The sequence below is a fragment of the Chitinophaga sp. 10T418 genome, assembly GCF_056394125.1.
This window is the reverse complement of record NZ_JBFTHG010000002.1, coordinates 57,672-173,014: the sequence shown is the minus strand read 5'-3', so window position 1 is coordinate 173,014 and position 115,343 is coordinate 57,672. Positions and strand designations below refer to the sequence as shown.

Sequence of the window (115,343 nt, the reverse complement as noted above, 5' to 3'; positions counted from 1 at the left end):
CTGTCAAATACAGCATCTACTGCTACGCCGGTCAGTGCTTTCTGTTCGTTCAGGGGAATACCCAGTTTGGCGAAAGTCGCCAGCAGTTCAGGATCTACTTCATCCAGGCTGTTGAGCGTTATTTTCTTTTTTGGCGCTGCATAATAAGAAAGTGCCTGCAGATCAAGCTTAGGCATTTCAAAATGCTGCCATTTAGGGAATTCCATTTTCTTAAATGCGGCAAATCCTTTCAGGCGCCACTCCAGCAGCCATTCAGGTTCATTCTTCTTCGCCGAAATAAAACGGATGATATCTTCATTCAGCCCGGGAGGAGCTATATCCATTTCAATATCGGTGCTAAAGCCAAACTCATACTCCTTATTGGCTATATCATCAATTATTTCGTTACTGTTGATCATACAAGTTTAAAATTTATACCCCGAAGCTTTCGCCGCAGCTACAGGTTCTGGTTGCGTTAGGATTGTTAAAGAAAAGGCCTTTGCCGTTCAGTCCATCGGAAAAGTCCAACTCTGTACCATACAGGTACAACAGGCTTTTCATTTGTACCACTACTTTAATGCCTTTATCTTCAAATATCTGGTCGCCTTCCTCTTCTGTTGCTTCAAATTTCATCACATATTCGAGGCCTGAGCAACCACCACCTTTTACGCCTACACGTACAAAGGTACCCGGCGCATGATGTTCTCTTTCCATCAGCGCTTTGATATATTCTCCTGCTTTTTCTGAAACGGTTATCATACTCAGAATTTGTTTTGATTAGCTATCACCGGTTTCCCGGTGTGTTTCCACGATTTATCCTTCAATACCTGCTACCACATGCGACTTTGCCGCACACAGTAGCTGCACCATCGTATCCAGTTTGTTTTTATAAAACGCAGTCAACCCGCGGGTTTGCGGGTCATACAGGTTATCTTTTAAAATAGGCAGGGAATATGGTAATACCCATGCTCTTAAGGCCTTCGCCACTGCATCCATCGCATTAATACCCTGCATGGCCTGTGTGCCGTCTGCCCAGGAGAGCAAAGCTACAACCTTTCCTGTTAAATAAGGACGCTGGTTCTTACTGGTCATTTCCAGCCAGTCCAGGCAGTTTTTCATAGCACCTGTCATGCTGCCATGATATAATGGTGTCATCCATATATGAAGATCGGCCTTGCAAAACGCTGCACACATCGCCTCTACTGCGGGCGGTTTAAGCCCCGCTTCCTCTTGGGAAAAGAAGGGGATTTGTGTGTTACCCAGACTAAATATCTCAGGCGAAAACCCTTTTTCCTGTAATTTCTCCGTCAGATACACCGCCAACTGGTTAGAAGTGGCATAAGGACGGTCATCTATAGCACCATTAAATATCAGGACGTTCATTAATATCTAATATTTAGAGATTTAAGTGATTATGAGATTATGTTTTGATGGACTACCGCTCACAATCATCAAAATCCCAAAATCTTTTTTTTAGCTTTCACAAAAATACCGATATTTGATAATAAAACAAGTAATAACTTGGAAAATTATCCAATACGAACCAAGAATGCTGCCGAACGGTTTTTGACATTGCTCAAGACCCGGGGACCGCTGTCTGCAGCCGAACTGGCGAGTGAATTGGGTATTACCGGAGAAGGTGCCCGGCTTCAGTTGCTTAAACTGGCAGAAGAAGGTTTGGTGCACTMCGAAAGCACGTCCAGAGGCGTTGGACGCCCCGTTTTAATCTGGAGTCTCACCCCATTGGGCAATGCCCGTTTCCCGGATACACATACCGAACTCAGCCTGCAATTAATACAGACCATTAAAACTGTTTTAGGCAAGGAAGCACTCGACAATGTAGTCAATGCAAGAGAAAAAAATCAGCTCGAAAAATACAGCAGCGCCCTGCAGGGTGTAAACGGCCTCGAAAACAGGTTGACTTCGTTCGCTGCCATCCGCTCCGGTGAAGGCTACCTGGCAGAATGGAAAAAAGAGGGCGACACCTACTTCTTCATAGAAAATCACTGCCCGATCTGTTGTGCCGCCTCTGAATGCGATAACATCTGTACCTCCGAAATGAGAACATTTGTCAGCATCCTCGGCGAAAAAATGAACGTGTCCCGTATGGAACATATCATCAACGGTGCCCGCCGTTGTGTTTATAAGATCGAAGCAGAATAATCCTTTATTTTAATATCAATACCAGCGTACCGGCAATAATCAACCCGGCACCGATGGCTGTTTTCCAGGTAAGCGCCTCATGCAGGAATACCGCCGCCAATATAATGGTAAGGGCTACACTCAGTTTATCTACCGGCGCTACCTGCGACACCTTTCCCACCTGCAATGCCTTGAAATAAAAAATCCAGGAACAACCCGTTGCCAGTCCTGACAATACCAGGAACAACATACTGTGTTTGGAAATCGCTCCGAAATTTTTGTACTCACCCCTCGCCAATACAATCGCCCAGGCCATGATCAGAATGATCACCGTCCTGATGGCAGTGGCCAGGTTGGAAGGAATATCCGCCACCCCGATTTTTGCAAAAATAGCAGTGAGCGCCGCAAAGACAGCAGATAATAAAGCGTAAATCCACCACATAGCACAGTGTTTTGAGGTTCTAAATTATAGATGGAAACTGTATACATTCTGTAGCGGCGGCAATAACCCCTATATAATTTTGTATCCCAATATCTTCAGACTTCTTTCCACACCATCAAGTACTGCAATTTCCGGAAGATGCGCCCACTCTTTGAAACCTATGTCAGTAAATAGTTTCAGGCTGGGTTGATTATGCGCAAAAATAAATCCGAGCAGGGTTTGCACGCCAAACTGAGGCGCTACTTCAATCGCATAACGCAGTATTTGTTTGCCCAAACCTTTGCCACGGGCAGATTCATCTAAATAAATACTGACTTCTACGGTGCCATTGTAAGCCGGGCGACCATAGAACGACTGAAAGCTCATCCAGCCTACATTGTTCCCATCCAGATCAATCATCCACAGCGGACGCAGGGTAGGGTTGTGTGCATGAAACCAGGGCAAACGACTCTCTGGTGTTACAGGACTGGTATCGGCTGTCACCATTCTGCCGGCGATAGTACTGTTATAAATTTCAACGATCCTTGGCAGATCTGATGCTGCCGCATGCCTGAATTCCAAACTCATGGTATATATTAATTAGTAAATAGACTCCCGGGTATGTTCATGCCTTAAAAGACTGTATAGTTCCGCATTCACAAATTTTCCTTTTTCGAAGAAGGCATCTCTTAAAAAGCCTTCGTAGTGGAAACCCAGCCTGGACAATAGTTTCGAAGAGGCAATGTTCTCCGGATCCACAAAAGCCTCTATCCGGTTAAACTGTAACTCCTCGTAACCGTAAGTGAGCATAACCCCTATTGCTTCTTTCATAATGCCTTTGCCCCAGAATGCCGGCCGAAGATCGTAACCAATTTCAGCTTTGAAATGGGGCTTGTTGATCTTATGATATCCACAGGTACCAATCAATTCATCTTTTCCTGCCAGGGTAATCGCCCAGCGCATACCTTCCTCATCTTCCAGGCTTTTACGGAAGAATTGAATAATGTGGGTTGCCTCGCTGATATTTGAAAAAGAATCAATGTCCATATATTTTGTTACCGCATCATCTGAAAAGTGATGGAACAGGGTAGCAGTATCTTTTTCTTCTATAGGTCGCAATACCAGGTTGCCGGTGCTTAAAACGGGTAAATGCATAATACTGTTGCCGGTTTAGGTTGAAGCAAAGCTAACAGATATTGGTAAATTGTCCACACCATCTTTGATTTTAATGTGGCTTTAATGAACGCCGGAGTAAACAATCCTACTTTTGCAAGGGTTATTGCTTTTAATTATTAGCTATGAAAATATTGGTGATAGAAGATGAAACCAAGGTAGGTGCCTTTATAAAAAGAGGACTGGAAGAACACCACCACCAGGTGGAAGTATGTACCGATGGTATAGCAGGACAACAAGCCGCCTTGGAGCAGGATTATGACCTGATCCTGCTGGATATTATGTTACCGGGTATCAATGGGATTACCCTCTGCAAAAATTTGCGTACACTGGAAGTCAGTTCACCCATTCTGATGTTGACAGCCTTAAATGCTACACAGGACATCGTGGATGGATTAAACGCCGGTGCTGATGATTATCTCGCCAAGCCATTTCATTTCTCCGAACTGGTAGCCAGAATTCATGCGCTCTCCCGCAGAAAAAGCCAGTTTCACCAGGAACAGGCCATTCTTACTTTTGCGGACCTGCAATTGAATACCAACACCAAAACAGCCAGCAGGGAAGGGCAGGAGATCACGCTCACTGCAAAAGAATATGCATTGCTGGAGCTGTTGCTTAAAAATACCGGTAAGGTCCTTTCACGCGCACTCATTTCAGAAGCCGTATGGGGACTGGAATTTGATACCGGTACCAATACCATAGATGTATATGTTAACTATCTCCGGAATAAAATAGAAAAAGGCTTTGCCGGTGAAAAGCTAATCCATACCGTAGTAGGAATGGGTTATGTTATGAAACAGAAATAAGCTGTTAGCCTTTAGCTATTAGCTTATTTTTTATTTCTTAACAACAAAACACTAGCTAAAAGCTAATGGCTAAAAGCTCATGAAAATACGTCATCGTTTATCACTCCAGTTCACGCTCATTTCAGGTATTATACTGACCATCGTTTTCGTACTGATATACCTGTTATCTGCCCAGTATATTCAAAACAGTTTTTATAAACTGTTGCAGATGCGAGCCCTGGTGACTGCCCAGGTATACCTGGAAAAAGATGAACTGACCAAGAAGAAATTCCTTGAAATAGAAAAGAGCTACCGGGAACGGATACCCGATGAATCCTCCAATATATATGATCAGCGCAACCAGGGGGTATTTATAGAAAAAACAAAATACAACTGGCCGGCGTCTATGTTGGAAACTATCCGCCATAGGGAAGTATACCGGTTCCGCTTCCAGGAAGAATCCGGCCTCGGTATTTATTATCCCGACAACCAGGGCAATTTTGTAGTGATTGTAACTGCCCGTAATACCATGGGGGTACAACAACTGAATTACCTGATGTGGATATTGATCGTGATGTTCCTTGTAGCATTACTGATTACCTTTGTGATGGGCCAATGGTATGCCAGCAGGGCATTGGAGCCCATTAAAAGTATTAACCGGCAGGTGAAAAATATTCGTTCCAATAACCTACATATGCGCGTACAACAAGGACGCAATAAAGATGAAATAGACGAATTGGCCACAAATTTTAATGGGCTGTTGCAGCATATGGAGCAGGCCTTTGATATGCAACGCTCCTTTGTATCCAATGCTTCCCATGAGTTGCGCACACCACTGACCACCATCATCGGGGAAATAGAAGTGACCCTTCAGAATGAACGCAGCCGCGAAGATTATATCCAAACATTGGGTACACTACTGGGAGAATCAGAGAAGCTGAAAATTATTACTGATGGGCTGTTACAGCTAACCAGGTTAGATGTTATCCTTACAGATACCAATTCCGAAATGATCCGGCTGGATGAATTGTTATGGGAAATACAGGAGTTCTGGCAACTTAAAACACCCACGGCACGATTGCTTGTAAAGTTGAATGACATGCCCGCAGATGCTGCACAACTCTGTATTCGGGGGAATCGTTCCCTGATGATGCTGGCATTGCAGAATATCATCAGGAACGCTTTCAAATTTTCGTATAACCGTAATGTTGACTGTCAGTTAACCTTTAGTAGATCCGGGATAACACTGTCTGTAAGCGACCATGGTATTGGTATTGCAGATGCAGACCTGGAAAAAATATTTATGCCGCTTTACCGTGCAGACAATGCCCATGCTTTTGATGGATATGGTATTGGGTTATCGATGACACAAAAGATACTGCAACTGCACAAAGCAGCGATTACTGTGAGTAGTGTGCTGGGGCAGGGAACCACGTTCAATATTTTCTTTCCGCATGTTCAGAAATTCTAATTTTGTTTTAACTTCATTCTAATATGTAGCTAATAGCCTAATGCCATCTTTGCAACGAAAATTAAGTTGTATGATCATTAGACCAGCATTCAGCACCTATCTCGTACTGTTCGCCACCCTATTCCGTTTCACGGCATCGGCGCAGATAAAAGATACGCTCCGGCTCACGCTTCCGGAAGCAGAACAGCAGCTCCTGCAGAAAAACATTCCGTTACTTACGCAGTGGTACAGCATTGATTCTGCCAGGGCAGGTATCATAACGGCTAAGCTGTATGATAATCCGCAAGTGACGTTTGAGAATGTCTTGTACAGTCATACCACAAAGAAATGGTTTGACTTTTCCTACGAAGGACAAAATTCTCTGCAGGTAGAGCAGCTCGTCAAACTGGCGGGTAAACGCAATAAGGCCGTGAAACTGGCGCAGAGCGGTGTTAGAATGAGTGAGTACCAGTTTTATGATATCCTCCGCACGCTACGCTTTTCACTCCATGATAATTTTTATGACCTCTATTATAAGCAACGCTCATTGCAAACATTTGCCAGCCAGATTGCTTTCCTGCAAACCGTTGTAACAGTATTTACCGCACAAAAAGAATTAGGCAATATAGCACCTAAAGAAATTATCCGGATAAAATCCATGCTCTATGATCTGCAGCATGATCACCTGACGTTGCAGCAGGATATACAGCAAACACAATCCGATCTGGCCCTGCTGATCAGAGTTGCTCCCGGTACCATTATACAGCCGCAGTTACCGGATACTGCCACAGACAAACCCATTGAGCAGCAATATAATTTTCAGTCGCTGCTCGATACCGCCCGGTCAAATCGTTATGATCTGAAAATCGGTCAGGAAACCGTGAATTATAATTACCTGAACCTGCGGCTGCAAAAGTCGATGGCCGTGCCGGATCTTCAGGTGGGATTTTCTTTCGATAAGCAGGGTAATTTTGAGCGTAATTACAATGGGTTGAATGTATCCATGCCATTACCTTTCTTTAACCGCAACCAGGGAAATATAAAAACTGCGAAAGCCCTGCTGGAAAGCAGTAAGCTACAGTTACAGGGGCAGGAAGATGAACTCGCACATGAAGTAATGAACAGCTTAGAGCTGGCATTGCAAACAGAAAAACTGCTCCGTGAATTCGATCCCGGATTTGAAAACGATTACGGTAAAATGATGAATGAAGTAGAGAAAAATTACCGTCTTCATAATATCGGGCTGCTCGAATTTATTGACCTGTACGATGCTTACAGAAATAATGTACTTAAAATGAACGAACTGAGATATGACAGGCTGCATGCTCTGGAGTCGCTCAATTTCAGTACCGGTGCCCTCATTTTTCATCCCTGATAAATTTCCTGAACATGCAATATTCAATAAAGCACTATATACCTGCAATTGTTATTATTATCTCCACCACTGGTATCATGGCTGGCTGCGGTAGCAAGACAGTTCCGGAAGAGTCCCGTTCATGGACGCTTTCGGACTCTCTTCTCCGCACGCTGGTCGTGGATACCGCTACCGTCAGGCCAGTAGAAAATGAAATACTGCTCACCGGAAAAATTACGGAGAATGAAGATAAAACAGCCCGTATTTTCCCCATGGTCAGTGGTATTGTGACAGATGTAAAAGTACATTCCGGCGATTTTGTGAAAAAAGGACAAGTACTGGCTATCCTTAAAAGCCCTGAAATGGCTGGGTTTACCGCTGATCAGCGTATATCCGTGAACGATATGCAAACAGCCAAACGCAATATGGATGTTGCGGAATCTTTTTACAAGAGCGGGCTGAACTCACAAAGGGATTATGAGGAAGCCAAAAGTAATTATGATAAAGCCGTGGCAGCACATAGTAAATCACAGGCTATTCTGGATATCAATGGGGGCGGCCATCAAACCAATTACGCTGTGAAAGCCCCGGTGCCTGGTTTTATCATCAGTAAAAGAGCCGCTGAAAGTATGCAGTGGCGACCAGATAACACAGACCCTATTTTTGTGATTGCCGACCTCAATAATGTATGGGCCATGATCAACATCTTTGAGTCAGACATCGCCAGTATTCATGAAGGAGATCGTGTACAGATGTCTACTTTATCCTATCCCGATAAATCCTTTTCCGGTACAATCGATAAGATCTATAATGTACTGGATCCCGAAAATAAAGTGATGAAAGCCAGGGTGGTGGTAGATAACCCGGGATTCCTGCTGAAGCCTGAAATGTTTGTACGGGTGAAAGCTAACCGTCATGCGGATAGTAATGTAGTGAGTATTCCTTCGAGGGGGATCATTTTTGATCATGATAAATATTATGTACTGGTGCGGGTGAACTCAAAAAGCGGGGTAGAAATAAGAGAAGTGAATATCGATAAAACCAGCGAAGGACGGGCTTTTATCAATTCCGGCCTGAAAGAAGGCGACCGGGTGATTGCATCCCGGCAGGTATTCATCTATGAAACGCTGAAGGATCAGCAGTAACCGCTAAAGGCCATTATTATGAACAAGTTTATAAAGAAAGTCCTTGCTTTTTCTTTAAGCAATAAATACTTCATTTTTTTTGCGACCGGCGTATTGGCGATTGCCGGCTATGTCAGCTTTAAGCAGATAGGCGTAGATGCATTTCCGGATGTAACAAATACCTCTGTTACTATTATTACTCAATGGCAGGGCCGTAGCGCTGAAGAGGTGGAGAAATTTGTAACACGCCCCATAGAGATTGCCATGAACCGGGCGCAGAAAAAAACGCATATCCGTTCCTCTTCTTTATTCGGACTATCTGTTGTAAAAGTAATTTTCGATGATGACGTAGATGACACGTTTGCCAGGCAACAGATTAATAATAACATTACTTCCGCCGCCCTGCCGGATGGGGTAGATCCCGAAATAGAGCCCCCATATGGGCCTACAGGAGAAATTTACCGGTATACCCTGGAGAGCAGCAAGCTTTCCATACAGGAGCTGAAAACATTGCAGGATTGGGTGATTGAACGCAACCTGCTGTCTGTGCCGGGTGTAGCGGATATTGTAAGTTTTGGGGGAGAAGTGAAGATCTACCAGGTGACCATTGATCCGGACAAAGCAGTACAGTACGATATTACTGCGCAGGAAATGTTCCAGGCATTGTCTAAAAGCAATATCAATGTAGGGGGAGATGTGATCGTTAAAAATGCACAGGCATATGTAGTGCGGGGTATTGGTATTCTCAACAATGTAGATGAAATCAAAAACATCATTGTAGACCATATCAACGGAACGCCTATACTGGTAAAGGATGTAGCAGAAGTAAGTGTGTCGGCGTTGCCCCGACTGGGACAGGTAGGCCGTGACATGGATCATGATGTAGTGGAAGGGATTGTAGTGATGCGTAAAGGAGAGAATCCTGCAGTGGTGATCAAGTCATTGAAAGAGAAGATAACGGAGCTGAATACACGCATTTTACCTGACGATGTAAAGATCAGGGCGTTCTATAACCGGGAAGATCTGATTGATTTCTCTACCCATACCGTACTGCACAATATGATTGAAGGAATCATTTTTGTGACGGTAATAGTGTTCCTGTTTATGGCCGACTGGCGCACCACCATTATCGTTTCGGTGGTGATTCCGCTGGCGTTGCTCTTTGCATTCATTTGTTTGCGCATAAAGGGGATGAGCGCCAACCTGCTGTCTATGGGGGCTATTGACTTCGGGATTATCATAGACGGGGCTGTGGTGATGATGGAGGGCATATTTGTGGTATTGGACCGGAAAGCAAAAGATGTAGGGATGGAACGGTTCAATAAATTGAGTAAGCTGGGGATGATCCGAAAAGCCTGCCTGGAAAATGGAAAGGGCATTTTCTTTGCAAAACTCATTATCATCACCGGGTTACTACCCATTTTTACTTTTGAAAAAGTAGAAGGCAAGATGTTTTCTCCACTGGCCTGGACACTTGGGTTTGCCTTGCTGGGAGCCCTGATACTCACTTTTACCCTGGTGCCGGCGCTGGCCAGTGTGTTGCTGAGAAAGAATGTGCGGGAAAAGCATAACGTGTTCCTGGAATTCATTAACCGTACCACACTGAAGATCTTCAACTATTGTTTCCGGCATCGGCGTATAGCCTTTACCGGGGCGCTGATCGTACTGGCGTTTGGGTTATACTGTTTCAGGTTTCTGGGCACTGAATTCCTGCCTCAGCTCAACGAAGGCGCTATTTACATCCGGGCTACCGGGCCGTTGAGTACTTCGCTGGAGGAGTCTGTGAAAGTAGCCAATGATATGCGGAAGAAGTTGCTCACTTTTCCCGAGGTAAAGCAGGTGATGTCACAAACCGGGCGGCCTAATGATGGTACGGATGCTACTGGTTTTTATAATATTGAATTGCATGTAGATATCTATCCGCAGCAGGAGTGGAAGAGTGGCCTGTCTAAAACCGCCTTGATAGAGAAGATGAATGATAAGCTGGATGGGATTCCTGGAATTACCCTGAACTTTTCCCAACCTATCATGGACAATGTGGAAGAAGCAGTGTCCGGAGTAAAGGGATCTATTGTAGTAAAGCTGTTCGGAGATGATTTTAAACTGATAGAAGATAAAGAAGAAAGAATAGAAAAGATCCTGAAGGGCGTGCATGGCATTGAAGATTTGGGTATCCTGCGCAATATCGGGCAGCCGGAATTACGGATTAACCTCGACCAGCAGAAGATGGCGCTGTATGGTGTTACCACAGAAGACGCCAACTCTGTGATAGAGATGGCTATTGGCGGTAAAGCGGCTACCCGCATATACGAGGGAGAGAAGAGTTTTGATCTTCGGATACGTTATCCCGAAAATTTCAGGGAGAGTGAAATTTCCATTGGTAATCTAACGATCCCGACTATACGGGGCAATAAAATTCCATTAAAAGAAATCGCGGAGATACAGCATATCGTTGGGCCCAGTATGATATACCGCGATAAGCATATGCGTTATGGGGCCATCAAATTCTCTGTGCGGGGCAGGGATCTTGGCAGTACCATTGCAGAAGCGCAGGAAAAAGTAGGAGCGCAGATAAATCTGCCCAAAGGCTATTCCCTTGAATGGGCGGGCGATTTCGAGAACCAGGAACGGGCCACCAGGCGACTGATGCAAGTGGTGCCTATTAGTTTATTACTGATATTCCTGATCCTGTTTATACTCTTTGGCAAAATTAAAGATGCTTTGCTGGTGTTAGGGAATGTACCATTTGCAATTATAGGAGGTATTTTTTCCTTATGGCTTACGGGCATGAACTTCAGCATTTCTGCGGGTATAGGATTCATTGCCTTGTTTGGAATTTGTGTGCAGAATGGGGTGATCTTGCTATCAAAATTCAAGACAAATGTGCGGAACATGCACAAGGCCTCTCATTTCAGTCTGGCGCATGCCATCCTGGAAGGGGTGGAGTCAAGGATCAGACCTGTAGTGATGACGGCCATGATGGCGGCTATAGGACTATTGCCGGCAGCTACCAGTATGGGCATCGGCTCAGAAACAGCGAGACCGCTGGCGCGGGTGGTGATAGGAGGATTAATTACAGATACTTTTTTCAATCTGTTTATTTTCCCGATTATATTTTATTGGGTATACCGGAGAATGCTGAAGAAGGATTCAGGGGATCCTGCATTGCAATAATAATTGGTTGTTGATTATAAGTAAGAAGTTGTTCCGGTAATTCCGGAGCAACTTCTTACTTATATGCTATATCAGGCCGGTGTTTCATCCGGATCTATCTTTTTTATTTTTTTCACTTTGGGCTTGGATTCATCTCCCAGCAATATAGCCCAGGGGTGCATTTCTTCGATATTTTCACAAATGATTTTGATAATGGCTATTGAAGGAATGGCGAGGAACATACCAGGTATGCCCCATAGCATATTGCCCAGTACCACGCCTATAATGGTAATAAGCGCATTGATCTTTACCTTGGAACCAACAATACTGGGAAATAACACATTGCTGTCGAGTACGTGTACGAGGAACAACGCAATACCCGCCTGTAAAGCCTGTATAGGCGTGCCCGTAGCCAGGGTAACCAKTATGATAAGTATAGCGGCCGTTAAGATGCCCACATAAGGAATGATATTAAAGATAGCGGCCATTACTCCCAGCAGGATGGCGTATTTAATGCCTAATATTAAGAACAGCACGGTATTGAGAATGGCTACAATAACCATTTCTATCATCAGTCCGCCTACATAGCTTTTTATGATGGAACGGGTGCTCGCGATCACCTTGAGTAATTTGTCACGATGTTCTTCTCTGAAGATTTTTATCAGGAAGGATACCAGTAACCTTCGGTAGAAGAGAATAAAAAAAGCATACAGGAATACAAATACTACAAATACCAGCAGGGAGGAAAGGGAAAGAAATGTTTGACTGAGAAAGCTGGTGGCGGTTCCCAGGGTACCCATCAAGGCTTTCTCTATGTAGCTTAACTGGGTACTGGAGTTAATATGAAATTTAGCATTCACCCAGTCTTGTGTGGAGCTAATGACCAGCACCAGTTTTTGTTGCAGTTGCGGGAAGTCCGAAATGAAAGATTCCATTTGTTTGCCGAGCAACGTCATGATCAGTGCGATGATGATGATAAAGAGCAGTACCGCCAGAACGGCTGCCATTCCACGGGGAATGCGCCATTTCTCCAGCCTGTGCACTACAGGCAGCAGCATGATGGCAATCAGCATGGCGAACATCAGAGGCACTATAATGCCACTGCCAATATGTGCCACATAAATAACCAGAATGATAGATAACAGGGTGAAGGTGAGTCTTGCGTTAAACGGTAGTTTAAACTCATTCATAGATTTAGTGCTTTTATCAAAGATATTAAAAATCAACGTGTATAACATTACAATAGCTATTATACATTTGTTTGGATGAAAAGATTGCAGTTCCCCGGTGCTTTCATTATTTTACTGGAATGCCGGATAGCTTTTATCCATTAGCTATTGGCAGCTGGTAAAATGCCGATAAAAAATTCAAAGACTTATGAAAAAACTATTTGCCCTCTTATTGCTTGTTTGTAGCGGTGTTTCTTTTTCTTTTGCAAAACCCCTGCCGGTTGATACTTTGCCTGTACGTGGATTTTGTATAGCCGCACCCAGAGCGGACGGACTATCTCCTTTTCTCAGGTTTATAGAAACGGAGCTGGCGCCGCGACATATCAACACATTGGTGCTTCGTGTTGATTTTAATTACCAGTTTAAGTCGCATCCGGAGTTGCGTGATCCCGGCAGTCTTGCCGAGCAGCAGGTAAAACAACTGGTCCAGGCCTGTCGTAAACATAATATCCGGTTGATTCCGCAGATTAATCTGCTGGGGCATCAGTCATGGGCAGGTACCACTACCAACCTGTTGAAGTTGTATCCTGACTTTGATGAAACGCCATGGGTAAAGATGCCGGTAAAGTACGAATGGCCTAATGCGGATGGTTTGTATTGCAAAAGCTATTGCCCGTTGCACCCGGGAGTTCATAAGATTGTTTTTGAGCTGGTAGATGAGATTTGTGATGCGTTTGAGTCAACGGCTTTTCATGCAGGTATGGATGAAGTGTTTTACATCGGAGAAGAGAAGTGTCCGCGTTGCGGAGGCAAAGACAAAGCGGAGCTGTTTGCCGGTGAAGTATGGACGATCCGTAATCACCTGGCCGAGAAGGGCCGTGCGTTGTGGATATGGGGTGATCGTTTGCTGGAAGGTAAAACTACTGGTTTAGGTGCCTGGGAGGCGAGTATGAATAATACTCACCGGGCCGTTGACCTGGTTCCAAAAGATGTGATGATCTGCGACTGGCATTACGAAAGACCGGATAAAACACCTGTTTATTTTGCCATGAAAGGATTGTCTGTTATTACCTGTCCGTGGAGAATGCCGGAGAATGCAAAGCTGCAACTGAAGGATATGTATGATTACCGTATAGCGGCTACCAATGAAATGAAACCGCGTTTTCAGGGAATGATGCAAACAGTTTGGTCTGATGCGGGTAGCTTTCTGGATGAATTTTACGGAAGAAGTAAGCCACAGAAGGATACTGTGAATACGAGTGCCAACTGTTTCCGGGCAGTATTTACCAAATAGCAATTACGAAATACGGAGTTGTGAGAAGATAATAGCGGATGTTCTCCGCGTTTACTATCTTCTCACAACTCCGTAATTCTTCTTCAGTAATGTTTCTTGAGCAACGGAATAAAAATTTCAGAATAACTCGGACCATTGAGTGAAATGAAAAAGTGATTTCCGCTCATTTTAAAGATCCCTTCTTTGCAGTTCATACTGATAAAGTTATACATAGGCACGCCTGCTGTAGCAAAATCCATAGGAACGGGTAGTTTGAGATAGTTGCCTCCGGTGATTCTTTTTGTCATCAGGTAAGAAAAATTTTGTTGCAGTTGCTGATGTGCAGCGGTAGCTGACAACGGAATATGGATTCCGGCAAACATCGATAACTTCTCATAATCGGTAACTGGAACAGCATCCAGGGTACCGGTAATGATCTTGCTTTGAGGCAGGTCGTACAAGGTCTGCATCTTTTTAAATAAAGTATAATGTTGGGTCATCCTGGCAATCATTTCAGCAACAGGATCCTGTCCCCGGGAAATAAGGGAATAATAGAGTATACTATCTGGCAGTTTTACTTTTTCACAGCGTTCATAGCTGAATAAACCGCCGAATGCTTCGCTGCCAAAGGCTGCGGTGATACCTTCTGTAATCTGAAGGGTTCTTCTTTCGTTAGGCAAAATAATAATGCGGCGGAAGTCCTTTGGACTTTCTTTAAAATGTTGCTTGAAAGCTTTGCTAAAAGCTGCTGTGGTAGCGTATCCGCAATGGTCACTTATTTCACCGATATTATAGCCACTATGCCGGAGCAGGCCGGCAGCAAGTTCCAGCCGGTGACGCTTTACATAATGCCAGAACGGTTCTCCCATGTATTCTGTGAAATTGTGGTAGAAATAAGAATAGGAGATTCCCAGTCTTTCTGAAACATCTTTAATATTAAATGGGTCGCTGACATGATCATCTGCATAGGATAAACCCTGTAAAGCAAAATTTTCGAGTTGTTCTTTCGACAGAAGGGCGGACATACAATATGGGGATTTAAATGATTTTCAGTGGATTTCGGTACATGCTGATTTCATCAAAACTCAATCTTTCTCTACATGAACATTATATCTAATTTAATTTTTTTTATGATTACCGGATACGTAAATTTTTATATCGTATTATATTATTGAATATCAATATGATATAAAAGTTGTTGAAGTATTATTATTCATAATATGTTTAATTTTGGTCTTGGGACTTCCTATTATTTTAAAAGAAATAGTAGAAAAAGCTAAAATGGACAAACCGTTAATCATGGGAATAAATAACTTTGGCAGGAGTGTCATGTTCATAGCTCCAGCCAGGTAATTCAATACGGATTTTATAGCATTCAACATATTTTGTCCTATCAATCCTGTTGTGGAGTTGCGGCAGCGCAACGCCATTTCCAGGCGGTAAAAACATAGCAGATACAGGTCGCATAACCTTATTATTATGATAGCCATCATCGTTATTTTATTTTTATTGTTGTGCCTTGGATGGGTATTATTATTCCGTCATTTCAGGGCATTACAAACAGCGAATATCAACCTGATAAAACAGGAGCAGAGAGAAGCTTCGCTATTATACCAGTTACGCGAGGTAAAAGAGAAATATCATAAGCTGGAAGATAAGCTGAGAAAGGTACAGTATGAGCTGTACAGTACAAAACATAAAGAGGATCATAGCTAAGTCCTGACATCCACCTTTTATAGATTTGTTAGTATTGGTTTTACCAATATTTGGTTAGGTTTGTCCCCATGCAGGTAGTTTTTCAAATCACATCCGGTGAATCCGATGTGCAGTTGTCGATGCTGGGACAGCTCCATAATCTTCTCCAACAGGCAGCAGCCACGCAAACACGTATAGCCGTAGAGGTAATTGTGCATGGACATGCATGGAATCTTTTACTCATAGATGGGAATCCCTTGTATGAAAAGGTGCTGTCTTTGCAGGAACGTGCTGTTAAATTTCTTATTTGCCGGAATACCCTGAATGGCCGTCAGCTACAGACAAGCCAGTTGCTGCCTTTGACAGAAATTGTCCCTGCTGGAATCTTTCATCTGATCAGCCGGCAGGAGGAAGGATGGGCTTATATAAGATGTTAGATTAATTGTTTATGAGTTAATTGGTTTATTAGTTTATTTTTACATTTTATTAACCGTGCCGGTATACGTGTGAAAACTATTGGAGGGGGAGCACCAAATAAAAATTGTAATAATAACGTTAAATGGATGCACGATTGAAAAGGACTAACCTCTTAAACTTTAATACATTGAAATTTACAAAATCTACCGGAATACTGTTGTTATTCATGGCAGTTCCATTTCTCACCTTTGCGCAGGACTGGCACGTAGGCGCTTTTCTGKGCATTAGCAATTACAGCGGAGATCTGACCCAGCAAAGGGTAGATATGAAGTACACCCGCCCGGCACTTGGCTTGTTGGTAAGAAAAGATATTAACCGTTACCTCACTATTCGGGCAGCCATTACCTGGGGCATAGCCACCGGGGCTGATAGTACCAATTCATCGAAAGACCTGATAGCGAGGAATCTGAGTTTTCGTTCAAATGTGCTGGAGGGAAGCCTGATCGGAGAATTCAATTTTTTTGACCTGGATGAGAAAGGCTTTACGCCTTACGTTTTTGTGGGCATCGGTGGATTTGGGTTTGATCCTACTGCGAAAGACCAGTCTGGTAACCGTGTACGACTTCGCCCACTAGGTACAGAAGGACAGGGATTACCGCAGTATCCTACCCGTCAGCCTTACGACCTTATGGCTATTTCCATTCCTTTTGGAGCAGGTGTAAAAGCTATACTGAATGACAATTGGACCCTTGGATTTGAAATAGGATTCCGCCCTACCACTACCGATTACCTGGATGACGTAAGTACCACTTACGTAGATCAGAATACATTGCTGGCGTATCGTGGCCAGAAGGCAGTGGATATGGCTTTTCGCGGTGATGAATTAACTGCTAAAGGAACTACTCCTGGGACTTATCCCGCGGATGGTGCTATTCGTGGTTCTGACAAACATAAGGACTGGTATGCGTTCTCCGGATTTACCATTACGTATCGTTTGGGCGGTGATCGCGGATGGGGTAAACAGAAAGCTACCCGTTGTCCGATACTCAGACCGTAATAAATTGATTACTAATATATTGAATGGGTTATTTAGTACTGCAATCCCGGCTTAAAGCCGGGATTTTTTTATTGGCATAGTTGTTGGATTTATGAGTTCAAACAGGTAATAACGCAGCCACCAGCTTATGGCGGACAGCAGAATCACAAATCGCGGAGATAGTAATGAAACGATAGCCGCAAAAATAAGTTGGTGTGCAACTACCTGTTATAACTAACGAAAAAGAAGTGCCATGAAGAAGTTTTTGTTTTTAGCTTCAGTGATGTTGACAGTGGGTAGCGCCAGTCTTTTTGCTCAACACAGGCCGCCACATCCACCGCTGCCACCGAGGCCTCCGTTGCCGGCACATTTTCCACATCCGCCGGTACCGCCAAGGCCATCGCATCACTGGCATCCGCCAAGGCCGCCAATGCCGCCGCATCCACCAAGGCCAGGATACAGACCTCACCGTCATTATAAGCATCATAAGCCTCATCATCGTACTTATCATAGGTATAGCTACGTCGGATATCCGGGAACGGATTATGTTGCTAATAATGTAACAGTAATAGGATCTCCTCTATAAATAAATACACCACAACTTTTATTTGCCAACCGATCTTGAACTAAAAACCACACAACATGAAAAAAGTATTGTTATTGATGCTGCTGATGGGCGGCACAGTGCTGACTACTTATGCACAAAGAGGATACGATCGCGGATATCGTGATCATGGTCGCGGACATGGACACGACCGCTGGGAGCGGGACAGATGTGAACCACCAAGAAGAGAATACCGCCGTGGATGGGATGATGATTGCTATCGTCCGAGAAGAAGGGTGGTATATATGCAACCAGCTTATTACCCGGTTGTACCAGTGCCGGTACCTGCACCTGTACGCTATTATCCATCCAGGCCGAGAGCCGTATTCCACGCGGGTGTTACTATTGTGAACTGATAACTGAAAAATGGAATAAAATGAATGCCTCCCATTATTTAATGGGGGGCATTTTTTATTGCGGTGCGGGATGGTTACTTTTGTTGATTGGTAATAAGATTCAAACATGGCATATAAAAATCTCAGACATTTTATAGATACGCTGGAACAGGCAGGAGAACTGGTGCGCATTAAAACCTATGTGGACCCTAAACTGGAAATAGCTGAAATAACAGACAGGATAAGCAAATCGCCAGATGGAGGTAAAGCACTGCTGTTTGAAAATACCGGAACAGATTTTCCGGTTCTTATCAACTCCATGGGCAGTTATAAGCGTATGTGCCTGGCGCTGGGTGTACACGAACTGGATGATGTAGCCGGTGAAATTGAAAATCTTTTTAAACTGTTATCCAAGCCTAAAGAAAGTATCCTCGATAAATTGGCGTTATTGCCCAAACTGGGACAGTTTGCCTCCTGGATGCCCAAAGTAGTGAGTGGAAAAGGCAGCTGCCAGGAAGTAGTGATGTCAGCCCCGGACCTCAGCAAACTGCCGGTGCTTACCTGTTGGCCTAAAGATGGTGGTCCGTTCGTGACACTGCCGGTAATACATACCAAAGATCCGTTGACAGGTACCCGCAATGTTGGCATGTACCGTATGCAGGTATTTGAAAAGGATATGACCGGTATGCACTGGCATAAACACAAAGTGTCTGCCAAGCACTTTATGGAATATAAGAAGTTAAATAAACGTATGCCCGTTGCCGTAGTACTGGGTGGAGATCCCGTTTATACCTACTCTGCTACTGCACCACTCCCGGAAAACGTGGATGAATACATGCTGGCAGGCTTTCTCCGTAAAAAGAAAGTAGAGCTGGTAAAATGTATTACCCAACCGGAAATTGAAGTACCGGCAGATGCAGATTTTGTGATAGAAGGTTACGTAGAACCATCTGAAGAGCTGATATGGGAAGGTCCGTTTGGCGACCATACCGGTTACTACTCGCTGGCCGACTGGTATCCTAAATTTCATGTAACAGCAATTACGCATCGTAAGGACGCCGTATATCCGTCAACGATAGTGGGCATTCCTCCGCAGGAAGATGCCTGGATAGGAAAAGCCACAGAACGTATTTTTCTGGCGCCTATTAAAATGACGCTGGTGCCGGAGATCATTGATATGGAAATGCCGGTAGAAGGGGTTTTCCATAACCTGGTGATCGCACAGATCAAAAAGGATTATGCAGGACAAGCGCAGAAAGTAATGAATGCGATGTGGGGAGCCGGACAAATGATGTTCAACAAGATCCTGGTAGTAACAGATGACGGGGTAAAGATCAACGATTATAAACAACTGGCACAACATGTTTTCCGTCATCTTAACCCGGCTACAGATATTTACCTGAGCCAGGGGCCTATGGATGTACTGGATCACTCCTGTTCCAAAATGGGTTTTGGTGGTAAGATGTGTATCGATGGTACCCGCAAGTATGAAGAGGAAACAGATACCGCTTATTTACAGGTAGCTGCTCCCCGTGCCATAGATACCGCCGCTATTATGCAGCAGTTCCCTGAAATTAAGGGTATTAACAGTAACCTGTTGGCGATCGACATCTCCTGTATGCTGGTAGCGGTAGAAAAGCGCCGTCCATTCCACGTACGTGAGCTGAACGAACAGCTATATACCTTGCCTGCACTGGCAGGCATAAAAATGATACTGTATGTAGAGCATACTGTTGATGTGAGCGACCTGGCGTCTGCACTATGGCGTTTCTGTAATAACCTGGACCCTAAGCGCGACAGCTTTGTGATCAATAAGCCATCTGCAGAGGCAGGGAAGTATATTGGTGGCATAGGTATGGACGGTACCCTGAAAACGAGGCTGCTGGACAACTTTGAGCGGGACTGGCCTAATATTATTGTGGCGGATGATGCCACTATCAGTAAAATAGATGCCAAATGGGGAGAGCTGGGCCTGGGACCCTTCCTTGCGTCTCCATCTCTCAAATACAAACAACAGATTTATGGCGAAGAAGCAGTGGTACAACAGTAGATATATACTCCTGTTATCTTTATTGGCCGGCAGCGTTCCTGCAGCCGGCCAGGCCAATACCGCAGACTTTCACTTGCTGGACAAGCTACAGGGTACCTGGAAGATGAACACCCGGAAAAGTACGATCGTGGAAAGCTGGAGCCGGGTAAATGATTCTACCTGGAGCGGTAAAACCTGGCGGATAGTGGGTGCTGACAGTGCTTTACAGCAAACCATGCTGCTCACCAGAAGAGGTAATGACATGTACTTTATGCCTGTTTACGAAGGACATCAGCCAACAGTGCCTGTACGCCTGCGATTACGGGTATTAAAACCGGTAGGCTTCGTTGCAGAAGACCTGAACAATGATTTCCCCAGAAAAATTACTTATCGTTTTAAAGATACCCGTCACCTGGATGCCCGCGTAGAAGGCATGCGGGACGGCACTATAGAGGAGTATATCTTTCAGTACTCCATCTCAGAAGACTAAAGATTCCCGATTGCGTAAATCATTTTCCCGGTTCGATACCCCCCCTGGCATTGCTGTACCTACTTTTGTGTAACACACGATACACACCTAAATCAAAATATTCTCAATTAAAGCAATAATTTGAGTTGGTCGTACAAGCAATGCCGCACTCGTTCACGGGAAGCGGCTTTTTTTAGCTTTTAGCCATTAGCCTTTAGCTTTTAGCAAATGCAGCGAAGATTAACATATTATGATCTTCGCTGCATTTGCTAAAAGCTAAAGGCTAATGGCTAAGAGCTATTCTATTATTTATGGATTTCTGATGTAAAATTGAACTGAATATCCGGATTGTTGGTGCGTTCGGTATTCAGGTACCACTCGGACTGCGCCAGGTAAACGAGGTGGCCGTCTTTATCTTCCACGATATTGGAAGATTTAAAGCGGATGAATTCTTCTATTTTATCTTTAGGACCGGTAAGCCAGCAGGCTTTGTAGAACTGAAGGGTGTTAAACTGACACGCTGCACCATATTCCTGCAGGAGGCGGTACTGGATTACTTCAAACTGCAGTTCACCTACGCAACCAATGATTTTGCGGTTGCCACCATGCTGCGTAAACAACTGGGCAACCCCTTCGTCTGTCAGCTGACGTATACCTTTTTCCAGCTGTTTGGTCTTCATCGGATCCTTGTTTACCAGCTCCTTAAACAGTTCAGGAGAGAAGCTTGGAATGCCGGTAATGTAGAAGTTTTCGCCTTCCGTTAAGGTATCACCGATTTTAAAGTTGCCAGTATCAAATAACCCTACTACGTCTCCCGGGTAAGCATCATCCACCACATTTTTTTCACGGGCGAGGAAGCTGTAGGGGTTACTGAACCTAACGTCTTTGTCTAAACGAACATGGTGATAAAACTTGTTACGTTCAAATTTACCGGAGCAAACACGGAGAAACGCAATACGGTCGCGGTGACGCGGGTCGAGGTTCGCATGTATTTTAAAGACAAATCCACTGAATTTGTCTTCATTTACATCTACTTCGCGGGAGGTGGCGGTACGGTTGCGGGGAATGGGAGCGATGTCTACGAAGGTATCCAGCAGGTCTTTCACGCCGAAATTGTTAACGGCGCTACCAAAGAAAACCGGTGCCAGTTTGCCGGCGAGGTAATCTTCCCGGTTGAAGGTGTCATAAACGCCTTCTATCAGTTCCACATCGCCACGCAACTGAGCGGCATCTTTTGCGTTGAAATGTTCGTCCACGTAGCTGCTGCTGAGATCTGCCAGTGGCACGATATCTTCATCAGTGGCTTTTTTGTTGGGCAGGAAGGCCACCAGGCTTTTATCATACAGGTTATATACCCCTTTGAAGTCGCTACCCATGTTGATGGGCCAGCTGAGTGGTCTTACACGGATGCTGAGCTTTTCTTCCAGTTCATCCAGCAGATCGAAAGGATATTTACCATCTCGGTCCATTTTATTCACGAAGATGATAACAGGCGTATCGCGCATACGACACACTTCCATCAATCTTTCGGTTTGTTCTTCCACCCCTTTCACACAGTCGATCACCAGCACTACGCTGTCTACTGCCGTCAGTGTGCGGTAGGTATCTTCTGCAAAGTCCTTGTGACCGGGCGTATCCAGGAGATTAACCAGGATATCGCGGTATTCAAAGGTCATAACGGAAGTGGCTACCGAGATACCTCTCTGTCTTTCAATTTCCATGAAATCCGAAGTGGTATGCTTCTTTATCTTATTGGACTTCACCGCACCGGCTGTTTGAATAGCACCGCCGAACAGGAGGAATTTCTCTGTCAGGGTGGTTTTACCGGCATCCGGGTGAGCGATGATAGCAAAGGATTTTCTTTTACTGATTTCGTTAGCGTACTTCATAAATATCCGAAAAATGGCAGCAAAGGTAACTAAATTTTTTGTCCGGCTATATTTCGTGTTTATTGGCGCTGCCGGTGAACATAAATCCGCTAAATTTGAAATATGATAGCAACCCTTAAAATATTATGGAATAGTTTCAAAATGGCGATGCAGGAGCTGCGGGTGAACAAGCTGCGCACTTTTTTATCGTTGTTTGGAATTACCATAGGCATCTTCTGTATTATTGCGGTACTTACATTGACTGGCAGCCTGGAACATAACATCAGAAAGGATTTGTCCGATCTGGGAGAGGATGTGATTTATTTGCAGAAGTGGCCCTGGGGAGGTAATGGTGAATATGCGTGGTGGAAATATATGAACCGTCCGGAGCCTGAATATAAAGATCTAAAGCCGATACAAGATAAGGTGCACAGTGCCGTGTATGCGTCTTTTAACTTTGATGCCAGTGGCAAGAAAGTAGAATTTGGTGATGATTATATGGATGGGGTGACGATGATGGCGGTTACCAATGATTTTGACCAGATACAAACCCTGCAGATACTCGATGGACGCTTTTTTGCCAACAGTGAGAGTAATAGTGGCGCCAACGTGGCCATTCTCGGGTTTACCATCTGGGATGGCTTGTTTTCTTCTCCGGAATCCGCCATGGGTAAGATGGTGAAGGTAGCCGGGCGGGATGTAAAAGTGATAGGTGTACTGAAGAAAAAAGGAGAAAGTATGATCGGGGCAGGTAGTTTCGACAATGCGATCATCCTGCCTTATCGGTTTGCACGAACTGTAGTAGATGAACGTCGTTTTGCCGATCCTTATATATTGGTGAAGGCGAGACCTGGTGTGGGCCTTGATCAGCTGAAAGACGAGCTGAGAGGGGTAATGCGGGCTACACACAGGTTAAGGCCGAGGGAGGAAGATGATTTTGCGCTGAATGAAATCAGTTCTGCCAACGACAGTCTGAACTCCATGTTTGGCGCTATCAATCTTGGCGGCGGCTTTATAGCCTTCTTTTCCCTGATAGTAGGAGGTTTTGGTATTGCCAATATTATGTTTGTGACCGTAAAAGAACGAACGAATATCATCGGGCTGAAAAAAGCTATCGGCGCCCGCCGCAATATTATCCTGATGGAGTTTTTGCTGGAATCTGTGTGTCTTTGTTTATTCGGAGGCTTGCTGGGATTGTTTATGGTTTATCTTCTGACAATAATTATTAATTCGGTGAGCTCCTTTGAAATGGTTATATCCGTTGGTGCCTTTATTGCCGGTTTGGTAGTTTCCGTTGGTGTAGGGGTATTGGCAGGGTTTATCCCGGCTTATATTGCGGCCAGATTGGATCCAGTGGTGGCTATCCGGAGTAATTAGACGGATAAATATTTTGGCAGCAGTGATGCTGTTGTACAGGCGGGGTTTTCCCGCCTTTTTTTTATTAATTTTGTAGCTTATGTCTGTTAAAATATTAGCGATAGAATCATCCTGTGATGATACAGGGGCGGCGGTACTGGTAGATGGAAAGGTATTATCCAATCACATTGCCAATCAGAAAGTACATGAACAGTATGGAGGAGTAGTGCCGGAGCTGGCTTCCAGGGCTCACCAGGAGAACATTGTACCGGTAGTGGATATCGCCCTGCAAACGGCGGGCGTAAAAAGGGAGGAGTTGAGTGCGATTGCGTTTACCCAATCGCCGGGGCTGATAGGTTCCTTGCTGGTAGGGAGTTGCTTTGCCAAGTCTATGGCTATGGCGCTCAACATTCCGCTGATAGGCGTGCACCATATGCAGGCACATGTACTGGCTAATTTTATAGATGATCCCAAACCTGACTTTCCTTTTTTGTGCTTAACTGTTTCCGGTGGTCATACGCAGATCGTTTTATGTGAAAGTCCGTTGCGAATGCGGGTGATCGGCGAAACGCTGGATGATGCCGCCGGTGAAGCCTTTGATAAAAGTGCCAAAATCCTGGGACTGCCTTACCCCGGCGGCCCGTTAATAGATAAATATGCTCAAAGCGGTAACCCTGACCGTTTTAAATTTACGGAACCCCGGATACCTGAGCTGAACTTCAGTTTCAGCGGATTGAAAACGGGGATACTATATTTTCTGCAGGAAAATCAGCAGAAAAATCCCGATTTTATTCAGCAGAATTTGCCGGATATCTGCGCCTCCATACAGCAGCGCATCGTGAGTATCCTGTTAAATAAAGTAGTGAAAGCCGCTGAGGAAACGGGTATACGTGATATCGCCATTGCTGGCGGGGTGAGTGCCAACAGTGGTTTGCGGAAGACCCTGGAACTATATGGGCAAAAACACCACTGGCGTACTTTCATTCCAAAATTTGAGTATTGTACCGACAATGCAGGTATGATTGCGATTACTGCCTATTACAAATTCCTGGCAGGCGATTTTGCTGCATTGGACGTGGTGCCCACGGCGAGAGCAGCGTTTTAGCTTTTAGCTTTTAGCTTTTAGGAAATGCAGCGGAGATCATAATATGTTAATCTCCGCTGCATTTCCTAAAAGCTAAAAGCTAACGGCTAAAAGCTATTTTAAACCAGCTTTGGATAAAATCCTATTCCTTTCCTTGCCTCAATCGATTTAGCTTTATGTCTGGTTATAACAGCAAATTATCTATGAAGAAAATCTTGATTGCTTTACTGGGTCTGGTGATGACCTTTCAACTGGTGTCGGCGCAGGAACTGGCCGCACATACGGAGTGGAAGAACCAGAAATATTCCATGTTCATCCACTGGGGGGCTATTTATTCTACGCTGGGCGGCGTTTGGGAAGGTAAGCCTGTTACCYGGGGGTATAGTGAACAAATACAATCGCATGCTGGTATTTATAGTGATGTTTATGGAGATGTGGCTAAAAGATTCCACCCAGAGCAGTGGAATGCAGACTCGATTGTTTTACTGGCAAAGGCGGCGGGCATGAAATCAGTGGTGATGACATCGAAGCACCATGATGGTTTTTGCATGTTTCATTCTGCTTATACAGATTATAATGTAGTAGATGCCACACCGTTTAAACGTGATGTACTGAAAGAATTATCGGATGCTTGTCAGCGTAACGGCCTGAAGTTCGGGATGTATTTTTCGCTGATCGACTGGCATTTTCCGCAGGCATATCCTATCTCCAGCAGCAATAGTGATCCTATTACACCGGAGCATCATGAATATAATAAGAAACAGGTGACCGAGCTGATGACCAATTACGGTCCGGTGTCAGAAATCTGGTTTGATATGGGTTCCCTGACAGCGCAGCAGAGTAGGGAACTGTCAGAAATAGTACATCGGCTGCAGCCAGGTTGTATGGTGAGTGGGCGTTTGGGCAATGATGCCGGCGATTTTTGTGTGATGGGAGACAATCAGTATCCTGATTATAAAATTGCGTCTGCCTGGCAAACACCGGCTTCTGTGTATGATGAAACATGGGGCTACCGTAGTTGGCAGCAGCATGGTAAAGCGGAAGATAAAGCACATGAGAAACTGGAAGGGCTGATTAAAGTGGTGAGCCGCGGCGGCAACTACCTGTTAAACATCGGGCCACGTGGAGATGGGTCAGTAGTAGATTTTGAAAGAGATGTATTACTGTTGAATGGCACCTGGTTGAAACTCAATGGCGAAGCCATTTACAGCGCATCGGCGAACCCATTTGATACTACTTTTGCCTGGGGAGAAGTCACTACCAAACCCGGTAAATTATACCTGCATTTATTACAGACACCAGCAAACAGGGCTATTATTTTACCTGGATTGAACAGTAAGATCAGCCAGGTGACGCTGCTGAGCAGTGGCAAGCAAGTGCCGGTTAAGATAACCGTCAAAGGTGGCAATACGCATATCCAGCTGCCTGCCGGTTTTACGGCTGCAGACAAAGATATTGCGGTATTATCGCTTACCTGTAAAGACGGGGTGAGTATTACCCCGCAGCATTTGTTGAAGCAGGCTACCCGTTTGACAAGAGATAACGCTACACCGTTATTCAGTTTCTCCGGCGTGGACTACGAAAGCTATTACCGCAGCCAGGTAGGTGATTCCTGGGCGTTTACCGCTACGAAACCAGCCGACCTGCAGTTGATCTACAGCGATGCAGAAAAAGGCAGACGTATTCGTTTTACGTTGAATGGTACTACCAAAGAGGTGTTGCTGAATGGCGGTACTACTACGCCACTGCATAATGATCCGGCTGGTTTGCAGTGGGGGCCTATGTATAGCGCTGGTCCTTTCTGGTCAGGGATTGATGGTACCCATGGATCGGTGAAAGATATAGATCCTGCAAAGCCATGGCCTAATAACGATAGTAAAGCATGGACACTTCACAACGACTGGCAGAATGATGCACTGATAAAATGGGACGCCGACAGAAGTGTAGCACAATATATTTTGCAGGAAATTACCACTGCCAAAGCGGGTAGTTACCTGGTAGGCTTCACCAGTGGAGATGGCGTTGCAGTATATTTGAATGGAGAAGAACAGGTATTACATAATAATCCTGAAAGAGGGGGAGTGGCTACAGAAGTAGTGCTGTTATCTTTGAAAGCAGGCAGGAACCAGTTGGTGGTAAAATCATACAGCCGTTTTGCGAAGCAGTCTGTAGTAGCGATTAACCGCAATGTACCACAGGTATTATATGTGCAGTCGCTGGATGTAGTGGTAAAAGGAAATGGAAAAGTAGAAACGTGTGAGATCCGTGAGGCCGATCCGGTATCTGTGCATCGCAATCTGCGGATGCCTAACCTGGCTGTTGTGATTGATTCAAAATAAAGATGGCGAATACATTTTTTAAATTTAAAGAGTTTACCATTCACCAGGAGCATTGCGCCATGAAGGTGTGTACAGATGCCTGTATTCAAGGCGCTTTTACAGCGCAATACCTGGTGGATAAAAATACAGCGGTGCCGGCTATACTGGATATAGGAGCCGGCACAGGGTTGCTTAGTTTGATGCTGGCGCAGCGTATCCCTGCCACCATCACAGCCGTGGAACTGGATCCTGCCGCGGCACAACAGGCACTGGATAATTTTGCTGCTTCTCCATGGGCCAACCGGTTATCTCTCACGCAAACGGACATACGAAAAATGGATACCGGATTGTCCTATGATTTCATTATTACTAATCCGCCGTTTTATGAAAGTGCACTGAAAAGCGGGCATGCACAGAAAGACCAGGCGATGCATGCCACTAACCTGAGTTACCAGGAGCTGATCAGGGCTATTGACAGGCAGTTGGCCCCATCTGGACAAGTATCCGTACTCCTGCCTTATACGGCTTTTGAGATTTTCCGGGAATTGGCTTTAATAGCCGGATTTCAGCTCCGGGAGGTATTGTATATCCGGCAAAGCGTGAACCATGGCTTTTTCCGGACGGTGGGTATATTTGGCCGGAGCATGGGGGATACCACTATAAAAKAGCTGGCAATACATGATGCCAACCGTTTGTATACCGATGAATTTGTTTCACTGTTGACGCCGTATTACCTGTATCTGTAAGTATTTAGTATCTTTCGCTCCGCTATTTTATCCTTATTATGCACAGAAGAATTGTTTGCTTCTGCCTGTTACTGTTGTCTGTATTTACAGCTACGGCTCAGAAAGAAGTTTATCGATGGTATTTTGGCTATAACGCCGGTATCAACTTTAATACCACGCCCGCCTCTATTCTCACCGATGGGCAAACCTATACCCGTGAAGGGGTGGCCACTATTTGTGATGGCTCCACAGGTGACTTATTATTTTATACAGAAGGAAGCACTGTATGGAACGCAAAACACCAGGTAATGCCTGATGGTACAGGGTTACAGGGAGATCCTTCCAGTTCTCAGTCCGCAGTGGTTGTGCCCTTTCCCGGACATCCGGGACAGTATTACTTGTTTACTACCATGACCGACAAAGGATTTCGCTACAATTTGGTGGATATGGCGTTGGACAATGGCATGGGAGATATTGTTCCCGGCACAAAAAATACAGCGTTGCTGAGTAATAACCTGAGTACAGAGAAAATAAGTGCTACCCGGCATTGTAACGGAAGGGATTTTTGGGTGATAACCCATGCGGTGGGAAGTGCTGATTATTACGTGTACCTGGTTACATCGGCGGGTATATCAGCGCCTTCGGTGTATACCACCGGTGCAGTTATTCATTCCGGGGGCTGGGAAGAAGCAGGGATACTCAAATTTTCCGATGATGGGGGAACACTTGTACATACTTTAGCTGCCATGCAGCAAGGACAAATGAGCAAGGTCGATCTTTTAAAATTCAATAATACCACAGGCGTCATCAGTGCGCCGTTCGAAACACTTAATGTGGTTTTCCCTTTAGGCACGGAATTTTCATCCGACGGAAAGTTGCTGTATGTAGTGAGCATGAATTATAAGATATGGAGCCGTATTTATCAATATGACCTTACCGCGGCGAATGTGAATGCGTCTCAGATAACGGTGGCCAGTGTTATCAGTCCTTTGCAGATAGGAAGTATTCAGATGGGACCGGACAGGCGTATCTATGTTGGATATGAAAAGATAAGTGGTTATCGGTATGTAGGTCTTATTCACCAGTCGGATGTGAGGGGAATGGGCTGTAATTTTGAACAGGATGGGATGGACATGGATCCCACTGGTCAGGGCCTGCGGAAAACATCGGTGTGTTTTCCCACTTTTGTAAACAGCTTTTTATATGTTCCGGCAGATTTTACGGTTTCGAATATTTGTGAAGGAACGCCCACTTTTAAGCTGGTCAATGAAACCGGGGTAACGAATGTGGTGTGGGATTTTGGCGATGGCACCACCTCTACAGCGCTGTCTCCTCAACATATATATGCCAGTGATAAAACATATACAGTAAAAGCAACGGTAACACAGCACTGTAGTACAGACGAAAAAGTACAGCAGATAACCATAGGCGGTGGTACAAAGGAAGCGGTCACCACATCCATTTGTAGTGGCGATACTTATATTTTGCCGGATGGGAAAAATGTAAGTACCGCCGGTACTTATGTGAGCACTTTAAAAAGAAAACTCAATACCTGTGACAGCGTAATCACTACTACCTTAAAAGTATTGCCGTCATATCATTTAAAAGAAGATGTCAAGATTTGCAGTGGACAGGAATATCAGCTGGCAGACGGGCGTAAAGTAAATGTTGGCGGAACTTATGTTGCGTCGGTTAAAACCTACCAGGGCTGCGATAGCATTATTACCACTACCCTGACTGTACCTCCCACCGATTACCAGGTAAGGGCTGCTTTTTGCCAGGGCAGCAATTATCAGTTGCCGGATGGAAGGGTAGTTGATAAAGCTGCTACCTATCGTTCTGCATTTACCTCTTCGCTGGGTTGCGATAGTATCATCACTACTATATTGACAATGAATCCTATTTATAATATCCGTGAAGAGATCAATATTTGCGAAGGGAATACTTATGCGCTACCGGATGGCCGCATCGTGAAAACCGCCGGGCAGTACACCTCAAATCTCGCTACCTATCTGGGTTGCGATAGCATTATTGTTTCACAGGTAAATATCCATCCCAATTACCGGATTTCGAAAGAGGTGAGTGTGTGCAATAACGTACCCTATACCTTGCCGGATGGCCGTGTTGTTTCCAAATCGGGTACCTATGTTTCACCGCTGCGTACTTACCAGGGGTGTGATAGTATTATCACTACCCGGTTAACAGTATTGCCGGTCTATAGTAAGGAAGTATATGATACGGTGTGTAACGGTCGCCCCTATACGTTGCCGGACGGCAGACAGGTATTTACCGCCAACACGTATACCAGCAAGTTTTTTTCCATATATGGCTGTGACAGCATCGTTACTACTTACCTGTCGTTAAAGGAAAAACCCAGGGTAACGATGGCGGCGGAAGTTTGTCTGTTTGCCGGTCGGCCACTTACGATCACTGTTCAACCGGGATTTGATAAGTATATATGGGAAAATGGTGCCACCGGAAATGTGCATGTTATCCGCTATCCTGGTATATACCAGGTAGACGTTATCAATGAATGTGGCACGACTACCTTGCGAACTTTGGCAAAGGACTGTTCGGTAGATTTGTTTTTGCCGACTGCATTTACACCTAACGGAGATGGACAGAATGATATATTCCGGTTACGTACACCTAATGGACAGGTATTGCTGGAGTTCAGGGTATTTAACCGTTGGGGGATGGAAGTCTTTTCTGCCGACAACCTGTCACAGGGGTGGGACGGTACCTTTAAGGGAGCGTTGCAGCCTGCAGGCAGCTATGTATATTTTGTCCGGTATAAAAACATAGACGGTATAGAGAAGCAGCTGAAAGGGGCGGTTCATTTGTTACGATAATTCATCGGGAGATACCTTTTGCATAATCTTCCAGGTAATCAAATCCTGGTGTGAGTGCTCCTTTACTGGCGATGGTGGCATGACTGATCATGTCGCTGTCGTTTCTCAGTAATTCTTCAAATACATATTTCATGAGTTGATCACCGAAGTACTGGGAAGCATCCCGGGGCAGTTCGTTGGGTAAATTGCTGACGCACATCATGTCGATGGTGTCAGGCAGATAGGGTGCTGTTTGCTCCATTGTATCCTTTGTAACGCCGTATACGGGGTCTTCTATGGTACTATCTCCCAGGTTGCAGGGGATAGAGCCATTGGTATCATCTGTGATGTCAGCAATGACCTGTATGCGGAAATTATCTTTTTTCAGGTCCTCGGCGAGGAAGAGGGGAGGGATATTATGGTCCCAGTAGATGCCGTTCATCAGGATATCGCTGGCGGTAACATAAGGGAGGAAGCGGCATTCGTAGTTTTCCGGATGTGCGTGAAAATCGGCCCTGCTATATGTTTTATCATCTTTTTTCAGGTATAGTTCTCCTGCTTTCAATTGTGTATATACGGGATAGGCGTAGCTGTTAATCAGGTATTCTTCCGGCGGGAGGTATTTGATGCCGAGCAGGCCCATGATTTCCAAAGCCCCGGCAGCAACGCGTCCGGAGCCGGTAATCACGATTTTTACGGGCGGCAGTTTGATGCCGAAGTAATGCGCGATCAGTTCCTGGAAGTCGTGGCAGGTATGTACTCTTTTAAAGTGAAAGCTTTTTGTTTTTTCGCCATAAGCCATCAATCCATTGTGCGCCCCCACAATACCGGCAAAGAAGCCGAAGCCCAGGATGCGTTGTCCATCAGGATGTACAAGGCATTCATAGTCGATCAGCGTAATATTTTTTTGCAGAATCGTTTGCAGCATGTGTTGGTTATGTGGCTGTTTCTTTTTGGTATGGCTGAAGAAAAGGTAGGTTTTACCTGCTATCAGTTTATCTACGGGAACCTCTTTAATACCCAGGAGTATGGCGCATCCGGAGAGATCTTCCTGCAATGGGATACCGGCTTTTTCATACTCTTCATCCGTAAAGCAACGCAGGGGAGATGGTTGTACGTATAGCCGTACCTGTGGGAAATGGTGCATGATCCACTGGCATTGTTTGGGAGTAAAGGCCACCCTGTTATCATGTGGATGTTTATCTTCCCGGATCAGTCCTATATGTATCGTGTTTTCCATCTTTGAATTTACAGTATTTTAATGAACCGGGAGATGCCGGAAATGTTAAGGTGTAATGGCCATAGGGGTGGTTTTTAGGAGAAAAATAGCGAGTTGAAGAAAAAAGTTTTACGAATAAAATAGAGCGTGTTGATTGATTGTAATTGTTTGTGGTGGCTGATTTTGCAGGTATTTGGTGCCGGGGTTCAGCCTTTTGTTCCCCATTTTTTTCTTACTGAAATGAAAAAAAATCTTGGAGAATAAAAAAGAGTTTCTATATTTGCATCCCGCAATTGACGCGGAGAGTTCTTATAAAATGATTGCCCAGATGGCGGAATTGGTAGACGCGCTAGACTCAAAATCTTGTTTTCGAAAGGGAGTGCAGGTTCGATTCCTGTTCTGGGCACCCTGATTATCAATGTCTTAAGAAGGCTCACGAAAGTGGGCCTTTTTTATTTGGACAAAATTTCCATTCCATTATTGCCGTAAGGTGTTAGAGAACTTTACTTATTCTAAGTTAGCTCATGTATGTTAGGCGTTTTTCATGTTAACGATAAATCTTCCTCTTTAAATCAATTTGCCTTGTCCTGAAATGAAAGAGTAGCATATTTTGCGGCATAGGGTAATAGTAAAGATGAGTGTATTCATGCTATTTTCCCTTTGCCTATTCTTCCGGATTGAGTGAACCTCCTGAAAAAATCGAAAAAAAATCCTTTTTATATACCTCGCCCAATGGTATCTCAAATTCGCGGAGGTAGATATTGCGGTGATCAAATGAATCAATATAGTTTGTATTCACTACATAGGACTTACTGACACGTAGGAAAAGACGTTGTGGAAGCTTCTGATGGATGGTTTTTAAATTCATGGCAGTAATAAGTTTCAGCGTACCGACATAGATCACCACGTAGTCCTTTAACCCTTCTATGAACTTGATATCATCAAAGTTGACCCTATGGAATTTTCGCTCTGATTTAATCAGTAAGTAGTCAACCGTGTTGGATTCAATAATGCTTTTTTCCGTATCATCTGAAAGCAATTTTTTATATACTTCTGCTTTATTGATAGCTTTCTCCAACCTGGATTTTTCTATGGGTTTGAGCAGGTAGTCGATGGCATCCAGCTCGTAACTCTTTAAGGCATACTGTGGATAGGCCGTAGTGAAAATGATAAGAGTTTGCCTGGGCAATTGTGCGGCAAATTGCAATCCTGTTACCATTGGCATTTCAATATCGAGGAAAATAAGGTCTACCTCATTTTCAATTAAGAAATTCAGCGCGGTGGGGGCATTGGAGAAATTCCCCAATATTTCTATCTGGGATACTTCTTTGATCAATGTCTGCATTTGTTCTCTAGCCAGTGGCTCATCATCAACAATGATACAGTTCATATCGGTATTATTAGTTTCACATTAAATTCGTTTCCAGTGGAAGTGATTTCAAGAAGATGCTTATCGCCATATAAAAGTTTAAGCCGCCTTTTAATATTCGCTAACCCTAATCCGCTGTTTTTTTCATCAGAAGGTATATATTCCGGGTCTGTCGAATTAACGCAATGAAAGTAAAGTTTATCATCTTTAACCGTTATGCAAATCCTGATGTAAGATTCTGCCCCACTTATATTTACACTATGCTTTACGGCATTTTCAACAAAGGTAGTGAAAAGGTTGGGCGGCAAAAAGACACGGTTAAGTATTGAAACATCAGTGTGGCTTTCGAAACTGACCGTCAGGTTGTCTCTTCTGAGTTTCTCCAAGTCAAGAAAATTGGATAGAAAATCGACCTCAGATCTTAGTAATGTTTTTCCCTCATTGTTCTCATAAAGCTGGTAGCGCAGGAATTCGGATAGCTTCATGATGACAACATCTGCTTTCTCCGGATCGCTGTGTACTAGTGCTCTTATTCCATTGAGCATGTTAAAGAGGAAATGGGGATTGATCTGGTTCCGCAATTCGTTCAGTTCCATGGTCAGGGTGATATTCCTTAACTCAGTAATCCTTTCATTATCCCTCATCCACCGCTGGAACAGCTTTATCATCGTGGTGATCAGGATGATCGGGGTTAACATGATCATTCCTTCATAATAGCTCCTATTACCTACCATTTTATGTTGCTGGCCTGGTAATTCCCCAGATATCAGGAACGTATGTAATGAAATGGACATGAATACGATAAATGCGGCAACGAGCAAAAACAGGAATGCCAGGTAAAGTATGTACCGCCCTTTGAAAAAGAACCTGGGAACCAGTACATTCATGTTGATATAGCACATCATTATCAGGGATCCATACACGCATAGCAACCTGAAATACCTGTAAGAACCAGCGTACTCCGAGATTTCGCTGGCAAAGAAAATCATAGCCAGGGTTCCCAGCAACAACACAGCATGACGTAATAACTTATATCGATCGTCAACAATCAGTTGTATCACCTTCGTTTTCTTTAACTCCGGATGTTCGTGTTTCATGATATCCCAGGATCTGTTGAATCTCAGACAAAGGTAAAACGATATATCCGATGACTATGAGAATTTATACAAACCCTGTCTTTTGTTATACCAAATTCCGATCGGAAATGATTTGATATAAAATGTAACCAGCTTGGTATAAAAAGGAAAAACTGCTATACTATTAATCCTTTCTTTGCCCCGTATCTTATTAAAGGGCTATGAATATCATCACAAAATAAGGTGACTGTGTTGTACGATAAGATCTTTTATTCAATTTTTCCTGGTCTATAAGTAAGTGTATCAAATAAGGAGTATGGATAGTATAAAAAATGTAGTATTATCAGTGGTCGGCTTGCTGACTTTATCAGTAGTTTGTTTTTCGCAGAACAGGGATAGCATTCCTGGGAGTGTAATGGATAGTATAAATATGCCGAAAAGGGTAGTGGCTTATGCCGCTGATAAGTTCGCTATTACACGTCCCTTCAATATTGAATTTATTCATGCTGCTCCATATAGCTTTTCCTCCAAAAAAGGAGAGAAGCCTTTACCGGAAAGTAAGATTAACAACTTTTCGCAGGTGAAAGTGAGCGCCAATATTAACTTTATAAAGAGAAGGAATTGGCTTTTAGGTGCTACAGTCGGTTATAGATACACCAATGTACAAGCCGGTTTAATAATGCCTGTTGGAGGTAGTACCATAACTGAGAGTGATTTCCATTACCTTTTTTCGGCAATCAATTTCACCTATTTTTCAACTTTGTTTAATAAACGAATGATCTATAATTCCAGCATTTTTGTAGATGGCAGTGATAAGTATATTGAAAGGGTTAAAGGGGTATTGGCAGGAACAATGGTGTTGAAGGCTAATCAACGTACAAAAATGACAACCGGGATACTCCTAAGCATTGACCCGAGTGCGCAGACTCCCATCATGCCTACTTTTTCCTATGAACATAAATTCAATAATGGACTGATTGCGGATATTAACTTCCCCAAAAACCTGTATCTCAGAAAACATGTATTGACCAACGGCAGGATGTCATTGGGGGCGGAAATCGATAGGACATCTTTTTACCTGTACAATATAGATGGCACCTCTCAAAAGTATGAGTACAGACAATTAGATATTAACTCTGGATTAACCTATGAACATCTCATAGCAAAGTATTTTGTACTCACGGCAAAAACGGGGATGAAGTTAACCACGTCAGGCAGACTGTTTCGCAAGGAAGATTCATTCGGATCTCCTGTATACCAGACCAGCCCCGATCCGACTTTTTATTTTAATGTTGGGGTATCGTTTAACCCTTTTTCGCTTATAGGGAGGAACAAGTAATGTACAGCAATCACCTTATGATGATGGTAAATGTTTTCAAAACAAATGTTCAATCTGCGGTTGCAGCGGGGAATATAATGAATGATCTCTTGCAGATATATCCATACCTGAGGATAACTTTTGATCTGGAAGATGAAGACAAAATTATGAGAGTAGAAGGAATTTTCTTTAAGGCAGATGATGTTATTAGCTGCCTTAAAGAAAATGGTTATTGCGGAGTTTATCTGCCAATGGATTTTGATCAATAGCCGGGATTTTACTTTACTAATTTACTTTGAGAGTATGGGACCGTGCCACGGTGTTGTGGTCATGAAATTCTCATTTGATGGCAGGACTTATATCAACTACTTAGGCCGCTGGATGTGAGGCCTAAGTAGTTGATATAAGCCGTAGTGTCCTGTTATTTTACTTCAACTCCTTTTTGTAACCGGCAAGTTTCTTCTCAGATTCTTTAATGGTATCTTCCATGATGAAACCAGCGAATTTACCTTCCTTCAGGAATTGTCGGGCAGTTGCAATTGCCTTCTCCTGGTATTGCACCGCGCTTTCGTAATCATTCATATTTGCATATGCGCCGGCCATCTCCTCGTAAACCATGGATGCCGGGAACTGGGGCACTTCCAGTTGTGTATTCAGCAACTCTAAAGCATATTCATAAGTTGACTTCTTCCATCCTTTTTGCCTCGCAATTACTGCAGCGGTAGAACCTACATATCCAGGTTTAGTAGCTTGCCATGGTCTTACAAAGGCCATTGCCGTATCTTCATTAACATGTTCCAATAAGGTTTGGAACTTAAAGAAACCGAATGTTCCGGCAAAGGCAGGCATGGTGCCAATGCCTGAATCCAGTAGCTGAATGGCCTTGCTGTACTGCTTATCTGCAACAGCTTTTTCATATTCCTTCATGAGGTTTTGAAAGGGCACAGCAGCAGCGTCTGACTCTTCATTTCTTTCCTGTAACTTCTTCCTGGTAGCAGCTACATCGTAATTTCCTGACATTACTACATTTACAACAGAATCCAGCTCGATCGGATGTCCTATCCACAGAATAATTCCATCCTTCACCATAAATGTACAGGGAATGCCTTCCTGTCCGGCAGCCTTCATCCATTCATTTCCCATAAACTGGTCTTTGCTGTCAGTGATAACATTGAAGTCCATTTTGTTGCCTATGCCGTTTACAAATTTGCTGACTTTGGGAAGAGAAGACTCATAAGGTTTGTCACCGGTTTTTTCCCAGATATTCACAGCAATTACGGTAGCCTCTTTTTTGCGTTCCCTGGCAAATTCAGAAAGATGTGGCATAGATGCAATGCAGGGGCCGCACCAGGTTGCCCAGAACTCGAAAAGATAAAGATGGCCCTTCTTGTACTCCTTAACAGGTGTACCTTTTAACCATTTTCCGTAACGAATCTCCGGCGCTTTGTCGCCCACAAATAATTTGGCCTTTTCCTGTCCCACGGAAATCAGCGTGAAACAAAGAATGGAAAGAAAAGTCAAACCCACGGTTCTTGAAAGTTTCATTCTGTAACTCATTTTTTGTTGGTTTTTGAAATTTGAAATGCAAAATATTATCCCGTAGAAGCCTTTAGGCTTCTATGAAAAAGTATTATTGTAAATAAGGCGCTTTAAAAGTTTGGAACGGTTAACACCACTTTGGGATCGTTAGACTGAATGATTAACTCTTTCCCGTTATTGTCGGCCGCCTTCCGGATCATTGGCAATCCGTTGCGGAAATAATCATATCCGGCATGCCCCTCAAAAGCGAGCTCCATACGCCTTTCCTTGAGAATAGCGGCAAGCAGATCCTGATCGGAGATGCTGGCAATGTCCGATTCAGGCAGCCCTGCACGGGTGTGGATGCTGTGGAGGTCGGCCCTGGCCATCGTGTAATTCTTCATTTTAGCATAAGCTTCGGCTCTGTTCAGGTACAATTCACCGGTGCGCAAAAAGATGTTGGGAGCTCGCGTGAGAAGCTGGTTAAGCAATACCAGTAATTTGGTGGTTTCGGTTAGTCCGGTTGCGGGATTAACCCTGAAAAAACTACTGCGTATATCCTGTGCAACKAACAATTGTTTAAGGTCTGAGGTAGGCATAAAAATCCCGCCCAATCCATACACTGGATCATAGTTGTACAGAATGCCGATTCGGGTATTGCCTGTCATATTGTCAAAGGCAAAGATGATCTCTTTATTGGCCGCAAATTTAGCGCGGCCAATGGATCCATCCTGATCATCGGCAAACAGATTTTTATAGTCGTTTCCTTGCAGCAATGCAAATTTTCCTCCGTTTTGAGTCAATGCACTGTCTGCATAGGTAACGGCTGCCTGATTATACGTAGCATCCGGACTGGTGATGTTACCGCCCATATACAAATACACCCTTGATAATAATGCCCAGGCAGCCTCTTTGCTGGCAAAGCTGTTTGTCTTTACCACTGGGGTTTTCATCAATTGCGCTGCTATTTTCAATTCTTCTGTGATATAATCATACACTTCCTTAACAGTAGATGGTGCAGGTATCTCCTTTAAATCACTTGTCTTTTTTAATGCAACACCGGAACTGTTTGCAGCATTCTGATAGTAAGGCTTGCCGTATAATCTGATCAGGTTAAAATAAGTAAGTGCTCTCAGGAAACGATTTTCGCCTTTTGCGTACAACACGTTATTCCGGTCGGCTTCGGATGAGGCGGCGAGACTTGTTTTCTCGAAAATAGCAATCCCCTCCAATGTGGTATTAATGCTTACAATTAACTGGTAAGAGCCGCGATAAAAGTCATTGCTGAAGCCGAGTGTTGGGCTGTTACTGTTTTGATAGAAGAATCCATCTGTCCTTTTTTCCGGAGGTCCGAAAGTGCGTAAGGTTACATTGTTGCCACGGCTTTCGGATAAGTTTACCAATGGTTCGTCGTAAGACGCATTGGAATTATCGCGCAACAAGGAATAATTGCCTACCGTGGCTTCTACAATCCCGGCGGCAGAGGACAATTCGCCGTCCTTGTCAATTTTAATCAGCGGGCTGATCTCATCGATCTTTTTATCGCAAGCTATCGTCAGGAGAGATATCAAAAATATAATGGCGCAATTTTTCATTTTAATACTTTTTAACTATCAACTAAAATGTAACCTGTAGTCCAAATACATATCGCCGTGGGATACTTAACGGGCCACTCGCATTGCCAAAGTCCTGTGCTTGCCCTACAGCAGGCCCTTCGGGACTGGAGGCTATTATGTATTTGTTATAGATGGTGTATAAATTATCACCACTCACATACACCGTGAAGTTTGATAATTTCATGCGGCTGAGTAACGGTTGCGGCAGGTCGTAACTTAACCGGACATTACGAAGCGAGGCGTTACTGGCATCGTGCATATATCTGCTTGATCCGAAAAAGTCAGTAGTTGCCTGGTAATAAAGTTCCGGCTCCGTAGCGTTGGTTTGTCCGGGTCTTGTCCAGGGGATCTGGCTTTTAGTGTAGGCAAGTTGGTTAAGACGATCCAGATTCGCTACCTGTGAAGACGCCGCATAGTTATCGATGATCGTATATTTTAATGCAAAGGTGATCAACACACTCAGTGAAAAATTTTTGTAGGTAAAGGTGTTGGTGAGGCCACCATAGCATCTGGGCTGGAAAGAACCAATTGTTTGAAACTGTCTGCTGTCTGAAGCTGCATCTACTTCAGCAATTGTATTTACATATTCTACACCGACTTTATTTCCTTTAGCATCGAAGATCAGCTTTTCAAATCTCAGCTTTCCTGATTGTGGGTCTACACCGGCGTACTTGACAGCTTTTAATGCATTGATATCATCTCCTTTAAAAAGATAATAACTATTCTCCGGGTAATATCMCTGTCTTAATGAGTCATTGGCTACGTTTACAATCTGATTCTTGTTGAAGCTGATGTTGAAAGAGGTACTCCAAGAGAAATTTTGTCTGTTTATATTCTGAGAATTCAGTACCAGTTCTATCCCTTTGTTATCTACTGTAGCGGCATTCTGCCATTGTGTTGGAAAACCTGACAAAGCTGGTAACAACACTTTCTGTAACAGGTCCTGAGAGCTACGTTTGTAAACGTCTAATGTTGCCGTTAAACGTTTAAAGAACTCCATGTCAATACCCGCACTCCATGAGCTGGTTACTTCCCATCTGAGATCCGGATTACCTAATACTGAAATGGTGGCCGCTCCAGCGCCACTATACGTATATCTTGGATCATACAACGTTCTTGTGAGAAAGTTGTCGCCGAGTTGAGAGCCACTGGTTCCATAGTTCGCCCGTAATTTTAAATAACTGATCCATTTTACATTTTGCAGGAATTTTTCCTCGCTGGCAACCCATGCGCCACCTCCGGAATAGAAAGTACCATAGCGGTTATCACGGCCAAAGCTGCTGGATGCATCTCTGCGTACAGAAGCACTTAAACTGTATTTACCTTCGTAAGTATATCCGGCTTCGCCAAATAAAGAATAAATGGCTTTTACATCTTTTCCGCCCTCAATATTGCCCGCTTTGGTAGTGGGAATACCATAGATGGATAAATCCGCCGGACCACCTATTTCCCTCGCAAGAGAGATAACCGGGTAACCGGCACGCACATGATTTACGTTTACCAGCATGTCTTCAACGGTGGTTTGCCCGAATTCCATGCCCGCCAGGGCACGGAACATATGGTCGCCCGTTTTTTTATTAAAGGTTAATTGATTTGAGGTGAGGTAAGACATCAGGTTGCCGGTGGTGGTACCCAGAAATCCCTGTGGGGCAAAAAAGGAACTGCCTCCGTTGTAAGTTCTCACATCTGTATATCGGGTGTTTTTAGTATAATTAAGATTGCCTGAGTTGGTACTGGAGATACTTAGCCAGTCGGTAATTCTATAATCCAATTTAGCAGACCCGAAAAATAGCTGCGATTGGAGTTTTGAAAAATTATACTGCCTGTTGAACAGGGGATTGTCAACGATCTGCTGCGTTCCTCCCATTTTAAAGTTAAGTGCCTGTGTAACTGAACCATCCGCAGCATAAGGATTTGCCCAGGGGATAAGGGTTTGAATGCTGCCAATGGTGCCACCCTGGTCCTGACGGCCATCATTCATAATGCCATTAATGGAAATGGTGGCTGTAAACCTGTCTGTTAAACGACTTTCAATGTTCAGCCGGAACGTTTTCCGGATTAAACTATTGAGAACACCTGTAGCTTGCTCATTGTAATAAGAGCCGCCCATATAGTATTTGGTACGGTCGTTTCCTCCGCTGACAGACAGGTTTACTTCTGTAGTATTGCTGGTAACGAAAGCGTATTTAGTCCAGTCGTAGGAATTATTCACCTGTTCCTGTGTAGGCAGGCGATAGTCCAAATAATTGTCCAACGTAGGAAACATGGGAGAGAGGCTGGCATTATTCTGCTTATAGTCTTCGGTATAAAAGCGTTTTTGCAGGTCATAGAGCTCCGCACCGTTCAGAAACTTCATGCGCCCGCGATTAGGCTGATTAATTCCGTATTTCACTTCGGCGTTGATCCGTGGTTTAGCATTACTTCCTCTTTTGGTGGTGACTACCAATACGCCCGCTGCTGCCCTTGATCCATAGATAGCAGTAGCAGCTGCGTCTTTCAGTACAATGACATCCTGAATTTCCTGTGGTGTAACCAGCTCTTTCAGATTTTGATTCGGCATAATTACGCCATCCAATACGATGAGTGGGCCGTAGTTGAGCGCGGGTATCACAAATTCGTTGAACTGATCTATACCAACTCCCGCCACGCTACTCTGGCCCCTTACAAATATTTGCCCGCCACTGCTGGTGGGGTCGGCGGCATTTTGTTCAGAAATATACAGACCTGCTGCTCTTCCTTTCAGTAAAGATGCAGGATCAGAAGAGGTAATGCCCCTTCTGATTTCGTCACCTGATATTTTCTGTACAGCCCCGGTCAACTCTCCTGGCTTTTTAGCCATGTAACCGGTAGAAATAACTACTTCTTTCTGCTCGATCACTTCCTGCTGAAGCGTGAAGGCGAGTTCCAATGGTTTATCTGTTACGATCAGTTTTTTACTGATCGTGGAATACCCGATACTGGATATTTCCAGTATATAAGTACCTGGTGGTACATTTGACAATACAAATATCCCATCTTCATTGGTAGTTGTGCCTATCGTTGATGGTTTCAATCTTACTGATACACCGGGCAGCATTTTGCCATCAGGCCCCGCAATAATCCCTTTTATTATCACCAGGGTATTGGCCATATTATTTTCCTGCAAAGCCAGATCGGTGCGGGGGGGCTCTGGTGCTTTAATTGAAAGCGTGATGGAGGTGTTCCTTATACTGTACTTTAATGGTTGCTCCTGAAAGAGCAGGTCGAGAAACTTCAATAATGGTAAGTCTTTGGCCGTAATTGTCACTGGTTTGGCGATAGACAGCAGTTTTTCATCAAAGAAGAAAACATACCCGGTTTGTTTTTCTGCAAGCGACAATACTGTTGATAGGTCTTCGCCCTTAACTGACATAGACACTTTGTCCTGTGCTGCAATGTTTGCACTAACATGCAGTGTGGCAACAAGCATTAAAATAAATGTAATCCTCATAACTCGCAATGTTTGGTAGAGACAACGAGGCCCGGAGCTGCGGGCCCGCATGCTTTTCGCATTTTTTTGCATAATTTTGGTTGGTTTGGTAAATAACAGGATCTATCCAGACTTGACTATTGCCAAATTATAGCCGGATATGTTGACGCATACCGGCTTTTTGTTTTTTGGAACGATTGGTTTTTGATTGTTAATTATATACTACTATTGTTTTTCCCTCCATTCTGAATTTAATATTCACATCCTGTAGCACTTCCAGTACCTGTGCCAGGCTAAGGTCGCGGTTGATTTTTCCTCTGAATGTCCGCGATGGAATTTGTCCCTCATAACGTACATCTACATCGTACCAGCGGCTCAATTCATTCATGACGGCTGGCAGGTTAGACCGGTCGAAGTTAAACAGTCCATGCCTCCACGCCATTACCTGGTCGATGTTGGCATCGTTTACGACCTTCAACTCTGCTTGTCCGGCCGTTGCTTGTTGACCTGGTTTGAGTAATACAGGTGGATGGGCCGGGGTCGACATTGATACGGCGCCTTCCAGCAAGGTGGTTTTAATGATACCTTCCTCCGGATAAGCGTCTACGTTAAAATGAGTACCCAGTACTTTTACCTCAGCCTTACCATTTGCACTTACTTTAAATGGCATTTTCTCATTCTTCGCTACCTCAAAATAGGCTTCCCCACTCATTTCCACCCGGCGCTCCTGCCCCGCGAAAGTAGTTGGATACCGGATCGAGCTGGCCGCGTTTAACCAAACGGTGGTACCATCCGGGAGGATGACTTTAAATTGCCCGCCACGGGGAGTACGCAACGTATTATATGTCACTGCATCCTTATCTGACGAAGCCGCATATACAAGCTGTCCGCCCTGTTGCCGTATTGAAGAGCCGCCCTGTTGTAGCGTGCGATTGCCCGCACTATCCAGTTGCACCACCGAGCCATCGTCCAGGGTAAGCGTAGCGCGCTCATAACCCGGCATTACCTTTTCTGTTTTTGCAATGCCCGTAATTTCCTTCCGATGCTTTAACTGAAAATAGCCGCCTATACTCACAAGAAGCAATACTGCCGCTGCTGCCCAATACCAACGTTGCCTTACAGGTTTCATCCGTACCGGTTTATCAAGAATAGCTGCCAATATGTGGGCGCCACTGGGCGTCTGAACCGTGGTTCCCTGCAGCGCTTCCCAGCGTTGGCGCATGGCCGATTCCAGTAGCACATCGTCCGATTCCATTACTAACTCCATTAACTTCTGGCGGTCGGTCTCAGTGGCCGTACCGTCGAAATAACGATTAAACAATTCAATCAGCTGCTCATTCATGTAGCATAAATTAATGGGTATATATAAATGACACCTGGCTTTTCAAAAAGTATATGGAGAATCTTATTTTTTTTCAAAAAAGAGAGAAAGTAGAAGGGTCAAGGCAAGACCTAATGAAGAACGATCTTTTACGTACTGTGTAATTTGGCTGATGGCCTGCTGCATATATTTTTTAACTGTCGGCAATGCAATTCCCAGTGCTATCGCTATTTCCGCCTGCTTCATTTTGCCGATCCGGTTCATGGTCCATACCTGGCGACAATGTTCCGGTAACTGTGAAATCGCCTGATCTATGAGGGAAAGTTGCCATTCCCTGGTTTCATCCGTTTCGGTGGTCGGGACTTGCCTGGCAAAATCATCTAACAATGTATTGCGGCGCGCCAGGTTGCGCATGGCATTGAGGGCATGATGACGGGTCATCACCCAGAGATAAGGACTGAATCGCTCTACATATTGCAAGGTCTCACGTCCCTGCCAGATCTTCATAAAAATATCCTGTAAAATACTTTCGGTTTCCGGGGCGGATTGGATAATGCGATTGACGTATGTATAAAGTAACGGGTAATATTGGCCGAATATGATAGCATATGCCTGCTCATCGCCTTCTGCTATTCTCGACAATAGTTCTTTTTCGTTATATGTTTGATTGTCTGACACCCGTTAAATGAAACACAATCTAGGAAAATTTCCGAAAACCAGGTGAGTCCGTATTTCGAAATCTTTCCATCGTATCACGGTTCGCTTATGCAAAGCCTTGATATCACCTGCTGAATTCCTCTGTAATGCAGACGGTTTAGCTGTAATAAATAAAGTTTGGCCTTTGATATATGTGCCATCTGAGGATCCTATATATAAGGGCGTTCTTGGTTATGAAAATAAGAAAGTACGTTATCAGGTAGAAGTAAAACAAGAATATTTTTTCTGAATATGAAGTGGCGCAGAAAAAATAATATTTGTCTATATGACAATTAAAATTTATTTTTAACACGACAGATTCCCCGATGGAACCTTCATAGGATTTACTTATACTATTCGGGAAATGGAAGATTTTACGTAAGTGTAATATTAATAGCGCTAATATTATTAAGATAATTGACGTCACCTACAACAACTAGTCATGATAAAGTTTTTAACCGCTTAAATCTCTATAGTTATCTGTTGCTTCAGTGTTTACCAGACACCTTGCTTTTATTACTCTACAGATGGTAGTGTTTTGTAAGGATGATTTAGCAATAAATGTTTTAAATAAGCCAATATTACAAGCAAATCCGTGAAGTGATATCCCGATTATTCATTGGGTCGGGCATGCTTATGCGCGCAGAAATCTTTATGCATAAGGAGGAGGAAAGCATATGCCATCCCCGCTTAGTTAATCTATTTAACCTTTTTTAGTCCATTTGCACTAGTGCTAATAGTTAGGTATTAATTACCATGTGCAGACATCACCGTATCCTTTTCAGATAAACTGTTAAGAAGTCGATTCCGCTGAAGTGGTAACGACTTCTTATTAACGTAAGACGCGGATGTTCTAACCGCCAACTTTAGATGTTCCTATGCCCATTTAAAACAAGCCCCCGGCATTTTTGCCAGGGGCTATTCTTTTTGCGGGGAAGGCATTAAAAAAGGGAAGTATTAATAAAAAGTTAGCTCATTTTCCGTAGAGAGGACTGGCGAATAGTCAGCTCACAATTGATCATTTCTTTAGCGGCAGGTGTTGTGTTATTAGCCTCCAGCTGCTCAAAATAATAGTTGGCGGCCTGTTTCCCCATCGTGTGGGTAAATTGTTCAACGGAGGAAAGGCCGGGGGAGACCATCTCGGCAAACATTTCATTGGCAAAACCAAATACACCGAGTGCCTCGGGTACTTTTATATGAAGAACGGCAGCTGCCTGCAGTACACCTAAAGCCACATAGTCCGTTGCGGTAAAAATAGCATCCGGAGGATCCTTCTGCTGCAATAGTTCATTGGCTATAGCCATTCCATTTTCTTTTGTCAGCGCATTATCTGTGACAAAGTGGTAGGGAATGGAAATGCCGGCTTTCTTTAATGCTTTCAGGTAGCCTGATTTTCTTTCCCTGTAAATGCTCAGATGTTCGGGGCCACCGATATAGGCTATCCTGGAATAACCCTGATCCAGCAGGTGACTTACCACTTTAAAGGCAGTTTCCTCATTATTGTTGATAATCTGGTGGCTTTCTATTTTATCGGTTGTTCTATCAAACTGTATCAGTTCAATATTATTGTCCCTGACTTCTTCCAGATGATTGAAAGTCAGGGTTTGTGAAGACAGGGAGATAATAATACAGTCTACGTTCAGCTGTATCAGTTTTTCAACAGCCAGCACCTCTTTTTCAAATAACTCTTCTGACTGACAGATAATAAGATGGTGTTTGTGCTCGAAACAACTCTCTTCTATACCTGCTATGGCATTTGAAAAGAAGTTTTCATTTATTTTAGGAACCACCACGCCAATTGTGCGTGAAGATCCTTTTCTTAAATTGGCCGCATTCGAATTATGACGGTAGTTCAATTCCTGTGCTTTCATCTTCACCATCATTTTTATTTTGTCGCTGATAGTTGGATGATCGTTGAGTGCCCTGGAAACGTAAGAAGCAGAAATACCGAGTGCATTTGCCAGGTCGTAAATCGTGAGCCTTTTATTCTTCCTCATTTATCTGGATGGAATTTTAACTGGAATTACTTTTAGCCTGTATTCTCAATTTAAAATAAATTATGAAAACGATTTCAAATTAACAGCCAAAATGTATTTTATCCATATTTACAAGCAAAATATGAATTATTTGTACTTACTTATCTCTTTTTAAAATTAAATTTCGAAATCGATTTCAAGTTTTTATATTTGTTAAACTTCAGAGGAGGTAATGTAAGATTAGCCAATTAATTTTTTGCCACGTTATTGTAGGTCGGCCTGCTGATCATTATTTTCTGATGCCATTTTATATAAGTGTCTAGTTGACAGTAATTAGAATTAATCATCGTCCTGATAAATTTCATACTTATGGAACGCAGAACCATCATAAAAGGATTAGCAGGAGTATTGCCCGCACTCTGGATATCAAAGGCAATGGGTAATAGTTTGGCTGGAATAGCGACACCCGGAGAGCCGGTTGCCAAAGGCCCGTTTAAAGCATCGTGGGAATCGCTCAAACAGTATACGGTGCCGGATTGGTACCGTAATGCCAAGTTTGGCATATGGGCACACTGGGGGGCGCAGTGCCAGCCGGAGCATGGCGACTGGTACGCACGGGGGATGTATGAAGAAGGTGGCTGGCAGTACAACTCGCATGTGAAAGAATATGGTCATCCTTCTAAAGCGGGGTTCAAAGACGTAATCCGGCAATGGAAAGCAGAGAACTGGAACCCGGACGAGTTAATGGAATTATATAAAAATGCCGGCGCACAATACTTCGTGGCGCTGGCTAACCACCATGATAATTTTGATAATTACAACAGTAAATACCAGCCCTGGAATTCCACAAAGCTGGGACCGCAGAAAGATATCATCGGGGGGTGGGAGAAAGCGGCACGTAAACAGGGGCTTCACTTTGGGGTAAGCGTTCACGCGGCTCATGCCTGGACTTTTTATGAAACAGCCCAGCGCTCAGATAAGAATGGCCCGCTGGCCGGCATACCTTATGATGGCAAACTAACGAAGGCTGACGGCAAAGGTACCTGGTGGGAAGGCCTCGACCCACAGGGCCTATATGCGCAAAACCATGCGCTCAGCAAAAATGCTGAAGATAGCGGTATGATTCACAAGATATGGAACTGGGATGCTGCCCAGGGATGCACCATCCCGGATAAAGCCTACTTTGAGCAGTTCTATAACCGCACGATTGACCTGATTAATAAGTATTCACCTGATCTTATTTATTTCGACGATACCGCACTTCCTTTGTGGCCTGTAAGTGATGCTGGTCTGAGGATAGCTGCGCACTTGTACAACAGCAGCATCAAAAAACACGGGAAATTACAGGCCGTACTGAATGGAAAGATCCTGGATGAAGAACAGCGTAAATGTATGGTGTGGGATATAGAACGGGGCCAGAGCAACCAGATTGAACCTTTTGTATGGCAAACCGATACCTGCATCGGTAGCTGGCATTACGACCGTTCCATTTACGATAACCGTCGCTATAAAACGGCTAAAACAGTGATTCACACATTGGCAGATGTGGTAAGTAAAAATGGGAACTTCCTCCTGAGTATTCCTGTAAGAGGAGATGGTACGATTGATAGTGAGGAAAGAAAAGTAATAGCCGGCATCACTGCATGGATGGGCATCAATAGTGAAGCGATCTATGATACGCGCCCCTGGAAAATATTTGGCGAAGGCCCCGCCATTGAATCTGCGGCACCATTGAGTGCACAGGGTTTCAACGAAGGCAAAGGCAAGCCAATGGGAGCGGCTGATATACGTTTTACGATGAAAGGAGATGCGTTGTACTGTATCGTGATGGGCTGGCCTGTTAATGGAGCCGTCAACATAAAATCTTTATCGGGTAACAGTCAGCACTATCCTGGGAAAATAAGGCAGGTGGAATTACTGGGAGGAAGCGAATCGCTGCATGTTGAACGCGGTGATAACGGGTTGGTGGTGAAGCTGCCGGAAAACAAACCTCATGAAGATGCCTTTGTATTAAAAGTGCTGCCTGCATAAATATTAAGGTTAAAAGGTCAAAGAAAAGAGAGATGACTTTTCCAAAGATTGTATTTGGCACCAGCGGATCGGGAAACTTGCTTATGGTGTTGGACACCAGGCTAACCCGGAACAGGTAAAAGACGTCTTCGCAAGCTGGCTTCTTCTGTGCAACGGGGTGATAAAAGCAATGGTAAATATGGATTAGTGGAGATGGTAGAATGGATTTGTCGGAATAACGCTGACTCTTACCTGTTAAACTTGATGCAATGCGTTACCTTTTTTGTTTTTTGGGGCTTTTACAATCTTTTTATGTTTTAGCACAAAGCGAGCATTATAATTTTTCCAAGATCAATACGTATACCGGTCTGTCACATAACCAGGTAAATGCCGTGATAAAAGACCGGGACGGTTTTTTATGGTTTGGTACTACATATGGACTTAATCGCTATGACGGATATTCCTGTAGAATATTTCGTAAAGATCACAATGACAGTTCATCACTGAAGGACAATAATATCCTGTCACTTTATGAGCTACCGGATAAAAAAATGTGGGTATCGACAATGGGCGGCCCCTGCATTTATAATCCGGATACAGAGAAATTTAATGCCAACAGCGATAGCTATTTACATTCCATCGGTTTGCCATCTGGTKCTGTTTCCAATATTGTAAAGGGCAGCAGCAACAGATACTGGTTCCTGTATGATGATAAGGGCTTATTTTTGTATTCAGCTGATGATAAAATTGTAAAACCATTTAAACAGAAGGCAGGTCAGCCTTCTGAAAAAATTACATCTATAAACGAAACCACGGATGGAAAGCTGTGGCTGGTATACCAATCAGGTGTTTTGCAGGAGTATGACATCACGCTGGAAAAAATAATTTTTTCCACTGCTGTTTTACAGAAACAGAATAAAGGTGATAACCCATACCGTCTTTTTATAGACAACGATAATGATATCTGGCTCTGGAGATACAACTTCGGCATTTTTCTTTTTCACCCGAAAGATAATACCATCACACAGTTTGATAAGAATTCTTTTCCAACGAGATTGAGTTCAGAACTGGTAAGCCAGGTTGTTCAGGATAGTAATGGTTTGATATGGATAGGAACCGATCATGGAGGAGTAACGCTGATCGACAAAAAGAACAGGCTCAGCACCACCAGTTATCTGTTGAACAATCCCAATGATCCAAAGAGCATCAGCCAGAATAGCATCACCACGATCTATAGAGATGACCAGGGAATTATATGGCTGGGAACTTACAAGCAGGGCGTGAATTATTATAATAGTAACATCGTTCAATTCTCCTATTACCATCACCAGGAATTAAATGGGAAAAGCCTGCAGTTCGATGATGTAAACCGTTTTATTGAAGACAAAGCTGGTAATATCTGGATTGGCACCAATGGTGGAGGATTGATCTACTTTAATAGAAAGAATAATACTTTCAAACAATACCTGTATGATCCGAGAAATGAAAACAGCCTGAGTAACAATGTGATTGTGAGCTTGTGGATGGATCATGAGGATGTTCTTTGGATCGGAACATACCTGGGTGGCCTCAATCGCTTCGATGGCAGGAAGTTTACCCGATACAGGCATAGCGATCGTGATTCCGGTAGTTTGACAGATGACAAGGTATGGGAAATATTTGAAGACAGGGATCGGAATTTATGGATCGGCACTTTGGGGGGCGGCATGGATCGTTTGGACAGAAAGACAAACCAGTTTTATCATTATAGAAGTGGGCAGGGAATTATACCTTCTAACTATATTTCTGGCATGATGCAGGACAGGAAGGGGAATTTATGGATTGGCACAGGTTCCGGTATTGCGGTTATTGGAAAGAATAACACTGATGCTGTTGTTTATCAGGATACAAATAAAAAGAACAGTTTAAGCGATAATGCTGTTATGAGCCTTTTGGAAGACAGTAAAGGACGGATTTGGGTAGGCACCAGAGAGGGTTTGAATTTGTTTGATGAACAAAAAAAAGAGTTTCAGACATTCACCATATCCAACGGTCTTCCCGATAATATGATCCTGAATATTCTTGAGGATAATCACCAGACACTCTGGATCTCTACGCCCAATGGTTTATGTAACGTCATTCCCCGCCAGGAGAATAAACAGATGGCTTTTTCTGTCATCAGTTATGATGCCGCAAACAACCTGCAAAACCGTGAATTCAACGATAATGCGGCATTAAAGACGAAGACAGGTGAATTGATCTTTGGCGGACCTTCTGGTTTTAACATTATTAATCCTGCTGCTATCGGTAAATCTGTTTATCATCCTAAGATTGTTTTTACCGGTTTTCAGATATTAAATAAGAATATAGAACCCGGCGAATTGGTCAATAGCAGGGTACTCCTTAAACGCTCTTTATCTCAGCTTCAAAGTATTGACCTGAAATATAAAGAAAACGTTTTTTCTATCGACTTTGCTGCACTTGATTTTTCTCATAACGCCTATGACAGATATGCATATATGCTGGAAGGGTTTAATGAAGACTGGTTGTATACCGATGGTAATCAGCGGAGAGCCACCTATACAAATCTTAATCCTGGTCATTATGTTTTTAAAGTGAGGATTTTGAACAGGACTGGTTTGTGGAGCGACATAAAAACGCTGCAAATTCATATTGAACCCCCATTCTGGAGAACGCCCTTTGCATATATTATATACCTATTGGTCGTTGCGGGACTGTTTTTACTTATCCGACGTATTACGTTAGAGAGGATACATATGCGCTTTGAAGTCCGGCAACAGCGCAGGGAAGCTGAAAGGGCCCATGCGCTGGAACAGTTAAAGACAAAATTCTTTACCAACGTAAGCCACGAATTCCGCACACCGTTAAGTCTTATTATTGCACCACTGGATAAAATCATTCAGCATACTTCAGATGAAGAACAGGTAAAGCAGTTAAGTCTTGTGCAGCGTAACGCAAAGCGCCTATTAAATCTTGTAAACCAGCTGCTCGATTTCAGGAAGATGGAAGTGCAGGAAGTAAAATTGCATCCTGCTATAGGCGATATTGTTAGATTTTGTAAGGAAACCAGTTACTCTTTTACTGATATAGCAGAAAAAAAGAAGATCCGGTTTTCATTCGCGTCCAACGTAGATAGCCTTGAAATTTATTTTGACAGGGATAAAATCGAGAAGATTTTATTCAACTTGTTATCCAATGCATTTAAGTATACTCATGATAATGGGATGGTGAGCGTTAACTTAACGTATAAGCAGCCGGCAAATGATGAAGCGGATGGAACATTGGCTATTGAGGTGAAGGATGCTGGTATTGGCATTCCGGCCGATCAGCATGAAAAGATATTTGAACGATTTTTTCAGACAGATGTTCCGGAGAGCATGGTAAACCAGGGAACCGGTTTAGGTTTGGCCATCACGAAAGAGTTTGTAAGATTGCACAACGGGATCATTACTGTGAAAAGCGAGCCAGACAAGGGGACGTGTTTTACAGTGCTGCTTCCTGCAAAAAAAATATATGTTTCTTCTGGCCGGACTATAACCAGTCCTGTATTCTCAGAGGAAGGAGAACAAATAATGATGGAAGAAAGGAAAAAAGGAGATAAGAAGAAGACAATAGTCATAGTAGAAGACAATGAAGACCTGCGCTTTTATTTAAAGGACAACCTGAAGGGGCAATATCATATTGAAGAAGCCACAAACGGAAAGGAAGGCTGGGAGAAAATAAGACTATTAAATCCTGACCTTGTGGTAAGCGATATCATGATGCCCTTAATGGACGGAGTTGAACTTGCCAGGAAAATTAAAAGCGAAACACTTACTGCTCATATTCCTGTTATCCTGCTTACAGCCATGGGAAGTGAAGAAAAGCAGCTGGAGGGTTTGAAAGCAGGGGTGAACGATTACATCACCAAACCTTTCACTTTTGAAATCCTGGCTTCGCGCATCAGTAATTTGCTGGCTCAACAGCGGTTATTACAAAAGCGGTTCCAAAAGCAGATAGAAGTCAATCCCAGAGAGGTGACGATAACGCCGGTAGACGAAAAATTCCTTCAACAGGCAATGGAAATTATTGAAAAACAAATAGATAACCCGGAATTTTCAGTAGATGAGTTTAGCAAAGAGATGTACATGAGCAGGGTTACCCTGTACAGAAAGATACAATCGCTGACCGGAAAGTCACCGTTGGATTTTATTCGGTCGATCCGTTTGAAAAGAGCTGTTCAATTGTTAGACAAAAGCGGGATGTCTATTTCTGAAGTGGCATACCAGGTAGGTTTTAATGATCCAAAGATATTCCGCAAGATTTTCAAGGAAGAATTCAAAATTACGCCTTCAGAATATTTGGCTAATCTTAAGAATAAAAACCTTTAATCGCTTACCTATTGAAATATTATTGGTGATATCCAGTTATTTGCAACATTTGTGCCCCCTGGTTGAATGATTTGACTCCCGGGTTTCTGCCGGCATAGCAATAGTTTTACAGGATCTAATCCACGTATATGAAATTGCGATTGCTGCTGTTTAGCCTGCTGGCTTCTGCGCTATTTAATAATTTATTGATGTTGCCGCATCCACACAGCAGAGTCAGTGACACTTCAAAATGGTGTGAATACTACCCAAACGATTTTAGCATCTAAGGTAATAGAAACAAAGAGGCTGGTGCAGATATCTTACGCCCAAATTACATTATCAGAAATGTATTGAAACAAATTACGGGTGGTAGGAAGCCAGTCATGCTATATTATTATCAGGACAGCCGGGTAGGGAGAAAAGAGGATGTTGGATGAATGCAACATGGAGGCCCGGTTTTCCCTGGTTTTTGAAAGTCAGTCTTATGAACAGGGGATGGTGATCATGAATCCTCAGGTAGAATAAATTAAACGATATGGGAAGTTTTTTAAAAAAGATAGAGTGAAATCTAACTCCCTGTTAAGTCTTTGACGGGGAAATTTACTGAATTGTAACATTTGGGCCTCATGGTTGAATCAAGTGGCCCCCCTGATTGAGACAACATAACAATAGCTTTACAATATTCAATCCACGTATATGAAACTACAATTGCTGCCACTTTGCTTGTCGGCTTATGTCTCGTTTGGTGACTTACCGGCAAGTCCATCTGCTCATATGGCAGATCCTGACCATCTGTTGACGTTTACTGTTCCTCTGCTTAGTCGTTTACCTAAAACAGTTAAACTTGAAGTCGTCACTGATCATGTTGAAAAAGTGATGTATGAGAAGGAATTCTATTGAAAAAGAATTAGCACGTATCGATTGCCTGGTTCCTGTCACAAATGTTCCGGCGTTATGAAATGTCATCCTCGCTGAAAAATGCCTGTTGAGGATAATCATCTGCACAAGTTAAAATTAAAAAAATGAAGTCAACCAAAATGATTCGCTTGCGAATACTACCGCTATTGGGTATTCTTTTGGGATTCCTTTCCAGCATAAACCTCTCTGCACAAGCATTAAAAATAAGTGGTAGAATCATCAGTAAAAGTAATTCCCCGATTCCGGGCGCCACTGTTACCTTAAAAAACACCAGCCGCTTTACTATTACTAATGGAGAGGGGCGGTTTACGATCGATGCTGCCAGTGGAAGTGTATTGGTAATTACGATGATAGGTTACCAGAAAAAAGAAGTGGTGGCTAAAACTGCTTCCCTGGAAATAGAAATGACGGAGAATATTTCACAACTGGAGGATGTGGTGGTAATTGGTTACGGCAAAGTAAAACGGCCGGACGTTACTGGCGCGATATCTTCTGTTTCCGGTGACGAGATCCGCAAAACACAACCAGTCACCCTGGACCAGGCTTTACAAGGGAAGGTTCCCGGGTTAGTGGTTCAACAAATATCAGGTCAACCAGGTGGAGCGGTGTCTGTACAGATCCGTGGTTTGTCTTCTTTTGGCGGAGGTTCTCCGATGTATGTAGTAGATGGAATTATCATTGGCGGTACAGCTACATTGGGCGCGGGAGTCAATCCGTTGGCAGGGCTCAATCCTTCCGAAGTGGAGTCCATTGATGTGTTGAAAGACGCATCCGCTACGGCAATTTACGGTTCGCAGGCAACAAATGGTGTAATCGTAATAACCACCAAGAGGGGACAGGTTGCTCCACCGAGTATTTCTTACGATATGTACACCGGCTACCAGCAGATACCTAAAAAGTTGCCGGTGATGAATTTAAGGGAGTATGCCACGTTTATAAATGAAAGGAATACAGGTTTAGGATGGGGATTTGATACCCGGCCGGAATTTGTCAATCCAAAGTATCTGGGCGAAGGCACTAACTGGCAGAAAGAGCTTTTCAGAAATGCGCCGATGTCCAACCATACCTTAACTATTAATGGAGGGGATGTAAGAACACAGTATCTGCTTTCGGGGTCTTATTTCAACCAGGAAGGTATTGCCCTTGGCTCCAATTTCCGCAGGATGTCGTTAAGACTGAATCTTGATAATAAAACGACCAATTGGTTAAAGATCGGTACCAGTCTTCAATTAGTTAATATCAAGGAAAGTGTGAATTCGACCAGCTCGAATGTCATTAATACCGCATTAAGTCAGACGCCGGATATTGCCGTGAAAAATGAGGATGGTAGCTGGGGAGGGGCCTATAACCCGAACGGATGGGTGAACAGTACGGTGAACCCATATGCGATTGCCCTCATTAATAAAGACCAGGCAAAAAGAAACCAGCTTTTTGGTAATTTATATGCAGAAATTGCTTTTACCAAAGACCTCACCCTTCGAAATGAAGGCACTGCAAGTTTTTCAATGGCAACGCAGGACCGGTTTAGTCCTTCCTATACATTTGGTCTTGTGAAAAATAATACTAACAGCGCGTCCTATGATTATTCGCAAAGTTTATTTACAACGTTAAGAAACTTCCTTACCTATTCACATCTGTTTAAAGACAGGTACAATGTAAATGTGTTACTGGGGCATGAGGCACAACTAAGCACCAATGAAGGTTCCGGCGCCTCCAGGTCAAATTTCCCTTCTAATAATGTGCAGGTAATCAGTAGTGGCGATCCTACCACCGCTGCTAATAGTGGTAGTAAAGGACAAAGTGCCCAGGAATCGTACTTTGGCCGTATTAATTTTGGCCTCAATGACAAGTACCTGTTTACTGTCAATCTCCGTGCAGACGGCTCTTCAAAGTTTGCCCCGGAAAACCGCTGGGTGAATACCTATTCAGGCGCATTTGCGTGGAAATTAAATAATGAAGAATTTCTGAAGACTGCAAAGAATATTAATGAGTTAAAGCTGCGCCTGGGTTATGGGTTAACGAATAATCAGAATATCCGGGACTATGCCTATACCTCCACACTGGCCACGGTGGCTACCGGGCTGACGGGCATCGCACAGCTTACCCAGAATGTAGGGAACCCTTATGTACAATGGGAGAAAACAAAATATGCAAACATCGGGCTGGAGGGAACGCTTTTTAACTGGAGAATAAACTTCTCCGTTGATTTTTATAATCGCAAAACCGATGGTCTTGTTCTGCAGATCCCTTTACCTATGTATTCCGGAACGGCAATTGGTTATTCGCCAGGCTCGATGGAAGCCCCGTATGTCAATGTAGGTACGGTTAATAACAAAGGCTTTGATTTTAGAATCAGTTCCACCAGTATTAAGACCAAAAATTTTAGCTGGAAAACTGATTTAACTGTTTCCCGCAATATTAATGAAGTCCTTAAGCTCAATACAGATGGCGCTTCACTGGACAGGCAGTACAGCAAAACGGTGGTAGGCAGATCTATCGGCGAGTTTTACGGATATGTGATTGACGGAGGCGTGTATGCAACAAAAAAAGAATTGGAGACCCATGCACGACCCACTAAAAATGGTGTGCCATTGCCAGTAGGGGCAGCCGGCGGAAGCATCTGGTATGGTGATCTGAAGTTCAAAGATTTTAATGGCGACGGCATTATCGATGAACATGATCAAACCTTTCTCGGTTCCCCCATACCCAAATACCAAATTGGTTTCAACAATACCTTCTCCTATAAAAATATTGATTTGAATATATTTTTCGCAGCAAATGTTGGCAATAAAGTATTTAATCAGCTTCGCGTAAATGGAGAATACCCGGGCACCAGTTTTGGTTATTTCAAGTCGTTAACGGACTATGCGAAACTAACCCTGATCGACCCGAAAGGGGATGCTACTGATATTGATAATATAAAGGTGACTAACCCAGAAACAAGGATACCCGGGCTTAGAAATGATAATACCAATGATAATAACAGGAATTCTGACAAGTTCGTAGAAAGTGGCACTTTTTTGAGATGTAAAAATATTTCTTTAGGATACACGGTCCCCGAAAAACTGATCAGTAAAGCCAGCATTAAATACCTGAGAGTTTATTTCAATGTCTCCAATGCATTCATTATTACAAACTATAAAGGTATGGACCCTGAGATTGGATCATGGGACCCGCTGAGTGCTGGCGTTGACGGCGGTTTTTATCCGCAGCCCCGTGTGTTTACCATTGGTGCCAACATTAAATTGACCAAATAAAATATTCATCTGTTAATATAAATAGTTATGAGATCAATATTGGATAAAATAATTGTCTTCCTGCTAATTACGATAGCTATAACAGGATGCTCCAAAAGCTTCCTGGATCGTCCGCCACTGTCGCAGATAAGTGCTGATAATTTTTATCAAACTCCCAATGATCTCAGGTTGGCAACAGCTGCATTGTATGCTGGTACACCCTGGGGCAGCTGGAACTATAATTGTTATTTACCTGTCGGTGATGTGCTGAGTGGAAATATGGGAGTTAATTTCTGGGGAGATGCCGTACAACTTAATACTTTTACAGTTACCGGCTTAAACGGCATTATGATTTCCAACTGGAAAGGATTGTATAATGTGATTGCACACTGTAATGTTACTATTAATGCCATTACACAAAAGGCACCGGCTTCCATCCCTGATAAAGACAAATTTGCTGCTATTGCTGAAGCCCGATTTATACGTGGATTTGCCTATTATAATCTGGCTGTGCTATGGGGCGCAGTACCCGTTATTGAAGATAACAGTAAACTGATTGTATCTCCATTGATTAACCGTATAAAAACGGAGGACGTATATAAATTCGCCATTAATGATCTGAGGTTTGCAGTTGGAAATCTTCCACCAGCCGATGCTGCCGGAAGAGTAACTACCTGGTCGGCACAAGGCATGTTAAGTAAGGTTTATCTGACAGCAGCCGGATTAAATCAGCAGGGAGGGACCAGGAACCAGGCTTACCTGGATAGTGCAAAAAAATACGCCGGAAATGTGTGTAAGAACAGTGGCCTGGCATTGGTAGCTAATTATGCGGATCTCTTTAAAACCCAGTTTAACGACAATCCGGAGTCATTGTTTGCATTGCAGTGGGCCCCGGGTGGGGGTTGGTTAGAAGGAAATATGCTGCAGATCTATTCTCCGGGAGGTACAGAAATATCTGCCAATGGATCGGCGGGCTGGTTTGCTATTAGCCCAACCATAGATATGTACCAACTTTACTCCACCAGGGATTCTCTAAGGCGTAAGGCTACCTTTATGATTAAAGGGGATCATTACCCGGAGTTGAACGCTGCAGGCGGAGGATATACATTTACAGGTGATGCCGGATTGAAGAAGCATATTATCGGCACCAATAAGGATAACAGTTCGCCAACAATGAACCTGACTTCCTCTACAGAACATAATGCTTTATTAAGACTGGCGGATGTTTACCTCATTTACGCTGAATCAATACTTGGTAACAATGGTTCAAGTGTTGACGCCGAGGCGCTTCTTTACTTTAACAAAGTTCGTGCAAGAGCCAGGATGGCTCMAACCACTAAAATAGATATCGATACCCTGATTAATGAGCGAAGAATTGAACTGGCGGCAGAGGGACAATATTGGACAGACCTGGTAAGATTATCCTATTACAATCCTTCCAAGGCAATCAGCAAATTAAATGGGGAAAAGCGGGTAACATTTACCATTACGGATGGTGTGGTAACAGCCAAAGATCCATTTGGTACTATTACGCCTGCCACCATTCAAAGTTTCACTTTTCCAATTCCTTCTTCTGAGGTGACGGCCAATCCTAAACTGTTGGAAGCTCCGGTATCTTATTATTAAAAAATACTAAAACTATTATACCGTGAATAAAGTAATATTCAACCAGATTTTCAGGAAGGTACTTTTTGGGGCGCTTACTGCTGTCTTTGCCCTATTGCAATCAGCTTGTAAGAAAGACACCACTGAAGGAGCTCCTGTTATAACAAGTGTTAGAAATTATGCAGCCTCTCCTGATGATACACTTGTTAATGCTATCACTACCGGTCAACGGGTGGTGTTAGTCGGACGTAACTTAAAGGATGCGGTACAGATCTCTTTCAACGGCGTACCTGCCACTATCAGCAGCATCTTGTTTTCAGACACCAGTGCTACCGTATTGGTGCCTGCCGTAATACCATTTCCATCGGTGCCTGCGGAAAGCCTGAATACCATCCGGTATATTACCAAACATGGGGCTACCACTTTTACATTCGGCATTGTGGCCCCGCCGCCCACTATTACCAGCATTTCCAACGAAAACGCCAACGCGGGCGATTCTGTGTATATCTCCGGGTTGAATTTGTTTTTCATAAACAAAATAACTTTTGCCGGTACGCCAATTACCAATTATAAGGCAGCCGGCGATGGTACGTCAATCGGGTTTGTACTACCGGCGCTTTCACAAAGTGGACCGGTGGTGATCGACACAAAATCCGGGATCGTTGCTACCGCCTTTAATGTAAACGATTCCACGACCGGTGTTCTCTGTAATTTTGATAATATAAATACTTTCAGTTGGGGCACCGGCACAGATAACAGCAGCGCCAATTTTCCCGGTAACAGGGGGCGTTATGCAGTGCTAAACAACGATGTTTTGCCTGCCGGTGATGGCAATTGGTGGAATTGGCAACGGAGTATAAATAGCAGCGATGTACAGTGGATCCCTGTTGACAGTTTAAGCGTTTCTGTTGATCAATATGCCGTTAAGTTTGAGATCAATGTACCCGGCGCATGGACCGGCACCTCTGTTTATGTATTAAAAGGTAACTCATTTGATTACATTTCCCGCTATGAACCATGGCAGGGCGCTGATGGCGCCGTTACCCCCTTTTCCACCAGAGGGTGGCGTACGGTGACCCTTCCGTTATCAACGTTCAGAACCAGTGATGGTAAAGGTTCGGCAGCCGCAAGCCTGACTACCTTGCTGGGTAGCACGGCCAAAGGATCTGTAAATATTCATACCAAAAACTTTTCAGCCTCCCCTTCAACTTCCGGTTTAAAAGCTGCTGTCGATAATATCCGGGTGGTGAAGATTAAATAACACCAAAGATTTTTAACCAAATCTCAACAATATGAAAACCAGAAATTGGTATGCACTTATCGCATTGGTGATTTCCGCTGTAATGTTTGCATACTGTAGTAAAAAGAGCGTGGTTGCGCCTGAATTGTCGGTTTCTTTATCTGACATTGCTTTTCAGCCGGAAGGTGGCGCTTCCGATGTAACTATCGCCAGTAACGTAGACTGGAATATTGAAAATCCGGCTACTTCCTGGTTGCAGTTAAGTCAGTCAACGGGTGGTAGCAGCAAGGCTGCTATCCGGCTGACGACTGTACCCAATACCACTGGCGCTTCCCGTTCCGTTGTGCTGGTGGTGAATGCCGGTAATAGCCAGACGCGCAGGGTTAAGGTAACACAGGCCAGCGGCATATATCCCGGCTATAATACATCTCCTGCTCCTGCCAATTCAACTGGTATGGGAAGCAACGCAGTGCAGCTCGCAGCTAAATTTAAACTGGGCTGGAACATCGGCAATACCCTGGAAGCTATTGGTGGAGAAACCGCATGGGGAAATCCCTTGATCAATGAAAGTTATGTACGGGCTGTAAAACAGCAGGGATTTAATGCCATCCGCCTGCCATGTGCGTGGGACCAGTATTCTGATAAAGCGACTGCCAAGATCCAGGATGCATGGCTCAACCGGGTAAAACAGGTAGTTCAATATTGCGTCAATAACGATATGTATGTTTTACTCAATATCCACTGGGATGGTGGCTGGCTGGATGCAAATATTAACAAGGCAAAAAAAGATTCTGTCAATGCGAAACAAAAAGCATTCTGGGAACAAATTGCTACCACCATGCGTGATTTTGATGAGCACCTGATGTTCGCAAGCGCCAATGAACCTCCGGCAGAAAATGCAGAGCAGATGGACATACTCACCAGCTATCATCAAACCTTCATCAACGCCGTCAGATCCACCGGTGGACGTAACAGCTACAGGGTACTGGTGGTGCAGGGACCTGCAACCGATATTGATAAAACCAATAACCTGATGAATACGCTCCCCACAGATGCGGTAAAAGATCGCATGATGGTGGAAGTACATTACTACACGCCATACCAGTTCTGTTTAATGGAGGACGATGCATCCTGGGGAAAAATGTTTTATTACTGGGGCGCAGGACATCATTCTACCATTGAACCAGACCGGAATGCCACCTGGGGAGAAGAAGGGGATGTAAACAGCGGCTTTGGCAAGATGAAAACCAAATTCACCGATAAACAAATCCCTGTCATCATGGGCGAATACGGCGCATACAGGCGTGGCGGCAGCAGGCATGTTCCCAAAGATCTGAACACCCACAATGATGCCGTGGATTATTGGTTGACCTATGTAACCAAACAGGCAATCGCCAGCGGTATGAAACCTTTTTTCTGGGATACAGGTGGTGCTTTGGACAGGCGGAATAATACGGTGCTTGATAAACGCACTATTGATGCCCTTGTTGCCGGGGGCAGATAGAAACAGGCAGGGTTGCTATTGAATATATTGAAACAGGAAATTAACATAAATGAAAAGAATAGTAAGGCAATTAGTATTCGGCTTTACCGGCATCATAATGGCCGGTATAGCCGATGCGCAGCAGATGGTAACCGACAAAATGCAGGAGGAGAAGATCCACTCATTAATCAGTCAGATGACGCTGGAAGAAAAAGTGAGTCTCCTGCATGGCAATTCAAAATTTTACGTATCGGGAGTAAAAAGATTGGGAATTCCTGAATGGGCACTGAGCGATGGCCCTCATGGCGTACGTGCAGAAATAAACCGGCACGACTGGGCTTATGCAGGATGGACCAATGATTCCGCCACCTGCTTTCCTCCTGGTACTGCATTGGCTGCTACCTGGAATCCTAAGCTGGCTTACGGGCGGGGAATTGTACTGGGGGAAGAGGCCCGCTTTCGGAAAAAAGATATTTTACTCGGACCGGGCATCAACATTATCCGTTCGCCGCTTTGCGGAAGAAATTTCGAGTACATGAGTGAAGACCCTTTTCTTATTTCGCGGATGTCAGTTGCTTATATCAAAGCATTGCAGTCAAAAGATGTGGCGGTAAGCGTAAAGCACTGGTTGGCTAATAACCAGGAAGATCATAGAGATTCCATTGATGTGCACATGAGTGAAAGAGCATTACGTGAAATTTATTTGCCAGGGTTTAAGGCATCCATAACAGAAGGCGGTGCCTACACAGTAATGGCAGCATACAATAAATTCAGGGGCAACTGGTGTTCTGAAAATGAATACCTGAACAGAGAAATTCTTCGTAAAGAATTTGGCTTTAAAGGGGTGTTAATGACAGATTGGGCGGCTGCACATACCACCGTCAAAGCTGCTTTAACCGGGCTTGATCTGGAAATGGGGACGGATAAAAAAGATTACAACGAATGGTATTTCGCTCATCCACTCATTAACGCAGTGGAAGAGGGGAAAGTTCCTGTTGCCATTGTTGATGAAAAGGTAGCGAACGTGCTGCGGGTAATGATAAAGACAAAAATGTTTGATGAAGAAAAACGGGAGAAAGGGAAGATGAATACCGCAGCACATCAGCAAGCCGCATATAACGATGCCGCGGAAGCCGCCGTATTGTTACAAAACAACGGAAATATACTTCCACTTCATTTTAATAGCATAAAATCAGTCGCGATTATTGGTGATAATGCCACACGCAGGCATTGTGACGGAGGCCTTAGTTCTGAAATAAAATCGCTGTACGAAATTACCCCGCTGGAGGCTATCCGGAAAAAGTTCGGAGCTACAGTGAAAGTAAATTTCGCTCAGGGGTATGCAAAACAATCCACTTTCAGGGAAGGCAGCAATGCCGGCCAAACCAGCTCAGATAAGATTGATTGGAAATTGATTGATGAAGCGGTAGAAGTTGCAAAAAAATCAGATGTAGTGATCATTTTTGGTGGATTAAATCATGATTTTGATACAGAGTCTTTTGATAAACAAAATATGGATCTGCCTTATGGCCAGGATGTTTTGATCCGTGAGGTGGCCAAAGCAAATCCTAATACGATTGTTGTCATCATCGCCGGATCACCCGTAAAATTATCAGGTATTGTTCATCGGGTACCTGCTATATTATGGTCGTGGTTTGGTGGAATGGAAGCCGGAAACGCAGTGGCCGATCTGTTGAGTGGTAAAGTAAATCCTTCCGGTAAACTGCCATTCACATTGCCGGTGTCGCTGGATCAGTCACCCGCACATGCATTAGGCAATTTCCCCGGTAGAAATCTTGTTGTGAATTATGAAGAAGACATTTTGGTAGGATATCGTTGGTTCGATACAAAGAAAATTGTTCCTCAATTCCCATTTGGATATGGTCTTTCTTATACTGGCTTTTCTATCAGTAATTTTTCTACGGACAAAAGCAGCTATAAAAAAGGAGAAACCATCCATGCAAAATGTACTGTAAAAAATACAGGTTCTTCCGCCGGAGCAGAAGTTGTGCAACTGTATGTCAGCGATCCTGTTTGCACTGTTTTGCGCCCTGAAAAAGAACTTAAAGGATTTGAAAAAATTTTTCTGCAGCCTGGCGAAGCAAAATCGGTGGAGCTGACAGTGAAAATTGCAGATCTGGCATTTTATGATGAAACAAAAAAAGACTGGAATGTGGAAGCAGGTGATTTTGTCATGCACATTGGTAATTCATCGCGTAATATTTCAAAATCGATAAAAATTTCGGTGAAGTAATAAAATACAACGAATATGAAAACCAGCAATTGGCATTGAGCCGGACCGCAATGCCACCTGGGGAGAGGAGGCCGAAATAGCTTCCTGTTTTCAAAGAATGAAACAAAAATTTGTAGGCAAAGGAATTCCTTTCCTATTGGGCGGATACGGCGCCTACAGACGTTCCACACCGCTTGATATGGTTAAGCATAATAATTCAGTTGATCACTGGGTCACCTATGTAAACAACAAGCCGTTGCCAATGGTATTAAACCATTTTTCCGGGATACGGGTGGTGCCTTAGACAGACGCAGCAATCGCCTTCTTGATAAGCGTACTATAGATGACATTATTGCTGGCTGCAGATAAAAAATAATAAATTTTCAGATGAATAGATATTCAATACTTGCTTTAATTACAATTTTGATTTCGGGATTTAAGGCAACATCGCAGGTAGGCCACACTTTTTTTCCGGAGAAAAATCTCACTACGACCGGCATTTATTATTATCCCGAGCATTGGAACGAAAACCAGTGGGAACGGGATATAAAGAAGATTGCAGATATGGGCTATGAGTTTGTGCACCTGGCGGAATTTGCGTGGTTTAAAATGGAACCGGAAGAAGGAAAGTTTGAGTTTGCATGGCTCGATAAGGTGATAAACCTCTGTACAAAGTATCACCTGAAAGTGCTGATGTGTACACCCTCCGCAACCACACCGACCTGGATGAGAACGAATTATCCGGAAACATTTGTCATGGATGGTCATTATATCCGCGGTGAGCAGGGCACGCGCGGATTGGGATCAATCGTGAACCCCACTTACCGGAAGTTTGTGGCAGCCATTGTAACGGAAATGGCTAAACGTTACGGGCAGCATAAAGATGTGATTGGCTGGCAACTTGACAATGAGCCGGATGCCAAGCCTGATTATAATCCGTCTTCACAGGAGGCATTCAGGCAGTGGCTAAAGAACAAATACAAAACAATTGAGGCCCTGAATACCGCCTGGGGAACAGCCTTCTGGAGTCAGTGGTATAACAATTTTGACCAGGTGATTATCCCTAACACGAATCTGGTAGGGTGGTGGGGCAATAATCCCCACGCCCTGCTGGATTTTAAGCGGTACAGTGCAGATGCACAGGGGGCATTCCTCGATTTTCAGGCTGACATCCTGCGAAATCACATCTCGAAAGACCAATATATCACCACTAATTATACAGCAGTATCTACAGGAGCAGATCCCAGGCGGACGAATAAACTCGATTTTGCTACCTATACTGCCTACCCAAATGGAGGTACTAATAATATCGGGGAGCAGGGCTTTCGTTTAGGAAATAGCAAAGTGATTCTCTTTGCTGCTGAATATTATAAATCTGTCGGCGGCGTATCCGGCGTGATGGAAATTCAACCCGGCCCGGTAAACTGGGGGAATTACAATCCGCTTCTTTTACCGGGAACGGTGCGAATGTGGCTGTACCACACATTCGCGGCGGGTGGAAAGCTGGCCTGTTCCTACCGGTTCCGTCAGATCAATTATAGTGCGGAACAATACCATGCCGGCGTAATACAAACAGATGGTGTAACCCCTTCGCAGGGCGGGGAGGAATATATGCAATACATGAAAGAAATAAAGGAACTGCGGAAACGATACAAACCCGGTGCTTCCATGCCTGAAAAACTGACTGCCCGGTCAACCGCAATTCTTTGGAACCTGGAAAATTACTGGACTATTGACCGGCAAAAACAGACCTGGCAATGGGACACCTGGAATTACCCGATTAAATTCCTGGAAATAGCAAAGTCATTTGGCGCGCCTGTGGACCTGATCGCGGAAACAACTGATTTGTCGAAATACAAATTTGTGATTATTCCGGCATACGAAATGGTGGATAGTGCCCTGGTGAAAAAATGGCATGCATATGCAGCTAACGGAGGACACTTGATTATTACCTGCCGCACCGCCACCAAAGATCGCATGGGACACTTCTGGGAGGGGGAATGCGCCGCTCCTGTATCCGGGCTGATAGGTGCACAGGTGAAAGCAACCGATATGCTTGCTGGTAACGCCAAAGGAGATCTCCTGATGGGCTCTGCCCATTACAGTTGGAACAACTGGGCTGATTTACTGGCGCCTGATAAAAACACGGAAACACTTGCTGTATATGACAACCAGTTTTATAAAGGAAAAGCAGCTGTAGTGAAACATAAAGTGGGTAAAGGCACTGTTACCTACATCGGTGTGGATACAGACGATGCTAAACTGGAAGCGGACATAATGAAACAAATTTACACCGGAGCAGGTGCTACCACTGAAAATTATCCTCCCGGCGTATTTGTTTATTGGAGAGATGGTTTTTATGTGGCAGTGAATTATTCCTCTGATAATTATGAAATGAAAATACCCGACCCGGCTAAAATATTGATCGGGAGCAAAGTGCTGGAACCAGCAGGAGTATTGGTTTGGAACGAATAAAAATAGCGTAAAAAAAATAAAATGAGTAACAGATATTTATTTATTTCGATAGTATTTATCCTGGCCAGTCGTATCTGTCTGGCACAAACAGACAGGGCTTCTTTTAAAGTGGACACTGTACCCACGTTTCCTGATCCACCAGCCGGATTTAATGTTCAGCGTAATAATATACCTCACGGAAAATTAGCAGTTGTTCAGTACCACTCAAAAACGCTGGGAAAACTTCGGGAAATGAGTGTATATACCCCTCCGGGATATTCGGCTGATAAGAAATATCGGGTGCTGTATCTGTTGCATGGTTTGGGAGCAGACTATCGTCAATGGACTGAATGGTGCCAGGCAGATAACATTGTCGATAACCTGATTGCGGATCATAAAATTCAGCCTGTAATAATGGTTTTTCCCAACTGCGATTCAAAGCTGACAGTGACAGATACATCCACAGCAAACCGTTCCGGGAGAGCGGATAGTTTTGAAGGTTACAGAAAGCCATTTGAAGAGGATTTATTGAAAGATATTATCCCTTACATCGATTCACATTATTCCACCATCAGCGACTGTGAACATCGTGCTATAGCGGGTTTGTCAATGGGCGGAGGACAGTCGTTAAATATAGGTTTGTATCACCTGGAAATCTTTGCCTATGTAGGTGGATTTTCTTCAGCACCTAATACGAATATGTTCGGTGGTATGTATACAGATGTTAAACTTGTTCCGGATATCAAAACTGCTAAGGAGAAGTTGAAACTGCTATGGGTAGCATGTGGTAATAAAGATGGCCTTTTTAGTATTAGTGAAAGGGCCCATCAATATCTTAACGAAATAGGTGTCACCCATGTTTGGAATGTAGATACTAACGGGCATGATAACATTGAGTGGGATCGTAACCTGTACCTATTTTCTCAGCATATTTTTAAACGATTGTAAGAATATCAAATAGATTAAAAGATGGAAAGAAAAGTCATTCTTTTGCTGCTGCTGCTTTCTGCCGTTGCGGAAACATTGGTTGCCCAAAGAATAAAAGAGAAGAAACCAGCTATTCCCGAACGTATCATCAATATTGATTTCAATAAAGCAGCCGGCCAGCTCAACACCATGTTTAATGACTGTGTTGGTGCAGGCCGCGCTAACGAAGGCCTTCGGGCCGATTGGCAACAGCAGCTTGCATATGTAAGGAAAGAATGCGGTTTCAGATATATCCGCATGCATGGCCTTTTAACAGACGACATGGCTGTTTATACAGAGGATGGTAAGGGTAACCCGGTGTACAACTACATGTACATAGATGTTTTATTTGATTTTTTACATAGCATTGGCATGAAACCCTTTGTTGAGCTGGGCTTTATGCCTTCAGCACTGGCCAGCGGTTCCAAAACAATCTTCTGGTGGCGCGGCAACGTAACGCCACCAAAGAATTACGAGAAATGGGCCGCACTGGTGCGGGATCTTACCCGGCATTTTACAGAACGTTATGGTGCCGATGAAGTGAAAACCTGGTATTTCGAAGTTTGGAATGAACCTAACCTGGATGGCTTCTGGGCGGGGACACAGGAAGACTACTTCAAATTATACAACTATAGTGCGAAGGCTGTTAAAAGCGTGAATTCATCTTATCGCGTTGGAGGACCGGGAACAGCCGGAGCGGCCTGGGAACCGGAAATGATTGCCTACTGCGATAAGAATAATGTACCCATAGATTTTATAAGCACCCACGCGTATGGCGTAAAGCAAGGATATCTCGATGAATTTGGCAACTCAGGTACCGTACTCGATAAAAATCCCATGAGCGTTAGCGGTGAGGTGCTTCAATCGCGGAAAGAAATTGCCAGTTCCACCATGCCTCAGCTGGAGCTTCATTACACTGAATGGAGTGCTTCCTATACTCCGGCGGATCCTATCCACGACAGCTATCACGAAGCCGCCTATGTGCTGCAAAAAATAAAGCAGGTAGGCAGGGCTGCCAACTCCATGTCGTACTGGGTTTTTACTGACATTTTCGAAGAGCCCGGCCCCCGTTTTACACCATTTCACGGCGGCTTTGGCATGTTAAATACACAAGGCATTAACAAACCAGTATTCTATGCCTATCAGTTTATGAACAGGCTGGGAAATATTGAATTGGTAAATAACGATGCCACTTCATGGGTGTGCAGGGATTTCACAGGAAATATTCAGGCGCTGGCCTGGGATTTTACCAATACTCATCCGGGAGATTCCGTACATAATCAGCAATATTATATCCGTGATCTTCCATCAACATCCAAAGGAAAGTTGAAGGTCAATATTGCAAACGTACCTGAGGGCACCTATGCACTTGAAATATATAAAGTAGGCTATCACAGCAACGATGCATATTCCACTTATCTCTCCATGGGGAAGCCGGCACAGCTAAACAGACAGGAAGTAGCACAAATAAAGAAGCAAAACGATGGTTCGCCTCTTGCCAGGGAAATTGTTACTGTAAAAGCCGGAGTCCCTTTTTCAAAAGAGCTGGAGATTCGTGAGAACGATGTTTTCTTTTTAAATATTATCAGACTGTAATGATATAGGTTATTAAACAACGCCGTTCCAGGTGGATGGTGCGGCAGAGATTTTGAGTAAAAATTCAATTGCAAACAATTAGTAAAAAACAAAACAATGAGTAAGAAAACCATTTTGCTTTTGTTGTGCCACATTTTACTTTATACAGCCGTTGCACAAAATGTTACTATTTCAATTAATTCGACTCAAAACAAACGATTGATTTCCCCCTACATATATGGCCGGAACGAAGGCTTTGATAAGCCTGTACAATTTTATAAAGACGCAGGTTTACGTTTCGCCCGTATGAACGGAGGTAATAACGCAACAGGTTATAACTGGCGTAAAAAAATAACGGTCCATCCCGACTGGTATAATAATGTGTATGGTACTGACTGGGATGCATATGCCCAAAATATTGCGTCCAATTATCCGGGTATGCAGGGTATGTTTGCTTTTCAATTGATGGGCAGAGTTGCATCCAACACCAATAATAACTTCGATGACTGGGCTTTCAACCAGGCCCAGTATTGGGCCGGTGTTGGTCAGAATTTAGCCGGTGGAGGCACACCCAATACGCAAAATCCTTCCGGTAAGGCGCTGGTGGAAGGGAATATTAATTTGTTTACGCAGTTATGGCCTGCCGACTCTTCTGTGGGAATTCTAAATCATTGGTTTGGAGCCAATGGGATAGGGCTAAACAAAAATCAGTTCTTATACTGGAATATGGACAATGAAGTAGATATATGGAGCGGCACGCATGACTATGCGATGCCAACACAAATATCAGCTGCTGCCTTTATGGATAACTACATAGCATTAGCAAAGAAAGCGAAAGCTTTATATCCTGGCATCAAACTCTGCGGACCTGTTGCCACCTCGGAATGGCAATGGTACAAGTGGTCGAATGAAAGTATCTACATAAATGGCAGGTATTATTGCTGGCTTGAATATTTTATAAAACGCCTTGGAGATGAGTATAAGGCAACCGGTGTTAAGCTGGTAGATGTATTGGATATTCACAACTATCCCTGGTATAATAACGATGACGCTGCGGCACTGCAGGGGCACCGGATTTATTATGATACAACATATGACTATCCGGGTTCAAATGGTATCAGAACACTCACCGGTGGATGGGATGCCTCGTTGACAAAACAATATATTTTCAAGCGTATCGATGGCTGGTTGACTGAACATTTTGGGGCCAACCATGGCATAACCTGTGGTATAAGCGAATGGGGTACCATGTCAAGCAGCAACCCAAGCCTTGAATCTGTTATATATGCTTCGCACCTTGGTACCTTTGCAAACAATGGTGTTGAATTCTTTTCGCCATGGAACTGGTCTGTTGGCATGTGGGAAACATTGCACCTCTTTAGCAGGAATGCAAAGAAATATAGTGTTTCAAGTATTTCTTCATTGGAAAATACGGTATCTGCCTACTCCTCTGTAAATGAAAATGCCGACTCTTTAACGGTGATGCTGGTAAACCGCGACAGGACTGCTTCCCGCACTGTTACTATTAACCTGAGCAATTTCACTGTTGCCAATGGAAATTATCAAACCTTGCAGTTGTCTTCTTTACCGGCACAAGAAACTTTTGTATCGCACACGCAAAATGCGCTTCAGCAAAATACAGTGGCAGTAAACTCAAATTCACTTACCATCACTGTGCCGGCTCTTTCTACAACGGCGATTCTGCTGGTGAAAGCCGCCGCTTCTGTGACTTACGTTACGCTGGCCAACCGTGCCACCGGGTTGTTGATAGACGGCATGTACAGGTACACTGATGGAGCTAATGCAGGGCAATGGAGTAACAGTGGCAGCGATGCGCAGCAATGGTTGCTGGAAACAACCGGTAGTTATGTGAAGTTGAAAAACCGCGCTTCAGGTCTATATCTTGATGGTATGGGCAGCACGACCAACGGTGCAGTGGCTGGTCAATGGAGCAATGGTAGCAGCTATAATCAGCAATGGCAACAGATTGCTTCCGGGAGCTATGTTAAGCTAAAGAACCGCGCTACCGGATTATATCTCGACGGTTTAGGCCAAACGACCAACGGTGCAGATGCAGGTCAATGGTCAGAAAGCAGTAGTTATAACCAACAATGGACAATGGGAACCGTTGCACTGGCGAGAGCATCAATGGTCACAGATACTTCGTCTTCGCTGAAAACACAAGAGGCAGCCAATAATCGGGTGTCAGTATATCCCAATCCCTTTTCCTCAACATTCAATATTACAATTGACAAACCTGATGAGGTAGAACGTATTATTATATTCGACCTCACAGGTAAGCAGGTTGAAACAGCTAAACGTACCTCCGTTGCAGGCTTAATGTCAATGGGAGCAGCCTTGAAAGCTGGTACCTATATCGTTCGGGTAGAAGCAGGAAAATGGTTGAAGACGTTTAAGGTTGTAAAAATAAATTAGGTCAAAATAATATTAACAACATGATCATTAGCTCGATGAGATATTTGCTGTGTGGAATCGCTTTTTTCCTTTGTTCAATCAGTATTAACTATGCTCAGACAAAGGCTCCCGACCCATTTKGCCCGGTGCCAACGGAAAATCAGATGAGATGGCAGGAGATGAAATACTATGCTTTTGTCCATTTCTCCCTAAATACGTATACGGACCAATCGTGGGGATTTGGTAATGAAGAGGTGAGATTATTTAATCCGTCAAAATTGGATTGTCGTCAGTGGGCCCGTATCTGCAAAGAAGCCGGTATGAAAGGAATAATACTTACCGTAAAGCATCACTGTGGTTTTTGCCTCTGGCCTTCCAAATACACGGAATATTCGGTGAAAAATGCTCCATGGAAAAATGGTAAAGGAGATGTGGTTCGGGAATTGGCGGATGCCTGTAAAGAATACGGCTTGAAACTAGGTATCTATTTATCGCCCTGGGATAGGAATAGCCCGGATTATGGAAAGCCTGCCTATATCACTTACTTCCGGAATCAGCTGACGGAGCTACTTACCAACTACGGACCGATTTTCGAAGTATGGTTTGACGGCGCTAATGGTGGTTCAGGATATTATGGCGGCGCTAATGAAACCCGCACCATTGACCGTACTACTTATTATGACTGGCAGCATACTTATCAGCTGATCCGCAAACTACAACCTGATTGCGTAATATGGAACGATGGTGGCGACAGGGGAGACCTGCGTTGGGTAGGCACGGAAGGTGGTGTAGTGGGCGAAACTAACTGGAGTTTACTAAATGCCAAAGGGGAGGTGGAATGGAACATGTTGCATTACGGCCTCGAAAGCGGCGATTCCTGGGTGCCAGCCGAAGTAAATACTTCCATCAGACCGGAATGGTTTTATCATCCACATGAAGATGGCCAGGTAAAAACAGTACCGCAATTAATGGAAACATACTATAATTCCATAGGACGCAATGGCACATTGTTACTTAATTTCCCCATTATGCCAAATGGGCTGATTCATCCGAATGATGAAAAAGCCACGCTTGGATTGGCCAGGGCTGTAAAGGAAGCATTTGCGGTAAATCTGGCGGCAAATAAGCAGGTGAAGGCCTCCAATGTTCGTGGGAATGCCAAAGAGTTCGGAGCTGATATGTCTGTTGATAATAGTAATGATACCTATTGGACTACTGATGATGGCTTGACTAACGCATCGCTAACCATAGATTTGGGTAAACCAACCACTTTTAACCGATTCCTGGTACAGGAATATATCCGGTTGGGACAACGCGTGAAATCCTTCACGGTAGAGGGGCTTGTTGATGGGGAGTGGAAACAGCTGGCAAAAGCAACAACCATCGGATATAAGCGAATACTTCGTTTTCCGGTTGTAACGGCTACGCAGGTTCGTTTTAATATTACCGGTTCAAAAAGCTGCCCTGTAATTTCCAATATTGGCCTTTATAATGCACCGCAGATCCTGGCTGCTCCTGCCATTATCAGAAATCAGTCTGGTGAAATAACCATCACGCCGGCGGATATGGAGTCGGTTGTTTACTATATACCCGGCAGCGGACAACCATCTTCCAGATCAAAAAAGTACACCGGTCCCTTTCTATCAGATGGAAAACTGGAGATCAGTGCTATTGCCTATGAACCAGCTACCGGGAAAAGCAGCCCCGTATCCCGGGAAAAATTTGATATTTCCCGAAAGAACTGGAGGATTATGGGACTAAACGATGAAAAGGCAAACTTAATCCTGGATGGAAACCTGTCTACTGCATGGCATCAAAGTAACGATAAGAAAATGCCCATTGATCTGGTACTCGATTTGGGAAGTGAGCAAAACCTATGTGGTTTCAAATATCTGCCAGACCAGGGCACTACCACTGGTGCCATTGCAAAATATCAATTTTTTGTTTCGCAGAACAATACGGATTGGAAGCTGGCAGATGAAGGAGAATTCCCAAACATAAAAAACAATCCGTTATGGCAAACGAGGCGCTTTACACCGGTAAAGGCCCGTTATGTAAGACTTCGTGCCGTGCGTGAGGTGAATGGTAACGATAATGCCGGATATGCCGAAGTAGATGTGATCACCCAATAATTAATCATAGCCCGGGAGCCTGTCCTTATACCCGGCATCCCGGTTAAATAAAATTTGCAAGGAATTGTAACGCATGAAAAAGACAGTAAGAATAGTAGTTGCATTGGCTGTAATATTTTTTTACGAGTCAGTATGTTATGGTCATATTTTTTTGCCAAAAGTACCTGGTGATAATATAGCCATGCAAAGGCATATCGCTGCTCCGGGACGAGGAAATGGCTCTTCCGGCAGTATTGAACGGAAACAATTATTTGATGATAGCTGGAAGTTTTTTTTAGGCGATATACCTGAAGCTAAAACAAAAGATTTCAATGATAAAAATTGGCGAAGCCTTGACTTACCACATGATTGGAGCATTGAAGGGAAGATAAATCCCAAAAACCCAACCGGAGGTGCTGGTGGATACTTTCCTGCCGGTATAGGATGGTACCGGAAAACTTTTCCCGTTCCAAAAGAGTGGAAAGGCGAACAGGTTTCTATCTATTTTGAAGGAGTGTATATGAACTCCGAAGTTTTTATTAATGGGAGATCGCTGGGTATTTATCCGTATGGTTATACTTCGTTTGGTTATGACCTTTCACCTTACCTGGCGTTTGGTGAAGAAAATGTCATATCAGTCAGGGTAGACAATTCTCAACAGGTAAACAGCCGGTGGTATAGTGGTTCTGGTATCTATCGCCATGTTTGGATGATGGTTACTGATCCTGTGCATGTGGCACAATGGGGCGTTGCCATTTCAACTATGGAGGTTACTTCAAAAAAAGCCATTGTCCAGGTAAAAACGCTGGTGAAAAATGAAACATCTATCCATCAAAGTATTGTGCTTAGAACTCTTCTTTGGAATAAAAATGCTAAAAATGCAGGTAATGATCAAATGAAGGTCGAACTACCTGCGAATGGTGAAAAAGAGATTACCCAAACTATACAGGTGTCCAACCCTTTATTGTGGTCACCTGAAATGCCCTGTTTATACCAGGCGCAGGTGCAGGTGTTAAAGGATAAAAAAGTTGTGGACGATACCAAATCAGATTTTGGCATCCGCTCCATAAAATTTAGTCCCGAAAATGGGTTTCAGCTTAATGGCAAAACAGTGAAACTAAACGGTGGTTGCGTGCATCATGACAATGGATGCTTGGGTGCTACTGCATTTGACCGTGCCGAAGAGCGCAAGGTGGAGTTGCTGAAGGCTGCCGGATTTAACGCTGTAAGAACCTCTCATAATCCTCCCTCTGAAGCTTTTTTAAACGCCTGCGATAAATTAGGGTTGCTGGTAATGGATGAAGCATTTGATTGTTGGAGAATAGGGAAAAATAAGAATGATTATGCCTTGTATTTTGATAAGTGGTGGAAGCGCGATTTGGAATCAATGGTTGTGCGTGATCGTAATCATCCTTCAGTTATTATGTGGAGCATAGGAAATGAGATACCAGAGAGGGGAGAACCGGAAGCTATAAAAACGGCTAAAATGCTGGCCGATGCTATCCGGAAAATAGATGTTTCCCGCCCCATCACATCCGCTATTGTAGAAAATAATAAAAACTGGGCGGCTTTTGACTCACTAATGGATATACATGATGTAGCTGGTTATAATTATCATTTGTATAGTGCCCCTGCTGACCATCAAAGAGTTCCCTCACGTATAATTATTCAAACGGAATCCTATCCGAGAGATGCTTTTACCAATTGGAAGCTGGTTCAGGATAACCAGTATGTTGCCGGTGATTTTGTTTGGACAGCAATGGATTATTTAGGAGAATCGTCGATAGGGCGCTGGTATTATTCAGGGGATGTTCCTGGTCAACATTGGGAGCATGATTTTTTTCCCTGGCATGGTGCTTATTGTGGTGATATAGATCTGATTGGATGGAGAAAACCTATTTCACATTACAGAAGCATGCTGTATAATAACGGCGAAAAGCTTTACATGGCTGTCCGGGAACCGGCTCCGGAACCAATTGAAATCAAAGAAACCTGGTGGTCGGTATGGCCTACCTGGGAAAGCTGGACATGGCCTGGATTTGAAGGGAAGAATGTTTCCGTGGAGGTTTATTCAAAATATCCGAAAGTCCGGCTTTACCTCAACAACAAGCTTATTGAGGAGCAGGCAACTACCGGTGATCAACAGTTTAAAGCAACTTTTTCTGTTCCGTATTCGCCAGGATTACTTAAAGCCGTTGGGGTGGAAGACGGTAAGGAAATTGAATCGGCTATGCTGCAAACTGCCGGTACTGCAGCAAAAATAAAACTAACTGCTGATCGAAAAGAAATATTGGCAAACGGACAAGACCTTATTTTCGTTACCGTCGAAATCACAGATCAGGAGGGTATATTTCAATCAAATGCAGCATCGCGTTTGCAATTCAGCATAGATGGACCCGGGATTATAGCGGGAGTTGATAATGCAGACATTAAAGATACTGATCCATATATAGGTAATACACGTAAAGCATGGCACGGGCGGGCTTTAGTGGTAATCAGAAGCACGCGGCGCGCGGGTGATATTACGCTTACGATAAGTTCACCCGGATTAACGGAGAATACTTTGAGTATAAAAACACTTTAAAGTTGCTAATATAATTCGGATTAATATTTCTTACGCACACAGTAATCTGAAGTTAGTCAATAAAAAATAGTCATTTCCCCGGATTTCAGGCAACCTGCGTTAGTGATTTACCGTATTTAATAAATTATTGTATTTTTAACACTTATAAAGTTGAGGAACCTATGAACGCCAGGAAGCTATGCACCATTTTGGGAGTACTTTTATTTTCTTTTGTAATAGCGTGCAGAAAAGAAATGGCTAATGCCACAGAAAAGTTGCCATTGAATAATCACGACACCATTTTTGTGCATCCGGGGTTATTGCATAAACAGTCGGATTTTGACCGCATGAAAAGTAAAGTGGATGCAGGGGCAGCGCCCTGGCTATCCGGCTGGAACAAACTGACCAGCAACGCACACAGTGCGCTCAGCTGGCAACCCAACCCGGCAGATACAGTTTACCGGGGCAGTGACGGAATTCATCATGAAAACTATGGCCAGCTGTATAATGATATCGCCGCTGCTTATGCTACGGCATTAAGATGGAAGGTCTCCGGCGACAAAGCATATGCTGATAAGTCAATACAGATCATGAACGCATGGTCAGCCAGATTAAAGAGAATCGCTGGAAACAATGACGCCAACCTGGCAGCGGGATTGTATGGCTATCAGTTTGCCAATGCAGCAGAGATTATGAGAACTTACCAGGGCTGGGCGCCGGCAGACTTCTCCCGGTTCCAGCAGATGATGTTGAATGTTTTTTATCCGATGAATCATGCTTTTCTGACGAGAAAAGAGAAGTGTATGAGTCATTTCTATGCAAACTGGGATCTCTGTGTCATGAACTCTATCTTGGCTACGGGTGTGTTGTGCGACGATCGGGACATCTATAATGAAGCAATCAGCTATTTCAAATATGGGGCAGGTAACGGCGCAATTGCGAATGCCATTTATTTTGTTCATCCCGATGGCCTGGGGCAATGGCAGGAAAGTGGCCGCGATCAGGGACATGCGACACTGGGTATAGGATTAATGGGCGCATTTTGCGAAATGGCCTGGAATCAGGGCGATGATATGTATGGTTATGACAACAACCGCTTCCTAAAAGGGGCAGAGTATGTAGCGGCCTATAACCTGGGCGACTCCGTTAATTTTAAGCCTTATACCAATTGCGTTGGCGTGGTGCAAAATATGATCAGCAGCTCCAGCCGGGGAAATGCCCGCCCCATTTGGGAGCTGGTGTATAATCATTATGTAAATCGTAAAGGGCTGACTGCTCCAAATTGTGCACGGTTTGCGCAGAAAGTACGACCGGAGGGCGGTGGCGGAAATTACGGGCCTAACAGCGGCGGTTATGACCAACTGGGTTATGGAACGTTAACCTGTACATTGAAATAAGAATTTATCGGGTTAAAAGCAAAAAGCCTGGGGCGGATGCTCCAGGCTTTCTACTATTAAGTAATCTTTTTTACAACAGGAATCCATATAATCAGTAACCCCAGTAAGAAGCCGCCTGAGACAGCCAACGGCGATACCAGCAGAAATTTAAGCGCAGGATCACAACAAAAATAGGGTCCCTGAAAAAATAACTTTGTTCAAATGTTTGAACATACAAACAAATGTAGTAATTTCCCAGGGACTATAAGTACCGTTATGAAAGGAATTGAGCTTATTCCATTCCCTCCGTTATGTCCCTACTATTAGTTTGTGCCAGCGATTTGTATTGCTCAAAAAATGAGATACTGATAGCCGGGATCCGGTTAGTATTCTAATCAACATTGATGATATGACTGAACATATTCAACCAATTAACCTAACGTTGCAGTTTTTCTGCCCCAGATGGGGACAGGAGCATGAAACCTATGACACCTTTTGCCGAAAGGTAAAGGAAGCCGGATATGATGGTATTGAAGCGCCTGTTCCGTCCGATGCAGGTGAAAAGGACGCCCTTATGTCGGCTCTTGCGAAATTCGATCTGCTGCTGATAGGCCAGTACTATCAATCATTTGAAAGAGATTTTGACGTACATAAAAACAATTATGAAAAACACCTGCGCTGTCTCATGGAAGCCAGGCCGGTTAAGATAGATTCGCAAACGGGGAAAGATTATTATTCACTTGAACAGAATAAAGAGCTATTTGATCTGGCAAAAAAAATATCGGTTGAATATAATATTCCCGTTGCGCATGAAACACACCGGAATAAAGCGCTGTATGCTGCGCATACCACAAAGAATATATTAGAACAGATCCCTGATTTGCCCATCACCGCCGACTTCTCGCACTGGTGCGTGGTCGCCGAAAGTTTGCTGGAAGATCAGGAGGAAGCTATTGCACTGGCCTGCCGTCATGCTATTCACATACATGCCCGGATAGGTTATGAAGAAGGTCCGCAGGTAAATGATCCCCGTTCGCCGGAATGGGAAAGGCAGTTGCAGGTGCATTTGCAGTGGTGGGATACCATCCTCAGGCACCGGGAAAAGAACGGGGACTTCACCATGACTATTTCTCCTGAATTCGGTCCCCTGCCTTATATGCCGTCTGCACCATATACCCGGCAGCCACTGGCCAACCAGTGGGAGATAAATGTGCATATGATGCAGTTATTAAGAAAACGCTACCCTAATTCAACAAATAACTTACATCATGGCAGCGACTAACCACCTAATAACTCCGGTAACAACGGTTCACCGCTTTATACTCAACAGATCATACATTGTATTGGCTAGTATGATTTCTGCATGGGGCGGTTTACTGTTTGGTTTTGATACGGCCATTATTTCGGGCGCAGAAAGCATGTTGCCATGGGATCATGATGATCAACTGCCACCAACAGTAGATCTCAGGGATATTGTGATGGTGGCCGGTAAGGATTCTTATGCACATAAACCGATCGTGGATATGAACAAACCTTATCTGAGGCCGGAAGTATTAAAAATAAAAACAACACTATAAGGTTGAATAAATCTGAGATTCGGATAAGATGATAAAACAGGTGAACATGAAAAATTTCCTTTGCGGAGCGCTCGTACTATACAGCTTCTCCACTTTTGCACAAAAAAAAGCAGCAGATAACAATAGTCCGCTTCATCATGAATACCATGTCTCGGTCAATGGCCATGATGTGAATGATGGTTCATCGTCCAGCCCTTTTAAAACCATTATGGCAGCCGCCAACAAAGCAATGCCTGGCGACGTGATTACTGTGCATGCCGGTATTTATCGCGAACAGATAACGCCTCCCCGGGGTGGTGTGTCCGATAAGGAGCGAATTGTATACCAGGCCGCCAAAGGAGAGAAGGTGATCATAAAAGGATCTGAAACAGTAAAAGGCTGGCAACACCAGGAGCATGATATATGGGTGGTGAAAATTCCCAACAGCTTTTTCAAAGAGTTCAATCCCTATAAAGAATATATTCATGGTGATTGGTTTTCGCCTAACCCAAAGGACAGAAAATACCTGAGAGGAGCCGTGTATCTGAATKGTGACTGGCTGATGGAAGCTGCCAAAAAAGAAGAGGTGTTTAATACAACCGATCCCAAAAATCCGCTTTGGTGTGCCACTGCAGACGCTGACAGTACCACCATCTTTGCACAGTTTAAAAATGTGGATCCAAACAGGGAACTGGTGGAAATAAATGTTCGCCCAACGGTTTTTTATCCTGATAAACCATTCATGAATTTTATCACCGTCAGGGGATTTACGATGGAACAAGCTGCCACCAACTGGGCGCCGCCTACTGCTGAACAAATGGGATTGATCGGTACACATTGGAGCCGTGGATGGATCATTGAAAATAATATCATCCAGTATTCAAAATGTGTGGGTATTGCCCTGGGCAAATATGGAGATGACCACGATAATAATCAAACGGAATCGGCAGAAGGTTATGTAGGGACTATCAAAAGGGCACTGGCTTTCGGTTGGAACAAGGGAACTATTGGCGAGCACCTTGTTCGCAACAATACGATCGCTTATTGTGAGCAAACGGGTATTGTGGGTAGCATGGGATGTGCTTTCAGTGTGGTAGAAGGAAATACTATCCACGATATTCATATCCGCCGCTTATTTAACGGCGCTGAACAAGCTGCTATTAAATTTCATGGTGCTGTAGATGTACAAATCCGTAACAATCATATTTATCGCAGCAATTTTGGTATTTGGCTCGACTGGATGGCGCAGGGCGCCCAGATAAAGGATAACCTGATGCATGATAATGACGAGGATATTTTTCTGGAGGTAGATCATGGCCCTATGCTGGTGAGCAATAATATCCTCCTGTCTAAAACCAATCTCCTGATGAACTCAAGCGGAGCCGCTTTTGTTCATAATATTTTTGGCGGGAAAATGAATGTCATCAACTATGACAGCCGGTTAACGCCTTATCTCAAACCTCACGCTACTGATGTTGCCGGTTTACACGACAATCCTGGCGGAGATATCCGGTTTGTCAATAATTTATTTGTAAATGAAGGCAATGCAAGTCAGTACGCTAAAGCGTTGTTGCCTGTAACATTTAACGGGAACGTATACACAAAGGGAACGGTAAGAGCCGTCAATAATGATATGCCCATGAAATTTGGAGAGATGGGTAAAGATGCCCGGGAGAAATTAAAAAACTATAAAGAGCAGAACGCAACAGAACAGCAGGCATTGATTAAAAATGATTTTGATGCGGGCGCGCGTTTAATAACCCGGAAAGATGGTGTTTACCTGGAAATTAACCTGGATAAAAACTGGTTGTCAGAAAAAGCAAGAAAACTGGTAACCACCCAAACGCTGCATCCGGCCATGGTTCCTGATCTGCCTTTTGAAAACGTGGATGGCTCTCCACTCAAAATAGATCTGGATTATTCCGGTAATCGGCGTAATGCGGCCAATCCTTCCCCAGGGGCTTTTGAAATTAAGAAAAGCGGGCAGCAACAAATTAAGGTTTGGTAAGATGCTTAAAATAAGCGATCAATGACATTACACATTTTTGTTGTTCCATGATACTCCTGTTGTTGTTGCTTATTCAGAAACGGATGCTGCAGGTGCCTGAGAATATCTGCCTAGCTGGTTCGCTGAATATCCTGATCATCTGCCTGTTGCTGCCATTATCATTTCCGGGGATGACAGTAAGGTTCATGGGAGCATTCATTTTTCCAACCATAAACAATCACTAAAATGATATTTATGCATGCACCGAAAATCAGATCAGCCGTTGGTTGGTTCATAACAAGGGTCAGGTATTTCCTGGCTTTATTCCTGCGTAAAGGTAGCGGGGCTTTTGTGGTGGTTAGCTGCGTTTTTTCCATGGTGATGCTGATGGCCGCTTTCCCTGCGATGTCACAAAACGCTCCCCAATCGCCCATACCGGTGCCTGAGCCACCTTCTAATTTGCTGCCAGGAAAAAAGGCGCCTGTAGTAACAGATATCTGGGTAGTATTTAAAACGCATTGCGATTTGGGATACACGATGTCAGTGGATGCTGTGCTGAAAAAGTATCGTGAAGATATGATGGATAATGCCGTTCGTTTGATAGAGGTCGATAAAAAGAAGCCGGCTGATGAGCGTTTTAAATGGACGATCGCCGGGTGGCCCATGAAAGCGGATATCCTGGGGCCTTTACAAACACCAGAAAGAAAAGCGAAGGTAGAACAGGCGCTCAGAGATGGAGCCATCAGTGTTCATGCGTTGCCGGCAACGATTGAGTCGGATGTTATGGAACCGGAGGACTATGTACGGGGACTGATTTTTTCGTCACAAATAGCCCGCGAATATGGGCATAAACTGCCTATTGCTGCGAAGATGACCGACGTGCCGGCTCACAGCTGGTTGTTGCCTACCCTGTTACATCATGCAGGTGTAAAATTCCTTCAAATTGGCTGCAACTATACGGTGCAGCCTATGCGGTTGCCACAGCTCTTTTGGTGGGTAGGACCCGATGGCTCACAGGTACTTTGTAACTATACGCCACACTATGGCTCAGGTGTAAAACCTCCGGACAACTGGCCTTCAAAAAATTACCTGGCAGTAATTATGACACATGACAACGAAGGCCCGCCATCTCCAAAAGAAATTGAAGCGGTTAAAAAACAGGTAGCAGAAATGAAAGGGGTAAGACTGCATCTGGCTGACCTGGAGGAATACGCAAAGGCCGTATTGCAGGAAAATCCCGCTATTCCAACAGTAAAGGGCGATATGGTTGATCCGTGGATACATGGGGTAATGGCGATGCCTGTGGAATCAAAAATAGCAAGAAATGTGCGGCCCCTTGCGCCGGCATTGGATATATTGAATACACAATTGAATGGGTGGGGAATTGCAACCGCTTCTTTAACAACGTCGTTGGCAAAGGCCTATGAGAACAGTATGCTTTTTAGCGAGCATACATTCGGCGCCTGGGCCCCGGGTACCGGATTTTTTTCAACAGATGGTGTGAGTAATGTTGAAGACAGATATAAATACAACGAAGATTTTATCAACGCAAGAAAGGAAGGTTTTTATAAAAAATTTGAAGCCAGTTTCAGAGATAAAGCGCGGTACATCAATATCTCAGACAGTATCATTTCAACAGCATTGAACACACGATTAAACCTGCTGGCTGATAATGTTAAGGCAAAGCCCGGAGAAATACTGGTTTACAACGCTTTGCCATGGGTCCGAAGCGGAATGGTAGCCATCGACGGAGAAATGATGGTAGCAGAAAATATTCCGGCTAATGGTTATAAGGTAATAAAGAAAGTAGTAGCATCTGTTGGTGCGTCTGATGCAAATACACTTACCATCAACACAAATTTTTATACCGTAAAGTTTGATAATAAAAAGGGAGGAATAGTTTCATTGATTGAAAAAGCGTCAGGGAAAGAACTGGTCGATCAAAAATCAAACTATGCGCTGGGCCAGTTTTTACACGAGCGATTCAGCTATGACCAAACGGTGGATTATCACAACAGGAATTATACGATGAACAACCCGTTAGCTGGAACAAAGCCCGATATGCCCAAAGATATTTCCTATCATAGCAGTACACCTGGTGATTGGAAAATTAAAATGGAGCATTCGTCAGTTGCGGACAAAGTTACACTGGTCGCCGTTAACGCGAGCCCGCTTGCCGGGGCCGTTTCCGTAGAATATACGTTCCCGTTAGATTTTCCATATGTAGACATGGAGTGGAAAATAACTGATAAGGTGCCAAACACGGTTCCGGAGGGAGGTTGGCTTTGCCTTCCTTTTAATGTTAATCAGCCTGAGTTTTTGGTAGGACGATTAGGAGGAACCATTAACCTGGCAAAAGACCAGATTGTGGGCGGTAACCGGTATCTCTATGGCGTAAACACTGGCGTGTCTCTGATAGGACCAGGCAATTCCGGGGTTGGCGTTTGTGCTATAGATGCGCCACTGCTAAGCTTTGGAGAGCCAGGCCTCTGGAAATACGATTATGATTATTTTCCGAAGAAAGCCACCGTGTTTGTGAATTTGTATAACAATATGTGGAATACTAATTTCCCTTATTGGACAGAGGGTTCATGGAGTGAGCGGGTACGCATATGGGGTATAAAACAGGGAGAGAAAACAGAAGAAAATCTTGCGGTGAAATCATGGGAAGCCAGGGTGCCTCTCATGGCTGTTGCAACCAGTGGAACCGGAAAGATACTGCCTTCCAGCCAATCAGGAGTGACTGTTTCCCGTAAAGGAGTGCTGGTTACAGCTTTTGGTACTGATCCAGATGGCAATAAAGGCACTTTGTTACGGATATGGGAGCAGGCAGGTAACACCGCAAAAGTGAATGTAACCCTGCCTGAAAGTATACGGATGAAATACGCCACCCCGGTTAATCTTCGTGGCGAACCGGTTGGTGAAAAGATACCGGTTAATAAAAATATACTAACGGTTTCTTTACACGCTTACGAGCCGCTGAGTTTTATTTTGCAGTAAACGCCTGCATTAATTCCCGGGTTGGCGGGCAAACTGAATTAATTCATTCTAATTTCTAAATCGGCAAACATGAACGAATTACCTTTAAAATTAAATCATGACCTGGCAGATTACAGCAAGCCTTTTGCCAACATATTTGAGCAGCCAAAAACGGCAGCAGAATGGGAAAAATATATGCTGACAGCGCAGCAGGTCGCCTTGTTTAAAGAGCAKGGTTTTATTAGTGGCATCAGGATATTGACAGATGAACAAGTGGACATCCTTAATGAAGAACTGGTAAAACTTCAGGCAGTAAATGAAGCAGATAAGAAATTGTTTTATCACTATGAGAGCAATGAAGCGGAGGACCCGGACAAGGTGCTTTTTCATGCTATCGGTGGTTGGAGGGTTACGCCAGGGTTTCATGACCTGATATGGTCGCCTGCCTATCGTATGGCTGCATACCAGTTATTGGGTCAATCATTTCGATTGTTTCATGATCAGTTGTTTTGTAAACCTCCTCACCACGGTGGAGTAGTAGCATGGCACCAGGATTTTTCATATTGGACATTCACCAAACCAATGCATCACCTTACCTGTTGGATAGGCCTGGACAACGCAACCAAAGAAAATGGTTGTCTTTACTATGTACCGGGTAGCCATAAATGGGGACTGCTCCCGATCACTGGTCTCACAGGAGACATGACTGCTATAAAAGAAGTGCTAAATGAGGAACAGTATGCGGTTTTTGAAACTAAAGTAGCCAATGAATTGCCACGGGGCTATGCCAGTTTTCACCATCCGCTGATGATCCATGGATCTTACGCCAATTATTCGGAAAGGCCCAGAAGGGCAGTGGTGATTAATTTGATGGCCAGCAATACGCTTAGCAATGTTGAAAATTATGAACGTAAGGAGGCATTGCATAACTTCCCTCGTATGGTGCAGGACGAGGCACTTGACAGCCAGTTTTTCCCACTGCTGTTTGATGGCGATAAGGAGTTGGGAACATTGGTAAATAGCATACCGATGGTGGATGCAGAAAGTTTGTATAAAGTATAGCAGAACTTCTTGCATGTATGGCTGCGCGAAAACCAATTTATCTAAAAAGTTCCCGATCTGAATTTTTTTCAATGAAAACTTTCCTGGCCTGCCAGGTTCATTAGAATAACCTTCCCTGCAATGCAAAAAAAGAGAGGACCGTAGTCCTCTCTTTAAACTTTATAGTACTGCTCCCAGCCTTTCCTTGGTGGAGGACCTACCAGCAATTCATTAGCATGTTTATTATTAGTAATGATTTTCTTTTCCCGATCAAACTGTAATTTCTCTCCTGTCCACTGTGCCAGTACACCAAGACAGAATACCTGGCTAAGTGGACCTGCAATGGCGAACGGAGATCGTGTTTGTTCCTCACCTTTACAAGCCATGAGGAAGTTCTTAAAGTGGTTAGACGGACTGTCCGGTACTACCGGTAGTTTATCCGCCATTTCTTTTTCCTTTTCCTTAGGAATGATAGAGAGCGTACTGCCATGCGAGCCCCCTTTAAATGTAAGATCCTTGCTGTAGATGATCTTACCGGGATTCAGTTTAGAAGGTGCGATAGGACCATTGCTTGGAGGTGGAATATTAGGATCGAGTCCCGATACGCCGTATCCAGCAGGAATTGGTGGCAGGTTATCTACTCCATCGTACCAGGTGATATCCAGTGCGGGCATATTTCCTCTTTTAGGGAATCTGAATGTCAGCGTGGAAGACATTGGGTAGAAGAAGTTATTGTGACCCGTGAGCTTGATCGGATCAACTTCGTATGGTAATCCAAGATCGAGGAACTGGTGGGCTGTATCGATGATATGTGCGCCCCAGTCGCCCAGTGCACCCATACCAAAGTCGAACCAGCAGCGCCACTGGCCGTTTACGAAATCTTTGTTATAGGAGTGGCCCTGCGTTGTCATCTGCCAGATATTCCAGTCGAGGGTAGCAGGCGCCTGTTCTGCAGCCGGGAATGAGGTTATATTTGGGTTCCAGCCATGCCAACGCCGTGGAGAGTTCATATGAGCGGCAATGGCTGTTACATCTTTGATGATACCGGCCTCTGTCCAGGCTTTAAACTGGAAGTAATTAGCTTCGGAATGTCCCTGGTTGCCCATTTGGGTCACCACTTTCGGATGCTTCCGGGCAGCCTTCATCATTAGTTCCACTTCGTTGAATGTGCGTGCCATTGGCTTTTCTACATACACATGTTTGCCCAGGCCTATTGCCATCATCGTGATCGGGAAATGCGAGAAGTCAGGTACACCGATGGACACAGCATCAATCTGGTTGCCCATTTTATCGAACATCTGGCGGAAATCCTGGAAACGAGGTACGTTAGGGAACATTTTCATTACCTCCAGGGTATGTGGTGCGCCCATGTCTACATCGCAGAGAGCCACAATGTTGGCCAATCCTGTCTTGTAAAGCGCCTGGGCGATCTCTCCGCCTCTGTTGCCTATGCCAATGAAGGCGAGGTTTACTTTTTCGTTAGGCCCCATTTTGCGGGTATAGGGCTTCGCTGCGGCCATCAGCAGGCCCGGAGTAGCGGTGGCCAGGGTGGCCAGCGCCGCCTGCTTCAGAAAGCTTCGTCTTGAGTTATCGTGATTCATTGCGTGGTTTGTGGATTGCTCGTTTCAAAAATATAAAAATGAAATTGCAATCGAAAGCATAAGCAATAAAAAGTTGAGACTTTTACATGAGTGGTAAAATAATACAAGTGTTGCGCCGAATAAAAACCGGTACGAGGGCACCGGTTTTAGGGCCTATTTATCTGGCTATTAGGGTACGAATTAACGGATCCTGGTACTGTCCACTTTCCAGTCATCCGTTCAGAAGGGGCTTACTGGAAGACCGTCTTTGCTGAACAAATTTGGTATGGCTGTATTGCTGAAGTCAAAACCTACCGCTACCGGATTTTATACTTCCTTGCCGGACACCACGACTTTTCCTTTTTCAATTTTTGCATTTCCGGTACAAAATTTTTATCTGCACCTGCTATATAATTATACGTTTGATAATCTGATAAGGTTTATTGATCCGGATGGTATGTTCATTACATTGATACCGTCGAGCCTGTGCTTAGCACCCGCTATGCACATACAGTAGTACTGCAGCAGAGGTGGACTTGATGCGGGGATGAGTTTCTGATGTATAACCGGGATGAAATTGTATCAGCAAATGGATGGAGGTCAGAAGTGGCCATAGCAGGGCTGCTTCCCTACCAGGGGGGAGCTGCGGAAAGAGATAGACTATTAAAAGGAAGCAGGTATAGAGGGTTTATTGATCAAAATATCTCCAGAGGCAAGATAACTTTATTCCAGTTGAATAACAGCTGGATAGGCATGTGTATAAGTGAGTTTGGGAAGCAATTTCGTCCGCTTGGGGTAAGTACGTTTATGAGCATATTTGGGTACTTGTGGCGCTGCCACCGCAATAATATCTGCAGCCATATATTGCCTGTTGACCGATAGGCCATCCCTGTACATCGCTCTTACCTGGAAAACGACTACCAGTGAACCTTTTCCGGGTACATTGAGTGAAACATTTGTTTCCTGGAAAGTGGTACCGGGGGCTATCATGAGCGTAACCGTTTCGCTACCCGCCACCTGACGTGATACAAAATCAATACGTGTAGCGATCACTTTTACTTCGAGGGCAGTAATACCTTGATACCTGGTGATGGTTTGTGCGGGAATATTTAATATTCCGTTGTTCAAAAGCCGGGGAGCTACCCGAAAGAAACGATCTACCCCGGTATGCTGATTGAAGCGGAAGCCTGTCAGGGCTCCGTGATGATCGCCGGCAGCAATGAGTAGCTTGTTGAGCCGATTGATGTGGGCGCCGTCACAATGGATATCCAGGTTACTGTAAAAAGCATGACGGATAAAAGCGCCTTTCCTGCTGGCGATGCCAAAGCGCCGGGATGCGCGGCGGGTAGCAGCCGTTTGCTGCACGCTTTCAGGCATGCTGCGCAGGAAGTAGTTGCCATTGCGCTTATAGCCGATGAGAGGACCGAGTTTTCCCGTAAAGGGAAGGATAGACATTTGTTTTGCCATGGGAGATTATTTTTTTTACTATAAATATAACATAATCCGGGGAACCGGTTTGCGGGGTAAATTGAAGATCATCTAAAGCCAGTGCATGGCGTATTGTATAATATTCAAAGCTAGTGTAGTGGGGCTTTGAGAATGACAAACGCGAGTGTATTGGCACTTACACTATATCAGGCATTTGCCAGGGTTTTATTTCTCCTTGTGAATGCCTATTTTTATCCGGAACAATGAAAAGTACTATGAAAAAATTAAAAACACTTCTGGTGTTGTTGCTGGCCGGTCAACTTTTACAGGCCCAGGAGAGGGCCCCCACACCTCCTATGGGTTATATGACCTGGAATTTTTACGCTGACAAAATTACAGAGAATGATATCCGGGCGATAGCAGATGCGATGTCGGCTAATGGTTTGTTGAAAGCTGGTTTCGATTATATTTTTATTGATGACGGATGGCAGGGAGGCCGGGATAACAAAAATAATATGGTGCCGGATCCTAAGAAATTTCCTTCAGGTATGAAAGCACTCTGCGATTATGTGCATGGTAAAGGGCTGAAACTCGGTATCTATTCCGATGCCGCGCAGCTTACCTGTGCAGGTTATACTGCCAGTCTTGGTTTTGAAGAACAGGATGCCAAAACCTTCGCCGGCTGGGGCATTGATTACCTGAAATACGATTATTGTGATGCGCCTTCCGACTGGCAAACTGCTATACAGCGCTATTCTAAAATGGCCAATGCGCTTGCCAATAGTGGTAGAAATATCGTATTTGGTATTTGTGAATGGGGAGATCGCAGTCCCTGGCTTTGGTCAAAAAAGGCAGGTGGACAACTCTGGCGCATATCGGCTGATATCAGGGATAAGTGGCAAAGTAAAGTGGCTCCGAAGAAACCTACAGACCTGCATCACTCCGGCGCCGGTATTTTAGATATAGTGGACATTAACAGCAGCCTCCATCCTTATGCTGGCCCCGGCGGATGGAATGATCCCGATATGCTGGTAGTGGGATTGTATGGCCGCAAAGGCCCTTCCGGGGACCTGGGCGGCACTGGCTGTACCGATACAGAGTACCAGAGCCAGATGAGCTTATGGTGTCTGATGGCGTCTCCGCTGATGATCAGCTGCGATGTAACCAATATGAATGCCAGCACGAGGAACATCCTCTTTAATAAAGATATTATTGCTATTGACCAGGACTCCCTGGGAGTGCAGGCCCAGTGTAAATTTAAGAAAGATGACTGGCAGGTATTTGTAAAACCACTGCAGAACGGCGATGTAGCAGTAGGCCTGCTCAATCGGAGTGGCCAATCCAATACCATTAGTGTAGCCCTTTCTGATCTGGGCTTACCCTTTACTGCCTGCCAGGCAACAGACGTATGGAGTAAAGCAGTAACGTCCTGGAATAAGTCTGTGACATTAAAAGCAGCCAGCCACGAGACCAAAGTATTCCGGTTGCGCAAAAAGTAAATGCAAAGGATCCCGCGGAATACCACTAAATTTTCGGCGAATATCGGCTTAGAACGTTCGAATATAAAACGGAAGCATGAATTGTATCCTTACTCATCTATTTTTGGTGTGAAAATGTTAATATGAAAAGTAGCGCTGTTATTGGACAATGAAGCCATTAGCGCCGTTAAAAACCAAAATTATGTTGAAGTTTAACAAAATGAGTAAAAAGCCACTTGATATCCTGTATGCAATACTTTGGATAGGCATTTTCGGGGCATTTGCGGTTTATGTATATTCTGGGAAGGTATTCGAGCCAAATAACGGGAAAATTCATATTGTTGCCATTTTGATAGGGTGGGTGGCACAATATATTGGTTTGTTTCTTACCGCGCTGCTCTTGTTTGCAATAGGAGCATACAAAGCATTTATGATTTTATTTAGTAATAAATACGAGGAGGAGGAGAATTAACATAGCAGGTCAATATTTTTCTATGTTGGACAAATAAGAACTATACAAGTGAAATTTTATGGCGAAAGAACCTTTTGCAGCGCGACTCGCCGCTATTTGGTCAGGAGCTATTTTTTCCTGGATATTGAAGGGCTTTAAGGGGAAATTATCTGAAGAGATATCAAATAACGAAACACGGAATATGTGGGTAGGGTATATAATATCTCTGGTTGCTCTTCTATTACTTGTATACTATTTTTTTATACGCACCTGACGCATAGGTTGAAAATGTTTTTTAATTCGGCCGGGGCCTAAGGTGCCTGGTATCTGTGGGCGGGCGGTTCATGAATGCAGCCCTGATCTGTATGGTCCTGTGTCTCGTTCTGAAATCGCCAGACTCCAGTTGTCTCTGTTATTCAACCGAGCTGGCGCAGTCTGGCGATTTGAGGACCAGACACAGAAAAACATACTTTAGCATTTAAAATGATACAAAAATACTGTCCGTCTTCCATGCCCCATCTACGTTAACGGTAGTGCCATTTCCAACGGGAGAAAAGAGTGTACCTGACAGAATAGTCTTTTTGTTTTTAACCAGCAATACATTGGGAATAACTTTTTCGGCAATTGGTATCATTTGCGCATCTAAGCATTTCAGGTCCAATTGCATTTTTCGCGTATCAGTATTCAATACATAAAAATCAAACTTGTAGTAGGTTGTGCCCAGAGCGGAATCAGCAATGGGAATGACTGCAGGAAGCGCCTGAAAAGTTGTGCGGTCATCGCCTCTGATAATAGTTCCTGAGAAGTAACTGAAGTAAGGAGGGAGCCCTGTTGATGTACTATCCTGGGGCACATACTTGAAATACTTCGCGGTATAAGGTATTTGATCTTTAAGAGTAACAGTTACCTTAGATACAATTCTTTCCAGCACTACAGGTTGCGTAACGGCTCCGCTGATAGTTAACTCCATTCTCCTATAGAAAACATCGCTACCCGGAAGCCAGTTTATAAAGCCTTCAATATCCGGTAAGGAGTATCCGTTAAAGATAGAGTCCGGAGATGCCGTAATAGTAATGATATATCTGCCGGTAGGCAGTGTATCATGCAGCTGACCGAATGCACTATTTCCGGTACCACTTTGGAAAATTGTTTTTACTGTTTGTCGCGTTTGGGCATCAAAAACTTTGTACAGTATAAAGTTAATATGATCCCTCAGTGAGTCAGCTGGTGTTCTGAGCTGTACAGGTGTTTGTGCCTTTCTACTGTTAATATCTGTGGTCTCCTGAGAAAAAGCAGATATATTAAATTGCACAGCATATTTTTCATGATTATCAACTGGTGGATCTGTTTTGACCTGTTCTTTTTTGCAGGCAATAAAAAATGTGGTGATAACAAATAGGCCTGAAATTATTTTTTTCATCGGAGCAACGGTTTTATTGAAGAAATCTGATTTGCAAGGTATATTTAATTTTGCCTGACTATCCAGTATAAGAGCTATGTTATTCTTATCGGGGATAACTTTGAGAATGCTGAAGTTAAAAAAAAAGCAGACTGCTTCAAATTTTTCTTTTAAAAGGAAACAGACTGAAGGATTTCCTGCCAGAGAGCAGCCCGGATAAAAACGTATCAGTGTATTAGTTCAGGGAAGTAATCATAATATCTGCACAGTAAGGCAATCTTTAGCAGAAAAACAGCCATATGGCTTGTAGCAAAGCTTACAGCTGATACGTATCATACAGGTATTTCAATAAGTAATGGATAGAATCGGGTAAAATCTTATGCTATATCGGCTATTTGTTTTCTTTTTTTACAAAGACTAAACAGATAAATTTTTCCAGGTCATATTAGCGCCATCTTTTCAAGCAGGGCGAATGATAGGCGTACCTATAATAGTACATGGTCTCCTTATAGTGTTGTTTGTATATGGACCAATAATGATATATAACAATACCCTCCATCATCTTCCTCTTTAGTTGCGGTTATACTCATCCATCTTATTATTGATAAACCATTAATTTGGGGTACTAAACAGGAGTTTTTTGCTGATTTAAATGGTAAAGATGTTCATCTGAGAGTTAAAGTTAGGCGTTCATCAAACAGATAGATGCATAACGGCTACACCCGGTTACTTTACAAAGGAACTATGTGGAATAATAATGTCATCTCCTTCCCGTCCATATTGAGGAACAATAAATCCTTTTGTTTTATAACGGTTAGTTCCTGAATTGTAATACCAGTTTGCACAACCAGTGATCTGTAATTTTATGTGATAGACGTAATTATATGCCTCTTTTTGATAAGGGCTGAAATCTGGAAGGGAAGCATGTAAATCGTCCAATTCTTTTACATATTCATCATGGATCCTCATTGCTTCGGTACAGGCCTCCTGGTAGGAGAGTTTATACTGGTGGCGTAGAATGAATATTATATTGAATAATTCAGTTTCTATTTCAAGTTCCTTTTTCAAAGAAGCAAAATCATTCTGGATCACGATGATTAGTGCCAGCAGCTTTTTGCAGCGCTGGATAATAGGATGATTATAAATGTCTACAGGTAATGCAAAGTTGACACAAGGATCTATTAAATCTCCGTAGGACCCCATTCCGATGGAGTATTGGCGGAAGTTGAAATAATGGGCCAGTAAAGGATAKGTTCTCTTTTCTGCCAGTTTAAAAGGTGTTTCCTCCATTAAACCATAAACGATAAACTCATAGAAATTGATGGAAACGCGTTCAATCCAGAATTGGGGCATTCCGTTTATTATCCACTCTTTTCTTGCTGCTGCCATCTGCCGGAGTATGCCAAGTTCCTTTGGAAGAGGAGAATCGCCCAGCATAACCTCATAGACCCGGTTTGCTATAGGTTTTAATTCTTTAATAGGTGTAAGGGCAAAAAAGTCATCAAAAAGTGTGATGTAGATCATCAATCGTGCACAGGGGCGCATATGATCCACATTATCACAAGTTGGGTTCATATAGGTGGCTACCTGGGATAGTTGCTGCTTTTTACATCTTTTTATTCCCTCTTCGGAAATAAAAGTATAGTCATTGTCATACCACACAATTTCTTCCCCGTCAAATGCAGTTGCTATCGGACTATTGACTATAGGCCATGGATAACAACATTTAGGAACGATTAATTCTTCATTCATAAACCTGATTGTTAGATGTTATTAAATCATATCATTAACAGGTAAAATGGTCAGGGTTATTCGTGGTTTAATTTCTGCCGGAGTTCTGCTGCATTGGGGAATTCCATCCCATTATAACGATCCAGCTTTGAAGATATATTCTTCCAGCCACTGAGTACCATGCTCATGTAGTGAACCCAGTTTACGACCGCATCCTGCCATATCCCAAAATCCGGGAGGGAGTACTGCAGAGCTACAAATTCTTTCAGGTCTTCATTGTGCAGGCGGAGGTCTTCGAGACAAGCTTCTTCCAGTGAAATATTGTATTCATGTTGTATCACTTTCACGATGTTGTAATAAATGCTGTCTGTTGCTTCGTCTTTCGTCACAGATTGTACCTCATTGAAGTATGTCACGAGGCGGCAGGCCAATGCCTGTAAACGGCGAATCACCGGGTGGTCGTGTATTTCAGGTGGTAATATAATCCCCGTTTCCACTTCGGTGAGTTGCAGGAACGGATACAGGCAGATAGAATCCTCCCGTAGGGCAACGCATTCAGCGATGGTGGGGAAAACCTTATTCTTTTTGTAAGTCAATTCTGCTTTCAGCCCTGTAAAATATCTGCTGATCATTTTCGTAAACCGGTTGATAGACTCCGGTGGGATAAACTGTAACAGTTCAAGCCTTAAAGAAGCGAGCATATTACCCAGCGGTATTGCTGCTTCGGCAGCGTCCATTTCACCATTTAATATTGCTATTGATCTCTGGTGTACATATCCGATTTTTTCAGGGGCACTCTCTTCATATAGGTCGTCATTGTAGAGTGTCCATAACATGAGTCTGCAGAGGGGTTTCAATCGCTCTGCACTGGCTGTGGGGAACCACTGCGAGGCGATGTGAGCGGTCTTCGTTTTTTTGTATTTATGCCGGGTACCCGGATTGTCTTTGTACAGTGAGAGATATTCCCCATCTATCCATTCGTTGTCGGTAATATCCTGCAATGCAGTCGCAAATGGATTTTTAAGTGTAGGGAAGGGGTAATGAAACATGGAGAGCATGTGCATATTCATAGTTCTCGTTTTTGGCCCAATAATATTGGATAGGTAACAGCAATGAAATATTCATCCGGTCAGGTTAACAAATGCCTTGCTATTTCCTGGCGCTACACCGGGATACAATTGTAAATGCTTGACAAACGTTATTAATCGCTCTTATATGCAGCGCTTTCTTAAAACGTGTAGCAACAATGTTAGTTTGTTAATGCATGGATCTAAKCATTGCCAGGGCGTGCGATTTACTTTATCGTACAGCCAATTTGGGTTTTCATATAGCTATTGCTGATTTCCTTCCATTCAAAATTATTAACGAGTTGTGGAAGTGGAGCCGCAGTAGCTATTTGCGGCTCCTTTTATTTTTAAATGAATAATTTTGGTAAGGTAATGTAGGCATCAGATAAAGGTTTGTGTCACCTTTATAGTCGATTAATCACGACCTACGCGCCAGCAGTTGGTTTGTCAGCTCAAGGAGGTTGTCTTTCCGCTTAAGCGGGATGTCTATCATATCCAGGCAACTGAAAGCCATTGCAGTATATTTCGCAGCGGTACTGATGGCCCATTCATCTACTTTACAGTCTTTGTAGAGTTTTAATACTGCCGATATTCGTTCGGTTCCATTTTGAGACATCGCGTTTCGCAATGCGTTTTTTTGTACAGCGGTACTCATTTCCCAGGCTTTTATCAGCAATGCGGTTTTCTTATTTTCGAGGATGTCGCCGCCGGGCTGCTTACCGGTTTCTGATGGCTCTCCGAAAGCATCCAGGTAATCATCCTGTATCTGAAAAGCAATGCCTAAATTTTTGCCAAAGTCGTAGATGTACGCTTGTTGTTGCAGATCTGCTCCGCCAATAATAGCGCCTATTCTAATACTGGCAGCCAGTAACACAGATGTTTTGAACGTAATCATTTTCAGGTACTGCGGATAACAAACCTGTTGTATATCCATTTCTTCAAAATCAACGTCCATTTGTTGCCCTTCACAAATCTGCAGTATAGTTGCGGAGAACAGCGCGTATATTTGTTGTTTGTATTGTTCCTGAACCTTATTAATGTGTGAAAAAGCATTGACCAGCAGAATATCGCCAACAAGTATCGCGGTAGAAATATTGTATTTGATATGTATTGTTGGTTTTCCGCGTCGTAAGGGCGAACTGTCCATAATATCATCGTGTACCAGGGAGCAATTATGAAATAATTCAATGGCATTTCCTGCATGGAAACTATCTTCATCAATCTCTCCAAAAAGATCATTTCCTAAAAGGCATAACAAGGGCCGTATTCGCTTTCCACCACCTTCTAAAAGATACCGGGTAGCATCATAAAGGTTGCATGGCTCCTGTGGAAAATAGAGATGGTTACACCACGAGTGGTATTGGGTTACTAAGTCATTGAGGGAATTCATATACTTTGTTTTAACTGGGCAGGAATAAAAGAGCTTAAAGTTATCTACTGCCCATCGCTTGGGTTTTAAATTGAAAGACAATACAGAAGCGGTTTCCGGTGTATATCTCAAAAAAGAAGTTTAAAGTTGTAGTTTTATTCGCTGAAGTGAAATTAGAATAGATAACTGAGTAAGCACAGCAGGAATTAAAAAAAGATGAATAAATAGTGTAATATTGAATTCCCATAACCTGATAGTGAATTGTCATATAGGCGGCTACGTATTATGGTAAATGAAATTTTCCCTATTTTTAGTAAAACACCTATTTATACTATGCACGAAAAGCTATTTTCCTTATTAAATAGCATACACCCCATGTCAACAGCACTGGAGCAGCATTTGAAGTTGATCCTGGTCACAAAAGAATTACCCAGAAAAACAGTATTGCTCAAACGGGGCCAGGTGTGTGAATTCGTTTACTTCATAGAAAAGGGGATGCTTCATTGTTACTATGAAAAAAATGAGCAGAAGATAACCTCATGGTTCATGATGGAAAATGATGTGATCATTTCAGCTAAAAGTTTTTATATGCAAACGCCCAGTGAAGAGTGTATCGTCGCTTTGGAAGATACGCTCATACATGGGATTGAGTTTAATCAGCTACAGGACATATATGTTAAATACCCTGAGTTTAATGTAATCGGTAGGGTTTTAACCACCAAGTACTATATCCTAAGCGAAGAGCGCCTCTATTATCTCCGTAAGGAAAGAGCCCGCGACCGCTACCTGTTCATGCTGAAAACCCATCCCAATATCATCCAGAGAGCACCGCTGAAGCACATAGCTTCTTACCTGGGCATCAACGTGGAAACGCTTAGCAGAATCCGTTCCAGCATTTAATACCAGATCTGTTGTCTGTTTTTGTATGCAAAAAATCTTTCCAGTTGCTGGGGGCCATCGGTTTTAACCAGTCGGTAAAGGCCTTGTGAAGGCACTTCACGAAATTCGATGGTGGAGTCTTTAGTACAGGTTTGTTCAGCAACTTTATGCCATGTGTTGTCCTTTTCAAGTAGCAGGAGGGTGTAGGATTGGTTTTTACTGACCCATTGCTCGCTTCCGGAATTTAGCTTTTGAAGTGTCATCGTTTGTTTTTTAAGAGGATCAGGATAAGGTGATTTTACCTGGCCGGCGGAATCAAGCAGAAAGATATCGCCGTTAAACTTTAGTTCGCCTTCAAAGGTAGCTATGCGATATACGATATCCCGGCCCATCTGACGGAAGGTGGCTGCATTGTTGCTGACAGGCGCCCAGAAGAGAGGCACCCATTCTCCATAGTCATATACGCAGATATAGGCCGTACCAGGAATAGCGTTGGTGACCACCGGCATGGTAATATCGCTGGTAGGGTTATGCTCCTGGGTTACGTCCAGCCATTGATCGTTCCGGAGGAAATCCAGCAGGAAATCGCTTTCATTTACATAAGGCTTGATTTGTTGACTCCAGCTTCCGTGGTTGCGGAAAGTGAGCCGGAAAACCTTTGCAGCCCTATGGAACTGTCGTCCAGGGCCTGGCATCATTTTTCTTTCTTCATTGTTCCAGTAAACATCTCCTGCATGGGAGCCATTCTTGCTTCCCCAGAAGGGAACAATATCAACGGTTGCGGGGATTCCTGCGCTTCTCAGGACATACGCGTTGAAGAATGAACCTTTTTTGCATCCTCCCTCACCGACTAATACCAGCTCTCTATAGGAAGGGTCTTCAGTGATCCTGATCTCGTCTTCCCCATATTTAAACCAGCCGGAGGCCGTGTTCACGATAAGATCATAATAAAACTCCTTGCTGCTGGTAAGAAACCTGTCGCCGGGTTTTTGTCGGTTTTTTTCTTCCCATACTTTAATAAGGGAATCTGCTTTTTGCTTTAAAGGTAGTCGCCAGTTGTCAGGGTAGTCCTGGTGAATCTTATACGGGAGAAGATAATCGAAGAAAATCTCTTTAGGAATGTCTTTGTTCCAGGGAAACCTGTTCCATAAAGCGATTGAGGCGTCAATTGTATTCCCGAGATAGGTAGTTTGAATGAAGTCAGCATCTTTTTTTACAATCTGTCCCGTCTTCAGTTGCTCCTTTTTCAGGAAAGACAGCAGGCTTTTTGCGCTGGTGAAAGAATCTATTCGGATGCTGGTGAGCCTACCAGTGCTGATATCTTTTACAATGGGCATCTCAGACAACTGACAGGGCATCTCCTTTTCCAGGTATTGCAGGGCCTGTAGCTTTAAAGAATCTGCTGGGTGCTGTGCGTATTGCTTTTCAAGGAGCTTGAAGTCCACAGCATGTTCACGGGGGGCACAGGCTGTCATTAGTGACAGTAGCATTAAATAGGAGGGATATCTTTTCATGTCATTAAAGTAATGGAAAGTATTCATTTGAAATATTGACTTTTATCAAATATTTCAACCTTGCTAATGATATACATTTGTCAAAATTCGTACTTATGAAGAAAATTCTATTGTTAGCACTATTAACGCTAATGTTGATTACCTATTACTCCTGCACTAAAAACGACACACCTTATCCCCGGGAAGCATTTAAAGACCCTTTTGTAAGCGAGGCTGTAAATTTTGTTCGTGAAAATGTTTCCAGTTCAGAGTTTGCAACGCTGGATCTAGAAGGCTATTCATTAATGAAAAAGAACGAAAAAGATGTGATTGGTGTACGTTTAGACGTAAAAGGATCTGATCACAAGCGGTTTGCAGTGGTAGGTAAAACGGCTAAGGGCCTCACTGGTAACTGGGTAGATGTTTCACAAATGGACACCGAGCCTGGTAAAACCGGAACCCTTGTTACAAGTTCCTTTTCAGGCGCAGATAAATCGAACGTTACTTTTACCGAAGGTCGGGTAACCAAAGTAAACAGTGTCATTGATGGAAAGTCAAAAACAACTATTGTAAGGTATGGTGCCAATGGTGTTCCTTTGAAAACGACTACAGGAGCACGCGTTTCAAAACCGGATTCTGAAGACCCGGACGGCATATGGTTGCCGGAGGTAACAGTGATCGGATACTATAATTATGCCCCGGTTAATTACTTCAGCCTGTTTTATTATTTTAATCAGAATCCTACTTATACATACACCTATCAAACCGCTAATCCTTACATTTACGGATACGGAGGCGGCGGAGGCGGTAGCTCTGTTGTAGTAGATTTGCAGCCTGTGGAAATCACCAGCGGCCCTGCAGCTGATCTGGCCAAACGCATGAACTGCTTTAGTAATGTACCTTCTAACGCCAGCACAACTTACTCTTTGACTGTGTATGCTGATATTCCTGACAATACCAACCCTAGTATTGTTTTATATGGCACTAATCCAGGACATGCATTTGTTACCCTAACCAAAACAAATGGGTCTACAACGGTCAGCCAAACTTTTGGGTTCTACCCAGCAAATGGTATTAAAAGTATAACATTTGATCATGTGACCAGTAAAATTGTGAATGATGCTTCACATGAGTATAATGCAAAAATTACCATTCCCAATATGACGGAAGCACAATTTAATACTGCAAAGTCCACAGCATTGAGTAATTCCGGCAATACGTATGACTTAAATGATTATAATTGTACCGACTATGCAGTTGATATTTTTAATTCCGTTTCTGTACCTGGTTTCTCCCAATTAACGGTTGCTGATAATATTACGCCGGTTGGCATTAATTACAAAACAACACCGGGAGGGCTATATAAGGCATTGAATCAACTTAAGCAAGGAGGAGGATCAATGGCGCCTTTCATTCAAGTAGGAGTAAATACCAGTGCTGCAGGAAGCGCCGGGGAATGTAACTAATAATATTACCGTGAATAAAGTAGTAAAGATTTTTTTGGTTCATCTGGGCATTTTCCTGGCTTACTTCATTGCTGTATCTATGAAGTTTGTTTTCGAAAAATCTCCCAATCCAATTGGCCATGGCTTGCTGATGTGGATCTGTATGTTCATTCAGGTTGCAGTTACAATTTATTGGATAGGCACCCATTGGAAAACTTTATCCAAACCGAATATATTGATTCATGTTGCTGCACTTCTTTTGCCAATCGTGTTATTCTTAATTTTCAATGATTATGTTTATCAACTGCTATGGAAATGGAGAGGAGATTAAAAAAATATTAATTACTATGAAAACTTTCAAAGCGCTGCACAGAATCGGGATTGTATTATCTGGATGTATGTTCGTTAGCCTGCAGCTAATCGGCCAGATTAAGTTCCAGGGTATGAATAATAAATCGATGGAGGTTTCCATTAATGGATTGTATCAATTCTTAAAAGATACACCGACTGATATTCATATGCCGGAAAAGGATCTTCAGCCATTTAAAGCACCATTGTATGACAAGGCGATCGACTCCTTTTTCGATAGGGCTGCCATGTCTGCAAAGCTTGGAAGCAGGCAGGTAGATGTTAGAACGCAGTATCAGGTGATGTTCGGAATAGATAAAAATATTGATCAGATTCCTGCTGATTCCATATTTGCGATGCCGGCAGGATACTTCTATGAGAAGTACTGGGATGAAAAGCTGGAAGGCCGGCAGGATTGGAATGAAAGTTATGTTATTGGGTTTCTTGTATCAGACAAATATTATCCGGTATTAGATCTCGGCATGACAGGCAGTGGAAAAATCGCTTATATAATGCCCTATATCTATTTCGACCTGGAAAAGCAGAAGGTGATGGCGGAATTTACGTCCAGGCATAAGAAGCAATCCTAATACCCCGAATTCTTGAAACAACAACTGGCTGGTTTAACAGCACGCATTTTTTTTGTTGGTGTATTTGTACAATGCATGTTCTATGCGTTGTACAAATACACTTTTTCATTTAATTATCAACAACTATCAGAAGGAGGTCATTACCTTGCAATGCCCGTTGTAACAGGCGCGGTGGCTTTGTTGCTGGCTGTTACGATATGGAATCGGAAGAACTTTGAATGCACCATGCCGGATGTATTAATATTCATGACATTGGCTGGGAGTATGTTGATAGTGCTGGTGGAATTTCCCCGGTACAACCTTCACCATGAAGCGTATTGCAATGCCATTTGTTTTTTATCTCTTTATGTCCTGATTCGTATCATGGGTAATGAAATTATTCAGCAGGTAATCTTTCCCATTTTGCTGATGTTTTTTCTGCTGGAACTATGCTATGGATATGTTACATTTTTCAGGAGCTTCCATGCCGGAAATTTACCATTGTTAATCAAGGGGCACCTGGAGAATTCCGGTCTGTATTCGATTTACCTGGTTATACATCTCCCATTGTTCAATTATTACCTGACCTGTTTTATAAAAAACAAGAAGGTAAAGGTGGCCGTGTTATTTGTGCTTTATGTGGCAATAGGTGTTTTGGTGTTAGCGGCACAGTCGCGGGCCGCCATGATAGGGATGGTATGCTATCCGGGTAAATTATGCCTGGACGATGAACGACTCCGCAGGCACCGGAAGGTAATTATCCTGGTGTCTTTGCCGTTGTTGTTACTGTTGGTTTTCGGCCTGTTTTACCTCAAACCTGATTCAGCATTTGGCAGATACATTATATGGAAAATATCTTCGCAGCACTGGCGGGAGTTCATCTGGACCGGCATCGGATATGGACAGTTTCCGGTCCTTTATCCTCGCTGGCAGATTGCTTATTTTGATGCCCTGCCTATTGGGAAAGTGGCAGAATCATTGTCTGCCGACGAAATATATGTGGCATATAATGAGCCATTGCAATTACTGATCGAGTTAGGCCCGGCAGGATTTGCCTTGGTGGCATTGTTTTTTGTGCGGCTTGTTTTCAAACAGGATCAGGGAACAGGATCCTTATCGGGGTATCTGCGAAATGTACTTATCCTTTTATTTATCACAAGCCTGTTTTCATATCCATTGCATGTAAACGTGATACTTATACTCCTGGGAGTATGCCTTGCTTATCTTGTGCCGGAAACATTCAGGAAGTTCTCGTTTATAGGCCAGCATTGGATGCATATAATAACACTGACGCTTATGCTCAGTGTTATGGTCCGGTCAATTATGATGTACAGGGACGTGATAAGGTGGAACCGGCTGCAACAGGATGTGTTTTTACAAGAGCAGGAACGATTGGTTTTGTATCGTGAGCTATACCCGGCAATGAAAGGGAACTCCCATTTTATTCTGGATTATGGCATGCTGCTGCTTTCATTGGAGGATAAGCTGTCCGTAAAAATTTTGGAAGAAAGTAAAAGCCAGCTCATAACAACCTCAACGATGATGGCGTTGGCTGCTGCTTATGAAAGTAATGGGGAGGTAGATAAAGCTATTTCAACATGGACAGACATAAGCAATTTCGTTCCCTATAAATTCTCATACCGGGATAAGTTACTGGATCTCCGGGTTGATAAAAAAGACAATATAAAGGCCCTGGAAACAGCCAGGTGGATTGTGGCTATGCCGGTTAAAAAGGATGACGAAACGGTGAGGAATATCAAAAAGAAAGCACAACGGCTGCTCAATGCCAGCGCGTCCGGGCTATCCTGGTGAATTACCAGTCGGCGTTTTTTCAAAATCCAGATAGAAAACCTATCTTTTGTAACCATTCTCATATTCTATGGAATATTGACATTTATTGATGTTTATTTTGCCTGTCTTTTATTGCTTTTCTTTTTTCAATAAATTGGTTGGTTGTCACYGGAATGAACCAGGTGGTTTTATGATCAACTTATAATGGGTGATGACCCGGCTCTGGCAGTCCTGTCGGAGTTTTGTTTTTCAGCTATAGGTTTATAAGAAGATAACATAATGCCACTGCATTGTATAAGGATGCCGATTTATAGCTGAAATGCTTGCCAGCTGATGTTACATCTGATTTTAAATTATAGAACACAAATATGTTTAGGGCACTGGCGTTTCTTTTTTGTTGTATCTTCTGTGTGCAGGTTATACATGCACAGTCTTCTCAACAACTTTTTTCCCCTGATGGGAAATTACAATTTGTATTTAATTTATCTGAAGGAGGGCGCCTCAATTACAGTATGTACTACCAGGAAACGCCTGTTATTCTTACGTCCGGATTGGGTTTAAATGGATGGGAATCGGGGTTTGTTTTAGCTGCTATATCCAGCACTCAAAAAGACACCTTATGGAAACCGGTATATGGTGAACGCAGTCTCGTAAGAGATCATTATACCGAAATGCTGATTACACTCAAACAGCATAATGACGAGAGCAGGAAATTACAGATACAGGTAAGAGCCTATAACGAGGGAATAGCTTTCCGTTATGTGCTACCCGAGCATGCACAGGGAGGACGGGATGTGAGCATCAAAAATGAGTTAACTGAATTTGCTATGCCGGAAGGAACCAGGGCCTGGTTTACTTCCAGCGCTCAGGGTGAATATAGCCTGGTTCCTTTAAAAGATTGGACAGCGCAGGCTGAGCGTCCCCTGGTGCTGGAGCAGCCCGGTGGTTTATATGTTTGCCTGGCGGAGGCTCAAATGGTAAATTATTCCCGTATGAAATTTACACTTCATCCGACAAAAGCAAATACTATTTGTGCCACCATATATGATATCGTTGACTATTTTACGCCATTCTCCACGCCATGGAGAGTCGTGATGGCAGCAAAGCGTCCCGGGGATTTATTGGCAGGGAATGATCTCCTGTTAAACCTCAATCCTCCCTGTGCCATAGAAAATACTGCGTGGATACAACCTGGTAAGGTGATACGTGAAGTAACCTTGTCTATGAAGGGGGCAAAGGAGTGTATTGACTTTGCTGTAAAACGCAAACTGCAATACATTCATTTTGATGCCGGGTGGTACGGATACGAGTATATAGTTGCTTCTGATGCCACAAAAGTGAATGTAGATCCGCGTCGGAATGCCAACAGTGATTTGAATTTGCAGGAGGTGATCAGATATGCCAATGAAAAAGGTATAGGCGTGTTTTTATATGTAAACCAACGGGCGTTATATCAGCAACTAGATGAATTACTTCCATTGTATCAAAAATGGGGGGTGAAGGGGATCAAGTTTGGTTTTGTAGAAGTGGGTTCGCACAAATGGACAACATGGTTACATGATGCGATTAAGAAATGCGCCAAATATAATCTGATGGTTGACATTCACGATGAGTATCGCCCCACCGGATTCAGCAGAACCTATCCCAACCTGCTCACGCAGGAAGGCGTACGTGGCGATGAAGAGATGCCGGATGCAACAAGCAATACCATTCTTCCATTCACCCGGTTGATAGCAGGTGCAGCAGACCATACTATTTGCTACTATCACCGTCCGGAGTTAAAGCCAAAGTTGGCAGAAGCGCCGAAAGGGAGAATCATGAAAACCCGTTCAGGACACCAGCTGGCCTTGTCCGTTGTGCTTTACAGCCCGCTGCAGTTTTTGTACTGGTACGATAAACCGGAGGATGCCAGAGATGAACCGGAGCTGGAGTTTTTTGATAATGTACCTACCGTATGGGATGATACTAAAGTGTTGGATGGTGAAATTGCCCGATTTATCACTATTGCCCGCCGCAAAGGGGAGGAGTGGTTTGTGGGAACCATTACGAATAACGATGCGCGGCAATTAAAGGTGCCTTTGAAATTTTTAACACCAGGCAGACAATATCTTGCCACCATTTACTATGATGACGATATGTCAACAGTGCGTACAAAGGTGTCTATAAAACGAATAAAGGTAGATGCCAATACGGTGTTGAACGCAAAACTATTGCCGTCTGGCGGCCAGGCTATATGGATCAGGCCAGTGATGTGAGCATCAAAAAAACATCGGCCACTGTAAAGTTAGCGGATGTTTATATATTTGGTATTATAGTAACGCTGCTTTACTGTAATGCAAACTGGTGTGCTTGTTCGGCGCCGGCAAATCTACGTCCCGGTAAATATAGTATCGATGCTGGTCAATATTGATCTTTTGTACCTTAGGGAGGTTATTTATTTTTGTTAGGTATTACGTTATACGTCAGATATGATCAACGAACGTTTGGTACTTGGCACCGCTGCACTGGGCGGTGTTTGGGGGAAGGTTGATCCGCATCAATCGGTATTGACAATTTTATCCGCACTGGAATCCGGCATTACTGCAATCGATACTGCGCCGGCATATGGAGATGCTGAAAGCTATCTGGGAAAAGCGTTACGGCAATGGTCCGGAAGGATGCCGGTGATCAGTTCCAAAGTGGGCCGCCTGAAATCTTATGCTGCCGATAAGGCTTACTATGATTTTACGGACAAGGCCATGGCGGAAAGCCTGGAGAATAGTCTCCGTACCATTGGTATTTCCTCTCTGGATATCCTGTTTCTACACGATCCGCAGGCGATTCCGGAAGCTGCAGGGGAGCGGATCATTGCCCGGCTGATAAAGTTCAAAGAACAGGGATTGACAAAACGTTTGGGCGTAGGAGGCAACTGGCCCGCCTGGTTTAAATCAAGTCTGGATGAAGGAATCTTTGACGTGGTGATGGAGTTTAACCGCCTCAATGCTTCAAATGTAACAGCGCTCAGCGATTCGCTGCCTTACTGCTTATCCCGGAACATACAGTATTATGCCGGAAGTCCATTAAATATGGGATTGCTGGGAAGATGCATCGGATCGTTTAAACAGATGCGCCCCGAATGGCTTCCTGTGGAGGCATTGGAGATAGCCATATGTCTGGAAGAAATAGCAGAAGGGTATGAGCTTTCTTTACCGGCTATGGCTCATCGGTTCCTGCTATCTTTACCTTATGATTTTAATATTGTATTGGGACCATCCAATAAATCGGAACTGGTGGCCAGCATTGAACATTTTAATCAAGGTAAACTAGCGGAAGTCATCCTGACAGAAATTTTGAATTGCAGTAACGGGTAAAAGCAACTAAGATGTGCAATATCGACAACGAGATATTTAATATTCAAAGTATACAGATCAGGGAATTAGCGCCGGTAAAAGTAGTTACCCCTTTACAGGATGCTACGATGGGGCCTTTTCCTTTTTTTGGTATGTCGTTGATCACCATTGAAGATGAAAATGGCAATATTGGAGAAGCACCGGTGTATAGCAGTTACACCAATATCCTGGAAGCCTGCCTGGTGCCTCATTTACTCTACTGCAATAATGTTTCCTATAGCCAGTTATATTCGAAGTTATATTGGTCTATCCGCAATGAAGGCTTCAGAGGCCCTGCGGCTGCGCTGTTGGGGCAGGTGGATATCGCGTTGCACGACCTGGCCACCCGGCGGCTCGGTACCCCTTTGCACAAATATATGGGTGCTGACCGGAATGAGGTAAAGGTATATGGCAGCGGGGGAGGCACCAACTATAGCTATGAGGAACTGGAAACAGAGGTAAGCTATTTTATGGCGGCAGGGGTGGATTGTTATAAGATGAAGGTGGGGAAAGATTTTGGGACGAATATGACGGAAGATGTAAAGCGCGTGAAGTTTGTCCGTAATCTCCTGGGAAAAAATATCCGGCTGGCCGTGGATGCTAACCAGATATGGAGTTGTGAGCAGGCGCTCAGATTTATCGATCATACAGCCGGGGAAAACCTGGCCTGGTTTGAGGAACCGATCCATTCCGCATCTTTTGATCAGATTGAAGCGCTGTGCAAACAAACCCCTGTGAAAATTGCTTTTGGAGAATCGGAACGGACAGCGAGGGTATTTCCTACGCTGGTAAACATAGGCGTAGCCCATCTGCAGCCGGTGCCGGGTCATTTGGCGGGCGTGAAAGAATGGATGGCTGTAAGAGACCTGGCAGCAAAGCACCACATAGATTTTTCATCCGGCGGATATTCACTGTTCACGGCTTCCCTGATGACTACTGCTGCTGAGCAGTGCGAGGTGGAGTACCTGTATTCAATTATGTCGGGATTGGAAACATATTTTGATGTAAAACCGGAATGGAGAAATGGAAAATTTTTCCTGCCGGAAGTACCTGGCTTACCTGTCAGGGTGAATTGGAGCCACTGTGAAGATACTGGTCAGTTGATCAGGAAGCGTGAATGGAATAAAAAGAACGTCAGGGAATACAAGCCTGTCGTATCTTTATGATCCTTAAGCATTTTCTGTGAAGATAATATTAACTGGCATTGATTATCTGGTTCTCGTTGTATATGTAGTTGCTTTATTCACTTTGGGTTTTTACCTTAAATTCCGCCGGACACATTCGGGGGGAGATATTTTTTTGGGCGGGCGCTCTTTGAGATGGTGGCAAATAGGCTTTTCCATGTTCAGTGCCAACGTAGGTCCAATGATGTTGATCGGCTTATCCAGTCTTGGTTTTTCGCAAGGTGTGGTAGGAGGCAATTTCGAGTGGCTGGCATGGATATTCCTGATGTTGTTATCCGTATTTTTTATTCCACGTTATATTTCGGCTGGCATCAGCACTATTCCACAATTCCTGCTTTTACGTTACGGTCGCAGATCCTATAATTTCCTGGTGGTTTACAGCCTGATGTCTATATTGTTTGTATGGCTTGGCAGTGCATTGTATGCAGGGGGGCTGGTCATCTCGGAGATCTTCCATTGTTCGTTGCTGGAAGCGGTGGTGCTGATTACCCTGATCTCTACCAGTTACACCGCTATCGGTGGTTTAAAGGCCGTGGTGAGGACCGGTGTTTTCCAGTCATTAATCATTATTGTTTCTTCTCTTATACTAACGTTACTGGCTATTGGAAAAATTGGTCATGTGGAGGGTGTGAGCAAAGCAGTTGCGCCCGACTATTGGAAACTGTTTCATGCAAGGTCTGACCCTGAATATTCGTGGCTGGCTATTGTAGCGGGTTACCCGGTGGTAGCTGTTTATTATTGGTGTGCGGATCAAACGATTGTACAAAAGGTGCTGGCCGCAAAAAGTGTTAAAGAGGGACAACGGGGCATTCTTTTCCTGGCAGGACTTAAAGTGATTACACCATTTATTTTTGTGCTGCCGGGCATTATTTGTTTTTTATTATATGGAGATAGCACCACGCCCGATAAGTCCTACATTACGCTCGTAAAAAACCTGATGCCCGAAGGGCTGCGGGGGCTATGCATAGCGGCACTGGTAGCTTCTCTGATCGATACGGTATCTTCAGGCCTCAATTCCTTCAGCACTGTTTTTACATTAGATGTGGTCACGCAGTTTGTATCTTTAAAATCAAAAGATAAAATAAAAGTAGGGAGATGGATGACCGCTGCAGGTGCATTGCTGGGCGGAAGCATTGCGGTATTATTTTCTTACTCAGATAAAAGTCTTTTTGAATTAACCCAGGGGCTTGTGTCTATACTGGCGCCGCCTTTATCAGTGGTGTTTTTAGGTGGTATCTTCTGGAAACGTACCCATCGGGTGGCGGCAGAAACAGTTTTGTTTGGAGGAGGGTTTCTTTGCCTGGTAATGGGAGTGTGTTATGTATTGAACTATCCGTATAAAGGGTTCTGGCCACATTTTCTGTTGCTCTCCGTGTATATTTTTATATGCCTGGTAATTGTAATGGCTTTGATAACGGTGATTTTTAAGGTGCCTGAAAAAGACCAGGTATCATTTGTTTTTCCGGATAAGGCCAGATCGGCCATGGATAAATGGTTATGGGCAGGCTGGGGCGCACTGGCTTTAATAATGATAACGATCTATATTGTATTAAATTAATGCTTCCTGAATAAAGTATTGCTTACTGCTTTCTGAAGGGTATTATCGCTTTGCCAAAGAGTGCTTAGGAGCTTTTAGGTGGCTTCTTTTTTTTCCTTGTCTTCGTATTGCCTGAGAAAGTCCCTGGGGGATAGCCCTTTAATTTCTTTGAAGTGTTTATTGAAATTCGAGATATTATTATAGCCACTATTATAGCAGGCTTCTGCTACATTATGTTGTCCTTCCAGTAAAAGCTTGGCGGAATGCCCGATACGTACTTCTTTCACAAAATCGATTAATGTACGGTTGGTACTCCGCTTAAAAAAACGACAGAAGGCCGCCGACGACATGGGAATAAGGTCTGCCACGTCCTGTAGTATAATGTCGTCTTTGAAATTTTGAAAAATATAATCGAATACCTTATTGAGTTTTTTTGCTTCGCCGGAACTTTCCACGGTATTGTAATAGGGAGATGACAGCACGCGCGATGATTCCGATTGTGCGAGGATATCCAGCAGCCGGATCATCAGCGCCACCCTGGCTAAGCCCGACACATACAGCATCTGGTGCATGATCATTTTTGCATCAAGAAGTGTGCTGCCTGTGAATAATACTCCTTTGGCCGCTTTCGCGAAAAGCAGGTTCAGCTCCCGTGCTTCCGGTTTTTCAAGTAGTTCCTTTCCAATGAAATCAGGAAAGAAATGTATAACTACCGCTTGTGTGGGGATAAGCGGATCTGCCGCCTTGTAATATTGCCAGCAATGTGGAAGGTAGCTGCCCAGCAACACCAGCTCCGGCCCATCGAAATCCTCAATGTGATCGCCGATAAATCTTTTGCCACTGCAGTTTTCCAGCAGTGCGATCTCAAAATTAACATGCGATTTTAAGGCCGTATACTTTTTTATTTCAAGAATCTCTGACCTTACCGTAAATGACTGGTCTGGTGGAAATGTAAAATTCTCGTAGATGTATTGCATCGAATTGTAGGTCTGGTTGTGTGTTACAGGCGATTCAAAGATAATAAAATACCGGGGAAGTTTAATGCGGCAAAAATAGTATTCATAATTGTCAAATTAAGGGTTGCGTTCATATAAAGGGAATCGGACCTTTATAGCCGGGTATGTCCTGAGGCGGATACCCCTTTCTGGCCAACCGCAGCGGTATTAAACAGCAGGTATGTATAGCATTAAAACGAAGCATTTCTTATTATTTCTGATATTAGTTGTCACATCAGGAAAATCTTTCTCCCAATCCTCCGATCCGCAAATTAACAGGATGCTGAAGCAGGTTAGCGGATCAGTGACTTTTTTACAAAGACAATATAATGGCACCAACCTGGTGGCAGAAAATGTTTTCCGCTCCGGTGAACCGATGCAAGACTGGCAACTGGCGCTGAAGGCGAGCCCGGTGAAAGGATGCAGTGACGCAATGGATGTTGATGCTACTTTCAGGCTAATGGCAGGGCAGGCCATCTCCACAACCGTGGCGGTAAAATTTGACTTCAGCAACTGGAGTACGGCCAATTATGTGCTGGTACCTGCGTCTATTTATAACGGTAACCGTTATCGTTCGATAGGGGCTGGTTATAATCCCGACTATCCCCATGATATGTATTATAACCCGCAGGTTCCGCTTACCATCTCCAATAATCCCCGTTTATCGATAGAAAATGATAAGGCTTCCCTGGTAGAATTACAAACGGGTAATATGGCCACTCCGGCGGTTTGCTTTTTTTCCCCGGCCGAACAAACGGGCTTTATCCTGTTAACAGAACAACAAACGAAGTGGGGCAATAGTGGGGTTACTATTACGGAGAATGCACATAAGGACCAATTTTCTTTTGACATTTCAGCACCCGCCATCCGTAAACTGGCTACCGGTTTCGGCGACTTTCACCTGAGCGGTGACAAAGCACCCGATTGGAAGACGGGCGACGAAGTATCATTGCGCTTCCGGCTATATGTATTTAAGGCAGCGGATATTCCATCTTTGCTGACAAAATTTATAAAAGTAAGGAAGGATATTTCCGGCTCCGCTACTCCCCGGAACCTGTTGCCTATGAGTAAGCTACTGGAACTGGGAACGGGCATCTGCAGCAGTAATTTTACACAACAGCCCATCGGCAATTATTATAAACCGGAGAATAACAATGATTTTCAGCTGGGCTGGGTCAGCGGTATGATCAACACCTATCCCATGTTGTCGCTGAACGATACGAAAGAACGTAAAAGGGTAGGCGAGGAACTTGATTTTGTGGTGAGAAAGCTACAGGGTAAAAGCGGTTACTTTTATGGAGGCATAAGAGCAAACGGAGAAATTACAGGAGAGAAGATGTCGCGGGATTTCCCTGAAATTCAGGCAATGGTGAGGAAAAACGCGGATGTATTGTTCTGGTTGATGAAACATCTCCTGTTGCTGAAGGAGAGTGGCTATGCAGCCATGATTAACAAGGATTGGGAAGCCGCGGCCCAAAAACTGGCCACCGCTTTTGTAAGAACCTGGAAGAAAAATGGTCAGTTTGGTCAGTATATTGCACCGGAAACGGGTGATATTGCGGTATTTAACTCCACTGCCGGTGCCATCGCTCCGGCAGGGCTGGTCCTGGCCGCCAGGTATTTTAACAGGCCCGACTGGTTGAAAACAGCGGCCGCATCTGCCGAATATTATTATCAACGCGATGTGGCCGGGCAGGGGCTTACCGGTGGCGATTGCGGAGATATTTCGCAGGATGCCAATTCAGAGTCGGCCTTTGGGTTTCTTGAGTCTTTAATGGCACTGTATAATGACACCGGAGATCGCAAGTGGCTATCGATGGCTGAAGTGGAGGCCGCCCTTTGTGCTACCTGGACCCTGTCTTATGCACCCGCTTTCCCTCCGTCAAGCACCATTGGGAAATTGCAGGCCAATATGACGGGGGCTGTTTGGGCCAGCATACAGAACAAGCACGCAGCGCCAGGCATCTGCACCTCTTCCGGCGACTATCTTTTCAAATTGTTCAGGGCTACCGGAAAATCATTGTATGCTGATCTGATCAGGGACATCCAGCATGCGCATGCAGAGGCGGTTAACATGCCCGGACACATTACCAGCAATTACCTGGTGGGATCTTCTATGGAGCGTATTCAGCCCAGTGATGCGGAAGGAAAGGAGAGCGTTGGAAATTTTATATACACCCGTAACTCCTGGACAGAAACCAATGGAATGCTGATGGCACTTGAACTGCCAGGTATTTATGTGATCAGCGATCAATCAAAATACTATGTGTTTGACCACGTAACCGCAACAATCATTAAAAAAGATAATAAGGGACTGGTGATGGAGTTACACAATCCAACGGCTTATGATGCCAGTGTGGCCATCATGTCGGAAACCAGCCAGGAAGCAAAGCATCCCCTGGGTTATACTGCTTTTCTCCATTGGCCCAAAGTGCCGGTGAAGGCTGGCGGTAAAATCAGGGTACATATTTCCGGAAAAGATATCAAATGGTGAGTCCTGATGAATTTAAAGTAAGATTTTATGCGTGCCCCAAAAGCAAAATCAGCATTGAAAGAAAAACCGCCTCCCGATTAACGGAGGCGGTTTTTAGTTTTAAGCGATGCGCTCACTCACTTTTCTGTTATCATTTTGATATCCCAGCCCTGATTCCTGCTGCAGGACGAATCAAGAGGCATTTCTTACGAATTGTAGCCTACCCCCTACGAATTACAAACAGTTTTGGCGCAAGGCAGGAAAATGTCGTTAATTTGAATGGCGTGCATATCAGGTACAAGACAATTTAAAAAAAGTGAGACCAGCTGTAAGCTTTACTGATAGCCTTGTTTTGCTGGTTGCCGCTTTTTTGATTATTTATTCCGGCAGTGAAAATATGAAAGCGAACAAATATGTAAAAGGTTGCCTGGTATTTTTGGGCGTAATTGTATTACTGGTGGTATTGTTGATTGCCTGGTACTGGTGGTCAATGGAGAACAATAAGAAAAGAGCCAGGGAAGACAGCGGGAAATACTCGGCTCTTTGCGATACCATCACCGTAATTACAGAAAAACCTGGTATTGCGCTGGTCCATTTTCGCAACGCCGAAATAGATCAGTTGAAGTTTTATATCATCAGGAATAATAAAATTGTAAAAGATACTATTGTAAATTATAAGATCACACCTGGTGAAAACTACCTGCACACAGAAATTCCTTTCGTTATATTTCTAAAAACGGATACCGTCATTGTGGAAACGAAACATAGCAGCAACAGGTTTTATCACATCACCGGTTTTCATCATTACGCCTATCTCCATTATGGAATGTTTGGTTATCTTGGTAGCCATGACTGCCGTTTTGAAGACAATAACTACCTGGTAAACGGGAAAGAGAATAACGGCATCCTATTAAAAGAAGATGGTATGAAGGAATATATTTTGCCTGAGAAAGAAAACAGATAAATGGCATTACCGCATTCAATGATATTACTTATGAAAATACCCCTGGCAATATTAATCGCTATAGTTGTAATAATAGCGTCTTGTCACTCTGACGCTACCAACACCCAAAAGAAGCCGGAAGTAGCAGTTGATCTACCTGTAAGTAGCAGCAAAGCCGGAATTGGGCTGATACATTTCAGCGTAAACAAAACTCTTCCGCTATACAAATCGGAACAGGATGCACAGCCATACGATTCGTTACACTTTGTGGAAATAAAAACGGGGGCAAACAAAGGAAAATGTTCTTTTCAGACAAGCTTTTTAAATGAGAAGCTTCAGCCTTATACGCTTGATGAAGGGGATGCAGATGTTGAAGCGCAGCAGCATATAAGTATGGGCTTAATACGTTTTGCCCCACAATTGGTTTTCAGGGTGCTGAGCAAAACTGACAAAGGGGTACAGGTTTTCATCAATGAGCAGACGGGGGAGACAAGTTTTATACCCATTCACCCAGAGAAAGATTTACGGAAAAATACTGCCGTTGATACCCACTTTTTCGATCCGAATTTTATTGACGCAAGAACCCCGGATTGGTTCTATTTTGAAACCTGGGAGCAGGCGTTGAAGCGGGCCTGGCAAATCAACTATGACAGGAAGGAACTATTTGACCGGCCGAATGGAAAGAGAATTAAACCCGATGAAAGCATCGCAATAGGAGTGGACTCGGTCCAAAACGACTGGATCAGATTCGTAAGTAAATATGATAACAAGTTTTACGGCTGGACGAAATGGAAAGCAGGTGACAGCATCGTGGTGAACCTGATATTAAATGGCGGGTATGAATAGCATCCGCTTTCTTCAGAGAATTATATTAAACGCTTAGACATATTATCAGCAACAGATCATCAAATGGGCTTTATTCTTTTATTACTTATCATTTTATTAATCCTTGGGATTATTTCCTTAAAAAAAATAATGAAACCTTTTTCCATCCAGGAAACCTTATTGATCATAGTGTACGCATTATCTTTTGGTTTATTTACCATTGGAATGATGTTGCATGACAAACAGTATACGGATGCGATAGACCCTATCGATAACTGTTATATCCCATTTGGCGGCAAGCACATCATCAGTTTAATCGTTTATTTTACCGGGTATCACGTGGCCGCTATTTCCATCTGGATCAAAGGAAGAAAGCTGCCGCCACTTACACTTGTGCTGATGTTGATACTGTTGATGATTGGTTTATTCCTCAATCTGTTGGTGCTGGTGCAGGTACTGGGACACAATACCCAAAGCATTGATATGTATAAAGGAAACGACGGTGCTTTCTTATTTATATTTACCCCGTTGATCAGCCTGGTGATAGGTATTTTATTGATTGTAAAAATTATCAAAGAAGAACATACGGCCGCAAAGAGCAGGGCATTCAAAAATGTTTTCCTGCAAACATGCAATAGCTATCTGGCACAAAAATTTGATGAAACCATCTGGGCAGTGATATTGTTATTTCCTGCATTTATAGTTATTACACTGGTACTTATTTTGTTTGGGCAAGACTATAATTCCCTGGTAAAAGTATTTACGGATACGACTACCTGGACTTTTTCACAGAAAATGCATCCGCCTGTGCTTGATCATACCGGGCATTACCTCTGTACAGTAGCCGCCAAGGGAGATCCCCGGATTGTGAAACCATTGAAGATCGGGCAACGGCATGGCAAGCCCATTATAGTGAACAGACAGTTACAAATTGCAAATGCATTCGAAGAATTGATAAAAGATATTTCTTCCAACGGCCATCGGTTTATCAGGCAGCAGTACGACAAGTACGGATACAATTTGTCGTTAAAAATCAATACAGACAGTGCGTCTAATATTACTTACCGGTTGATGAGGCCACTGGAATGGTTTTTCCTGGTAGTACTATATCTTTTTTGTGTAGAGCCGGAAGCCAAGATAAAAAAACAGTACAGTTCTTAAATCCCGTAAATTGAAAAAGATAGTAGCAATATTTATTATTTTGATGATTGCCATCTCTTGCAATGAATCAGATTTATCTCATGGGAAAGTAGATGATTTGTCGCTCATTCGTGCAGAAATCAATATCGTTCAGCGTCTGCACGACAAAGACGATAACCAGATTGTCGTTAGTTTATTTGACGAACAAGGGAAGACAATTAAGAATGATTCTATTAAAATATATGTGAATGGCACAGATGTAAAATATACTGTCAGAAAAGAGCTATACTATACAACCACTACTTATTACTTAAAAGATAATGCTATCCCTCAGAACAATCAATTTGTTTTTGAAATAGCATTATCCGATGGCAAAAAGATATTTTTGGCGGAAGCTACAGCCTTATCACTGGTAAATTCTCAAAATATTATCTATTCGGAGAAGGGAGATTTGAATAAGGATGTTGAAGTGAAATGGAAAGATCTTGAAGGCATAAATTACCTGGAAGTTTCGCGAAGTTTACAACGCAAGAAAAAGGACGCACCTAATATCACCACCTACGAAGAGCGGGCACCAGATACTATGAAAATCAATTCAACCGGAAATTACGTTATGGCTAAGTCAACCTTTGAGGATGCCGAATATCAGATGAGTGCGTTATCTCTCAAATTCATAGCGAAAAAGGCAGGAAATGTAAATCCCCGTTTAGTAAAAGGTAGCAGCATTATTATTTATGGAAATATTGAAAGGAGGATATGGTTTGAATAATATAAATTCTTTGGCTATGCAGACATATTATACCTCATGAATGATTTGGAGGAATGGGGCTTAAGTACCTCAGGTACTGTTATTGCGAAAGACTCAGCGCCAGGTATCCCGGACCGCCAGACAGGTATCGGGGAAACAGATTCCTGAAAATTCAGGAAAATTCAGAATCTAATATTATTTTACTGTATGAAAATTCTGATAATCGAAGATGAGACGGAGCTCGCCAAAAGCATTGGCATCTATCTCTCCGGAGAAGGCTATCTATGTGATTATGCCATAACTTTTGCACAGGCCATAGAAAAAATCAGCCTGTCTGATTACGATTGTATTTTGCTGGACCTGATGCTACCAGGTGGCAGTGGTTTCACTATTCTTGAAGAACTGAAGCGGATGAAGAAACATGATGGGACCATTATCATCTCTGCTAAAAATTCCCTTGATGACAAAATAAGAGGGTTGCGCATAGGGGCTGATGATTATCTTTCCAAGCCGTTTCACCTGTCGGAACTTGCGGCCAGAATATACTCACTGATCCGCAGAACGCAGTTGGGAAACGTTAATATCATAGAGCAGAATGAATTAAGGGTAGATGTATTGGGAAAAGAAGTGACTGTTAACGGGCAGCAGTTAGCGTTGA

Annotated in this window: 85 protein-coding genes and 1 tRNA gene (2 of these 86 cut by a window edge); 60 read left to right on the top strand and 26 right to left on the bottom strand. The window is 43.6% G+C overall.

Translation table 11 applies throughout. The features are described from left to right. The 3 genes in view from sufB to AC1DCV_RS05085 are tightly spaced (at most 54 nt apart) and all read right to left on the bottom strand, a layout consistent with a single transcriptional unit that may run on beyond the window. Nucleotides 1-398, bottom strand: partial view of a Fe-S cluster assembly protein SufB gene (gene sufB / locus AC1DCV_RS05095; protein WP_441575891.1) — the beginning only. It extends 1,048 nt beyond the left edge of the window; the window shows 398 of its 1,446 coding nt (coding positions 1-398); it begins with the start codon at nucleotides 396-398; its stop codon lies beyond the left edge, outside the window. Between the two features lie 13 nt (nucleotides 399-411). Next, nucleotides 412-738 carry a HesB/IscA family protein gene (locus AC1DCV_RS05090; protein ID WP_133808162.1) on the bottom strand — a complete coding sequence of 109 codons (327 nt, stop codon included), beginning with the start codon at nucleotides 736-738 and terminating at the stop codon, nucleotides 412-414. A gap of 54 nt (nucleotides 739-792) precedes the next feature. Then, nucleotides 793-1,362 (bottom strand): NADPH-dependent FMN reductase, encoded by a 570-nt coding sequence (locus AC1DCV_RS05085; protein ID WP_477022164.1) that lies wholly within the window; start codon nucleotides 1,360-1,362, stop codon nucleotides 793-795. A gap of 138 nt (nucleotides 1,363-1,500) precedes the next feature. Between AC1DCV_RS05085 and AC1DCV_RS05080 the strand changes: the two genes are divergently transcribed. Further along, complete coding sequence (locus tag AC1DCV_RS05080) at nucleotides 1,501-2,142, top strand: helix-turn-helix transcriptional regulator (RefSeq protein WP_477022163.1); 642 nt, start codon at nucleotides 1,501-1,503, stop codon at nucleotides 2,140-2,142. Nucleotides 2,143-2,146: 4 nt separating this feature from the next. Here the strand turns inward: AC1DCV_RS05080 and AC1DCV_RS05075 are convergent, their stop codons facing one another. From AC1DCV_RS05075 to AC1DCV_RS05065, 3 genes are all read right to left on the bottom strand, one after another. Beyond that, entirely contained in the window at nucleotides 2,147-2,563 is a 417-nt protein-coding gene (locus tag AC1DCV_RS05075) for an EamA family transporter (protein WP_477022162.1), read from the bottom strand. 69 nt (nucleotides 2,564-2,632) lie between these two features. Then, nucleotides 2,633-3,130: an N-acetyltransferase family protein gene (locus AC1DCV_RS05070; RefSeq protein WP_477022161.1), complete on the bottom strand. Its 498-nt coding sequence runs from the start codon at nucleotides 3,128-3,130 to the stop codon at nucleotides 2,633-2,635. Nucleotides 3,131-3,142: 12 nt separating this feature from the next. After that, complete coding sequence (locus AC1DCV_RS05065; RefSeq protein WP_477022160.1) at nucleotides 3,143-3,697, bottom strand: GNAT family N-acetyltransferase; 555 nt, start codon at nucleotides 3,695-3,697, stop codon at nucleotides 3,143-3,145. Between the two features lie 143 nt (nucleotides 3,698-3,840). Between AC1DCV_RS05065 and AC1DCV_RS05060 the strand changes: the two genes are divergently transcribed. The 5 genes from AC1DCV_RS05060 (at nucleotide 3,841) to AC1DCV_RS05040 (ending at nucleotide 11,602) form a co-directional block, all read left to right on the top strand. Next, nucleotides 3,841-4,521, top strand: coding sequence for a response regulator transcription factor (locus AC1DCV_RS05060; RefSeq protein WP_477022159.1), 681 nt, complete (start codon nucleotides 3,841-3,843; stop codon nucleotides 4,519-4,521). Nucleotides 4,522-4,600: 79 nt separating this feature from the next. Continuing rightward, a complete protein-coding gene (locus AC1DCV_RS05055; RefSeq protein ID WP_477022158.1) occupies nucleotides 4,601-5,971 on the top strand; it encodes a sensor histidine kinase in 1,371 nt (456 codons plus the stop codon). 70 nt (nucleotides 5,972-6,041) lie between these two features. Next, complete coding sequence (locus AC1DCV_RS05050; protein ID WP_477022157.1) at nucleotides 6,042-7,325, top strand: TolC family protein; 1,284 nt, start codon at nucleotides 6,042-6,044, stop codon at nucleotides 7,323-7,325. Nucleotides 7,326-7,339: 14 nt separating this feature from the next. Then, a complete protein-coding gene (locus AC1DCV_RS05045) occupies nucleotides 7,340-8,449 on the top strand; it encodes an efflux RND transporter periplasmic adaptor subunit (RefSeq protein WP_477022156.1) in 1,110 nt (369 codons plus the stop codon). Nucleotides 8,450-8,467: 18 nt separating this feature from the next. Next, nucleotides 8,468-11,602, top strand: coding sequence for an efflux RND transporter permease subunit (locus AC1DCV_RS05040; protein WP_477022155.1), 3,135 nt, complete (start codon nucleotides 8,468-8,470; stop codon nucleotides 11,600-11,602). Nucleotides 11,603-11,673: 71 nt separating this feature from the next. On the opposite strand, the gene AC1DCV_RS05035 is transcribed toward AC1DCV_RS05040, so the two are convergent. Continuing rightward, complete coding sequence (locus tag AC1DCV_RS05035; RefSeq protein ID WP_477022154.1) at nucleotides 11,674-12,771, bottom strand: AI-2E family transporter; 1,098 nt, start codon at nucleotides 12,769-12,771, stop codon at nucleotides 11,674-11,676. A gap of 187 nt (nucleotides 12,772-12,958) precedes the next feature. Between AC1DCV_RS05035 and AC1DCV_RS05030 the strand changes: the two genes are divergently transcribed. Next, nucleotides 12,959-14,044: a family 20 glycosylhydrolase gene (locus AC1DCV_RS05030; RefSeq protein WP_477022153.1), complete on the top strand. Its 1,086-nt coding sequence runs from the start codon at nucleotides 12,959-12,961 to the stop codon at nucleotides 14,042-14,044. An 83-nt stretch (nucleotides 14,045-14,127) separates the two neighbouring features. Here the strand turns inward: AC1DCV_RS05030 and AC1DCV_RS05025 are convergent, their stop codons facing one another. Continuing rightward, nucleotides 14,128-15,048: a helix-turn-helix transcriptional regulator gene (locus tag AC1DCV_RS05025; RefSeq protein ID WP_477022152.1), complete on the bottom strand. Its 921-nt coding sequence runs from the start codon at nucleotides 15,046-15,048 to the stop codon at nucleotides 14,128-14,130. A gap of 454 nt (nucleotides 15,049-15,502) precedes the next feature. Between AC1DCV_RS05025 and AC1DCV_RS05020 the strand changes: the two genes are divergently transcribed. From AC1DCV_RS05020 to AC1DCV_RS04990, 7 genes are all read left to right on the top strand, one after another. Next, nucleotides 15,503-15,739: a hypothetical protein gene (locus AC1DCV_RS05020; RefSeq protein ID WP_477022151.1), complete on the top strand. Its 237-nt coding sequence runs from the start codon at nucleotides 15,503-15,505 to the stop codon at nucleotides 15,737-15,739. 68 nt (nucleotides 15,740-15,807) lie between these two features. Continuing rightward, the gene (locus AC1DCV_RS05015) at nucleotides 15,808-16,155 is read left to right on the top strand and encodes a DsrE family protein (RefSeq protein WP_477022150.1); all 348 of its coding nucleotides are present in this window, start codon (nucleotides 15,808-15,810) and stop codon (nucleotides 16,153-16,155) included. A 122-nt stretch (nucleotides 16,156-16,277) separates the two neighbouring features. Then, nucleotides 16,278-17,192: a type IX secretion system protein PorG gene (gene porG, locus AC1DCV_RS05010; RefSeq protein ID WP_477022149.1), complete on the top strand. Its 915-nt coding sequence runs from the start codon at nucleotides 16,278-16,280 to the stop codon at nucleotides 17,190-17,192. Nucleotides 17,193-17,424: 232 nt separating this feature from the next. Then, nucleotides 17,425-17,757 (top strand): hypothetical protein, encoded by a 333-nt coding sequence (locus AC1DCV_RS05005; protein ID WP_477022148.1) that lies wholly within the window; start codon nucleotides 17,425-17,427, stop codon nucleotides 17,755-17,757. Between the two features lie 56 nt (nucleotides 17,758-17,813). Further along, nucleotides 17,814-18,131, top strand: a complete 318-nt coding sequence (locus AC1DCV_RS05000; RefSeq protein WP_477022147.1) for a hypothetical protein — start codon at nucleotides 17,814-17,816, stop codon at nucleotides 18,129-18,131. A gap of 106 nt (nucleotides 18,132-18,237) precedes the next feature. Then, a complete protein-coding gene (locus tag AC1DCV_RS04995) occupies nucleotides 18,238-20,160 on the top strand; it encodes a menaquinone biosynthesis decarboxylase (RefSeq protein WP_477022146.1) in 1,923 nt (640 codons plus the stop codon). After that, the gene (locus AC1DCV_RS04990) at nucleotides 20,132-20,629 is read left to right on the top strand and encodes a hypothetical protein (protein WP_477022145.1); all 498 of its coding nucleotides are present in this window, start codon (nucleotides 20,132-20,134) and stop codon (nucleotides 20,627-20,629) included. The genes AC1DCV_RS04995 and AC1DCV_RS04990 overlap by 29 nt, the downstream gene beginning before the upstream one ends. A 284-nt stretch (nucleotides 20,630-20,913) precedes the next feature. Here the strand turns inward: AC1DCV_RS04990 and AC1DCV_RS04985 are convergent, their stop codons facing one another. After that, nucleotides 20,914-22,497, bottom strand: a complete 1,584-nt coding sequence (locus AC1DCV_RS04985; protein WP_441575911.1) for a peptide chain release factor 3 — start codon at nucleotides 22,495-22,497, stop codon at nucleotides 20,914-20,916. Nucleotides 22,498-22,599: 102 nt separating this feature from the next. On the opposite strand from AC1DCV_RS04985, the gene AC1DCV_RS04980 reads away from it, so the two are divergent. The 5 genes from AC1DCV_RS04980 (at nucleotide 22,600) to AC1DCV_RS04960 (ending at nucleotide 30,811) form a co-directional block, all read left to right on the top strand. After that, a complete protein-coding gene (locus AC1DCV_RS04980) occupies nucleotides 22,600-23,853 on the top strand; it encodes an ABC transporter permease (RefSeq protein ID WP_477022144.1) in 1,254 nt (417 codons plus the stop codon). Between the two features lie 79 nt (nucleotides 23,854-23,932). Further along, nucleotides 23,933-24,937, top strand: coding sequence for a tRNA (adenosine(37)-N6)-threonylcarbamoyltransferase complex transferase subunit TsaD (tsaD, locus tag AC1DCV_RS04975; protein WP_477022143.1), 1,005 nt, complete (start codon nucleotides 23,933-23,935; stop codon nucleotides 24,935-24,937). 182 nt (nucleotides 24,938-25,119) lie between these two features. Beyond that, nucleotides 25,120-27,255: an alpha-L-fucosidase gene (locus AC1DCV_RS04970; protein ID WP_477022142.1), complete on the top strand. Its 2,136-nt coding sequence runs from the start codon at nucleotides 25,120-25,122 to the stop codon at nucleotides 27,253-27,255. 2 nt (nucleotides 27,256-27,257) lie between these two features. Further along, entirely contained in the window at nucleotides 27,258-27,980 is a 723-nt protein-coding gene (locus tag AC1DCV_RS04965; protein ID WP_477022141.1) for a tRNA1(Val) (adenine(37)-N6)-methyltransferase, read from the top strand. A 38-nt stretch (nucleotides 27,981-28,018) separates the two neighbouring features. Further along, complete coding sequence (locus AC1DCV_RS04960; RefSeq protein WP_477022140.1) at nucleotides 28,019-30,811, top strand: T9SS type B sorting domain-containing protein; 2,793 nt, start codon at nucleotides 28,019-28,021, stop codon at nucleotides 30,809-30,811. A gap of 1 nt (nucleotide 30,812) precedes the next feature. Here AC1DCV_RS04960 and AC1DCV_RS04955 read toward each other — a convergent pair whose 3' ends face one another. Beyond that, nucleotides 30,813-32,030, bottom strand: coding sequence for an NAD(P)-dependent oxidoreductase (locus tag AC1DCV_RS04955; RefSeq protein WP_477022139.1), 1,218 nt, complete (start codon nucleotides 32,028-32,030; stop codon nucleotides 30,813-30,815). A 301-nt stretch (nucleotides 32,031-32,331) separates the two neighbouring features. On the opposite strand from AC1DCV_RS04955, the gene AC1DCV_RS04950 reads away from it, so the two are divergent. Further along, nucleotides 32,332-32,415 (top strand) — tRNA-Leu (locus tag AC1DCV_RS04950). A gap of 258 nt (nucleotides 32,416-32,673) precedes the next feature. On the opposite strand, the gene AC1DCV_RS04945 is transcribed toward AC1DCV_RS04950, so the two are convergent. Together AC1DCV_RS04945 and AC1DCV_RS04940 are read right to left on the bottom strand one after the other, a co-directional pair. Next, on the bottom strand, nucleotides 32,674-33,399 hold the full coding sequence (locus tag AC1DCV_RS04945) for a LytR/AlgR family response regulator transcription factor (RefSeq protein WP_477022138.1): 726 nt from the start codon (nucleotides 33,397-33,399) through the stop codon (nucleotides 32,674-32,676). After that, nucleotides 33,396-34,475, bottom strand: coding sequence for a sensor histidine kinase (locus AC1DCV_RS04940; protein ID WP_477022137.1), 1,080 nt, complete (start codon nucleotides 34,473-34,475; stop codon nucleotides 33,396-33,398). Before AC1DCV_RS04940 ends, AC1DCV_RS04945 begins: the two co-directional genes overlap by 4 nt. 295 nt (nucleotides 34,476-34,770) lie before the next feature. Here AC1DCV_RS04940 and AC1DCV_RS04935 point away from each other — a divergent pair, with 295 nt between their 5' ends. Next, nucleotides 34,771-35,793, top strand: a complete 1,023-nt coding sequence (locus AC1DCV_RS04935; RefSeq protein ID WP_477022136.1) for a hypothetical protein — start codon at nucleotides 34,771-34,773, stop codon at nucleotides 35,791-35,793. A 17-nt stretch (nucleotides 35,794-35,810) separates the two neighbouring features. Further along, nucleotides 35,811-36,041 (top strand): hypothetical protein, encoded by a 231-nt coding sequence (locus AC1DCV_RS04930; RefSeq protein WP_477022135.1) that lies wholly within the window; start codon nucleotides 35,811-35,813, stop codon nucleotides 36,039-36,041. Between the two features lie 157 nt (nucleotides 36,042-36,198). Here AC1DCV_RS04930 and AC1DCV_RS04925 read toward each other — a convergent pair whose 3' ends face one another. From AC1DCV_RS04925 to AC1DCV_RS04900, 6 genes are all read right to left on the bottom strand, one after another. Continuing rightward, a complete protein-coding gene (locus AC1DCV_RS04925) occupies nucleotides 36,199-37,317 on the bottom strand; it encodes a redoxin family protein (protein ID WP_477022134.1) in 1,119 nt (372 codons plus the stop codon). Nucleotides 37,318-37,421: 104 nt separating this feature from the next. Continuing rightward, nucleotides 37,422-38,885 (bottom strand): RagB/SusD family nutrient uptake outer membrane protein, encoded by a 1,464-nt coding sequence (locus AC1DCV_RS04920; protein ID WP_477022133.1) that lies wholly within the window; start codon nucleotides 38,883-38,885, stop codon nucleotides 37,422-37,424. 22 nt (nucleotides 38,886-38,907) lie between these two features. After that, complete coding sequence (locus AC1DCV_RS04915) at nucleotides 38,908-42,375, bottom strand: SusC/RagA family TonB-linked outer membrane protein (RefSeq protein ID WP_477022132.1); 3,468 nt, start codon at nucleotides 42,373-42,375, stop codon at nucleotides 38,908-38,910. 190 nt (nucleotides 42,376-42,565) lie between these two features. Continuing rightward, a complete protein-coding gene (locus AC1DCV_RS04910) occupies nucleotides 42,566-43,696 on the bottom strand; it encodes a FecR family protein (RefSeq protein ID WP_477022131.1) in 1,131 nt (376 codons plus the stop codon). A gap of 63 nt (nucleotides 43,697-43,759) precedes the next feature. Further along, on the bottom strand, nucleotides 43,760-44,353 hold the full coding sequence (locus AC1DCV_RS04905) for an RNA polymerase sigma factor (protein ID WP_477022130.1): 594 nt from the start codon (nucleotides 44,351-44,353) through the stop codon (nucleotides 43,760-43,762). Between the two features lie 986 nt (nucleotides 44,354-45,339). After that, nucleotides 45,340-46,368, bottom strand: a complete 1,029-nt coding sequence (locus AC1DCV_RS04900) for a LacI family DNA-binding transcriptional regulator (protein WP_477022129.1) — start codon at nucleotides 46,366-46,368, stop codon at nucleotides 45,340-45,342. A 348-nt stretch (nucleotides 46,369-46,716) separates the two neighbouring features. Here AC1DCV_RS04900 and AC1DCV_RS04895 point away from each other — a divergent pair, with 348 nt between their 5' ends. The 21 genes from AC1DCV_RS04895 to AC1DCV_RS04795 all read left to right on the top strand — a co-directional run bounded on the left by AC1DCV_RS04895 (nucleotide 46,717) and on the right by AC1DCV_RS04795 (nucleotide 84,465). Further along, on the top strand, nucleotides 46,717-48,378 hold the full coding sequence (locus tag AC1DCV_RS04895; protein ID WP_477022128.1) for an alpha-L-fucosidase: 1,662 nt from the start codon (nucleotides 46,717-46,719) through the stop codon (nucleotides 48,376-48,378). Between the two features lie 248 nt (nucleotides 48,379-48,626). After that, nucleotides 48,627-52,727, top strand: a complete 4,101-nt coding sequence (locus AC1DCV_RS04890) for a hybrid sensor histidine kinase/response regulator transcription factor (protein WP_477022127.1) — start codon at nucleotides 48,627-48,629, stop codon at nucleotides 52,725-52,727. Nucleotides 52,728-53,402: 675 nt separating this feature from the next. Continuing rightward, on the top strand, nucleotides 53,403-53,606 hold the full coding sequence (locus tag AC1DCV_RS04885) for a hypothetical protein (RefSeq protein ID WP_477022126.1): 204 nt from the start codon (nucleotides 53,403-53,405) through the stop codon (nucleotides 53,604-53,606). A gap of 122 nt (nucleotides 53,607-53,728) precedes the next feature. Then, nucleotides 53,729-56,881: a SusC/RagA family TonB-linked outer membrane protein gene (locus AC1DCV_RS04880; RefSeq protein ID WP_477022125.1), complete on the top strand. Its 3,153-nt coding sequence runs from the start codon at nucleotides 53,729-53,731 to the stop codon at nucleotides 56,879-56,881. Nucleotides 56,882-56,908: 27 nt separating this feature from the next. After that, entirely contained in the window at nucleotides 56,909-58,486 is a 1,578-nt protein-coding gene (locus AC1DCV_RS04875) for a RagB/SusD family nutrient uptake outer membrane protein (protein ID WP_477022124.1), read from the top strand. A gap of 22 nt (nucleotides 58,487-58,508) precedes the next feature. Next, nucleotides 58,509-59,726, top strand: coding sequence for a glycan-binding surface protein (locus AC1DCV_RS04870; RefSeq protein ID WP_477022123.1), 1,218 nt, complete (start codon nucleotides 58,509-58,511; stop codon nucleotides 59,724-59,726). 31 nt (nucleotides 59,727-59,757) lie between these two features. Further along, nucleotides 59,758-61,209, top strand: a complete 1,452-nt coding sequence (locus tag AC1DCV_RS04865) for a cellulase family glycosylhydrolase (RefSeq protein WP_477022122.1) — start codon at nucleotides 59,758-59,760, stop codon at nucleotides 61,207-61,209. 49 nt (nucleotides 61,210-61,258) lie between these two features. Continuing rightward, nucleotides 61,259-63,442, top strand: coding sequence for a glycoside hydrolase family 3 C-terminal domain-containing protein (locus AC1DCV_RS04860; protein ID WP_477022121.1), 2,184 nt, complete (start codon nucleotides 61,259-61,261; stop codon nucleotides 63,440-63,442). 97 nt (nucleotides 63,443-63,539) lie between these two features. Further along, nucleotides 63,540-63,725, top strand: coding sequence for a hypothetical protein (locus AC1DCV_RS04855; RefSeq protein WP_477022120.1), 186 nt, complete (start codon nucleotides 63,540-63,542; stop codon nucleotides 63,723-63,725). 83 nt (nucleotides 63,726-63,808) lie between these two features. After that, nucleotides 63,809-65,896: a beta-galactosidase gene (locus AC1DCV_RS04850; RefSeq protein ID WP_477022119.1), complete on the top strand. Its 2,088-nt coding sequence runs from the start codon at nucleotides 63,809-63,811 to the stop codon at nucleotides 65,894-65,896. Between the two features lie 21 nt (nucleotides 65,897-65,917). Further along, entirely contained in the window at nucleotides 65,918-66,823 is a 906-nt protein-coding gene (locus AC1DCV_RS04845; RefSeq protein WP_477022118.1) for an alpha/beta hydrolase, read from the top strand. Nucleotides 66,824-66,844: 21 nt separating this feature from the next. After that, nucleotides 66,845-68,437 carry a GH39 family glycosyl hydrolase gene (locus AC1DCV_RS04840; RefSeq protein ID WP_477022117.1) on the top strand — a complete coding sequence of 531 codons (1,593 nt, stop codon included), beginning with the start codon at nucleotides 66,845-66,847 and terminating at the stop codon, nucleotides 68,435-68,437. Nucleotides 68,438-68,533: 96 nt separating this feature from the next. Beyond that, nucleotides 68,534-70,852, top strand: a complete 2,319-nt coding sequence (locus tag AC1DCV_RS04835; RefSeq protein ID WP_477022116.1) for an RICIN domain-containing protein — start codon at nucleotides 68,534-68,536, stop codon at nucleotides 70,850-70,852. Between the two features lie 20 nt (nucleotides 70,853-70,872). Then, the gene (locus tag AC1DCV_RS04830) at nucleotides 70,873-72,963 is read left to right on the top strand and encodes an alpha-L-fucosidase (protein WP_477022115.1); all 2,091 of its coding nucleotides are present in this window, start codon (nucleotides 70,873-70,875) and stop codon (nucleotides 72,961-72,963) included. 73 nt (nucleotides 72,964-73,036) lie between these two features. Next, on the top strand, nucleotides 73,037-75,526 hold the full coding sequence (locus tag AC1DCV_RS04825; RefSeq protein WP_477022114.1) for a glycoside hydrolase family 2 TIM barrel-domain containing protein: 2,490 nt from the start codon (nucleotides 73,037-73,039) through the stop codon (nucleotides 75,524-75,526). 161 nt (nucleotides 75,527-75,687) lie between these two features. After that, nucleotides 75,688-76,902, top strand: a complete 1,215-nt coding sequence (locus tag AC1DCV_RS04820; protein WP_477022113.1) for an alginate lyase family protein — start codon at nucleotides 75,688-75,690, stop codon at nucleotides 76,900-76,902. Between the two features lie 388 nt (nucleotides 76,903-77,290). Beyond that, entirely contained in the window at nucleotides 77,291-78,163 is an 873-nt protein-coding gene (locus AC1DCV_RS04815; RefSeq protein WP_477022112.1) for a sugar phosphate isomerase/epimerase family protein, read from the top strand. Further along, nucleotides 78,150-78,458 (top strand): hypothetical protein, encoded by a 309-nt coding sequence (locus AC1DCV_RS04810; RefSeq protein ID WP_477022111.1) that lies wholly within the window; start codon nucleotides 78,150-78,152, stop codon nucleotides 78,456-78,458. Before AC1DCV_RS04815 ends, AC1DCV_RS04810 begins: the two co-directional genes overlap by 14 nt. 46 nt (nucleotides 78,459-78,504) lie before the next feature. After that, on the top strand, nucleotides 78,505-80,445 hold the full coding sequence (locus AC1DCV_RS04805; protein WP_477022110.1) for a DUF1565 domain-containing protein: 1,941 nt from the start codon (nucleotides 78,505-78,507) through the stop codon (nucleotides 80,443-80,445). 234 nt (nucleotides 80,446-80,679) lie between these two features. Then, the gene (locus tag AC1DCV_RS04800) at nucleotides 80,680-83,424 is read left to right on the top strand and encodes a glycoside hydrolase family 38 N-terminal domain-containing protein (RefSeq protein ID WP_477022109.1); all 2,745 of its coding nucleotides are present in this window, start codon (nucleotides 80,680-80,682) and stop codon (nucleotides 83,422-83,424) included. Between the two features lie 69 nt (nucleotides 83,425-83,493). Then, entirely contained in the window at nucleotides 83,494-84,465 is a 972-nt protein-coding gene (locus AC1DCV_RS04795) for a phytanoyl-CoA dioxygenase family protein (protein ID WP_477022108.1), read from the top strand. Between the two features lie 152 nt (nucleotides 84,466-84,617). On the opposite strand, the gene AC1DCV_RS04790 is transcribed toward AC1DCV_RS04795, so the two are convergent. Then, entirely contained in the window at nucleotides 84,618-86,045 is a 1,428-nt protein-coding gene (locus AC1DCV_RS04790) for a Gfo/Idh/MocA family oxidoreductase (RefSeq protein ID WP_477022107.1), read from the bottom strand. Between the two features lie 702 nt (nucleotides 86,046-86,747). Beyond that, a complete protein-coding gene (locus tag AC1DCV_RS04785; RefSeq protein WP_477022106.1) occupies nucleotides 86,748-87,491 on the bottom strand; it encodes a hypothetical protein in 744 nt (247 codons plus the stop codon). A gap of 236 nt (nucleotides 87,492-87,727) precedes the next feature. Between AC1DCV_RS04785 and AC1DCV_RS04780 the strand changes: the two genes are divergently transcribed. After that, on the top strand, nucleotides 87,728-88,951 hold the full coding sequence (locus AC1DCV_RS04780; RefSeq protein WP_477022105.1) for a glycoside hydrolase family 27 protein: 1,224 nt from the start codon (nucleotides 87,728-87,730) through the stop codon (nucleotides 88,949-88,951). A gap of 181 nt (nucleotides 88,952-89,132) precedes the next feature. Continuing rightward, nucleotides 89,133-89,402 carry a hypothetical protein gene (locus AC1DCV_RS04775; protein WP_477022104.1) on the top strand — a complete coding sequence of 90 codons (270 nt, stop codon included), beginning with the start codon at nucleotides 89,133-89,135 and terminating at the stop codon, nucleotides 89,400-89,402. A 457-nt stretch (nucleotides 89,403-89,859) separates the two neighbouring features. Here AC1DCV_RS04775 and AC1DCV_RS04770 read toward each other — a convergent pair whose 3' ends face one another. The 4 genes from AC1DCV_RS04770 to AC1DCV_RS04755 all read right to left on the bottom strand — a co-directional run bounded on the left by AC1DCV_RS04770 (nucleotide 89,860) and on the right by AC1DCV_RS04755 (nucleotide 94,968). Further along, entirely contained in the window at nucleotides 89,860-90,801 is a 942-nt protein-coding gene (locus AC1DCV_RS04770) for a hypothetical protein (RefSeq protein WP_477022103.1), read from the bottom strand. Between the two features lie 705 nt (nucleotides 90,802-91,506). Further along, nucleotides 91,507-92,532 carry a terpene synthase family protein gene (locus AC1DCV_RS04765; RefSeq protein ID WP_477022102.1) on the bottom strand — a complete coding sequence of 342 codons (1,026 nt, stop codon included), beginning with the start codon at nucleotides 92,530-92,532 and terminating at the stop codon, nucleotides 91,507-91,509. Nucleotides 92,533-92,588: 56 nt separating this feature from the next. Next, nucleotides 92,589-93,581, bottom strand: a complete 993-nt coding sequence (locus AC1DCV_RS04760) for a terpene synthase family protein (RefSeq protein WP_477022101.1) — start codon at nucleotides 93,579-93,581, stop codon at nucleotides 92,589-92,591. 415 nt (nucleotides 93,582-93,996) lie between these two features. Further along, on the bottom strand, nucleotides 93,997-94,968 hold the full coding sequence (locus AC1DCV_RS04755) for a polyprenyl synthetase family protein (protein ID WP_477022100.1): 972 nt from the start codon (nucleotides 94,966-94,968) through the stop codon (nucleotides 93,997-93,999). A 354-nt stretch (nucleotides 94,969-95,322) separates the two neighbouring features. Between AC1DCV_RS04755 and AC1DCV_RS04750 the strand changes: the two genes are divergently transcribed. Further along, nucleotides 95,323-95,847 carry a Crp/Fnr family transcriptional regulator gene (locus AC1DCV_RS04750; RefSeq protein WP_477022099.1) on the top strand — a complete coding sequence of 175 codons (525 nt, stop codon included), beginning with the start codon at nucleotides 95,323-95,325 and terminating at the stop codon, nucleotides 95,845-95,847. On the opposite strand, the gene AC1DCV_RS04745 is transcribed toward AC1DCV_RS04750, so the two are convergent. Continuing rightward, on the bottom strand, nucleotides 95,844-97,340 hold the full coding sequence (locus AC1DCV_RS04745) for a hypothetical protein (RefSeq protein ID WP_477022098.1): 1,497 nt from the start codon (nucleotides 97,338-97,340) through the stop codon (nucleotides 95,844-95,846). The genes AC1DCV_RS04750 and AC1DCV_RS04745 overlap by 4 nt on opposite strands. Before the next feature lie 35 nt (nucleotides 97,341-97,375). Here AC1DCV_RS04745 and AC1DCV_RS04740 point away from each other — a divergent pair, with 35 nt between their 5' ends. The 8 genes from AC1DCV_RS04740 (at nucleotide 97,376) to AC1DCV_RS04705 (ending at nucleotide 107,582) form a co-directional block, all read left to right on the top strand. Next, nucleotides 97,376-98,785: a hypothetical protein gene (locus AC1DCV_RS04740; protein ID WP_477022097.1), complete on the top strand. Its 1,410-nt coding sequence runs from the start codon at nucleotides 97,376-97,378 to the stop codon at nucleotides 98,783-98,785. Nucleotides 98,786-98,795: 10 nt separating this feature from the next. Continuing rightward, nucleotides 98,796-99,095: a hypothetical protein gene (locus AC1DCV_RS04735; protein WP_477022096.1), complete on the top strand. Its 300-nt coding sequence runs from the start codon at nucleotides 98,796-98,798 to the stop codon at nucleotides 99,093-99,095. A gap of 16 nt (nucleotides 99,096-99,111) precedes the next feature. Next, nucleotides 99,112-99,702, top strand: a complete 591-nt coding sequence (locus AC1DCV_RS04730; protein ID WP_477022095.1) for a hypothetical protein — start codon at nucleotides 99,112-99,114, stop codon at nucleotides 99,700-99,702. Nucleotides 99,703-99,714: 12 nt separating this feature from the next. Then, entirely contained in the window at nucleotides 99,715-101,493 is a 1,779-nt protein-coding gene (locus AC1DCV_RS04725; protein WP_477022094.1) for an O-antigen ligase family protein, read from the top strand. 347 nt (nucleotides 101,494-101,840) lie between these two features. Beyond that, nucleotides 101,841-103,727 (top strand): glycoside hydrolase family 97 protein, encoded by a 1,887-nt coding sequence (locus tag AC1DCV_RS04720; protein WP_477022093.1) that lies wholly within the window; start codon nucleotides 101,841-101,843, stop codon nucleotides 103,725-103,727. Between the two features lie 213 nt (nucleotides 103,728-103,940). After that, nucleotides 103,941-104,822, top strand: a complete 882-nt coding sequence (locus AC1DCV_RS04715; protein WP_477022092.1) for an aldo/keto reductase — start codon at nucleotides 103,941-103,943, stop codon at nucleotides 104,820-104,822. Nucleotides 104,823-104,833: 11 nt separating this feature from the next. Further along, nucleotides 104,834-106,006, top strand: a complete 1,173-nt coding sequence (locus AC1DCV_RS04710) for a mandelate racemase/muconate lactonizing enzyme family protein (RefSeq protein ID WP_477022091.1) — start codon at nucleotides 104,834-104,836, stop codon at nucleotides 106,004-106,006. 16 nt (nucleotides 106,007-106,022) lie between these two features. After that, the gene (locus AC1DCV_RS04705; protein WP_477022090.1) at nucleotides 106,023-107,582 is read left to right on the top strand and encodes a sodium:solute symporter family transporter; all 1,560 of its coding nucleotides are present in this window, start codon (nucleotides 106,023-106,025) and stop codon (nucleotides 107,580-107,582) included. A gap of 74 nt (nucleotides 107,583-107,656) precedes the next feature. Here the strand turns inward: AC1DCV_RS04705 and AC1DCV_RS04700 are convergent, their stop codons facing one another. After that, on the bottom strand, nucleotides 107,657-108,538 hold the full coding sequence (locus AC1DCV_RS04700; protein ID WP_477022089.1) for an AraC family transcriptional regulator: 882 nt from the start codon (nucleotides 108,536-108,538) through the stop codon (nucleotides 107,657-107,659). A 298-nt stretch (nucleotides 108,539-108,836) separates the two neighbouring features. On the opposite strand from AC1DCV_RS04700, the gene AC1DCV_RS04695 reads away from it, so the two are divergent. From AC1DCV_RS04695 to AC1DCV_RS04670, 6 genes are all read left to right on the top strand, one after another. Further along, nucleotides 108,837-111,050: a hypothetical protein gene (locus AC1DCV_RS04695; protein ID WP_477022088.1), complete on the top strand. Its 2,214-nt coding sequence runs from the start codon at nucleotides 108,837-108,839 to the stop codon at nucleotides 111,048-111,050. Between the two features lie 376 nt (nucleotides 111,051-111,426). After that, the gene (locus AC1DCV_RS04690) at nucleotides 111,427-111,993 is read left to right on the top strand and encodes a hypothetical protein (RefSeq protein WP_477022087.1); all 567 of its coding nucleotides are present in this window, start codon (nucleotides 111,427-111,429) and stop codon (nucleotides 111,991-111,993) included. A gap of 30 nt (nucleotides 111,994-112,023) precedes the next feature. Further along, nucleotides 112,024-112,818, top strand: a complete 795-nt coding sequence (locus AC1DCV_RS04685; RefSeq protein ID WP_477022086.1) for a hypothetical protein — start codon at nucleotides 112,024-112,026, stop codon at nucleotides 112,816-112,818. 63 nt (nucleotides 112,819-112,881) lie between these two features. After that, entirely contained in the window at nucleotides 112,882-113,958 is a 1,077-nt protein-coding gene (locus AC1DCV_RS04680; RefSeq protein ID WP_477022085.1) for a DUF6688 domain-containing protein, read from the top strand. A gap of 10 nt (nucleotides 113,959-113,968) precedes the next feature. After that, nucleotides 113,969-114,706 carry a hypothetical protein gene (locus AC1DCV_RS04675; RefSeq protein ID WP_477022084.1) on the top strand — a complete coding sequence of 246 codons (738 nt, stop codon included), beginning with the start codon at nucleotides 113,969-113,971 and terminating at the stop codon, nucleotides 114,704-114,706. 186 nt (nucleotides 114,707-114,892) lie between these two features. Beyond that, on the top strand, nucleotides 114,893-115,343 hold the 5' portion of the coding sequence (locus AC1DCV_RS04670; RefSeq protein WP_477022083.1) for a response regulator transcription factor. Its footprint extends 224 nt past the window's final position; the window shows 451 of its 675 coding nt (coding positions 1-451); it begins with the start codon at nucleotides 114,893-114,895; its stop codon lies beyond the right edge, outside the window.

Coding starts and splice junctions, on each gene's coding strand:
- AC1DCV_RS05090 (WP_133808162.1), bottom strand. CDS start 738: ATGATAACCGTTTCAGAAAAAGCAGGAGAATATATCAAAGCGCTGATG.
- AC1DCV_RS05085 (WP_477022164.1), bottom strand. CDS start 1,362: ATGAACGTCCTGATATTTAATGGTGCTATAGATGACCGTCCTTATGCC.
- AC1DCV_RS05075 (WP_477022162.1), bottom strand. CDS start 2,563: ATGTGGTGGATTTACGCTTTATTATCTGCTGTCTTTGCGGCGCTCACT.
- AC1DCV_RS05070 (WP_477022161.1), bottom strand. CDS start 3,130: ATGAGTTTGGAATTCAGGCATGCGGCAGCATCAGATCTGCCAAGGATC.
- AC1DCV_RS05065 (WP_477022160.1), bottom strand. CDS start 3,697: ATGCATTTACCCGTTTTAAGCACCGGCAACCTGGTATTGCGACCTATA.
- AC1DCV_RS05060 (WP_477022159.1), top strand. CDS start 3,841: ATGAAAATATTGGTGATAGAAGATGAAACCAAGGTAGGTGCCTTTATA.
- AC1DCV_RS05055 (WP_477022158.1), top strand. CDS start 4,601: ATGAAAATACGTCATCGTTTATCACTCCAGTTCACGCTCATTTCAGGT.
- AC1DCV_RS05050 (WP_477022157.1), top strand. CDS start 6,042: ATGATCATTAGACCAGCATTCAGCACCTATCTCGTACTGTTCGCCACC.
- AC1DCV_RS05045 (WP_477022156.1), top strand. CDS start 7,340: ATGCAATATTCAATAAAGCACTATATACCTGCAATTGTTATTATTATC.
- AC1DCV_RS05040 (WP_477022155.1), top strand. CDS start 8,468: ATGAACAAGTTTATAAAGAAAGTCCTTGCTTTTTCTTTAAGCAATAAA.
- AC1DCV_RS05030 (WP_477022153.1), top strand. CDS start 12,959: ATGAAAAAACTATTTGCCCTCTTATTGCTTGTTTGTAGCGGTGTTTCT.
- AC1DCV_RS05025 (WP_477022152.1), bottom strand. CDS start 15,048: ATGTCCGCCCTTCTGTCGAAAGAACAACTCGAAAATTTTGCTTTACAG.
- AC1DCV_RS05020 (WP_477022151.1), top strand. CDS start 15,503: ATGATAGCCATCATCGTTATTTTATTTTTATTGTTGTGCCTTGGATGG.
- AC1DCV_RS05015 (WP_477022150.1), top strand. CDS start 15,808: ATGCAGGTAGTTTTTCAAATCACATCCGGTGAATCCGATGTGCAGTTG.
- AC1DCV_RS05005 (WP_477022148.1), top strand. CDS start 17,425: ATGAAGAAGTTTTTGTTTTTAGCTTCAGTGATGTTGACAGTGGGTAGC.
- AC1DCV_RS05000 (WP_477022147.1), top strand. CDS start 17,814: ATGAAAAAAGTATTGTTATTGATGCTGCTGATGGGCGGCACAGTGCTG.
- AC1DCV_RS04995 (WP_477022146.1), top strand. CDS start 18,238: ATGGCATATAAAAATCTCAGACATTTTATAGATACGCTGGAACAGGCA.
- AC1DCV_RS04990 (WP_477022145.1), top strand. CDS start 20,132: ATGGCGAAGAAGCAGTGGTACAACAGTAGATATATACTCCTGTTATCT.
- AC1DCV_RS04985 (WP_441575911.1), bottom strand. CDS start 22,497: ATGAAGTACGCTAACGAAATCAGTAAAAGAAAATCCTTTGCTATCATC.
- AC1DCV_RS04980 (WP_477022144.1), top strand. CDS start 22,600: ATGATAGCAACCCTTAAAATATTATGGAATAGTTTCAAAATGGCGATG.
- tsaD (WP_477022143.1), top strand. CDS start 23,933: ATGTCTGTTAAAATATTAGCGATAGAATCATCCTGTGATGATACAGGG.
- AC1DCV_RS04960 (WP_477022140.1), top strand. CDS start 28,019: ATGCACAGAAGAATTGTTTGCTTCTGCCTGTTACTGTTGTCTGTATTT.
- AC1DCV_RS04955 (WP_477022139.1), bottom strand. CDS start 32,030: ATGGAAAACACGATACATATAGGACTGATCCGGGAAGATAAACATCCA.
- AC1DCV_RS04945 (WP_477022138.1), bottom strand. CDS start 33,399: ATGAACTGTATCATTGTTGATGATGAGCCACTGGCTAGAGAACAAATG.
- AC1DCV_RS04940 (WP_477022137.1), bottom strand. CDS start 34,475: ATGAAACACGAACATCCGGAGTTAAAGAAAACGAAGGTGATACAACTG.
- AC1DCV_RS04935 (WP_477022136.1), top strand. CDS start 34,771: ATGGATAGTATAAAAAATGTAGTATTATCAGTGGTCGGCTTGCTGACT.
- AC1DCV_RS04930 (WP_477022135.1), top strand. CDS start 35,811: ATGATGATGGTAAATGTTTTCAAAACAAATGTTCAATCTGCGGTTGCA.
- AC1DCV_RS04925 (WP_477022134.1), bottom strand. CDS start 37,317: ATGAAACTTTCAAGAACCGTGGGTTTGACTTTTCTTTCCATTCTTTGT.
- AC1DCV_RS04910 (WP_477022131.1), bottom strand. CDS start 43,696: ATGAATGAGCAGCTGATTGAATTGTTTAATCGTTATTTCGACGGTACG.
- AC1DCV_RS04900 (WP_477022129.1), bottom strand. CDS start 46,368: ATGAGGAAGAATAAAAGGCTCACGATTTACGACCTGGCAAATGCACTC.
- AC1DCV_RS04895 (WP_477022128.1), top strand. CDS start 46,717: ATGGAACGCAGAACCATCATAAAAGGATTAGCAGGAGTATTGCCCGCA.
- AC1DCV_RS04885 (WP_477022126.1), top strand. CDS start 53,403: ATGAAACTACAATTGCTGCCACTTTGCTTGTCGGCTTATGTCTCGTTT.
- AC1DCV_RS04880 (WP_477022125.1), top strand. CDS start 53,729: ATGAAGTCAACCAAAATGATTCGCTTGCGAATACTACCGCTATTGGGT.
- AC1DCV_RS04865 (WP_477022122.1), top strand. CDS start 59,758: ATGAAAACCAGAAATTGGTATGCACTTATCGCATTGGTGATTTCCGCT.
- AC1DCV_RS04860 (WP_477022121.1), top strand. CDS start 61,259: ATGAAAAGAATAGTAAGGCAATTAGTATTCGGCTTTACCGGCATCATA.
- AC1DCV_RS04855 (WP_477022120.1), top strand. CDS start 63,540: ATGAAACAAAAATTTGTAGGCAAAGGAATTCCTTTCCTATTGGGCGGA.
- AC1DCV_RS04850 (WP_477022119.1), top strand. CDS start 63,809: ATGAATAGATATTCAATACTTGCTTTAATTACAATTTTGATTTCGGGA.
- AC1DCV_RS04845 (WP_477022118.1), top strand. CDS start 65,918: ATGAGTAACAGATATTTATTTATTTCGATAGTATTTATCCTGGCCAGT.
- AC1DCV_RS04840 (WP_477022117.1), top strand. CDS start 66,845: ATGGAAAGAAAAGTCATTCTTTTGCTGCTGCTGCTTTCTGCCGTTGCG.
- AC1DCV_RS04835 (WP_477022116.1), top strand. CDS start 68,534: ATGAGTAAGAAAACCATTTTGCTTTTGTTGTGCCACATTTTACTTTAT.
- AC1DCV_RS04825 (WP_477022114.1), top strand. CDS start 73,037: ATGAAAAAGACAGTAAGAATAGTAGTTGCATTGGCTGTAATATTTTTT.
- AC1DCV_RS04820 (WP_477022113.1), top strand. CDS start 75,688: ATGAACGCCAGGAAGCTATGCACCATTTTGGGAGTACTTTTATTTTCT.
- AC1DCV_RS04815 (WP_477022112.1), top strand. CDS start 77,291: ATGACTGAACATATTCAACCAATTAACCTAACGTTGCAGTTTTTCTGC.
- AC1DCV_RS04810 (WP_477022111.1), top strand. CDS start 78,150: ATGGCAGCGACTAACCACCTAATAACTCCGGTAACAACGGTTCACCGC.
- AC1DCV_RS04800 (WP_477022109.1), top strand. CDS start 80,680: ATGCATGCACCGAAAATCAGATCAGCCGTTGGTTGGTTCATAACAAGG.
- AC1DCV_RS04790 (WP_477022107.1), bottom strand. CDS start 86,045: ATGAATCACGATAACTCAAGACGAAGCTTTCTGAAGCAGGCGGCGCTG.
- AC1DCV_RS04785 (WP_477022106.1), bottom strand. CDS start 87,491: ATGGCAAAACAAATGTCTATCCTTCCCTTTACGGGAAAACTCGGTCCT.
- AC1DCV_RS04780 (WP_477022105.1), top strand. CDS start 87,728: ATGAAAAAATTAAAAACACTTCTGGTGTTGTTGCTGGCCGGTCAACTT.
- AC1DCV_RS04775 (WP_477022104.1), top strand. CDS start 89,133: ATGTTGAAGTTTAACAAAATGAGTAAAAAGCCACTTGATATCCTGTAT.
- AC1DCV_RS04770 (WP_477022103.1), bottom strand. CDS start 90,801: ATGAAAAAAATAATTTCAGGCCTATTTGTTATCACCACATTTTTTATT.
- AC1DCV_RS04760 (WP_477022101.1), bottom strand. CDS start 93,581: ATGAATATGCACATGCTCTCCATGTTTCATTACCCCTTCCCTACACTT.
- AC1DCV_RS04755 (WP_477022100.1), bottom strand. CDS start 94,968: ATGAATTCCCTCAATGACTTAGTAACCCAATACCACTCGTGGTGTAAC.
- AC1DCV_RS04750 (WP_477022099.1), top strand. CDS start 95,323: ATGTCAACAGCACTGGAGCAGCATTTGAAGTTGATCCTGGTCACAAAA.
- AC1DCV_RS04745 (WP_477022098.1), bottom strand. CDS start 97,340: ATGAAAAGATATCCCTCCTATTTAATGCTACTGTCACTAATGACAGCC.
- AC1DCV_RS04730 (WP_477022095.1), top strand. CDS start 99,112: ATGAAAACTTTCAAAGCGCTGCACAGAATCGGGATTGTATTATCTGGA.
- AC1DCV_RS04720 (WP_477022093.1), top strand. CDS start 101,841: ATGTTTAGGGCACTGGCGTTTCTTTTTTGTTGTATCTTCTGTGTGCAG.
- AC1DCV_RS04715 (WP_477022092.1), top strand. CDS start 103,941: ATGATCAACGAACGTTTGGTACTTGGCACCGCTGCACTGGGCGGTGTT.
- AC1DCV_RS04710 (WP_477022091.1), top strand. CDS start 104,834: ATGTGCAATATCGACAACGAGATATTTAATATTCAAAGTATACAGATC.
- AC1DCV_RS04700 (WP_477022089.1), bottom strand. CDS start 108,538: ATGCAATACATCTACGAGAATTTTACATTTCCACCAGACCAGTCATTT.
- AC1DCV_RS04695 (WP_477022088.1), top strand. CDS start 108,837: ATGCTGAAGCAGGTTAGCGGATCAGTGACTTTTTTACAAAGACAATAT.
- AC1DCV_RS04690 (WP_477022087.1), top strand. CDS start 111,427: ATGAAAGCGAACAAATATGTAAAAGGTTGCCTGGTATTTTTGGGCGTA.
- AC1DCV_RS04685 (WP_477022086.1), top strand. CDS start 112,024: ATGAAAATACCCCTGGCAATATTAATCGCTATAGTTGTAATAATAGCG.
- AC1DCV_RS04680 (WP_477022085.1), top strand. CDS start 112,882: ATGGGCTTTATTCTTTTATTACTTATCATTTTATTAATCCTTGGGATT.